This is a genomic window from Flavobacterium sp. IB48 (genome assembly GCF_016405855.1).
Classification (GTDB): domain Bacteria; phylum Bacteroidota; class Bacteroidia; order Flavobacteriales; family Flavobacteriaceae; genus Flavobacterium; species Flavobacterium ginsengisoli.
Window position 1 is genome coordinate 1 of sequence record NZ_JAEFCA010000011.1, and the last position, 115,343, is coordinate 115,343.

Sequence of the window (115,343 nt, forward strand, 5' to 3'; positions counted from 1 at the left end):
GTCGCCTTTCTTTTGAAAACCCTATCCAAAACGGATAGGGTTTTTTGTTTTATACGCATTTCTATTTTTTTATTTGGAATAAAACTTAGGCTGTACAAGGGATTAATAATAAGAAAATATATCCTGATTTAAATATCGTGAGTAGTAAAAGTGTTAAATTATAGTCAATTGTCTTAGGTTAGATATGTATACTTTAGACTTTTTGAATTTGAATGAGTATTTTTGTGTTTCAATTATTTTATTTAAACATGAAGAAAAATATTTTATTGTTAGCACTTCTTGCTGTTGTAAGTTTAAGTGCTCAACAACGTCCAAAATTAGTTGTGGGTATAGTTGTAGATCAAATGAAAATGGAATATTTATATCGCTTTTCAGATGATTTTTCTCCAAACGGCTTTAAAAGATTAATGAATGATGGATTTACTTTCCAGAATATGCATTACAATTATATGCCAACTTATACTGCTCCAGGACACGCTTCAATCTATACAGGGACAACACCTGCTACTCACGGAATTGTTGGTAATGAATGGTTTAGTAGAGTTCTTGGAAAAGAAATGTACTGTACAGACGATGCAGGAGTTAAAACTGTAGGAGAAGGAACTGCCGAGGAAGGTGCAATGTCTCCGAAAAACCTTCAAAGTACTACAATTACAGATGAAGTTAGAATGGCTACTAATTTTAACGGAAAAGTAATTGGATTAAGTTTGAAGGACCGTGGAGCTATATTGCCAGCCGGACATTTTGCAAATTGGGCATTTTGGTATAGTAAAACCGGTTCTTTTATTTCTAGTACTTTCTATGGTGAGAAGTTGCCGGATTGGGTTACTGAATTCAATAATGAGAAAAACTACTTAAAATACATTAATAAAGGTTGGGAGTTGTACAAACCTGCTTCTGTTTATAATGAAAGTCTTCCTGATAATAACCCTTATGAAGGGAAATTATATGGAAGTCCTGCACCAGTTTTTCCATACGATTTAAAATCAATGTATGAGAAGAATGATGCTGGAATCATCCGTGCTACTCCTTTCGGAAATGATTTGTTGGCTGAATTTGCAAAAAGAGCAATTGAGAAAGAAGAATTAGGGAAAGATAATATTACAGACTTCTTGACGGTTAGTTTTTCTTCTACAGATTATGTCGGTCACTTACTTGGGCCAAGATCTATGGAACTTCAAGACACCTATTTAAGATTAGATCAAACTATTGCTGACTTCTTGGCTTATCTTGATAAAACGGTTGGAAAAGGAAATTATTTACTTTTCTTAACGGCTGATCATGCTGGAGCTGAAAACGTTATTTATTTGAAAGATCGTAAATACAATGTAGATAATTATCCTTCTAAAGAGGTTAAGAAAAGCATGCAGGATTTTTCAACTAAAACTTTTGGAGTTGATTTAATTCAGAACTATTCAAACTTTAATATTTTCTTTAACAAACAAATTATTAAAGATAAAAAATTAGAGCTAGTAAAAGTAAAACAAGCTTTTAAGGAGTTTTTAATTACTCAACCACAAGTTAAAAAGGTTTATACAGAAGAGGAAATTATGGCTAATGCTGGAAATGATTATGCTCTTAATTTTGTTGCTAAAGGATATGATGTGACGCAGAATGGTGATTTAGTTATTGTAGATAAGCCTGGAATGATTGAATACACGCCAACGGGAACGTCACACGGTACAATTTATAGCTACGATACACATGTACCAGCAATTTTTTATGGTTGGAATATTAAGAAAGGAGAATCTTATGATAAAAAAGCAATTACGGAGATTGCACCAACTATAGCTCAGAAAATTAAAGTTACTTTCCCAAATGGAACTGAAGCTAAAGTACTTACTGAAGTTCTTGATAATAAGAAGTAAAAAATATTATATTGAAAAATACCTGTCTATGTGACAGGTTTTTTTTATGTAAAAAAAAAGGCTTTTCATTAAGAAAAGCCTTTTTGTAATAGTGATTTTAGTAAGCACTTATACAAGTATTAGCACTATGCGTTTGCTAATACTATTTCTTCGTTAAAAGGAAGATTCCAAGCTTCTGCAACTCCTTTGTAAAGGATTTTTCCATTAGCTACGTTTAATCCTTTATTTAATTCTTCATTTTCAGCACAAGCTTTTTCCCATCCTTTGTTTGCTAATTGTACAGCATATGGTAAAGTTGCGTTTGTTAAAGCTAAAGTAGAAGTGTAAGGAACAGCTCCTGGCATATTAGCTACACAATAGTGAACGATATCGTCAATAATAAAAGTTGGGTTTTCGTGAGTTGTTGGAGTACAAGTTTCGATACATCCTCCTTGGTCAACAGCAACGTCAACAACAACAGTTCCTGGACGCATTAATTTTAGCATATCACGAGTAATTAAATGAGGTGCTTTTGCTCCTGGAATTAAAACAGCTCCAACAATTAAGTCAGCATCTTTAATTGCTCTTGTAATATTGTAGTGGTTAGACATTTCTGTATTTACGTTTGCAGGCATGATATCATCCAATTGACGTAAACGAGGTAAGCTTAAGTCCATAATTGTAACCTGAGCACCTAATCCAGCAGCCATTTTAGCAGCTTGAGTTCCTACGATTCCTCCACCTAAAACCAATACTTTTGCTGGTGGAACACCTGGAACACCGCCTAAAAGAATTCCTCTTCCTTTTAATGGTTTTTCAAGATATTTTGCTCCTTGCTGAATTGCCATACGACCAGCAACTTCAGACATTGGCACTAGTAATGGTAAACTTCTGTCTGTTTTTTCTACAGTTTCGTAAGCTAAACAAACAGCTCCTTTTTCTAACATTGCATGCGTTAATTCTTCTGAAGAAGCAAAGTGGAAATAGGTGAATAACAATTGATCTTTCTTGATTAATGGGTATTCAGATGCAATTGGTTCTTTTACTTTAATGATCATTTCAGCAATAGCGTAAACTTCTTCAATCGTTGGTAAAACAATCGCACCAGCTTCTGCATATTCTGCATCAGCAAAACCACTTCCTAAACCAGCTGTAGCTTGAACATAAACTGTATGTCCGTGTTTTTTCATTTCAGAAACACCTGCAGGAGTTAAGGCAACTCTGTTTTCATTATTTTTTATTTCTTTAGGAACACCTATTATCATTTTGTTATATTTTTTTGTTTTTATTGAAATTGTTTTACAAATCTACAGATAGAGAATAAATTATGGTTTAATGCTTTATAAATAAGAAAATATTATTTTATTTTTTATTTTTACAGAAAAATATTCTGTTTTGAAGTGGAATTGATTCTTCAAAAAGAAAAAATGACTAAATCGGACTAATTTTAATAAAACGTTTTCGTTATGGCTTTAGATGAAATTGACAAAAAAATACTACGTCTTTTACAAGAAGACGCGCACTACACATTAAAAGACATTGCAAACAAAATAAATCTGTCTTTGACTCCTGTTCATGATCGAGTGAAACGTCTTGAAAAAGATGGCATTATAGAGAAATATGTGACTATTTTAGATAAGAAAAAACTTGGAAATAATTTGACAGTTTATTGCCAGGTTACATTGACAAAACAGACTTATGATACTTCGGAAGGGTTTAATCAGTCGATTTTGAATTTACCGGAGGTTGTCGAATGTAATTATGTTTCAGGAAACTTTGATTATATGCTGAAAATCATAATTCCAGACATGGAAAGTTATCATCATTTTCACCAAAAAAAATTATCTATTCTTCCTGAGGTTTCTCTAATAAATACCGTTTTTGTGATTTCGGAGGTTAAAAGCACAACAGTTCTTCCTATTTAAAGTAAAACAAAAAACCATCAAGAAGATCCTGATGGTTTTAAGAAAAAAAGTTAGTTTGGTTGAATTAATAATAAGTATAACGTCTTACTTTGGCAATATATTTTGCTAAGCGAATTACTTGATGGCTGTAACCATATTCGTTATCGTACCAAATATAAAGTACTATATTTTTTCCATCCTTTGAAACAATCGTTGCGTTGCTGTCATAAATAGATGGAGCAGATGTTCCAACGATATCAGATGAAACTAGTTCGTTATTTAAAGAATATTTTATTTGCTCTACAAGTTCTCCTTCTAGAGCATATTTCTTCATAATTTTATTGATTGCTGTAATAGATGTAGGTTTCTTAACTTCTAAATTTAAAACTACAAGAGATCCATTTGGAACGGGAACTCGAATAGCATTTGAAGTTAGTTTGCCTTCTAATGATGGTAAAGCTTTCGCGACAGCACTTCCTGCGCCAGTTTCGGTAATTACCATATTTAAAGCAGCGGCTCTCCCACGACGGTATTTTTTATGCATGTTATCAACCAAATTTTGGTCATTGGTGTAAGCATGAATTGTTTCTAAATGCCCTTTAACAACTCCAAGAGTTTCTTCAACAACTTTTAGAATTGGAGTAATGGCATTTGTTGTGCAAGATGCAGCCGAAAAAATATTTACTTCGTCGGGATTAAAATCGTTATGATTAACACCATGTACAATATTTGGAACTCCTTTTCCTGGAGCAGTCAGTAAAACTTTACTAGCTCCGTTTGAAGTTAAATGTCTTTTTAATGCTTCTTCGGTTGTAAATGCTCCAGTATTATCAATTACTAAAGCATCATTTATTCCGTGTGCGGCATAATCGATTTCTTCTGGTGAATTTGCTGTAATGATATGAACCGTTGTTCCGTTTATAATTAAGGCATTATTTTTAGCATCGGCTATTACAGATCCTTGAAAATCTCCATGAATGGAGTCATATCGCAATAGAGAAGCTCGTTTCTCTAAGCTCGTTGCATCGTTTTTATCGCGTGTTACAATTGCTCTCAGGCGCAATTGATTTCCTTTTCCAGTTTTCGACATTAGCTCTCTCGCTAATAAACGTCCGATTCTTCCAAAACCATATAAAACAACATCTTTTGGTTGAATCTCTTTTGAGGATTTTGCTTTTTTCAGCTTATCTATAACAAAATATCTTGCATCTGGATATCTTTCATCCTCTAGGCGATACTCATAAGTAAGTTTTCCTAAATCTATTTTTGCTGGCGGAAGGTCTAATGATAAGACAACTCTTGCGATTTCAACCGAATCAAAAATGGTGATTGGTTTGCCTACAAATTCTCCAGCATATTGATGAAGATTGATAATATCGCTAACGTTTTTATCCAATAATTGATTTTTGAATAAAACCATTTCGATTGATTTGTCATACCATAAATCGCTTATGATTTTAATTAATTCGACGCCGGCTTTTCTTCGGTCGACTTGTAAGGATACCTCTTTTTGGTACAATGATTTGTTACTCATAATTGAAAAAATAAAATGCTCACTATTTTAAAATTTTGCGCAAAAGTATCTATTTCAATCGATTTCGTAAACTATTTTAGCATTTATTTTTGAAAATAAAAAAGCCACCTTAATTTTCTTAAAATGGCTTTTTTGAAGTTTTTAGTCTCGGTCGCAGTTTTCAGTTTTTTTGATTCTTGAAAACTGTCACTGCAAACTGCGACTTAAATTATAATCCTGAAAATCTCTCCATTTCTGTTGATCATTTCAATTCTTACGCTTTGTCCTTCATCTTTTTTGCTTAAAAGTTTAGAAACAGTTTCAACATTTGTTGCTTTTACATTATCAATGCTAAGAATAATATTTCCTAGTAATTCGTTTTGATATTGCATTAAATTCTCATTGCTGATGTTTTTAATTTTAACACCATAATCAATTCTGAATTTTTTCTTGTCAGTAGCATCAATGTTTTCTAATTCGATTCCTTTAAATTCGGCGCTGTAAAACTCATTTTTGCTTAAAGTTACAGGAACCGTTTTGGTTTTTCCTTCTTTAATATAAGTTACTTTTACAACATCGTTTGGACGTTTTGTATTGATATAACCCGATAAATCAGCATAAGTTGCAATATTTTGATCATCCAGTTTTACAATAATATCTCCTTTTGTTAAACCAGCTTTTTCTGCTCCTGAGTTTTTAGAAACTCTATTAATATAGAATCCTTGTGTTTCTGTTACTCCCAATTCTTTAGAAGCAGTTGCATTCAATTCGCCTCCTTCAACGCCAAGAATGCCTCTTTGGACATTTCCATATTCCATGATGTCCTCAATAATTTTGCGAGCAATATTAGAAGGAACAGCAAAAGAATATCCAACATAAGAACCCGTCATAGAAGAAATCATCGTATTAATTCCAATTAATTCTCCTCTTGCATTTACTAACGCTCCACCGCTATTACCTGGGTTTACCGCAGCATCAGTTTGTATGAAAGATTGGATTCCGCTTTGGTCTAAATTTCTGGCTTTTGCCGAAACAATTCCTGCAGTTACTGTTGAAGTTAAATTATACGGGTTTCCAACTGCCAATACCCATTCTCCAACTTTCACATTATCAGAATTGGCAAAAGCGGTGTAAGGAAGTTTTTCATCGGCATTGATTTTTAAAAGAGCAATGTCCATTTTAGAATCTGTACCAATTAACTTCGCTTTGTATGATTTTTTATTGTTTAAAGTAATTTCAATTTCTGTCGCGTCTTTAATTACGTGATTGTTAGTCACAATGTATCCGTCTTCAGAAATAATTACACCAGAACCAGTTCCTACTTGTTCTTGCTGTTGCTGTCCGCCATATCCGTAGAAAAACTCAAGCATCGGATTGCTTACAGTTCTTCTTGAGACATTTTTTACGTGAACAACAGTATGTACCGTTTTGTCTGCGGCTTCGGTAAAATCTAATGTTTCAGCACCTAAACCAACATTTTTTCCATAAGAGTTAGGGGCAAGAGTTACAACAGAATTTCCTTTTCCAAAAAAAGAATTGTTGCTTTCAAATAATAACTTGTAAGCACCAAGAGTAATAGCACCACTTAACAATGACACTAAAAATAAGGCTGAAAATCTTTTCATATTAGAATTTGTAATTAAGTTATTAGAATTTAAGTTTCATGTTTTATTTAACGTAAAATTACTTCAAAAAATTATTTGGAAAAACGGTTTAACTCTCTTTAACAATGATTAACATTTCATTAATTAATAGTTCGTACTTTTGTATTTCTAACAACTAAAAAATGCAAGTAGAATTTTATAAATATCAAGGTACAGGAAATGATTTTGTAATGATTGATAACCGTACAAATTTCTTTCCAAAAGACGATGTAAAACTTATTGAACGTCTGTGTGACAGACGTTTCGGAATTGGAGCTGATGGATTAATTCTTTTAGAAAATGATACCGAAACCGATTTTAGAATGGTGTATTACAACTCTGATGGAAACCAAAGTTCAATGTGTGGAAATGGTGGTCGTTGTCTTGTTGCTTTCGCTAATCAATTGGGAGTAATTGATGATAAAACGACTTTTATTGCAACAGACGGATTACATCATGCTTCTGTTAATGCAGATTCAATCGTTTCGTTGCAAATGATTGATGTGAACGAAATTCAGAAAAAAGATTCTTATACTTTCCTAAATACTGGTTCGCCTCACCATGTTCAAATTGTAGACGATTTGGAACATTATAATGTAAAAGAAAACGGAGCAGCAATTCGTTACGGTGAATTGTATGGTGAAAAAGGCAGCAATGTAAACTTTGTAAAAAAAGTAGATAACGATACTTTTTCTTTAAGAACATACGAAAGAGGTGTTGAAGACGAAACTCTTGCTTGCGGAACTGGCGCGACTGCAGTAGCGATTGCTATGAACGCAATTGGCGAAACAGATAAAACTTCAATAAACTTAAATGTTGAAGGTGGAAAACTTGTCGTTTCTTTTGATAAAGATAATGATGGTTATACCAATGTTTTCTTGACAGGACCTGCGAAATTTGTATTTAAAGGAACAATCGAGATTTAAATCTAAAATTGAATGATAACTTTAAAAGGCGATTCTATTTATTTGCGTGCACTCGAACCTCAAGATTTAGAGTTCATTTATTCTATAGAAAATGATGAGAATATCTGGGAAGTTAGTAACACGCAAACTCCATACAGCCGTTTTTTGATTAAACAATATTTAGAAAATGCCCACCAAGATATTTATGAGGCAAAACAACTTCGTTTGGCAATTTGTCAAGATGAAGATTTTCCTGCAATTGGATTGATTGATTTGTTTGAATTTGATCCTAGAAATAATAGGGCAGGTATTGGTATTGTAATTCAGAAAGAAGAAAATCAAGGTAAAAATATTGGTTCTGAGGCTTTAGAACTTTTAATTAATTATTCTTTTACCAATTTAAATCTACATCAATTGTATGCAAATATTGGCGTACAAAATGTAGCGAGTATTGCACTTTTTACTAAATTTGGTTTTAAGAAAATCGGAATAAAAAAAGACTGGATTTTGTATCATAATCATTATCATGATGAAGCAATTTTTCAGCTAATTAATAAACAAATTTAAACTTTAAGCTTTGAGTCTAAAAAAAATAATCACAATAACTGCAGTAGCCATAATTTCAGCTTTATTGATTTATGGTTTTATTTTAATCAGTAGAATTTTTAGTTCTAACACTAAATTTGAAGAAAAAGAAGTCTACGTTTACGTGCCTACAGATGCGAATTACACTGATGTAAAAAAGATTTTGGCACCTTACATAAAAAACTTTGACAACTTTGAAATGGTTGCTGAAAAAAGAGATTATCCGCAAAATGTAAAATCGGGTCGTTTTCTTTTGAAAAAAGACATGAACAATATTGACTTAGTACGAGCAATGCGTTCTAACATTCCTGTAAAATTAGTTTTTAACAATCAAGAGCGCTTAGAAAATTTTGCTGGAAGAATAGGCAAAGAAATCGAAGCGGATAGTTTGTCTTTAATGAAAGCCATCAAAGATTCTACTTTCTTAGCAGCAAACGGATTTAACGAAGAAAATGTTTTTGCAATGTTTATTCCTAATACTTATGAAATTTATTGGAATACTTCCGCTGAAAAGTTTCGTGATAAAATGATTAAAGAATATCACAATTTCTGGACGGCAGATAGAATCGCTAAAGCAAAAGCACAAGGTTTAACCCCGGTTCAAGCTACTATTTTAGCTTCAATTGTCCATAAAGAATCAGTTAAAAAAGACGAAAGACCTCGTATTGCTGGTGTTTATTTAAACCGTTTGCGTTTAGAAATGCCATTACAAGCAGATCCAACAGTCATTTATGCTTTAAAATTAAGAGACAACGATTTTGATCAAGTTATTAAACGAGTTTTTTATAATGATTTGGTAATGAGATCTCCATATAATACTTATGTAAATAAAGGACTTCCTCCAGGACCAATTGCAATGCCTGATATTACAGCTTTAGAAGCAGTTTTAAACCCAGAAAAGAACGATTATATCTATTTCTGTGCAAGTGTTGATCGTTTCGGATATCATGAATTTGCTGCAACACTAGCAGAACATAATGTAAATGCAAAAAAATATTCAGACTGGATTGCAAGTCAAGGAGTAACAAGATAATCTGATTTGTTTAAATAATATTAGAAAACCGAAGTCAATTTTGCTTCGGTTTTTTTGTTTTTTTCTGATGTAAAAAAGTCTTTGAAATTGAAAAATTATGAAATTGCTATTTTGTGTATTTTTCGATTTGGCATAATAAAAAAATAACCATTTTTTAATGATGAATTTTATAAAATTCGAAAACCACCTTTTCAAAATCTGCATAAAAACTACATTTTTTATGTGGGTTAATTCTTTCTTTTTTGTAGAAAAAGCTTAAAATTTCTATAAAATGCGATTTTTTTTGACCCAAAATTTCAATTTTTAGAGCTGAAATAAGTCACTTCAAATCTTTCGGAATCCATTAGTATATCTGGGATGAAAGCGAATTGCGTTTTTAAGTGGTAAATGTTAAAGTGTTGATTTATAGTATATTTTGAAAAGACTTATCTTTGCACCGTAGAAATTTCAAGAGGGTGACAGCATCTTGAAGAAAAACAATTTATGATAAAGAAATGGTATTTTTATGCGAGTTTAGTCGTTATTATTACATTTTTAAGTTTGGGATTTATTCCCTCAGAAAAAGAAACCAAACCTTGGTTTTTAATTGAAAAAACAGATGGATCAGAATACATTTTTCCATCAAAAGAAAAAGATGATTATCCAAACACCAACGTCCCATACACAGGAAATCATCTAATAGGATTTAAAGAAGCAGTAGCTTTTAAAGAATCACAAGGGCAATACAGACTAGTAAATTCTCTTGGTTATATGGGCAAATATCAATTTGGTTCTAAAGCTTTAAGAGCAATCGGAATTAATGATAATAAAGCCTTTTTAAAAGATCCTGCGCTACAAGAAAAAGCTTTTATGGCTTTGTTAGCCAAAAACAAATGGATTTTACGTTACGAAATCGAAAAGTATCAAGGTAAAATCATCAGTGGTATTGAAATTACCGAATCTGGAATTTTAGCTGCAGCGCATTTAGGTGGTGCAGGTTCTGTAAAGAACTTTTTCAAAAATAAAGGAAGCAGACATTTTAGAGATGCTTTTGGAACTTCTTTGAAAAGCTATATGAGAGATTTTGCAGGTTACGATCTTTCTTTTGTAGAAGCAGATAGTAACGCAGCAGTAAACGACTAAATGAAAAAAAGAAAAATCCCTTGTAAAAAGGGATTTTCTTTTTTAATCTATTAAAGCTTCTAAGATTTTTATAGCTGCTTCACTTATTTTAGTTCCAGGACCAAAAACAGCCGATGCGCCAGCATCAAATAAGAATTGATAGTCCTGAGACGGAATAACACCACCTACAATTACCATTATATCTTCACGTCCATGTTTTTTTAGTTCTTCTATTACTTGCGGAACTAATGTTTTGTGTCCAGCAGCAAGTGATGAAACACCTAAGATGTGAACATCATTCTCAACAGCTTGTTTTGCCGCCTCTGCAGGAGTTTGAAATAAAGGGCCGATATCAACATCAAAACCAACATCTGCATAACCTGTAGCAACCACTTTTGCGCCTCGGTCATGACCATCTTGTCCCATTTTTGCAATCATAATTCTAGGACGTCTACCTTCTTGTTTAGCAAAAACATCTGCAAGTTGTTTTGCTCGCTCAAAATTCTCGTCATTTTTTATTGCTGCACTATACACTCCGCTAAAAGATTTAATTTGTGCTTTAAAACGGCCAAAAACAGTTTCCAATGCATTACTGATTTCGCCAAGTGTTGCTCTGTTTCTTGCGGCTTCAATCGCAATTTCTAGTAGGTTGCCTTGTCCTGTTTGTGCACAAAGGATTAATTTTTCTAGTGATTTATTTACTTTTTCAGAATCTCTGGTTTGTTTGATTTCTTCGAGACGTTCAATTTGCTGTTTACGAACCAATTGATTGTCTACATCCAAAATATCCAACGGATCTTCTTTTTCTAAACGGTATTTATTTACACCAACAATAATATCTTGTCCGCTGTCAATTCTTGCTTGTTTTCTTGCCGCAGCCTCTTCAATTCGAAGTTTCGGAATTCCAGCCTCAATTGCTTTGGTCATTCCACCTAATTCTTCGACTTCTTCAATTAGCTTCCACGTTTTTTCAACAATGTCGTTCGTCAGACTTTCAATATAATAACTTCCAGCCCAAGGATCTACTGTTTTGGTAATTTTGGTTTCTTCTTGAAGAAAGATTTGCGTATTTCGAGCAATTCTAGCAGAAAAATCTGTTGGAAGCGCAATAGCTTCATCTAAAGCATTGGTATGCAAAGATTGTGTTCCTCCAAAAACCGCCGCTGCAGCTTCTATACAAGTTCGAGCAACATTATTGAACGGATCTTGTTCTGTTAAACTCCATCCGCTAGTTTGGCAATGTGTTCTTAAAGCCAGAGATTTTTCGCTTTTCGGATTAAACTGCTGTAATAATTTAGCCCAAATCATACGGCCGGCTCTCATTTTGGCAATTTCCATAAAATGATTCATGCCGATTGCCCAAAAGAAAGATAATCTTGGAGCAAAATCGTCAATGGTCATTCCTGTAGATAATCCAGTTCTAATGTATTCTAAACCATCTGCCAAAGTATAAGCCAATTCAATATCTGCAGTTGCTCCAGCTTCTTGCATGTGATAACCAGAAATAGAAATAGAATTGAATTTTGGCATTTTTTTGCTGGTAAATTCAAAAATATCAGCAATTATTTTCATAGAAGGAGTAGGAGGATAGATATAAGTATTTCTAACCATAAACTCCTTTAAAATATCGTTTTGGATTGTTCCTGCTAATTTTTCAGGACTAACACCTTGTTCTTCTGCGGCAACAATGTAAAAAGCCATAATTGGTAAAACGGCTCCATTCATGGTCATAGAAACCGACATTTCGTCTAACGGAATCTGATCGAAAAGCACTTTCATGTCTTCAACAGAATCAATCGCAACTCCTGCTTTACCTACATCACCAACAACTCTTTCATGATCTGAATCGTAACCGCGATGCGTTGGTAAATCAAAAGCAATTGAAAGTCCTTTTTGGCCTGCAGCTAAATTTTTTCTATAAAAAGCATTACTTTCTTCTGCGGTAGAAAATCCCGCATACTGGCGAATGGTCCACGGACGTCTGACATACATGGTAGCATATGGTCCGCGCAAATTTGGTGCAAAACCAGCTCCGAAATCAAGAAATTCCAATTCTTCGATATCTTTCTCCGAATAGTTTTTTTTGATTTCGATTCCTTCAGCTGTAATGAAGTTGTCAGAATTAGAATTAACTTCTGGTTCCTCACTTTTAACTTCTAGCTTTATATGTTTAAGGTCTTTTCTTGTCATTGAAACGCTTTGTTTGAATTTGTAATTAATTACTTTTTCTGAGATTATTCCAATTCCAGTCTTTCCTGCTCCGTTTTCTCTGCCAATCTCTTTTCGATAATTGGTGTAATTAATGTTTTTCTTGGTTTGATTTTCACAAAAGGAAACAATTCTAAATCATGTTTCATTCTGTCTTCTTTGTTCGGATATTTGTTTGTTCCTAGAAGAATTTCTTTTTTAGAATCGAATGATTCTTGTTCTTTATTGGAACTTTCTTGAATTTTCTTCTTGATTGTGCCATCGTTTAAAAGTTTCAAGAATCCACCGTTGGCTTCAATTTCTTTAAATAACGCCAAACTTTTCTCAGCCAATTGCATTGTTAAACTTTCAATATAATAACTTCCGTCAGCTGGATTATTTACTTTGTCAAAATAACTTTCGTGTTTTAAAATCAAAAGCTGGTTTCTAGAAATTCGATCTCCAAATTCGTTGTCTTTATGGTACAATGCATCGTAAGGCAAATTGGCAATTACATCTGCACCACCCAAAATTGCCGACATACACTCAGTTGTTGTACGAAGCATATTTACGTTGTAATCGTAAATTGTTTTGTTTCGTTTAGTTGGAGTTACCAAGAAATGACATTTTATTTCTGGATTATATTCTTTAGCAATTAAATCAAAAAGCATTCGAAGTGCTCTAAGTTTGGCAATTTCGAAGAAATAATTGGTTCCAACTGAAATCTGAAAAACAATTGATTTTGTTTCGGCAGAAAAACGATTTAAATATTCGTTTGCGTGTGCTAAGCTGTAAGCAATCTGCTGTGTAATATTGGCACCTGAATTTTGATATAATCCTAGATCAACACTTAACAAATTTAGATTGGTTGTGTTTTTAAATAATAAAGACAATGTCTCAAAATTGTTTTTTTCGGGAGTTGTAAACCAATTTCCTTCGCGTGCTAATTCTCCAATTGGATCAAAATTACAATAGAAAATGGCTTTTTTCTGTATCGAGATCGTGTCTAATTTTTTAACGAAATCGATTGAGATGAAATTGAAATTAAAGTAAACGATTTTGTTTTCTAAAGGAAGATTCTCTAGTAATTTCTGAACATCAGTTTTTTCATTCTGAATTGTAAATCGTAAACTTTCAGCGCCTCTTTCTAAAGTGTTTAAAGCACGTTCGATAGATTTTTCTACATCGAAAACAAAGATATTCTGGCAGATTTTAAAATCTGAGGCTTGAGTTTTTACATTTGCAGCTTTTGTAAATTCATCTATATGATAAAAAGGTTTAACCTGAATATCTTCTGGCGAATTCCAAATAACAGTTTGATTGTAATCGGCTCCATCTAATTCAAACTGAATTTTTTGTTTCCATTGTTTGGATGAAATCGGATTAAAATCGTCGAATAGGTTAGTGGCCATTGTATTTTGTTTGATTATTCTTTGTCTTGAATGGTATCTCCTTCAAATTGTATGATATAAATATCTTCGCTATCTTTTTTCATGAAATACTTTTCACGTGCGTATTTCTCAATTTGTTCAGGATTTTTGAGCTGTTTGATCTGCTCCTGATCTTTTCTGATTTCTTCCTGATAATACTTTTTATTATCTTGAAGTTCATGAATTTGTTCATCTAAAAAACGATGATCAAAATAGGAGTAATTATCTAAAAATAACATCCAAACTATAAAAAATAGCAAAACCCAAACATATTTGTTTCCAAGGTATTTGAACCATTTTTTGTCTTTGTATGGATTTTTAAATTTCATTTTAAACGAATATTTCTTTTGTATTTGTTATCTCTAGCCCCGATATCTCCCGATTTAGAAAAACAAGGCTTTTTTGCCGTAGTTTTTCTTTATCGGGAATAAAGGCGAAAGCGGTAATAAGCTCCTAATTATTATGGTTTAAATTTACGATAAAAATTATGAAATACGCTGATTAATTACGGCCCGAACTACATCAATTGCTACCGTATTGTATTTATCATTCGGAATAATAATATCGGCAAATGCTTTAGTTGGCTCTATAAATTGCTCGTGCATAGGCTTTAAAGTAGTTTGATAACGATTTAAAACCTCGTCAATATCACGTCCTCTCTCTGAAATATCTCTTTTTAAACGACGGATTAATCTTTCGTCAGAATCGGCATGAACGTAGATTTTGATGTCAAAAAGCTCACGCAATTCTGGATTAGTCAAAATTAAGATACCTTCAACAATCATTACTTTTCTAGGATGTGTCGTAATTGTATCATCAGTTCTGTTATGCTGAATAAATGAGTAAACAGGCTGATCAATAGTTTCACCTGCTTTTAAAGCTTTTAGATGTTTTACTAACAATTCAAAATCGATGGCACGAGGGTGATCAAAATTGATTAATGCTCTCTCGTCAAAAGACAAGTTATGGTTTTCTTTATAATACGAATCTTGAGAAATTACACCAACTTCAGTGTCTGGTAATTCGTTCATGATTTGGTGTACAACTGTTGTTTTTCCGCTTCCAGTTCCTCCTGCAATTCCAATAATGAGCATAAAATTTTTGTTTGATATTTGTTTGGCAAAAATAATAATTTAACTGAATCGCTAAACATTTAAAATAATTTAACCATATAAGTAACGTAAGTAAATTTAAGCTAGAAAATATTTAAGCAAAATGTTACTTAACTGAAATTATTGCCGTTATATTGATAAAAGACCGAATTATTTGTTTTAAATCATTTAAGCGATATAAGTAAATATAAATAGTTCTTTTTTTTGACTTAAAGAACTTTAAAAATCCCCACTAAACTTATAATCTCTTATATGAACTTATATGGTGAAAAAAAAATCCCGAAAGTAAACCTTCGGGATTTCGTGCAATCAGTATAGTTTTAAAAAAATATTCTGAATTTAGTAAGCACTTGTAATTATTTATTCTTTTTTGCTTTTATCATCATTTCAAGCTGATCCCAAAGTTCTTCTGGAATTGCTTCTAATAAATTGAACTGTCCAGCGCCTTTTAACCATTCGCCACCGTCAATTGTAATTACGTCTCCATTAATGTATGAGGAGAAATCGGAAACTAAATAAGCCGCTAAATTGGCTAATTCCTGGTGATCTCCAACTCTTTTTAATGGCACTTTTTTGGCCATGTCAAATTTCTCCGAAAGATCTCCAGGCAATAATCTGTCCCAAGCTCCTTTTGTAGGGAATGGCCCTGGAGCAATTGCGTTAGAACGAATTCCGTATTTTGCCCATTCTACAGCAAGACTTCTTGTCATTGCCAAAACTCCCGCTTTTGCCGTAGCACTAGGAACAACATAAGCAGATCCTGTCCAAGCGTAAGTGGTTACTATATTTAAAATTGTTGCCGACGTTTGTTTGGTATCGATCCAATGTTTTCCAAAAGCAAGTGTGCAGTTTTTAGAACCTTTTAATACAATATCAATTACGGTATCAAATGCATTTGCTGACAATCTTTCGGTTGGCGAAATAAAATTACCTGCTGCATTATTTAAAAGAACATCTACTTTTCCGAATACTTTTAAAGTTTCCTGAAGCATGTTTTCTACTTCTTCGTAATGACGTACATCACATTGTAAAGGAAGACATTTACCTCCAGTTTGACTTTCCAGTTCGGCTGCAGTAGTTTTTAACTTTTCCAGATCTCTAGAAGTTATGGCTACTTGAGCTCCTAATTCGAGAAAATATTTGGTCATAGCTTTACCTAAACCGCTTCCGCCGCCTGTAACGACAATGACTTTGCCTTGTAAAGCATCATCACGTAACATTTTATCTGTGTAGCTCATAGTTTTTCTTTTTTTGCAATATTAATTAAATAAAATAGGATGCACGCATAATAATGTTATAAAATTTCGATAAATTTTATATATCACATAATTTTTTTGCTGCAGACTCGAGTGTGAAGTTGTCTTTGGCAAAACAAAAGCGAATAAGTTTTTGATCTTTATGATCGGAATAAAAAGTAGAAATAGGTATTGCAGCAACCCCATGATCGATGATTAGTTTTTTGCAAAAAGTAACATCGTCTTCGTTTGAAATATTGGCATAAGAAGCAACCTGAAAATAAGTTCCTTCGCAAGGTTTTAGTTCAAAACGGCTATTTTGAAGCAGTTTCTGGAAATAATCTCTTTTTTCCTGATAGAATTTTCCAAGAAGATTTACATCAACAACATCTAAATATTCGCTAATTGCAAACTGAGAAATACTGTTTACGCTGAAAACCAAAAACTGGTGAACCTTTTTAATTTCTGTCATTAAATGTTCAGGAGCAATAGTATAGCCAATTTTCCAGCCTGTTATATGAAAAGATTTTCCAAAAGAAGAAACCATAACGCAACGGTCTAAAAGAAAATCTTTGGTATGTGCCGAAATATGTTTTTCTTCAAAAGTGATGTATTCGTAAACTTCGTCAGACAAAACGATAATGTTTGGATATTTTTCAAGAAGATTTTTTAATTGTACAAAATCATTTTCAGTTAAAATTTTCCCTGTCGGATTATGCGGATTATTGATGATAATCATTTTGCTCTTTTCAGAACAAGCTTTTTCTATTGTTTCCCAGTTTGGCGTGTAATCATCATTTAGGGCAACTCGAACAGGTTTTGCTTTACAGAGTAAAACAGGAGATTCGTAAGAATCGTAACTTGGATCTAGAATTATGACTTCATCATTTTCTTTTACTAAAGCTAAAATCGTGGTAAAAATTCCCTGAGTTGCTCCAGCCGTAACCAAAAGTTCTGTATCTGGATTTATTGTTCTGTTATAAGAATCCTGAGTTAATTTTGCAATTTTGTCCATCAACGGAGGATAACCTGCCATTGGGGTATATTGGTGAACATTTTCCTTTGCTAATCGGGAAACGATATCTGTTAATCTCTCATCAACAGGAAAATTAGGAAATCCTTGAGAAAGATTTATTGCATTGTATTCAGTTGCCATTTTAGACATTAATGTAAAAATGCTAGTGGTTACATTTGGGAGTTTACTCATAATTTATTCTAGAAATGTTACATATAAAAGTAATTGTTTTGAAGTGAATTTGAACAATTTTTCTTTCTTTAAGAGCATAAAAAAAAGACATTAAAGAAAAACTATTTCATAAATAGCTGTTGTTTAATGTCTTTTGCGGAATTTTTTTAAGGATTATTTAATTATTTCTCCAGTTGGTTTTACCACTAGATTCTGAATGGTTTTGTCTTTTTTGATTTTTAGATTGTATTCTTTTTTTTCAATATCACCTTCTTTTTGAGTATAAAGAAATTTGTCTTTTATAATGGTCCATCCTGGATATTCTTTATAAATAGAGTAAATGACTTTAGCAGGAAGCTGTACGTTTTGATAATTTTCAACCACACTAGTTAGTTTTCCATTTTCATTGTAAGTTGCAGACAAAGAACCTTTAGGAGATTCTAACACCACCAAGAATTCATTATAGCCTTGATAATCTTTTCCTAAATCATAAGAAATGAATTTTTGTTGAAGTGCTCTCACATTTTCATCAGGATTTCTGTCCGGCAAGTAAACAGAAAAATCTTTACCAGCACTTTTAATTACAACTGCAGGTAAATCGGCCATTTTAATTTCGTCCTCTTTTATATCACCGTTTTTAACTTGAGAAAAAGAGTTTGAGATTAAACCAAAAAATAATAATACAAAAAGAAATGTTCTCATGATATTTATTTTTAAATATTAAATTACTTAGGTTAATCTTAATGATTTAAAAATGATGAGGGTTTCTTGAAATGGTTTGATGCTTAAATCATTAAAGTTTAAGGCGCGAACAATTTTTTTTTAGCTAATAAAATTACTTCTTTTGTTGATGTGGGAGAGTTAAATATATCTTTAAGGATTGTTAATTAAAAAGAATTTAATCAAAAAAAAATGCGTCAAAAATTGACGCATATATTTTTAAAGAGATTACTGCTACATTTTATGGATAATAAAAATTGTAGGACGTTTATCAATGTCAATTTTTAACTTTTTCCAATCTGAAACTCGCATTGTTTTTATGAATTCTGTTGGCAAAGTAATATCTGTTGCAATGCATAAATGTGTTGACGGATTTAAAATCTGCAAAAGATCTTCAATCAATTTGTTGTTTCTGTATGGGGTTTCAATGAATAGTTGCGATTGGTTTTTATCCTGAGATAATCTCTCGAAATGGCGTATTGCCGATTTTTTCTCGTCTTTATCTATCGGTAAATATCCATTGAAAGTAAAACTTTGCCCATTCATTCCAGAAGCCATCATAGCCAGTAGGATAGAAGAGGGGCCAACTAAAGGTACAACCTGTATTCCTTTTTCGTGAGCCAATTTTACAATTACAGCTCCAGGATCTGCAACTCCAGGACAGCCAGCTTCGCTCATTAGTCCTATGTTTTTGCCTTCTAATAAAGGTTTTATAAAATCTAAATGCTCACTCGGTTCTGTACGTTTGTTAAGAGTAAAAAGAACCAGTTCAGATTGTTTTTTTTCTGGATAAACGGCTTTTATTGATTTTCGGGCTGTTTTATCATTTTCAACAATATAATGGTCGATAACTTCTATTGTTCTTCTAACGGTTTGTGGCAAAACATCCATCGGATCGCTTTCGCCCATTGTGGTTGGAATTAGATATAATTTTCCGAAAGATTTCATGTGCTTTTGTTTAAAATTAAAAAATTCAATTATCTCTTTTTTAGAAACAATTGAATTAGAAGTGTTTTTTTAGCAGCTGATCTGCAATTAAATCGGTTACTTCGTCCAGCATTTGGTAAACGTTGTCAAAACCGTTTGCCGAGCCGTAATATGGATCTGGGACATCGACATTTTCGTCTGGAAATAAATCGTTTAAAATTAAACGAACCTTATTTTTATGTTCGGGAGTTTTTGCTAAATGAACTACATCGCGATAATTCGAATTATCCATTACATAGATATAATCAAATTTATCAAAATCAGAAACTTGAATTTGTCTTCCTTTTTGCGCGCTGATATTGATTCCGTTTTTTCTTGCAACGTCAATAGAACGTTTGTCTGGACAATGGCCAACATGCCAAGAACCTGTGCCAGCAGAGTCAACAAAGAATTTATCTTCGGGTAGTTTAGAAGCTAAAATTCCTTCGGCTAAAGGAGATCTACAAATATTTCCTAAACATACCATTAAGATTTTTACAGGCATGATGCGTCTTAAAGCGTTAATTTTTTATTGATGTCTTCAACAAACTTTTTAAATTGTTTGTCTGTAGAAACTAAGTTGTCGACTGTTTTACATGCATGAAGAACAGTTGCGTGGTCGCGATCTCCAATTTGTGAACCAATATTAGCAAGAGAAGCTTTAGTGAATTTCTTAGCAAAGAACATCGCTAGTTGTCTTGCTTGTACAACGTGCCTCTTTCTGGTTTTAGATTGAAGTGTTTCAATATCTAATTGGAAATAATCTGAAACGATTTTTTGAATATAATCTATTGAGATTTCTCTCTTTACGTTTTTAACAAATTTCTCTACAACGCTTTTAGCCAATTCAATCGTAACTTCTTTTTTATTGAAAGAAGATTGAGCGATTAACGAAATAATAGCACCTTCAAGTTCTCTAACATTTGATTTAATGTTTCGAGCAACATATTCTAAAATATCTTCTGGCATTTCTACACCATCACGGTATAAAATGTTTTTTAAGATTGAGATACGAGTTTCGTAGTCAGGCTGATGTAACTCAGCAGATAATCCCCATTTGAAACGAGATAATAATCTTTGTTCGATATCCTGCATATCAACAGGAGCTTTATCAGAAGTTAAGATTACTTGTTTTCCGTTTTGATGTAAATAGTTGAAAATATGGAAGAATACGTCTTGCGTTCCTGATTTTCCAGACAAGAACTGAACATCATCAATAATCAAAACATCGATTAACTGGTAAAAGTGAATAAAATCATTACGATTATTCTTTTTAACAGAATCAATATATTGTTGTGTGAAAATCTCAGCAGAAATATATAAAACGGTCTTTTCCGGATACTTATCTTTTACTTCTACGCCTATAGCATGTGCTAGGTGTGTTTTACCTAAACCAACTCCTCCAAAAATCAACAAAGGATTAAATGAAGTTCCTCCAGGTTTGTTAGCAACAGCCATACCTGCAGAACGAGCTAAACGGTTTGAATCTCCTTCTAAGAAATTGTCAAAACTATAGTTCGGATTTAATTGAGACTCAATTTTTAAATTTCTAATTCCAGGAATTACAAACGGATTTTTTAGCTCAGGATTTAAGTTTTTAAACGGAGCGTCAACCTCTTGCGGTTTCATTGGCACTCTGTTGGCACTTGGCAGCTGCTCGGTAAACGGCTGTTTATTGCCATAAGTGTTCTCCATTTTAATTTTATAGAGTAACTTTGCGTTTTTTCCCAGTTCTTTGGTAAGCGCAACTTTCAATAATTTTACGTAATGCTCTTCGAGCCATTCGTAGAAAAATTTACTCGGAACCTGAATGTATAATGCGTTATCGGTTAGCTCAACTGATTTGATTGGTTCGAACCAAGTTTTATATGCTTGGTCTTGAATATTATCCTTTATAAAGGACAAACAGTTTTCCCATACCGATTGAGCAGTTTTAGTCATAGATTCAGATAAATTTTTATTATTGTTATAAAGATTCTCCTAATAAAAAAGGAGCAATTTTATTCCGTATTTCGGGATAACAAATATGTGAACAAATTTCTGTAAAAAAAAATATTTTGGTATCTAATTTTATAAAAAAAAGTTGTAATGAGGCTTTTTAAATTCGAATTTTTTTAATATTTTATAAATGAAAAATCATCAGACTCAAGTACGAGTTCGTTACTCAGAAACTGACCAAATGGGAGTTGTTTATCACGGAAATTATGTGCCTTATTTTGAGATTGGACGCGTGGAATGGCTTAGAAATAAAGGGGTTTCGTATAAAAGCATGGAAGAAAGCGGAATTGGTCTTCCAATTGTCAACATGAATATCAATTACAAAAAATCGGCGAGATACGACGAACTTTTGACAATTCACACCACTTTCAAAAGTCACTCTTCTGTAAAGATCGAATTTGACTGTGCGATTTACAATGAGGCAAATGAGTTATTAACAACTGCGACGTTTATTTTAGTATTTGTTGCGTTAAAAACGGGTCGTCCAACTGCTCCTCCAGAGTACATTTTGGAAATATTTAAATCACTCGAATAATTGTTAAAACGAATAGGGTTTTGATGTTAAATTATACTAATTTAATATCGATTTCGAACATTAAATCAAAAATGCTGAATACCGTTTCGGCATTTTTTTTTCGCGTTTTTGTCACAATTTTGCCAATTGGCAGTCCTGAAATTTCATCCATTTCCATTTCCTGAGACACGATTTCTAATTTCTTTTCTTTGATAACGCGCATTACTTTATTCATGTTTTTGTAATCAAAAGAAATTAAAAATTCGACATCGATTGTCTTTTCAACGATTTCACAAATTTCCAAAGTCTGTTGTGCCGTTGTTCGATATGCAGCTATTAAACCGCCAACGCCTAATTTTACTCCTCCAAAAATTCGAACTACTACAACAAGAACGTTTGTAACTCCAAAAGATTGTATCTGGCCATAAATTGGTGCTCCGGCAGTGTTGCTTGGTTCACCATCATCATTGGCGCGGTACGAAACTTTATTTCCAACGCCCAATTGGTAGGCATAGCAATAATGCACCGCATGCGGGTGTTGTTTTTTAAGGTCTTCTATTATGGGTTTTACTTCGTCCTCATGATCTATCGGAAAAGCATAACCAAAGAACTTACTGCCTTTTTCTTTAAACAGTATTTCTTCAGATGCAGATGCAATAGTCTGATAAGTATCGTTAATTTCCAATTGTAAGGGTTTAAGTTTTTTTTAGCCACAGATTAAAAAGATTCTCACAGATTTTCTTTTAAAAAAGCAAAAAAGAAATCTTTTTAATCCTTTTAATCTGTGGCTAAATATTTTTTACTAGAAAGTGTGTTACAATAATCCTTTGGTGAATAGATCAACAACATCTTCTTTGCCAACTTGAAGATTCCATACTTTGATTCCTAAAGTTGCAGCGCTGTCGGTATTTTCTGTTTTATCGTCAACAAATAAAGTGTTTTCTGCAATTAAATTATTCTGGTCCAAAACAAATTGATAAATTTTCGGATCTGGTTTTCTCATTCCGATATCAAAAGAAAAATAAACCTTCTCAAAACAATTGTAAAAATCTTTATAAAAAGAAACGCCACTTTTTTCTTCAAAAGTATTGATGTGAATTGAATCGGTATTACTCAACAAAAATAAACGATATTTTTTTGATAATTCCTGAAGGAACTCCAAACGATAAAAAGGAAAGTCTGCCAAAACAGCATTCCAAGCTTTTAAAATATTTTCTCTTGAAGCGTTTGGCAATTGTTTTTGAAAACCAGCAATGAATTCTTCTGGCGAAATAGATCCCGTTTCAAATGAAAGATTTAATTGATCCAGTTCGTTGTTCCATTCAGTCATCCCCAATTTTTGTAAACCAGAAATAGTGGCAGGTTTATCCAAATTGATAAAAATATCCCCAAAGTCAAAAATTATCGCATCAATCATAATTTCTAATTTGTATTAATTCGTCATCTAAAATATTGGTCTTTGAACTGTTTTTTCTTGAAATTTCTGGAGCTTTCGTTCCTTTTTCAAAACTTGTTTTTCCGATAAAAATTCGAGCTTCATCCCAAAGATTTTCATCTATAAAAGATTGAAGCGTTTGTCTTCCGCCCTCAATAATTACAGATTGAATTTGATTCTGATACAAAACGTCTAAAATCTGAGGAATGATATTTTTATCAAAATCAATTATCTCAAATTGAGTATTTTCTTTTGACGGTTTTGAATCTTTAGAAAAAATAATAGTTTTTACCGTATCATCAAAAATAAAACTGTTTTCGTCAATTCGATTATTTTGATCAATAACAATTCTCGTCGGATTATTTCCTTGCCAATCTCGAACATTCAATTTTGGATTATCATCAATGACGGTTTGTGTTCCAACAAGAATCGCTTGTTCTTCAGTTCTCCATTTATGAACCAATTGTCGCGAATATTGATTTGTAATCCAAATTGGTTTTCGGTCTTGATTCGAGACTTTTTCAGGAGCCAAAAATCCATCTTGACTTTCTGCCCATTTTAAAATAATATAGGGTCTCTTTTTTTGATGAAAAGTAAAAAAGCGTTTATTAAGCTCGTTGCAATCATCTTCTAAAACTCCGACAGTAACATTCGCACCAGCTTCAATCAATTTTAAAATGCCTTTTCCCGCTACTTTTTCATTTGGATCAACTGTACCGACAACAACATTGGGAATTTCATTCGCAATAATCAAATCACAGCAAGGAGGAGTTTTGCCAAAATGACTGCAAGGTTCTAAGCTTACATAAATTGTAGCTTTTTTCAACAGCGATTTATCTTTTACAGATCGCACCGCATTAACCTCTGCATGTGGCTCTCCAGCCTTTATGTGCCAGCCTTCGCCAATAATTTTATTCTCGTAAACAATTACGCTACCAACCATGGGGTTTGGATACGTTGTTCCAAGTCCATTTTGTGCCAGTTCGATGCAGCGTTTTATATATTTTTCATGTATATTCACAGTGCAAAAGTAGTTAATTTTAAGATTATCATTAACTGAAAAGGGTTAAGTTGTGAAACAATCCCGATAGTTATAGTAGTATTCAAAACTATCTTTACTTTTGTGTTTATAATGATTTAGAATAAAAAAAATGGTAAATTGGCTTATACGAGCAATTAAAAAAGAAGACAATCAAGCAGTTGTAAGTTTGATACGTTCTGTCTTTGATGAAATGGAAATTCCAAAAGTTGGAACAGCATATGAAGATCCTTATTTAGATTTGATGTTTGAAGAATATAGCAAACCTAAATCGGTATATTTTGTTGTCGAAAATGACGGAGAAATTGTTGGCTGCGCTGGAATTGCGCCTTTAGAAAATGGAAATCCAGAAATTTGTGAATTGCAGAAAATGTATTTTTTGCCCAAAACTAGAGGTTTAGGAATTGGAACACAGATGATGGAGAAATGTTTAGAACAAGCCAGAATTTTTGGTTTTGAAAAATGTTATATCGAAACTATGCCATTTATGCATGCTGCACAAAAGTTGTATAAAAAATCCGGTTTTGAATATTTAGATGCGCCGTTAGGTTGTACAGGGCATAATTCTTGTCCAGTGTGGATGTTGAAAGTTTTGTAGAAAAGTTGTAACAAATCTTAACAAACAAGACTTATTGAAGGGTTAGAATCAGCTTTGGCTGAATAAAATATTCAAAAAAATAAAATGAAAATTAAACAATATCGTACTCAGTTTATTAAAGAATTAGCTCCTTTTTACGATGCGTACGAAGCGGAGAGTTTTTTTTATTTAATTCTGGAAAATAAACACCAGCTTCGTCAGATTGATTTAGCTTTAAATCATGAATTGACTTTTGATGAGAATGATTTTGTGGTATGGGATGAACTTCTAAAACAACTTAAAAAAGAAGTCCCGATTCAGTATTTGCTTGGGAAAACAAATTTTTACGGTTTAGATTTTGAAGTCAATGAAAATGTTTTGATTCCAAGACCTGAAACTGAGGAATTGGTCGAATGGATTATTAACGAAAATACAAGTCGAGATAAAAATAAAAAAATAAGAATTCTAGATATTGGAACGGGAACGGGCTGTATTGCGATTTCGTTAGCAAAAAATCTTCCCAACGCAGAGGTTTTTGGAATTGATGTTTCTAAAAAAGCTATAGAAACTGCAAAAAGAAATGCTGTGGCAAATAATGTAGATGTTACTTTTATGTTGCTGAATATTTTAGAAGCAGAAGAATTTTCTAATCAGTTTGATATTATTGTTTCAAATCCGCCTTATGTTCGAAATCTGGAAAAAGTAGAAATCAAAAAGAATGTACTGGATTATGAACCGCATTTAGCACTTTTTGTAGAAGATAATGATCCGCTTATTTTTTATAGAAAAATCGCTTCTTTGGCACAAAACGGACTTCAGAAAAAAGGGAAATTATATTTTGAGATCAATCAATATCTTGGAAAAGAAATGATTGAATTACTAGAAAATATGAGTTTTGAAAACGTTGAGCTTCGAAAAGATATTTACGATAATGATCGTATGATTTCGGGTAAGGTTTTGAAAGACTTATAATTTAATAATTCAGTTAGTATCTTATGGAATATCGAACTAACCCCAAAGAAAACTCTATTGTAATTGATGGTTATTTTTCGTTAGACGGAATTAAATCTGTTAAAGATGTTGTTGAAAAACGTTTTGAAAATCGATTAAAAACAAATTTCTATAATGATTTTATGAATTGGTCTAAAGCTGAAAATGAAATTCTGTTAGGAACATTTCGAGCGTCTGCTGCTTGGCCTATAAGTACAGATTTAGGATGTATTTTTGATTTTCGTAATCCAGACGAATTTGTTTATCAGGAATTTAAACTTATTCATTCTTTGGTGAATGGATGGATTCCAGCAGAAAACACTTCGATAGGAAATAATCATATTTTAGCTGTAAGGTTTGAGAGTAAAATACCTGAAATACTACATAAACTTTATGAAGAAAATGAGTATCACCCAAAGGCTCCAATTGGTTGTCTTCAGTTAGGAGTGTGCTGCAAGAATGATTTTCCAATTATATTAGAAAATATAAAGAAGAGTCGTTTAAAAAGTAAAAACGATTATTAGATTGAAGCCTGCGACTACAGCTATTCGTAACGCAACGCTTCAATAGGGTCTAGTTTTGAAGCTTTAATAGCTGGATATAAGCCAGAAACTATTGCCACCATAAAACTAGTCGCAAAAGCGGCAAAAATCGCCATCCACGGAATTACGAAAGAAAAACTCATTGCGGTTGCTATAGCAAAGCCAAGTAGAATTCCTAAAACAATTCCAACCAAACCTCCAATCTGACCAATTAATAAAGTTTCTATAAAAAACTGAAAAGCAACAGTAGATCTTTTGGCTCCCAAAGCTTTGCGAACACCAATTTCTCGAGTACGTTCTGTAACCGAAACAATCATAATATTCATTAAAGCTATTGAAGACCCTAAAATAGTGATAATAGAAATAGTCCAAGCTGCCAATCCTAAATATTGTGTTATGCTCAGAATTCGGTTAATTAAGTCATCGCTTCGTACTATGCCAAAATTGTTGTCGCGTACAGGACTTAACTTGCGAACTCTTCGCATTGTACTTGTAGCATTATCTATGGCTTCATCTAAAACTTCTTTTTTTGAAACCATCACACTAATGGTGTAATTGATATTTGGAGCTGTAAATAAAGATCTTGCGACTTGAATAGGAATTAAAACTCGTAAATCCTGACTGTTTCCAAACGTAGATCCTTTTTCTTTTAGAACGCCAATTACTTTAAATCTTGCGCCTCGAATAGAAATGATTTTATCAATTGGATTTATATCTTTTAAAAGTCCTTTTTCAAAATCAGAACCCACAATGCAAGAATAAGTGTTGTTCTCAATGTCAAATTGATTAAAACTTCTTCCCAAACTGGTTTCCAGTCCAGAATTGGTAATAAAATGTTCATCAACTCCAACAATTGTAATTTCTGGATCTGTTTTTTCGCTTAAATATTTTACTTCAGCAGTTGTAGTTGCAGTAAAAGAGAGAGAGGTTTCGGTAAACGGATATTTGTATTTGTTTTTAAAGGCAACAGCTTCTGGATACGAAATAATTGGATTGATGACTTCGCGTTCTCTCCCGCCACGGTTTCGAACTTTATTTTCGTATTGGTTAATGTTAAAAGTATTAGCTCCCATCGAAGCAAAATCGCTAGAAATAGTATTTTCTAAAGCAGAAACAACAGTCAAGATGCCAACCAAAGCCGTAATGCCTATTGCGATAATTAAAACGGTAAGAATAGTACGCAGAATTTGTGTTTTGATAGAACCAAAAGCAATTCGGATATTTTCTTTAAATAATTTTAGCATCATGACCAATTTGTCACGAAAATACGTTTTTTGTTACAAGTTTGTTTTCCAAGTGTTATTATTTATTTTAAAAAGTAAGATATTTGCAGACTTAAATTAAGTTGTAAGTTGGAAAATCATAAAGCCGAAAATCATAAAGCCGAAAGTCTAAAGAACCAACAGTCTTAAAAAAAAATCTGGGAATAAAGTAATATTATAAGATTTTTAGATAAAGATTGGAACAATCTAAAATCTAAAATCAACAATCTAAAATAAAAAGAAGATGGCTTCAAAACCAAGCATACCAAAAGGGACAAGAGATTTTTCACCAGCTGAGGTGTCAAAACGTCAATATATTATTCAAACGATAAAAGCTAATTTCGAAAAATTTGGTTTTCAGCCAATCGAAACGCCTTCGTTTGAAAATTCAGATACCTTAATGGGGAAATATGGAGAAGAAGGAGACCGTTTAATTTTTAAAATTTTAAATTCAGGTAATTTTTTCTACAATAAGAGTAAAATTGAATTGCCAGAATCAATTGGAGAATTGCAATTGAATTCTGCTGAAAAAATAACTTTAGAGCAAAGAATCGAATTAAATAAATTCACAGGAAAAATTTCTGAGAAAGCGTTGCGTTACGATTTGACAGTTCCGTTTGCAAGATACGTGGTGCAACACCAAAGCGAAATTGAATTTCCGTTTAAAAGATACCAAATTCAACCAGTTTGGAGAGCTGATAATCCGCAAAAGGGACGTTTTAGAGAATTCTTCCAATGTGATGCCGATGTTGTTGGTTCAAAATCACTTTGGCAGGAAGTAGAATTGGTTCAATTGTACGATACTGTTTTTACTTCTTTAGGTTTAGAAGGCGTTACAATTAAAATCAATAACAGAAAAATTTTATCTGGAATTGCTGAGGTAATTGGCGCCTCAGATAAATTAATCGATTTTACAGTCGCGCTTGATAAATTGGATAAAATTGGTGAAGACGGCGTTAAAAAAGAAATGATTGAAAAAGGAATTTCTGAAGAAGCTTTGGTAAAAGTGCAACCACTTTTTAGTTTCTCAGGAACTTTTGCAGACAAAATTGCACAGCTTTCAGACTTATTGTCTTCTTCTGAAGAGGGAATGAAAGGAGTTGAAGAATTGAAGTTTATTTGTGACAATGTTGCCGTTTTAGGTCTTTCAACTGCTATTTTGGATTTGGATGTGACATTAGCTCGTGGTTTAAATTATTATACGGGAGCTATTTTTGAAGTTGCAGCTCCAAAAACAGTTGCCATGGGTTCTATTGGCGGCGGAGGAAGATACGACGATCTGACTGGTATTTTTGGTTTGAAAAATATGAGTGGTGTCGGAATCTCTTTTGGATTGGATAGAATTTATTTAGTTTTAGAAGAATTACAATTATTCCCGGAAACCGTTGCCGCTACATCAAAAGCACTATTCTTGAATTTTGGAGACAAAGAAGCTTTATATGCTTCAAAAGCGATACAGAAATTAAGACAGGAAAATATAAAAGTAGAATTATATCCTGACAGTGTAAAAGTTGGAAAACAATTTCAATATGCAGATAAACGTTTAATTCCGTTTGCCGTATTGGTTGGAGATCAGGAAATTAATTCAAGTTCATATACGCTTAAAAATTTAGTGACAGGAGAACAGGTTTCTGTAGATTACGAAGGTTTGAAAAATGCATTAATCTAAGAATCAGATTTAAAAGATTTTGGTTCGCGCAGATTTGAGCAGATTTAGTTTGAATTTTATTTGGAAGAAATCTACTTTAATCTGCCTAAATCTTTTTAAATGTGCGTGAAATATTGAAAAATATTTTGCAGAGTTAACTGTCTGAAACAAAAGTTTTTGCTTGATATTCCTTGAGTTTAAAGGACTTTCTTTTAAAATCTCTGTCTGAAATAATTGCCAGTAAAGAAAAAAAGCTTTTAATTTGCGACCTCAAGTTACGGGCGTAGTTCAAGGGTAGAATAGCGGTCTCCAAAACCGTTGATGGGGGTTCGAATCCCTCCGCCCGTGCAAAAATAAGAAATGACAACTTTGTCATGTAAAGCTCAAACATAAAAAAAAGCTTCGTCTCTATAGGCGAAGCTTTTTTTAATATAAGGTAAACTTGAATTAATAATTATTTTAGAGGCCGAAGCCAACCCTTAAATTCAATTTTTGGTGGTAATAATTTATGTTATTGGTCTCAAAGATAAGATAAACTAAAACGTAATAGTCTTAAAATTATAATAAATTTTTTCTGGGCAAATGCGTTTTTTAAGTGGCTCATAATTAATAAAGTGACAATTTGACATTTTATAAGATTTGGCAGTACTTTTGCAATCCAACAGAAAGAAATAAAAAATGAAGTTTAAGAATATTTTTAAAAATAAAAGTGATATGACTACGGAAAATACAGAATTCGATCAGGAATTAGATGATGCAACGATAGAGACTAACGCTAATGGAGAGCAATTAATTGTTGAAGAATTAAGTGTTGAGGAGCAATTAGCTCAAGACTTAGCTAAAGAAAAAGATAAGTTTTTGAGATTATTCGCCGAATTTGAAAATTATAAAAAAAGAACTTCAAAAGAGCGTCTTGATTTATTTAAAACAGCAAACCAAGAAGTTTTATTGGCGATGCTTCCAGTTTTAGATGATTTTGACAGAGCGACAGTAGAGATCAACAAGTCTGAAGATGAGAATTTGAAAAAAGGTGTTGAGTTGATTCACGAAAAATTGAAAAGCACTTTAGTTTCTAAAGGTTTAGAGCAAGTTGAAATTCAGGCAGGAGATGCTTTCAATGCTGATGTTGCTGAAGCAATTACTCAAATTCCAGCACCGTCTGACAAACTAAAAGGAAAAATTGTTGATGTTATTGAAAAAGGATACAAATTAGGAGACAAAATTATTCGTTACCCTAAAGTTGTTGTAGGAAACTAAAAAATGCAATAAGAATTTCAAATGCATTTTTGGATTTTGGAATTTTTAAGATTTGGAACTTAATCTAATTATGAAAAAAGATTTTTACGAAATACTAGGCATTTCAAAAAATGCTGACGCTGCCGAAATTAAAAAAGCATACAGAAAAAGTGCTTTAAAATACCATCCTGATAAAAACCCAGGCGACAAAGAGGCAGAAGAAAACTTCAAATTGGCAGCAGAAGCTTATGAAGTTTTAAGTGATCCGCAGAAAAAAGCGAAATACGATCAGTATGGTCATCAAGCATTTGATGGTTCTGGCGGATTTGGCGGTGGTCACGGTGGTATGAATATGGATGACATTTTCAGCCAGTTTGGTGATATTTTTGGTGGCGGATTTGGTGGTTTCGGAGGCGGAGGCGGAGGTCCTCGTCGTGCGAAAGGAAGCAATCTTCGAATTAAAGTAAAATTGACTTTAGAAGAAATTGCAAATGGAGTAGAGAAAAAAGTAAAAGTAAAACGTAAAGTTCAGGCAAAAGGCGTAACGTATAAAACTTGTACGACTTGTAATGGTCAAGGACAAGTTATGCGTGTAACCAATACCATTTTAGGAAGAATGCAATCTGCGTCTACTTGTCCTACTTGTGGTGGTTCTGGTCAGATTTTAGATAAAAAACCTTCGGAGGCAGATGCTCAAGGAATGGTGCAAGAAGATGAAACAGTATCAATCAAAATTCCTGCAGGAGTTGTTGACGGAATGCAGTTAAAAGTTGCTAACAAAGGTAACGATGCGCCAGGAAACAGTATTCCAGGAGATTTAATTGTAGCGATTGAAGAAATTGAACACGAATTCTTGAAACGTGAAGGTGAAAACGTTCACTTCGATTTATATATCAGTTTCCCTGAAGCAGTTTTAGGATCTTCTAAAGATATTGAAGCTATAAACGGAAAAGTTCGTATTAAATTGGAAGAAGGAATTCAATCTGGAAAAATCTTAAGATTAAAAGGAAAAGGAATTCCAAGTTTAAATGGTTACGGAAGCGGTGATTTATTGGTTCACGTAAACGTTTGGACTCCAAAAACATTAAATAAAGAGCAAAAACAATTCTTTGAAAATGCTTTAAACGACGAGCACTTTGTTCCAAGTCCAGAGAAATCAGAGAAATCATTCTTTGAAAAAGTAAAAGATATGTTCTCATAATCTAAACTTTTTTAAAAGGTTATAATAAAATAAAAACCCATTCTAGTATAAATTAGAATGGGTTTTTTGTGTAATATAACACAATTTTGCTTCGAATTATTTACTTTTACAGTCGCTGAGCCTTAATTGGTAAAGTGACGCAGTAAATCCTTAAAAATAGCATGAGTAACTTACTTGAAGTACATAAGGTCGTAAAAAAATACGGCGATTATGTAGCACTTAACGAAGTTTCATTAAATGTGCCAAAAGGCAGTATATATGGACTTTTAGGTCCGAATGGAGCCGGAAAAACTTCCCTTATCAGAATCATAAACCAAATTACATTGCCAGATAGTGGCGAAGTAATTTTGGATGGAGAAAGATTGCAACAAAAACACGTACAAACTATAGGATATCTTCCAGAAGAAAGAGGTCTTTATAGCTCGATGAAAGTGGGCGAGCAATGTTTGTATTTGGCACAAATGAAGGGCCTTTCTAAAGCCGAAGCTAAAAAGCAATTGGATTATTGGTTTGATCGTTTAGGGATTCAAGGTTGGTGGAATAAAAAAATCCAAGAGCTTTCTAAAGGTATGGCACAGAAAATCCAGTTTGTTGTTTGTGTTTTACATAAACCAAAATTGCTGATTTTAGATGAACCTTTCTCAGGATTTGATCCCGTTAACGCAAATATTATTAAGGATGAAATTCTAGCTTTGAAAGAACAAGGCTCTACAATTATTTTCTCTACTCACAGAATGGAAAGTGTTGAAGAAATGTGCGAACATATAGCTTTAATTCATAAATCAAACAAATTGATTGAAGGTAAAGTGGCAGACGTAAAACGCCAATTTAGAACCAATAGTTTTGAAGTTGGAATCTTGACTAATAATGTTGAAGGTTTGATGTATGATATTACACAGAAATTTACAGTTTCGCCTGCTAGTTTTAAATCTTTAAATGATGATTTAAAATTAAACATTCAGATAGGAAATGCTTCACCAAACGAATTATTACATGTACTGACGCAACGAGGACAAGTAACACATTTCGTTGAGAAAATTCCAAGTGTAAATGATATTTTTATTCAGACAGTAACTGAAAACAAAATTTAAAAATTCCAATATAGAAATTCTAAATTCTAGGCTTTTAAAAGTTGGAATTTGGGATTTAAAATTTGAAAATTAATTATTTATGAGTATTATCTCGTTGATTATAAAAAGAGAATTTATTGCCAAAGTCCGCAATAAATCTTTTGTTGTCATGACTTTTTTGAGTCCGCTTTTGTTTGTGGCTATTGCTGTTTTTATTGGCTATTTGAGTTCAATGAAAGCAGAAACAAAACGTATCGCAATTCATGACGAAACTGGTATTTTTATTTCAGATTTTTTAAAAGAAAATAAAAAAGGAGCCGAATTTAAATATTTGAATTTATCTGAAGTTGATGTTAAAGCTTTAAAAGACAGCATTACCAAAGAAAATTTCAATGGATTAATTGTCATTCCGAAAACAAAAAATAATAAAGATTTAGAAAGTAAAGTCGAGTTTATTTCTAACAATAGTCCAAGTATTTCTTTTATCGAAAATACGCAGGATATTATCGGAAATAAAATCACAAAACTAAATCTGGAAGAAGCAAAATTAGACACTTTGGCTATTCAGAAAGCGCAATCAGATGTAAATATTCATTTGGTTAAAGCTTCGGGAGAAGAAAGTTTAAAAGGTTTAAACGAAATTAAAATCGGAATTGGCGGTGCATTTGGTTACCTGATCATGATGTTTATTATCATTTACGGAAATATGGTAATGCGAAGCGTAATCGAAGAAAAAACAAACCGAATTATTGAAATCATTATTTCGTCAGTAAAACCATTTCAATTGATGATTGGAAAAATTGTCGGAACTTCATTAGCAGGTATTCTGCAATTTATAATTTGGGCCATAATTGGTTTAGGATTAATGTTTGCAGCCTCGGCATTTTTTGGAGTAAATGTAGGGCCAGCTGCGAGAATTTCTCCAGAAATGATGCAAACCGCACAACATGAGTTTTCGGGATCTGCACAAATGTACATTGCCGAATTATGGAATTTGCCAATTGCAAGTATTTTAATCGGATTTGTAATTTATTTTATTGGAGGATATTTTCTGTACAGTTCGTTTTATGCAGCAATTGGAGCCGCAGTTGACAATCAGACCGATTCTCAGCAATTTCTGCTTCCAATTTTAATGCCTCTGATTTTGAGCGTTTACATAGGATTTTTTACAGTAGTAAACGATCCTCACGGAAGTGTTGCGGTTATCTTTTCAATGATTCCGCTAACTTCACCAATTGTAATGTTAATGCGCATTCCGTTTGGCGTGCCGTGGTGGCAAATTGCAATTTCGGTATCATTATTGTTTGCTACATTTTTCCTTGTGGTTTGGTTTGCTGCTAAAATTTACCGAGTAGGTATTTTAATGTATGGCAAAAAACCGACTTGGAAAGAATTGTATAAGTGGCTAAAATATTAACTTTTAAAGTTGCTAAGATACTAAGGTTCTAAGATGCTAAGTTTTTTTTAGCTTCTTGCAGAAAAACCTCAGTACCTTAGCATCTTAGAACCTTAGAACCTCAAAAAGAAATGAGTAAAATACTAATTGTCGAAGACGAAGCAGCGATCAGAAGAGTTTTGGTAAAAATTTTATCAGAAGAAAATGATTCATATCAAGTTGATGAAGCTGAAGATGGAGTTGTGGGACTTGAAAAAATAAAAAACAACGACTATGATTTGGTTTTGTGTGATATCAAAATGCCAAAAATGGACGGTGTTGAGGTTTTGGAAGAAGCTAAAAAAATAAAGCCAGAAATTCCGATGGTAATGATCTCTGGTCACGGCGATATGGAAACTGCTATTCAAACGATGCGTTTGGGAGCTTTTGATTATATTTCGAAACCGCCAGATTTGAATCGTTTGTTAAATACTGTTCGTAATGCTTTAGATAAAAAACAATTAGTTGTTGAAAATAAAATTTTAAAGAAAAAAGTTAGCAAAAATTACGAAATGATTGGTGACAGCGAATCAATTAATCATATAAAAGTGATGATTGATAAAGTTGCTCCAACAGAAGCCAGAGTTTTGATTACGGGACCAAACGGAACAGGAAAAGAATTAGTAGCACATCAATTGCATGAAAAAAGCGAACGTTCTACTTTTCCTTTAATTGAAGTAAACTGTGCTGCAATTCCAAGTGAATTGATTGAAAGCGAATTGTTCGGACACGTAAAAGGTGCTTTTACATCGGCAGTGAAAGATCGTGCTGGAAAGTTTGAAGCAGCAGACAAGGGAACTATTTTCTTGGATGAAATTGGAGACATGAGCCTTTCTGCGCAAGCGAAAGTTTTACGTGCGCTTCAAGAAAATATGATTACGAGAGTTGGAGCTGATAAAGACATAAAAGTTGATGTCCGTGTTGTAGCAGCAACGAATAAAGATTTGAAAACAGAAATTGCAGAAGGCCGTTTCCGTGAAGATTTATACCATCGTTTGGCTGTAATTTTAATTAAAGTTCCGCCATTGAATGAAAGACGCGATGATATTCCTGCTTTGATTTCGCATTTTACAGAAAAAATAGCTTCTGAACAAGGAAATGCTGTTAAGTCGTTTTCGGCGCAAGCCATTAAATTATTACAAGAATACGACTGGACAGGAAATATTCGTGAGCTTCGAAATGTAGTAGAAAGATTGATCATTTTGGGAGGAAGCGAAATCTCAGAATCAGATGTGAAAATGTTTGCAAGCAAATAGGTACTTCGCGAAATAAGCTATAAGCTCTAGGCTTTAAGCTAAAAAAAGACACAATAAATTTGGCCTATAGCTTATTGCCTAAAGCCTAAAGCTTAAAAAAAATGAAACTAAAAAAAATAAACGAGAAATTACAAGACGCTTTAATTGAAAATGGTCTGACAGAAGCCAACGCTTTGCAGTTGGAAACTTTTTCTACCATAAAAAGTGGCGCTGACTGTGTTATTATTTCTCCAAAGGGAAGTGGAAAAACGACTACAATTGTTTTAAATGTAATTCAGCAATTGGCTGGACAAACAGAAGAATCTCCTCGAGCTCTCATTTTTGTTGAAGACAAAGCAAAGGTTCTGGAAATGGTTGAGCTTTTTAATAAATATGGGAAATACACCGATTTGGAAATTTATGGTGTAAATGAAAAAGGCGACATGGATTACGATAAAAACTACGTTTCTACAGGAGTCGATGTTTTAATTGGAACACCAACTAAATTAAACGATATGTTTAGTACAGCGGGGTACAATGTAAATCGCTTAAAAATGTTTATTGTGGATGATGCAGATCCGATTTTGAAACTGCGTCACGATCCAAAAATCACACGTATTTCAAACAGTATTACTAAAGTGCAGCGAATTATCTTTTCTGAAGCTTTGACCGAACGTATCGAAATTTTGGCAGATAAAATCATGGTAGAACCTTATTTATTTGACATGGATGAAGACGGAGAAGAACTTGATGAAGAGGACGACGATATTGAAGAAGAGTAATATATAGTGACAGTTTGCAGTGGCAGTTTACAGTAACAATATTGTAAACTGCCACTTTTACTTAAATTTAATCAGAAATCAATCAATGGAAATTTTTAAAACACTTAAATTCTTGTCAATTGTACTTTTGTGCTTTTTTCTCGTTCTTTATGTTTTAGCGATTTCTTATGTGTATTTTAATCAGGTAGGGTTAGTTTTTCACGCTTCTCGATTGCCTAAAGATTATAAGTTTGATTATCAGCAGAAATTCGAAGAAATAAATATAAAATCGTTTGACGGAACAATTTTGAACGGATTATTATTTAAGGCAAAACAGTCAAAAGGTCTTGTTTTTTACCTTCATGGGAATGCTGGAACACTTGAAACTTGGGGTAAAATTGCAAAAATATACACATCATTAGGTTATGATATTTTTATTTTAGATTATAGAAGTTTCGGAAAAAGTGAAGGCGAAATTGAAAATGAAGAACAATTAACGGAAGATATATCAATTGTATATAAAAGTATTTCAAAAAGATATTCTGAAGATAAAATTATAATTACAGGCTATTCTATAGGTTCTGGTTTTGCGGCAAAATTGGCTTTAGAAAGTAAAGCAAAAGCATTGATTCTTCAGGCTCCGTATTATAACTTTTTAGAATTATCAAGCTCAAGAGTTCCTTTTTTTCCTGATTTTATGAAGAAGTTTAGTTTGGAAACTAATGAATATCTGCCACAAGTAAAAAGTCCAATTTATATTTTTCATGGAACTAGCGATCAGTTAATTCCTTTTGAAAACTCAATAAGGTTAAAAAAGCTTTTAAAATCAAATGCTTATTTTTATCCATTAAAACATCAAGAACATATAGGTGTTAACGAAAATGAAGATTTTCAAAAACAATTAAAAGTAATATTAGAATAAAATAAAGAATGCTATGGGATTAATGAAAGTATTTTCGGGAAGCGAAGTATTAGCAATTGCTTTGCAAGAAAGATTAGAAGAAGCTGGAGTAGAGACAGTAAAAAAAGATAATATTCAATCGGCGCGTCTAGGAGGTTTTGGACAAACAGATTTGGCAGTTGAAGTATTTATACAAGAAACAGATTTCGCAAAAGCAAATCCAGTTATAGAAGAATTTAGAATGAGTCTTTAAGAAAAATTCTCCGTCTCCGTTTTCAGTCAATATTGATTAAAAACGGAGACGGAGAATGCAAACTATAAAAAAAATGCAATACAAAATGTTAGTGCTTGACATGGATGATACCTTGTTGACAGACGATCATAGAATTTCAGATTTAAATAAAAAAGTAATTTTAGAAGCTCAGGCAAAGGGCGTTTATGTGGTTTTGGCTTCAGGAAGACCAACTACAGCAATGACCGCTTATGCAAAAGAGTTGGAATTGGATAAAAACGATTCGTATATGATTTCGTTTAACGGAGCAATAATTAGCCGTGTAAAAGATGATTTTATTTTGTTTGAGCAAAAGTTAACTGTAGAGCAAATTCATGCTTTATACGATTATAGTGTAGAAAAGAAGGCACATATCATTACTTATTTAGATGATCAAATCATTAGCGAAACAGATTCTGAATTTATTGAGGTCGAAAAAGAAATCACAGGAATGGCACATCACAAAGTTTCAAGCTTTAAAGATTATGTAGACAGACCGGCAGTTAAGTGTATTTTATTGCAAGATCCAGCGTATTTAAAGACGTTAGAAAAAGATTTGATGGAGGCCATGCCACATTTAAGCGTTTCAATGTCTAAACCATTTTTTCTAGAAGCAGCGCAACAAGGAATTGATAAAGCCGCGAGCTTGAAACTTTTGGCTGAACAGCTCGGAATTCATCAAAGCGAAATTATAGCTGTAGGAAACGCAGGAAATGACTTGACAATGATAGAATATGCTGGTTTAGGTGTTTGGGTTGATAACGTTAATCCTGAGTTACGAGATAAAGCCGATGTAATTGTAGCTTCAAATAATGATGATGGTGTTGCTGAAGTAGTAACACGTTATATTTTAAACTAAACTAAAATGAAAAATCCAATTAAAACGGAACGTCTAATTTTACGGGAACTTGAACTTTCTGATGCTGAAGGAATGTTCGAATTGGATTCTAATCCGAATGTGCATTTATTTGTTGGAAATAGACCTGTAAAACATATTGATGAAAGTATTGAATATATCAAATTTGTTCAGAAACAATACAAAGATCTAGGAACAGGACGTTGGGCTGTTGTTTTAAAAGAAACAAATGAATTTATTGGCTGGTCTGGAATAAAGTTTATTACAGACGAGATAAATAATCATAAAAACTTTTATGAGTTAGGATATCGTTTTATCGAAAAACATTGGGGTAAAGGTTACGCAACTGAAGCTGGAAGAGCTTTTATTGATCATGCTTTTAATGAAATGAAAGTAGAAGTGCTTTATGCTTACGCAGATGCAGGAAACGAAAACTCAAGAAAAATTCTAGAGAAATTGGGCTTTCATTTTGTAAATTCTTTCGATTACGAAGAAGAACTAGAAGTTTGGTACGAACTTAAAAATCCGAACTTACTATAAAAAACGAATTCCAAATCTTTACATACTTAAAAGTCAATAAAGATTTGGAATTAATTAAAGAAGTAATATTTAAAAATATTATTTTTTAGCTACAGAAACAAAGTATTTATTTCCGTCACCCATAGTTAATTTTACACGCTCGTCGCAAAGATCAATTGCAAAATTTGCACTTTCGTAACAGCTGCAAGTTGTGTTTTTGTCTTTAGACATTTCTGTTTTACAGTTGTTGTTTTTAAAGCTTGCTAATTGTGGTGTGTATAAACTAACTAAATCAGTAGAAGCGGTTACTAAAGAAATGATACTTGCAGAATTATTGTTTGTAATTCTATATACAATTCTATCTGTATAGTTTACTTCGTTAACAGTTACTTTACGAATGTAGGTATAAGCTGTAGATCCTTCACCTGGTTCTTTAACTTCAAACTTAAACCCAACTGCACGAATAGCAACATCAAATTGCTGTTGTGAGTTTAAGCTTGCCCAAGTCGTCAATGTACTAATAGTAGGAAATGGATTTGCATTTGCGGCTGGAGCATTAGTTTGCGCTTGCGAACTAAATAAGGTTAAGAACATCAAGCAGATCGTGGGTAAAAATGCTTTCATAAAGCGTGGTATTTGTATTTTAATTTTGCCTACTCTCTTTGGTTTTCGGCTTTCCCATTTCATTTTGTAACACAAAACAACAACATAACGAGTAAAATTCAAAATTGTTATGCCTGAATTATTATTAAATTAATTAAAGCACCGTAAAATTCTTTACTATGAATTTATTGCCAACTGTATTCATAACAATGTAAATGTAAGAAATTTTGAATTTAAAAAATAAAAAAATGTATTTAATCGATAAAATTTGCTTTTAATCGATTGTTTTGTCGTTTTATTCTTATTGTAATGTTAAAATTTGAAAAATGATAGTTTCGTATTTTTTTTAAATAAAAATAAAAAAGTTTAACTTTTGAATGTCTCTAAATTAACATTAGCGCCAAAATATTGATTCGAAGTGAATTAATCGCTTTCTTTTGATGAATATTGTTTGTAAATTTGCAGCCTTAAATTTTTTGACAACGATTTCATTAATTTAAGCAGATTATGGAAAATAGAAAAAAAGTTGCCTTTTATACGCTGGGTTGTAAACTGAATTTTTCAGAGACTTCTACAATTGCCAGAAATTTTAATGACGAAGGTTTTGACCGCGTCGATTTTGAAGAAATAGCAGATATTTATGTCATTAATACTTGCTCTGTAACAGAAAATGCAGATAAGCAGTTTAAGCAAGTAGTGAAGAAGGCAATGAAACTTAACGAAAAAGCTTTTGTTGCAGCTGTTGGCTGTTATGCACAATTAAAACCAGAAGAATTAGCAGCAGTTGATGGTGTTGATTTGGTTTTAGGAGCAACAGAGAAATTCAAAATCACAGACTATATTCATGATTTGAGCAAAAATGATATGGGTGAAGTTCACTCATGTGAAATTGCTGAAGCCGATTTTTATGTAGGAAGTTATTCTATTGGAGATCGAACAAGAGCATTTTTAAAAGTTCAAGACGGCTGCGATTATAAATGTACCTATTGCACAATTCCGTTGGCAAGAGGAATTTCTAGAAGTGATGCTTTAGAAAATGTTCTAAAAAATGCCAAAGAAATTTCGGCACAAAATATTCGTGAAATTGTTTTAACGGGTGTAAATATTGGTGATTACGGAAAAGGGGAGTTTGGAAACAAGAAACACGAACATACTTTTCTAGATTTAGTTCAAGCTTTAGACAAAGTAGAAGGGATTGAGCGTTTGAGAATTTCGTCAATTGAACCAAATTTGTTGAAAAATGAAACAATCGAATTTGTTTCTAAAAGTCGAACTTTTGTACCGCATTTCCATATCCCATTACAATCTGGAAGCAATGATATTTTAAAGTTAATGAAGCGTCGCTATTTGCGCGAAGTTTATATTGATCGTGTAAACAAAATTCGCGAAGTAATGCCTCACGCTTGTATTGGTGTCGACGTAATTGTTGGTTTTCCTGGAGAAACAGATGAGCATTTCTTAGAAACCTATCATTTCTTAAATGACTTAGATATTTCGTATTTACACGTATTTACGTATTCAGAAAGAGATAATACAGAAGCGGTAGATATGCAAGGAGTTGTTCCTTCAAATGTTAGAGCAAAACGCAGTAAAATGCTTCGTGGCTTATCGGTTAAAAAACGCCGTGCATTCTACGAAAGCCAGTTGGGAACAAATAGAACGGTTCTTTTTGAAAGTGAGAATAAAGAAGGATACATTCACGGATTTACAGAAAACTACGTGAAAGTAAAAACACCTTGGAATCCAGAATTGGTAAATACTCTGCAAGAAATCAATTTAACTAAAATAGACGAAGACGGAAGTGTACGTTTGGAGTTTTTGAATAAATTGGCGGAAGCTTAATTTTTTTAAGATAATCCCAAAAGTTATCATATAGTTTGTCATTTCGACGAAGGATAAATCCCCACAAGTAACTCCGCAACGAAAATCCAATTTTTTGTCGAGCTTCTAGTGAAGATTTCTCCTTCGTCGAAATGACAAAAAACAGAAAAGCCCTTTATTAAAAAGGGCTTTTTTTATAACTATTTCTTCTGATCTTCAGGGATTAACAATTTCAAAGAATTAATATAATCGGTATCAAATTCGATCACTCGAATTTTTTCGGGATTAAAACCTAATTCTCCACCAAATTGACCTCGTGTATCTAAAAAATCTATTGTCAATTCTTCGTCGTTTAAACCAATTAATTTTCCTAAATAAGCAGATTTAGATGATTTTTTTGCGATTTGAAAAATGCTGTATTTCTCAGAAATATATTTGATAATAGAAGCTAAATCCCTGATCGGAATAATATCATCGGAATTTATTTTTAAACCTTTTAAACGAATTATTTTCTCAGTAAAAGCCAAATCGTGATCTCGGTTTACAGCTTCAATGTTTTTATTTCTAAGAATAACAAATCCATCCAAAACAAAATCTACAGGATTATTTCTGAGTAAAATCCAGTCGTCAGAATAATCGATTAGAAAACCAGAGAAAACTTGTTTTTTATCTTGAAATTCTATTTCGACCAATTGTCTTAAATATTGTTCCATATTTTTAGTTTTTGAAATTCCAATAATGAAATTCCAAATTCCAATTGCTTTGAGATTGGAATTTGGAATTTCAAAAAATTGGAATTTAATTTTTAAGGATTAGTAGACCAAATACTGCTGTTTTTAATAAATACTCTTCTATTTAATTTTAGTTGAGCAATAATTAAATCTGCCATATCTTCAGACTGCATTACTTTTTCTGGGTTTCCGTCAGTTAGATTAAGATCTTTTGCCATGTCAGTTGCAACTGTACTTGGCGTTAGCGCCGTAACACGAATATTGTGTTTTCTCATTTCCTGCATCAAAGAATCGGTTAAACCTAAAACAGCAAATTTAGAAGCACTGTAAGCACTTGTCAAAGCGTTTCCGTTTAGTCCAGCAGTTGAAGAAATATTGATAATGTCTCCAGTTTGCCTTTCGATCATATTTGGGATAATCGCGCGAGTTGTATAATACGTTCCCATTAAATTTACCTGAATAATTCTTTCCCAAGCCTCTGGTTCTAATTCTAAGAACTTCCCAAAAGAAGCAATTCCGGCGCTATTAATTAAGATGTCAATACTTTTAAATTCTGCGATTGCTTTTTCAGCTGTAGCATTTATAGAATTAATATCAGAAACATCTGCAACTAAAGCCAAAGTTTTTACACCAAGTTTAGAAGTTTCTTCTGCCAGTTGATCGATATCGCTTTTAGTTCTAGAAACTAAAATCAGGTTTACACCTTCTTTTGCCAAAGCAATTGCTACAGCTTTCCCTATTCCTTTTCCTGCGCCAGTAATAAAGGCATTTTTATTTTTTAAGTCGGTCATGATTGTATTTTTAGAAATGCAGAAAGCATCATTTTAAGTCTTACAAAAATAAGATTTTGAAAACTAAAATAATGCTTTAAAAGATATTCTTAATCTAAGTTTAACAAGTTTTGTTATTCTTTTAGAACCATGTCAATACACATTACAGCTCCTAATATCAATTGTCTCAACGAACTATCAGCTGGAACTGAATCTTCAATTTGAAGCGCATAATTATCAGCAGTTGTAAAAAACTCTTTTCCTAATCCGGCCCATTTTTTATTTACTTGAGCCAATTGTTTGCCTTCATGTGAGAATTTAAAATCCCAACCGGTCCATTTTCCTTGAAGCGTTGCAACAGGTTTTTCGTTTTTATCCAGAATATCAAACTTTCCTCCAATAGAAAAAAACTTTTGTTTGAAAGTTCCAATCAAATGATCTTTTTCATCCAATACTTCGACAGTCGATCTAAAGATGGCAATATCTCTTCTTACCGTAATTAGCTTTTCGCCAGAAGCAGTTGTAATTTCAATATTAAATGGAGTTGCTCTTTTATAATCTGTAAAGCGGAATATTTTTGTAAAAAAACCAAGATTGTTTTCTCGGCAGTTCATAATAATTTGATTGTTTTCTGGATGATAGATATCGTAGTTATTTGCGGCTTTGAACATTCCGATATGTTCTTTTACTAAAAATAGATTTTGGCTTAAAATAGGATTCATGAATTTTGCGTGTAATTAATTTATTATGATTGTATTAAAATTATTCTATGAGAAATCGGACTTGTACTGAGCTGGATATTTTAATTTTTTCGAATTCTATAACAGGTTCGCTCGGTGCACTTTCACTTTCGTATCTTTTCCCACCATAACCAGTGTTTACGACAATACCAGCGGCTCTGCCATATAATTGTTGAGAAATATCTTCAAAATTGCTAATTTGTATAGAATTCCCAACTTTTTGATTTAAAGGTTTAGTAAAACTTTCTGCTGTTAGTTTCGCATTCAATATCGCTTTACCATTAATTAAAAGTTTGATTTTTTTTTCATCAATATTTTCAATTTTTTCAATGCGTACATTTGAAATCCCAATTTTTTCTAATCCAATAAAGACATTTGAAGTTTCGATTGCATTTTTAACTATGATAGAATACGATTTTGATTTAAAAATATCATTTTGCTTTAGTAAATAATTTTTAAAATTACTTGACATATCATTAACAGTAACTTCTTTTTCGATATTGATTCCAATTTCCTTTAATTTTGAAAACATGTCTTTTTCTAAATCTTCTACCGATTTTTTCCCTTTGGAATCTTTCTCACTTAATAAAACATTGATCCATATTTTATTTGGAAGTACCAATGTGTCTGCCTGACCTGAAACTTCGATGAAGGGTTTGTCAATTGAATTTTTAGTTTGAGAAAAAGAGTTTACACTTGCAAATGCTAATAACGCGTATAGTAGTTGTTTCATTATTTATAAATTGAATTTCAAATGTAATACAATATTTATTAATTATACTGTTTAGAAGTTTCCACTAGACGAATAAATTCTGCTTTATAACCTTCGCCATCATTCGAATTTCCTTGTCTTGCTAGTTTCACAATTTCTTCTGAAGATTTGTTAGCGATTAATTTTGAATCTCTCAATTTTAATCCGAACCAAGCTACGGCAGAACTAAACTTCATATCGTCACTTGCTTTTTCTAAAACAACCGATTTGTTTTCGATTACCTGAACCATTTCGATACTTTTTTCTCCGTCAGGTTTTTTGTAACGAAATTTAATAGTGGCTAATTCTCCATTGTAATTATTCGAATTTGTTTCTGTTTTAGTGTATTTTAAGTCATCTGGCTGTTCAGCTAAATAATCGCTTTTTACTCCAGTCGGAATAATTTCATACAAAGCCGTAACGGTATGATTACTTCCTAATTCTCCAGCATCAATGGCATCATTCTTAAAATCTTCTGGACGCAATTTTCTGTTTTCATATCCAATCAAACGATAAGCCTGAACTTGTTTCGGATTAAATTCAATTTGAATTTTTACATCTTTCGCGATAGCAAACATAGAACCTTTAAATTCTTTTCCTAAAAAACGATTTGCTTCTTGAATGTTATCGATATAAGCATAATTTCCGTTTCCTTTATCAGCCAAGATTTCCATTTTGCTGTCCTTGTAATTTCCCATTCCATAACCCAAACAAGTTAAGAAAACGCCTGTTTTTCTTTTCTCTTCAATTAATTTTTCCATATCAGAATTAGAAGAACTTCCAACATTAAAATCTCCATCAGTAGCCAAGATTACTCTGTTGTTTCCGCTTTTAATAAAATTTTCAGCAGCAATTTTATAAGCCAATTCAATTCCTGCTCCTCCAGCTGTACTTCCTCCGGCTTGTAAATTGTCTAATGCATTAATAATTGTTTTTTTATCGTCTCCAGAAGTTGGAGGCAAAACCATTCCTGCTGCGCCAGCGTAAACCACAATTGCCACTTTGTCTTTTGGTCTTAATTCGTCAACCAAAATTTTCAATGATTGTTTTAGTAATGGCAATTTGTTCATGTCTTCCATAGACCCAGAAACATCAATTAAGAAAACAAGATTTGAAGCTGGTAAATCCTGAGTTGGAATATTTTTTCCTTGCAAACCAATTTTCAATATTTTGTTGTTTGAATTCCAAGGGGAATCGCTCACTTCTGTATTGATAGAAAACGGATGTTCATTTTTTGGTTGCGGATAAGTGTATTTAAAGAAATTAACCATTTCTTCAACACGTACAGCATCTTTCGGAACTTGCTGTCCGTTATTTAAAAATCGTCTGATATTGGTATAAGAAGCATTATCAACATCTATAGAGAAAGTTGAAAGTGGCGCTGTTTTCGGACTTTCGAAAGCATTTTCTACAAAAGAATCGTAATCTTCTTGAGTTGGTTCAGTAGGAATTGGCAGGATTTTCAACTTTTTATCCAATTCTTTTTCTGTTAGGTTTTTGTAGATTTCGTTTTTGGTTGAAATAATCACAACACCATTTGAAGCTTTACTTCCATAAATCGAAGTTGCAGCTTGATCTTTTAAAACCGAAACATTATCAATATCATTCGGATTTATTTTTGCCATTTGGTTGGCTTTTGCAGGAACTCCGTCAATAATATACAGCGGTTCATTTTTTGGAGAAACAGATTCATTTCCGCGAATAGTAATAGTTGGGCTTGGAGTGTAAAGGGAATTACTTTCAGCTTGAATTTTTGTTCTTTTTCCTTTACGTTCCGAGACTGAACCAGTTACCATTGATTTTTTTTGGACACCATATCCAACCACTACCACTTCTTGAAGTTGAGCATTATTTTCTTTTAGGACTACATTAATTATGTTAGAGTCTTTAACATAAATAGTTTGAGAATCCATTCCTACGTAACTAAAAACAAGGGCATCTTCTTTTTTGGCTTGAATAGAGTAGTTTCCATCATAATCAGTTTGACTATATTTTTTAGTTCCTTTGATCGTTATCTGAACTCCAGGAAGCGGTAAATTAGATTTATCTGTGACAGTTCCAGAAATCGTTCTTTCTTGCGCCATACTTACGAAACATATAAGCATAGCAATGGCTGATGAAATAAGTTTTAGACTTTTCATGATTATAAGTTTTAAGAATTAATGTTGAGATTTAACTTTGTCAAAGTTTCAAACTTTGACAAAGTTCTGTTGTGACCTGATTATTTTTTAGGAGCAGGTTTTCCGTTTTTAGTAGTAATTATAACGACGCCTTTTTTTCCTTTTTCGCCATATTTAGAAGTGGCTTCAAGGTCTTGTAAAATGGTTATGGTTTTAATGTCTTGTTTGTCTAAAGGCGCATATGGACTCGTTGGATTTTTTCCGAATAAATCATTTTCTGAATAATAAATTCCGTCAATGATATACAAAGGTTCGTCAAGAACTACAAGCGAATCTAAATTTTCTGGCTGTAAATTCGGAAGTTCGTTCTGAATCATTTTGTCTTTTTTGACATCGTCGCTGTGCGCAATTGCATTTCCGTTTAGAACGACTAAAGGAGCGCTTTTTCTAGCTTTTTGTGATGGTGGTGCGGTAGAATAAGCAACTTTTGAAGACGCTCTTTCAGGATAACTTGAATAACCCATATCTGGAGTTACTTCTTTTTTGGATGAGGTATTGTCTTCTTCTCCAAATGTTTCTTCTAACAAGACTTTTTCAGGAATTGCTTTTTCTGCCACAATTTGTGGCGCTGGAATAGATTGAATTGGTTCGGTTTTATGAATGGTTGTTTCCTGAATCGCAACTCTTTCTTTGTTTTTAGTTTTATTTTCTAAAATTTTAATCGCTTCTTTATTAGAAATTATTTGTGAATCTGAAGATGGAGCTGCAACTTTTTTATCTAAAATGGGTTGCTCTGGTTGTTTCATTTCTTTTTCTTCTAGAACAACTTTTGAAGTTTCTGCTGCAGTTTCTTTATTTGCATGCAAAAATTGATATCCTAAAGAAATAAGTAATAGAAGAGAAGCTGCAATCGCAATTTTCTTCCACAAAACGATTGTTTTTTTATCTTCTTTTTTGTCCAGTTTTTCTTCTACGCGCGACCAGACTTTTTCCATTCCAGGAAAGTCTTTAAATTCGGCTTTTTGCGAAGCTTCTTTTATTTTATCGAATAATTTATCTTGATTGTCCATGACTATTTTGCTTTTTGATAATACAATTTATTAACCAGTTCTTTCAGTTTGGTCTTAGCAGCATTCAATTGTGATTTTGAGGTGCCTTCAGAAATCTTTAGCATTTCGGCTATTTCTTTGTGTCCATAACCTTCAATGACAAAAAGGTTAAAAACCGTTTTACAGCCGTCTGGAATGTGGTTTAATAAATTAAGCAAATCTTCTTCTTCCAACGTATTTAGTTCATCGACAGAAGGCTGAGAAATTAGCTTTACGTCGTCTAAATACATGTTGAAGTTGGTTGCTTTTCTAATAGTTGCCAAACAATGATTTACAGTTATTCTTTTAGCCCAAGCTTCAAAAGCATATGCTTCTTTTAACTGATCTAGTTTGGTGAAAATAGTAAAGAAAGAATCGGCCAAAGCTTCTTCTATTTCTTCTTCCTTCTTTAAATATCTTTTGCAAAGGCGGTACAACTTAGGCGCCATGTATTCATACACTTCGCGTTGGGCATCGCGGTGCATTTTTTTACAGTTTGCTATTTGAGTCTCGTTTATCACAATTGTTGTCTTTCTTATAAAGAGAGATAAAAAGATAAAAAGGTTGGGACGGAGGTGAAAAAAAAATTTTTTAAGGTTCAGAGTTGCAAAGATTCAAAGTTGCAAAGGTTTATTGTAGAGACGCACTGCAGTGCGTCTAATGTTTAGTTTTTTTGAAATGATAAAATTAATTTATTTTTAATTTTGGTATTTCTGATACCAATCTTCAATTTTGTTAATTGATTCCTTATCTGTTTTAGGATTGCTGTTTAAGCCCAAATTAATTTTTGTTTTAGAAATGTAAGAGTTCAGAAAAATTATTGCAAAACCTCCAACTTCAGCATCTTCATTTGAAATAGTTGAAGAAAAGAAATTCATATATCCACAGCATTTTTCTTTAGAATTCATAATAGAAATTAGATATGGGATATCTTTTTGTTTTACCCAGTTTTCAGGAAATTCTCCAAGCAATGTAACAAAATTTAGTTGAGACTTTTTATTGTATTTTTCTTTAAAGAGAGTAATAAACGATTCTGGATTTAAATCTTTTGGAGATAAATTCTTATGATATTCTTTTTCTAGGCTATTTATTTTAAAGGCATAAAATAAATAGCTTCCAACGAAAAGACTAAGAACAATTATCAATAAAAGAATTACTTTTTTCATAAAAACTAAATTACTTAATCTGCAAAGTCAACTTATAAATCTTTGTTTCTAAAAGCTCGGTGTCATTATCTTCACAAAGTAAAAACTCTATTTTATTGTTTTCTTTTTTGTAGAAAGTCAGGCCTTCAAATTTATTGGTTGCTGTAATTTTTTGAGTGAAATCTATTTTCATCGTTTTAACATCGATTCTTCCAATGAAACTTCCTAAAATTGTGCCATCGTCATAAGTAGATTTGGTATCTTCTGCAGTTGAAAGGAAGTAGATTTTATCATCGACCAAAATAGCATCGGTAAAGCTAGAACGAACACCTTTTATTTTTGGGAGTTTATAATTGACAGAAATCAAGGCAAATTCTTCTCCTAGATTTTTGGCGTGAATGGTAAAAATCGTGTTTTTGTTAGAAACGCCGTTTCCGCGATTGAATAAATACCAATTTTCTCCGTCAAAAATTGCACCTTCCAAATTGAAATCTTCGGGTTTTATTTCTCCGAAATTCTGCATTACAGCGTATAAATCGACTAAATTATTCTTTTGTAAAATCGTTTTTGATTTGATATCAAACGCAATCATTTTATTTCGATTTTCGGTTGAGCCAGAACCAAAAACATACAAGGTGTCGTTGTGATGTGTTAAAGATTCAAAATCAGGTTTTAGATTCTTAGGAATATTTTGTGTTGGATTGTCAATTAAAGGATGCTGATTTAATTGTTTGTTTTCGATGTTATATTCATAAAGAAATCCGCTGTTGTCGCCAATTACGTAAAGAGAGTTATTATTTAAAAATAATCCTGATGCAGAACCGATTCCGATAATGTGAAATAATATTTCTAATGTGAATTTTTCCATGAAATGTTGTTTTTATTGCAATGAATAGTAGTTCCAATAGTTATCGGAATTCGTAAAATTACTATATTTATAAGACAAAAAATCAAAAAGATATGAAATCAATAGATCCGAAAGATTTTAAAGTTGTTGAGAAAATTAAGCTCAAGGAAATTCCGACTTTATTATCTATAAAAGCCGATGACGACGAAAAAGAAGAAAAATTAGATAAGGTTCAAGCCAAATTAAGCGATTTGCAAGATGTAATGTATGCGCACAATAAATATGCGGTTCTTATTTGTCTTCAGGGAATGGATACTTCGGGAAAGGATAGCTTGATTCGTGAAGTTTTTAAAGAATTTAATGCACGTGGCGTAGTGGTGCACAGTTTTAAAACGCCAACTTCGGCAGAGTTAGAGCATGATTATTTATGGAGGCATTATATTGCACTTCCAGAAAAAGGAAAGTTTGCCATTTTTAATAGAACGCATTACGAGAATGTTTTGGTTACGCGCGTGCATCCTGAATATATTTTGGGAGAAAACTTGCCAGGAATAAATTCTGTAGACGATATCACACCCGATTTTTGGAAAAATAGAATTGAACAAATCAATAATTTTGAAAAGCATATTGCTCAAAATGGTACAATCGTGATGAAGTTCTATCTTCATTTAAGTAAGGAAGAACAACGTCAGCGTTTATTGCGACGTTTGGAGGAAGAAAAACACAATTGGAAATTTTCGCCCGGAGATTTGAAAGAACGTGGGTATTGGGATGACTATATGAAGTATTATGAAGAAGCTATAAATAAAACATCGACTTCGCATGCGCCTTGGTATATTGTTCCCGCAGACGACAAAGAAATGTCTCGCTATATTGTAGCTAAAATTATTTGGGAAGAAATGAAAAAACACACTGATATTACAGAACCTGAACTAGACGAAAAAACAGCGGCAAATATTGAATTGTATAAAAAGGAATTGGGAGAGAAGGTGAAATAATGGAGATAATTAGTCAATCTGATAATTTTTTGAACCCCGATAGGTTGTTAAGAATCTGTCGGGGTTATTTTATATTCCATTGGTCAAAACAAAAACGCAGTTCGTCAAATTAATTTTGATAGTAATTGTGGTTTGTGCTTCTTTGTGGTTTGTTTGAAAAATATAGGACTACTTTTGAAGTTAAATTTTCTCAATAAATTATTTATAGATGATCGCAATCAATAAAAACAGGCATTGGATGTTTTTAGTCTTTTTTTGGAGCTTATTAGGTATCACGATTTGGGCGCAGATGATTGAAGACTATGATTTTTTGATCGCTACAATTCAAGCTATTTTAGTTTTGATTTGTTCTGCTGTTTTGGCTCATATTTTAAGTGATGTTATATTGCCCAAAGCGCTAAAACAAAATAAAATGAACTGGTTTGCAGTACAAAGCGTTGTTGTTGTATTGCTTTTGGCATTTTGTCTGTCATTGATTTATATTGTTTTTTCAGATTCGGTTATAAGAAGAAAAGCATATCCTGAAGAAGCAGATGTAGATTCTCTTCATTTTTTATGGTCGCGATTTTATGGTAACATTCCGTCAGCGATTTTAATTTGCGGTACTGCCTGCGGACTTCGGTTTTATCAAGAACATAATGTTATCGAAAGAAATCATGCGCAATTGCAGCAGGTTCATCTTGAAGCTCAAATCAAGATTTTGCAGGATCAGATAAATCCGCATTTGATGTTTAATGTATTGAATCATATTCATATTCTGATGCAGAGTAATGTAAAGCTAGCTTCAGATTTATTAGTTCAGTTTTCGGATATTTTACGTTATCAATTGTATGAATGCAACAAAGAATATGTGCCATTGCATCTTGAAATTAAATATTTGAAGGATTTAATTGCTGTTGAAGAAACGCGTTGGGGGAATGAATTGGAAGTGAAAAGCAAATGGAATATCGAAGACGGACAACTTCAAATCGTGCCATTGCTTCTAGTTCCTTTGATCGAAAATGCTTTTAAACATGTTTCCCGACTTCCAAATCAAAAAGGATTTGTGCATTTGTCTTGTGAACAGATTAATAAACAATTGAATTTTAGAATTGAAAATTCGTATACAGAGCAATATAAAATTCAGTCTAAAAGTCAGGGATTAGGACTTGAAAATGTGAAGAAAAGGCTGATGATTCAATATCCAGAAAAACATCAATTCAATATCAATAAAACAGATTCTGACTTTACAATTACTGTGACCTTAGATTTGAAATGATTTTTTTTTTGCCACGAATTGCACGAATTAACGCGAATTTTTTATCTGCTACTTTGTGAACTTTGCGGTTAAATTTTTTGCCACAGATTAAAAGGATTAAAGGGATTTTTTTGCGGCGAATTAGCACGAATTTTTAATCTGCTATATTTTGACATAACGCTTTGTGATCTTCGCATCCGTTATAAAAATTAAAACTTTGCGAACTTTGTGTATCCCGATAGCTATCGGGATTGCGCTCTTTGCGGTTAAATTTTTTGCCACAGATTATCAGATTAAAAGGATTTCAAAAAAATCTGCTAAATCTGCGGGAAACAAAAAAACATTAAACATTAAACCTGAAACAAAAACAATATTATGAACATGAAATGTCTCGTTATAGATGATGAACCTATCGCAAGAAACGGAATCGTAGACTTTATTTCTAAAATTGATTTTCTAGAAGTTGCCGGTACTTGCGCTTCGGCATTAGAAGCAACTTCTTATCTTCAGGAAAAGCAAATCGATTTGATGTTTCTGGATATCAATATGCCATATCTTACAGGACTGGAGTTTTTGGAATCATTAGAAAAACCGCCTTTGGTAATTTTCACAACAGCCTACTCAGAACATGCTTTAGATGGGTATCGTTTGCAGGTTGTAGATTATTTATTAAAACCTATTACGTTTCAACGTTTTTATCAAGCTTCTTTAAAAGCTAAGCAATGGCATCAAATGATTAACTCTCCAAAGCAAAATCAATTGGATCCATTTTTATATGTACGTCAGGAAGAAGGATTTCAGAAAATTTCTTGGGTAGACATTTTATATATAGAAGGAATGCAGAATTATGCTAAACTTCATTTTAAAGATAAGGTTCTTGTTATTCATCAGACCATGATTTCATTAGAAGAAACACTTCCCGCAGAAATTTTCTTTAGAATCCATAAATCTTTTCTTGTCAATATTACCCACATAGATTCTGTTTCCGGCGGACGATTATTTATAAAAGGACAAGAACTACCCATTTCAAGAACGCGCCGAGAAGCATTGCTGAAAGAGGTAGTTTATAAAAATTTATTGAGTAGGTAGGTCTAGAATTTCCATTTTAGAGCTAATGCTCCGTAAAAAGTTGTTGTGAATCTTGGATCGGCTATATCTTTCTCTTTAAAAATATCCTTAATCTTTCTATTCGTAGTAGAGAAATTACGAACTAGAGTGGTTCCTGCGGTAGGTTCCAGAGTCCAATGTTCGCCAAACTTAAGCTGTGGTCGTAAACCGGCAATAATTTGCTGATAACCCAATAACGAAGATTTATTTCCAATCTTGGTTTCGGCCGTCATACCGCTTAATTCTCCGACGAGTTTTAAATCAAAATTGTCATTCATGCGGTAACCTAATTCTACGCCTTCAGGAAAAGCAACTTTAAAATGCAGAGCTCCTCTGGATTCCCAATTAAAATAAATTCCAGGAAGTACCATTGGTACACCAAAACTATTGGTTAAAACTGGCCCTACACCCAAAGCCAGATTCGGGTTAAATTGTTTAATAAAAAGTACTCCACCTTGCATTAGGACATCATCTTTGTTAATCTCTACCATGTCTGTATAAATGCCCACCGAAGCAATGATAAATAACGACCAAGAAGAAGAAATAGATCGAATGTGCTTAATACCAATTTGAGTGTTTAGTAATTCATTCGGAAATCCGCCTTGAAACTCTGGTGGAAGATCTTGAATATTGTAGTTTCTGTTTTCCATTTTGGCATAACTTCCATTTACAATAACAGACCAAAGTCTAGGATGATCGTATTTGTCCATTTTTAAAGAAAGCGGTATTTCAAAAGCAATCTGCGCTCTTTTAAAATTGCTTTCGGCATCTGTTTTTGTACTGTCTATTGGTCGCACATATTTAGAAAAAGGAACGTAATCGACTTTAAATTCACCTGAAATTCCCGATTGAGATCGTGCAGCGAGAGTAGCCAATAAAAAAAGAAAAAGCTGCGAGAGATAAAAAACTGTTTTGTTCATGATTTGATTAATTTTTCTGCGAATTACCGCGATCTAAATCAATCCTAAAAAATCATTTGACTAATGGCATTTTTGTTTTGACCAATGGTAAAAAATAAAAAAACCGACAGACTCTTCAGACTGTCGGTTTTTTACCAAAAACAAAATAATAAATTAAACCTATTTTTTATAGTTTAAAACCATAAGCAACACGCAATGCTACCTGATTGGTTCTAAAATCATGATAATCTTCGTAACGAACACTTAAGTCAATGTACTTGTTGGCATAACCAATACCGGGAGCCCATAAAAAAGTTGTTTTATCGTAACCATTTGTTACTGCAAAACCAGCACCAAGTTCTCCTAAAACATAAAATTGATCTTTTAAAACAAACGCTTTAAAACCTGCTTTTGCGGGAATAAAACCAAGATCTTTTACGTTATTTCCAAGTTCATCTTTTCCCATAAATAAATTTGTAAATCCCGTTGTTAAGGTTAATGATGTTTTTTTAGAAAGATCGTACTGTAGACGTACATCTCCACCAAGAGACCAGTCATAATCGTTATCAGTAGGAAGTCCTCCATTTAATCCGACTCCTAATCTAAAACCCTGATCGTAATTTTCTACTCCGCTATCTTGAGCAAAAGTTGTGTTGGCAAATAAAAACGTGAACGCAGCTAGGCATAACATCTGTAATTTTTTCATGGCTTATATTTTTGAAATTTCTATAATGTAAAATTATATGCAAGGCATTTGGAGTTTGTTATACAATTTTTAAAAATCGTTACATAATATTGAGTCCGTCTTATTTTTGTCTTAAAATTGGGATATATTTTTATTGATAGGATAGAATTCGAAGCTTCTGACTATCTTTGCCGACTAAAATTGATTACAAGTGAATTTAAAGCAGTACACCAAAGAGTTTTCGTATAATTTAAGACTAGCATATCCCGTAATTTTGGGTATGGTCGGACATACTTTAATTGGTATTGTCGATAATATAATGGTTGGCAAAATAGGAAGCACAGAATTGGCCGCGGTTTCGCTTGGAAACAGTATGATCTTTATTGCAATGTCTTTAGGAATTGGATTCTCTACAGCCATTACGCCAATTGTGGCCGAAGGCGATGCAGAAAAAAACGATACTAAAATTAGATCTGCTTTTCATCATGGTTTATTTCTATGTACAATTCTCGGTTTAGTGCTTTTTACCGTAATTATGTTTGCTAAACCAATTATGGAGTTGTTGAAACAGCCAGCAGATGTTATTGTTCTTGCAAAACCATATTTGGGTTGGGTTGCTTTTTCTTTAATTCCGTTGGTAATGTATCAAGGATATAAGCAATTTGCAGACGGAATGTCATTAACCAAATATTCTATGTATGCTATGGTTATGGCAAATGTGCTTCATGTTGGAATTAATTATGTTTTGATTTATGGAATCTGGATTTTTCCAAAAATGGGAATTATTGGTGCAGCACTTGGTACCGTGATTTCGAGAATATTTTTGGTCATGTTCATGCATATTATGCTTTCAAGAAGAGACGATCTAAAACGCTTTTTTAAAGGTTTCAGTTTTAATGAAATTAAAAAGGCAACAATAGAAAAGATTATAAGCATCGGATTTCCTTCTGCAATGCAAATGCTTTTTGAAGTAGTTTTGTTTACAGCTTCGATCTGGCTTTGCGGAAATATCGGAAAAACAAGTCAGGCAGCAAATCAGATTGCGTTGAGCCTCGCTTCTATGACTTTTATGTTTGCCATGGGATTAAGTGTAACTTCGATGGTTCGTGTCAGCAATCAAAGAGGTTTAATGGATTATAAAAAGCTAATTGTTGTAGCACGTTCTATTTTCCTGCTTGCTATAATCTTAGAAACAATTTTTGCAATTTTCTTTATTATTTTCCACGATTATCTGCCTTATATTTTCTTAAATATGGAAAATACAGGACAGGTTTTAGACAACGAAGAAGTGATCGGAATTGCCTCAAAATTACTTTTAATTGCAGCGATTTTCCAGATTTCTGACGGAATTCAGGTTGTAGTTTTAGGTGCTTTACGCGGATTACAAGATGTAAAAGTGCCAATGTACATTACCTTTGTAGCTTATTGGGTTATTGGTTTCCCTATTTCGTACTATTTAGGAGAACACACCGAATTGAAAGCGCAGGGAGTTTGGATCGGACTTTTGGCAGGTTTAACCGCAGCGGCGATTTGTTTGTATATTCGTTTTCATTACCTAACAAAGAGATTAATTATCGATTCAGATCTAAATAACTAAATTTGAATAAAAATAAGTCAAAGATTATAAAGTATAAAATCAGGAGAAATCCTTTTAATTCTTTTAATCTGTGACTAAAAAAATAACCATTAAAAAAAATAAATAGATATGGAATTACCTAAATTTTTACTTGGAGATAATACCGATTTTCCAGACGATATTTTTATCATTCACCTAGATTACCCAAGATTCATTATCAATTTGAAAGATGATGAGGTTGAGTTTTTGGAAGAACCGGAAGATCTTGACGAAGCTGAATTAAACGCCGAAATGGAGAGTTTAATCGAAAAAGCTAATGAGTTTTATGACAGAGAAATTAACCGTTACGAAGAGTAATCTATTTTCTAATCTTACGTTCTTATACTATTTTTAATGAAAAATTTACGTTTTTTAAAACCTATTTTCAGTTTTATATTAATCGGATTATTGATTACCACTTTAAGCCGAATCTTTTTGTTTTTTCTTTTTAAAGAAAGAGTAGTGCAGACGCCAGATTTCTGGTATATTTTTCCAATCGGATTACGAATGGATTTAATATTACTGTGTTATTTGTCATTTTTGCCAGCAGTTCTAATTACTTTTCTGCCAAATAAATGGATAAAATTCACCAACAAATTTCTGGTAATTTATAGTTTTCTATTTCTGTTTTTAATTCTTTTTGTAGAATTAGCTTCTCCAGATTTTGTAAAGCAATATGATACACGTCCGAATAAGATTTTCTTAGATTATCTTATTTATCCAAAAGAAGTGGTTGGAATGCTTTTAAAAAGTTATCTGACTTCAATCATTGTGACTTTTCTAATTCTTGGTGTTGTACTGTATTTGGCTTTCAAAAAAGGGAAACAATTATTTTATACCACAAGTACAGAATATAAATTCAAATTAATGGTGTTTCCATTAGTTGCTTTTTTATTGTTTTTCGGAGCACGTTCAAGTCTTACTTCAAAACGTCCTATTAATGCTAGTAATGCTGTTTTCTCAACAGATCAGCTTACAAATACGTTGGGATTAAATTCATTTTATACCGTTGCTTTTGCCGCGTATTCAATCAAAAATGAGGGAAATACTAAAATGTATGGTAAAATGGATGAAGCCGAAGCCATTGCTCGTGTAAAAAAATACATGATCGCAGGTCCAAGTGATTTTAGCGATAAAGACATTCCGTTTTTGCATGTACAGCAACCAGATTCTGTTATGAAAAAGCCATATAACTTGGTGATATTTTTACAGGAAAGTTTAGGAGCAGAATATGTTGGAATTTTGGGAGGAAAACCATTAACTCCAGAATTTGATAAATTGTCTAAAGAAGGATTATTGTTCACCAATTTGTATTGCACAGGAACCAGAAGTGTTCGCGGAATTGAAGCAGTTGTGACTGGATTTTTACCTTCGCCATCAGAAAGTGTAGTGAAGCTTGGAAACTCACAGCAAGGATTTTTTACACTTGCCGATGCTTTAAAACAAAAAGGCTACGATACAAGTTTCATTTATGGTGGAATGGCAAACTTTGACAATATGGCTTCGTTCTTTAACGGAAATGGTTTCACAGACATCGTAGACCAAACTGATTTTGAGTCTGATGGAAATAAATATGCTTTCAAAGGAACTTGGGGTTATTCTGATGAAGATTTGGTTACAAAAGCCAATCAGTATTTCAAATCAAAAGGAGATAAACCATTTTTCTCTTTAATGTTCTCGACTTCAAATCACGAACCATTTGAATATCCGGCTGGAAGAATTAAGCCTTACGATAAAAAGCCTAATACGGTAAATAATGCCATGAAATATGCCGATTTCTCAATTGGGAAATTCTTTGAAATGGCAAAGAAAGAACCGTACTTTAAAAACACGATTTTCATTGTAATTGCTGACCATAACACAAGAACTTATGGAAAAAATTTAGTGCCAATAAACAAATTCCACATTCCAGCATTTATTATGGGGCCAGGAGTTCCAAAAGGAGCTGTTTATGATAGATTGGCAAGTCAGATTGATATTCCGCCAACATTGTTAAGCTACTTAGGACTTCCGTTTGAAACGCCAATGGTTGGTAGAAACTTAAGCAAATTGGATCCAAAAGTACAAGGAAGATCTATTATGCAGTTTAATGATATCAATGCATTTAGAGTTGAAAATCAGGTTGTAATTATGCAGCCAAATTTAAAACCTTTGCAGTTCGAAATTAAAAATGATACAACTTTAATTCCTGTAAAACTAAACGAAGATTTAGCAAAAGATGCTTTAGCGCATGTAATTACAGCAGGGAATCTTTATAAGGAAAATAAATATAAGCTTAGAGCTAAGAAATAAAGATGCTAAGGTACTAAGTTGCTAAGCTTCTAAGTTTTGTCACATTGAGCGAAGTCGAAATGCTATATAGTTCTTGACTCCGCTCGACCAGACAAGAAACCTTAGTAACTTAGCAACTTAGTATCTTAGAACCTTTTTTTAAAATACAATTTTAACAACTCAGAAGCAGCTGCAAAAGATGAAATCTCATTGTTTTGCACTGCTTTTTTGCTTTCTTCTAAAAGGGAAATGATTTCTGGCTGATTATAGAAATTCTGTTTCAATTGTTCGTTGATGGTTTCCATCATCCAGAAATGATTTTGTTCATTTCTTTTTTCTTGAAAAAATCCTGTTTCTTTCGTCATTTCAAAATAATCAGAAATCGTATTCCAAACTTCACGAATTCCATCTTTTGTTAGAGAACTGCAAGTAGTAACTTTAGGTTGCCAGTTCGATTTTTTTGGAGGGAATAAATGCAAAGCGCGATTAAACTCCAATTTCGCCTGATTTGCTTTTTTTATATTATCACCGTCCGCTTTGTTAATGACAATTGCATCTGCCATTTCCATAATACCGCGTTTAATGCCTTGAAGTTCGTCGCCTGCGCCAGAAATTTTCAATAGCAAAAAGAAATCGACCATACTATGAACGGCAGTTTCACTTTGGCCAACACCAACTGTTTCGATAATAATAGTATCAAAACCAGCGGCTTCACAAAGAATAATGGTTTCTCGAGTTTTGCGCGCTACACCTCCTAAAGTTTCACCTGAAGCACTTGGACGAATAAAAGCATTTTCGTCTTTAACCAATTCTTCCATTCGGGTTTTATCACCGAGAATACTTCCATGAGAAAGCGAACTGCTTGGATCGACTGCTAGAACCGCTACTTTTTTTCCTAATTGTGTCAAATGTTTTCCAAAAGCTTCAATAAAAGTGCTTTTTCCAACTCCAGGAACACCTGTAATTCCAATTCGAACTGATTTATTGGCATGAGCTAAACAGCCTTGAATTACTTCGCTTGCTTTTTCAAAATGATCAGGATTGGTGCTTTCTATTAAAGTAATGGCACGACTTAAAGAAGTTCTATTTCCTTCTAAAATGCCATTAATTAATTCTTGAGAAGTAGGTTGTTGTCTGCGTTTGCTTTTAATTTGATTTATAGCCGAAATATTGGTGATTTCGGGAGGTGAAATTCCAGCTTTTTCAGAGATGCTGCCAGTTTGTTTATTAGAATTTGACAAAACGCACTTTTTAGAAATGTAAAAGTACAGAAAACAAAAACAGTTTCAAAAAGTTAGTTTGCCACGAATTACACGAATTTACACTAATTTGTTATTCTCAAAATGAGTAAAAAAAAGTTTGCCACGAATTACACAAATTTTCATTAATTTTTATTCAAAATAAGCAAAAGAATAATTCGTGGAAATTTGTGTAATTCGTGGCAAAAAAACTGAGAATCTTAGTACCTCAGAATCTTAGAAACTTTTTAGTAACCAGCTGTAAAGCGTACTTGGTGATGTTTAGGAGTCTCTACTTCGTCAGCAATAACAACGGCTAAATCTTCTACAGAAAGAATGCTTCTTTGTTCATCGTTAAAAACAGGATTTTCTAAACCTAAACGATATTTTCCAGTTCTTCCTGTTTTAGTTCCAGCATGCATTTCGAAAGCTGGACTAAAGAATGCCCAATCTAAATCTTTTTCTTCTTTAATAATGTTTAAATAATGTCTTGCTGCGTTTGCGCCAGGGAAGATCTCTTTTGGAAAATCTGGAGTATCAACTGCCTGTAAATCTGGAGCAACATATAAACTTCCTGCACCACCAATAGTGATAAAACGTTTTACTCCCGATTTTTTAACTGCTTCTTGAATAGCTTTAGAACCAGCTAAAAAGTCATCATAAATATTTGGATTTGTCCATCCAGGGTTATAAGCATTAACCACAGCATCGTGACCTTTTAAGATTTCTGCCAAAGCATCAACATTAAAAATATCTGCAGCAACCCAAGTAGCGTTTGGGGTGTCTTTTGGAGTTCTTGCAATAGCAGTGATTTCATGTTTTCTATCTGCTAATTCGTTTAAAATTGCTGAGCCAACAAATCCTGTAGCTCCGATAAGTGCGATTTTCATAATATATAAATTTATTTAGTAATAAAAAATGTTACAGTTTTGGATAAAAAAATAGTTTTTAAAATTGATTCGAAAAATCTTCCAATGAAATGCCTTCAAGCTGTGCGCTCACTTTCTGATTCATTTCGCTATATAAATTCTCCAAATGCTGATTGATGTTTTTTCCAACAGGACAATCAGGATTTGGCTGATTTTTAGCAAAACCTAAACCAATCGTTTCAAAAGTCATTTCGAATATTTGTTTTAAAGTCAGTTCAGCAGCGTTTACTGCCAATTTTGTCCCGCCATTTTTTCCTTCTTTACTTTCTACGATATGATGTGCTTTTAAGTTGGCAATTTCTTTTCTTACCAATACTGGATTAAGATTAATACTTCCCGCAATAAACTCCGATGACAAATAATCATTTGGGAATTTATGGAGCAAAGTAAGAATGTGAATCGTTATGGCAAATTTACCTGAAATCATACTGTAATAAAATATGTTACAAATTTACATGTTTTTGCAACACAAAGTACTAATTTAACTAATTTTTGGTAAAAACAGATTACTAGAATGTAAAAAGTGATTGTTAATTATTTGAAAGTGAATGGTTTTTGGTGTAGTGTTATAGGTTTAACAAAAGAAAATCAATAGTTGTGATTCCTTTAAAAGGGTTAATTACTATTTTCTTTTCACTTTTCACAAAATGGAAATAACTATTTTTGCTGTAATCTTATTATATGAACAACTTTATTTTAATATTTCTCTTTCTTTCGTTAGGTCTAGTTTTACAACAAGTAAAACAATTTCCTACTCATATTTATAAGACGCTTAATAAAATTGTTATTTATTTCTGCCTTCCTGCCATTACTTTATATCATATTCCGAAAATAAAATGGAGTAGTGAATTACTGTTTCCGATAGGTGCGGGGTGGATTACTTATATTTTGGCTTTTCTATTTTTTCATTTTTTAGGAAGAAGAAATGGATGGTCAAATAAATTGATAGGATGTTTGATTCTAACGGCAGGATTAAGCAACAGTTCTTTTCTTGGTTATCCAATTATAGAAGCTTTGTATGGAAAGAAAGGTTTAGAAACTGCCGTTTTGGTAGATCAGCCAGGAACTTTTGTAGTGGTTTCAACTCTTGGTGTTTTTACGGCTGCTTTTTATTCTAAAGGAAGCCCGAATGCATTAGGGATTTTCAAAAAGATTATTTTATTCCCGCCTTTTATCATGTTCGTTTTGGCATGTTTGATGAATATTTTTGATTATCATTTAAATGACAATTTTGAATCTATTCTGCTAAAAATAGGAAGTTTGGTAACACCTTTAGCTTTGCTTTCGGTTGGCTTGCAATTAACTTTTGATCGAAAAAGCCAACATTGGAAATTTTTACGTCTAGGACTTTTCTTTAAACTGCTTTTAATTCCTTTTGTCATTTTTGTATTGTATGTTTTTATTTTCAATCAGCATTCTGAAGTAATAAAAATTACCATCATGGAAACGGCAATGGCACCCATGATTACAGGTGCAATCTTGGCTTCAACATACGGATTAAAACCAAAACTGAGTAGTATGATGATTGGTTTTGGAATTCCGATTTCCTTTGTAACACTTGCTTTTTGGTACTTTGTTCTCGCTTTTATTTAGCAGTAAAATACTAATTATATCGACAAAGTAGAATTTTAACTTTTTTTAAGAAAATCAATGTTTTCTATATGCTTTTTTTGGTTAATTTTAGAGGAACTAAAAAAGATAAATTATGTCAACATTAAGATTAGGCGATATAGCACCAGATTTTCATGCAGAAACGACGCAAGGACCAATTAACTTTCACGAATGGTTAGGAGATTCTTGGGGTGTTTTATTTTCGCATCCAGCAGATTTTACTCCGGTTTGTACTACTGAATTAGGAACTGTAGCGAACTATGTTCCAGAATTCAAAAAAAGAAATACTAAGGTTATTGCTTTGAGTGTAGATGGCCTAGAGTCTCATAAAGAATGGATTAAAGATATCAACGAAACTCAAAATACAGAAGTGAATTTCCCAATCATTGCAGATGAGGATAAAAAAGTAGCAAATCTGTACGACATGCTTCATCCAAATGCAAGTGACAAGTTTACAGTTCGTTCTGTTTTTGTTATCGGACCAGATAAAAAAATCAAATTAACGCTGACTTATCCAGCTTCTACAGGAAGAAATTTTGACGAATTACTTCGTGTAATTGACAGTTTACAATTGACTGCAAATTATAGTGTTGCAACTCCTGCAAACTGGAAAGATGGAGAAGATGTAGTTATTGCGCCAGCAATTCCAGACAGTGATATTCCAGCTAAATTCCCAAAAGGACATACACCAATCAAACCTTATTTGCGTTTGACACCGCAGCCGAATAAATAGTTTTTTTGAGGTTCTAAGATACTAAGGTGCTAAGGTTCTAAGTTTTTGCTTTGAATTTTAGCATTTTTTATTTTGCCAAACGTAATAAAAACACAAAGCGCTGAGATTTTCGATTTATGAAAATTTCAACGCTTTATATATAAAAGCTTAGAACCTTAGCACCTTAGTATCTTAGTATCTCAGAACCTTACTTCGCTGCCAACAAAGCATTCATTTTTTTCTTATCCCCCACAACCCAGAGAATGTCATTTTTTTCTAAGATTAAACTAGATTCTGGATTTAGAATACGATTTCCGTTTCTTTCAATTCCTACGACCATTCCGTCTGTTTTGGCTCTAAATTGTCCGATGCTTTTTTGAATGAATTCGTCTTGAGAAACTTCAAGTTGACGTAAAACAATATCGGTTTCTTCTACTTTTGCAGGTGGTTCTGTTTCGTTTTGAGTTAAGAATTTTGTGAATTCTGCAATTTGAGCGTCGGTTCCAATTACGCAAATTTCATCGCCAGGAAATAAACGTTCGGTTTTGGTAGGAATCGGAATAGTGACTTCTCCTCGTTTAATGTAAGCGATATTAATTCCCAACTGCTCACGAATTTTAAGCTCTTGTAAAGTCTGACCAACTAAATTGGATTCTTTTTTAATTTCAAAGAAAGACATGTGTCCGTCCCAAGGCATTAAATTAGCATATCTTCTGTCGATCTTTTTATTTTCACGATCGTTGAAGTTTTTCAAAAAGTGATTTTCAATTTTATGATATTGCTCGTTTAATTTTTTAGGGAAAATTTGATAAGCCCCAATGGCAATAATCAATGCTACAAAAGCAACCAAAGGAGAGAAAAAGATATTTAATAAAAACCCGACAAAGAACAAGCCAAGGCTCATTCTGATTAAGATAAGCATTAAAAGTGCGCCACGATATTTTCGCTCTTCCCAAAGAGCTTCAACTTCATCTACTTTTACACGACGAAGCGAAAGCGCCCACAAAAACGGTGCAATTGCAACTAAAGTCAGTAAAGCCGCCAAAGTATTTCCGAATCTTGTATCTGCAACCAATGGTGCAACAAATTTTGATGACAATAAAATAATTGCTGTAATAATAATGGTGTGAAGAATAATTTGTGTGATCGAAGAACGAAGTACAATCTGCCAAGTGCTTACAGATTTGATGGCTTGCGCATTCACACTATATCGGTTAATGTTTTTAACCCATTTTTTAGGCATTTTTGACTCTAGAAAGAAGGCAAAACGCTCTGAATATTTAATTAAGAATGGAGTAGTAAAAGTGGTAATTGCAGATACGGCAACAATAATAGGGTATAAGAAATCACTTGTAACTTTTAAAGTCATTCCAAGAGTGGCAATAATAAAAGAAAACTCTCCAATTTGTGCCAAACTCATTCCCGTTTGAACAGATTGTTTTAACGGCTGGCCAGAAATTAAAGCTCCGATAGAAGAACTGAATGCTTTTCCGAATATGGTTAACAAAGTGATTATAGCAACAGGAAGCGCATAATTTACCAATGTTACAGGATTAATTAACATCCCAACAGATACAAAGAAAACGGCTCCAAAAAAATCTTTTACGGGCTGAATTAAATGTTCAATTTTTTCAGCCATCGTCGTTTCAGCAATAATAGATCCCATAATAAAAGCACCTAATGCAGGAGAAAAACCAACATTTGAAGCAAAAATTACCATCATTAAACATAGTGCCAATGAGATAATCAGCAACATTTCATCAGTTAATAGATGTTTTGCTTTTTTAAAGATTGTCGGAATAATAAATATTCCTCCTAAGAACCATATGATTAAGAAGAAAATAAGTTTTAAAACAGATTGCAGTAATGCTGTTCCTGAAACCTGGTCGCTTACCGCAATAGTAGATAATAAAACCAACATTAAAATGGCAACAATATCTTCTACAATTAAAGCTCCGAAAACAATTCCAACGAATTTTTTCCCTTTAACTCCTAATTCATCAAAAGCTCTGATAATAATAGTTGTGGACGAAATAGAAAGTGTTGCTCCCAAGAAAATACTATCCATTTTTCCCCAGCCCATCCACTGTCCTACGCAATAACCAATTATGGTCATAAACATAATTTGCGTTATGGCCGTGACAGACGAAGTCCCTCCAACTTTCATTAGTTTTTTAAAGCTGAATTCGAGTCCTAAACTGAAAAGCAAAAATATCACCCCGATTTCGGCCCAAACTTCGACACTTTTCATGTCGGTTATTGATGGGAAAAAATCAAAATGGTTTCCAGCCAAAAAACCTGCAATCAGGTAGCCTAAAACCAAAGGTTGTTTCAATCTTCTAAATAATAGAACGGCAATTCCGGCAGTCATTAGGATTAAACCTAAATCACTAATTAAAGGTTGTAAGTGGTGTGTAGTTTCAGCAGCGGCGCTTAGTGCAATCATATGTGGCATTTTGGTTTTCGGTGAGCTTGATCCAGCTTTTCACTTAAAGTTTTTTGTTCAACTCTTGCTTTCTGAACAAAAGGCTTTTTTTGTGTAATTCACTGAACTCCAACGAAAATAAAGCTAAGTGAAGTAATCTGGACTACTCCGAGTTAAATAAAAAAAGCTATCTCGATAAAGATAGCTTTTTTTGGTAAAATATTTGGTGTTTTTCTTAAATTCCTGTGTAGTTGCTAGGCGTTATTGCTAATAATTCTGCTCTAACAGCGTCTGAAACTTCTAAAGTTGCAATGAAGTTATGAATTGCATTTTTGTCAATTGCTTCGTTGGTTCTAGTCAAACCTTTTAGAGCTTCATATGGATTTGGATAAGCTTCACGACGTAAAATTGTTTGGATAGCTTCTGCTACAACTGCCCAGTTTTTCTCTAAATCTTCAGCAAATTTACCTTCGTTTAAAAGTAATTTATTTAAACCTTTCAAAGTCGCTTCAAAAGCAATAATAGTATGTCCAAAAGGAACACCAACATTACGTAAAACAGTACTGTCAGTTAAATCACGCTGTAATCTTGAAACTGGTAATTTAGCAGCCAAATGTTCAAAAATAGCATTTGCAATTCCTAAATTTCCTTCAGAGTTTTCAAAATCAATTGGATTCACTTTATGTGGCATTGCAGATGAACCAATTTCTCCAGCTTTGATTTTTTGTTTGAAATAATCCATTGAAACATACGTCCAGATATCACGATCTAAATCGATGATAATAGTGTTGATTCTTTTTAAAGCATCAAAGAAAGCAGCAAAATGATCGTAATGCTCAATTTGTGTTGTTGGGAATGAATGTTTTAAACCAAGATCTGTTTCAACAAATTTATTTCCGAATTGTTTCCAGTCAATTTGTGGGTATGCTACGTGGTGTGCATTAAAGTTTCCTGTTGCTCCGCCAAATTTAGCTGCAAACGGAATATTGAATAACAAACGCATTTGCTCTTCTAAACGCTCAACAAATACCAAAATCTCTTTTCCTAAACGAGTAGGAGAAGCTGGTTGTCCGTGTGTACGCGCTAACATCGGGATGTCTTTCCATTCAACGCTTAATTCTTTTAATTTTGCAATTACAGCAATTAAGGTTGGCATATAAACTTGCTCAAACGCTTCTTTTGTAGAAAGCGGAATAGCAGTGTTGTTAATATCTTGAGACGTTAATCCGAAGTGAATGAACTCTTTGTATTGAGATAAACCTAATTTTTCAAAAGCATCTTTAATAAAGTATTCAACCGCTTTTACGTCGTGATTGGTTACTTTCTCTGTTTCTTTAATCCAAAGCGCATCTTCTGTTGAGAAGTTTTTGTAAATGTTTCTCAAGCTTTCAAATAAGCTAGAATCAATACCTTTCAACTGAGGCAACGGAATTTGGCATAACGCAATGAAGTATTCCACTTCAACCAAAACGCGGTATTTTATTAAAGCTTCTTCAGAGAAGAAAGGTGCTAAATTTTGAGTTTTATTTCTATATCTTCCATCAATTGGAGATATAGCATTCAATTCGTTTAGAGTAGTCATTGTGATGTTGTTTTTTCGAAAGGTGCAAATATAAGCTATTGTTAAAACTTCTGAAAGCTATATTCGTGCTTAAATTATGGTTTTAAAAATTTTATCCCAGATTGTGAAGTAAAAACCGTAGTTGCGAGATTCATTTTTATGATGATCATTATGAAATTTCGTAGTAGAAATCCATTTTGTAAAGTAATTGCTGTACCAGAAAGAGGGAAATATGTCTTTTTTTAAATGTCCAAATATTCCATAAGAAAGATTTAGAATCAAATAAATAATGATGCTCAGATAATTAAACTTCAAAATCGTAATTAAAAACAGCCAAATAAATCCAAAACCTAAAGTTTCAATAGGATGTAGAACATACAAACTGTAAACATTGGTTTCTACATGTGTATGATGCAGCTTATGAATTGGATACATCCATTTTAAGTGATGAACTAGAAAATGAAAAATAAACATGAAAAAATCCATTAAAAGAATCAATAAAAGAGTATCAAAAATGATAAGTTGAATAGATGCCGAAAAATCTATTATCAGGATTCCATAGCGATACAATTCAAATCCTATTAAAGTTATAAATGTATTACAGATCAATGTAGAAAGCACCCATTTTCGATCTTTATTCTTTAAAAAAGTGTTTTCTGGTTCCAGAATTTTTCCAATTAAAACAGATAATCCAACTAACACTGCATTTTCTACTAAAAAGAAAACAAAGAGCCAGAAGATATTGAATTGAGTTAATTGCTGTAACCAGCTTTCAAAAATCATGTTGTTTTTTCTAAGGTCAATAATTTTTCTCTCATATCGGCAACCCCTTCAGAAGCAAATTTTGCAATTGTTTCGACTTTATTTCGAAGATTCGGAATCGCAATTGGTTTTGGATCAATATAAAAAACAGGAGTTGTACTTGGTGTATAAGCGATTAATCCAGCTGCTGGATAAACTTGCAGTGAAGTCCCGATTACAGCAAAATAATCTGCAGTTTCGGTTATGTCAATTGCTTCTTCGAGCGCAGGAACTTCTTCGCCAAACCAAACAATATGCGGACGTAGTTGATTTCCGTTTGTATCTAAATCTCCTGTATGCAAATCTTCAGTCCAATCTAAAATTAGATTTTTATTCTGCGTACTTCTAACTTTTAATAATTCGCCATGCAAATGTAAAACGTTTGTGCTTCCTGCACGCTCATGAAGATCGTCAACATTTTGAGTGATAATTTGTACGTCGAAATCTTTTTCCAATTCAGCCAAAATTATGTGACCCAAATTCGGATTTACTTCTTTTAACTGCTGGCGTCTTTTATTATAAAAATCCAGCACCAATTCCTGATTTTTGTACCAGCCTTCTGGAGTGGCAACTTCCATTACATCATGTCCTTCCCATAATCCATCGCTGTCACGAAAAGTTTTAATTCCGCTTTCGGCGCTAATTCCTGCTCCTGTTAAAACAACAAGTTTCTTTTTCATTTTTGTTTATTAAAAGATAAAAATAGTGATTTCTATCTTTAAAAACTTAAGAAATAGCAAGGATTGGCGATTCTTTTTACAAGAAAATAATCCGTATTTATACTCTTTGTCTCTCATTATGAATTACTTATTTTTAATGATGTGTTTGAAAAAAGTGATGTTAAAATGATTTTAATTCAATTTACAGGTTTATCTGGTTCTGGAAAAACGACGTTGGCAGAAAATGTCAGACATCTTTTGCTTCAAAATAATTATGAAGCCGAAATTGTAGATGGCGATATTTACCGACAAACAATTTGTAAAGATTTAGGATTTTCTAAAGAAGATCGTTGCGAAAATGTTAGACGTCTTTTTAATGTTGGCCGAAGTTTGATCGACGAAAATAAAATCGTTTTGATGTCGGTTATAAATCCGTATGAAAACCTTAGAAATGAATTAAGGTCTTTTGAATTTGTTAAAACAGTATTTCTGGATTGCGCCATTACTAGTTTGATCGAAAGAGATCCGAAAGGATTATACAGGAGAGCATTATTGCCCGATAATGATCAAAATAAAATTAGAAGTTTTACAGGAATAAGTGATGTTTTTGAAATTCCTATAAAAGCAGATTTAGTATTAAAAACAGATGCAGAAACAGTTTCGGTTTCTACCAATAAACTCTACCATTTTATACTTAGCAATTTAAATTCTTAAGATTATGAATCCTTCTTCCTGCCAACTTCCTATATCTTTTTCTGTAGATAAACTGCAAAATGATTTATGGGTTTGCGAAAAAAATCTGTGGACACCACATTTTAATACCAATCGATATGAAGGAAATTGGACAAGTGTTTCTTTGCGATCGCAATCGGGATTAGAAAATGATATTCTTTCTTTTCCGAATGAAGAATATAAGAATACGCCTTTGCTTGACGATTGTTTTTATTTTAAGGAAATAATGGATTGGTTTCAATGCGAAAAAGAAGCCGTGAGATTATTAAGACTCGGACCTCAAAGTGAAATTAAAGAGCACGTAGATAATGATACTTCTTATGAAGATGGTTTTTTTAGGATTCATATTCCTATTATTACCAATCCTGAAGTTTATTTTTATGTAGATCATAAATTGGTTCCAATGAAAATGGGAGAGTGCTGGTACGCTAATTTTCAATTGCCACATAGTGTGCAGAACAAAAGCACAGAGCCTAGAATTCATTTAACATTAGATTGTATAAGAAATGAATGGTCTGATCTATTGTTTTCTAAAATGGGTTTTGATTTGAATTATGTGTCGAAATATGAATATTCAGAAGAGGTAAAACGACAAATTATAGCAGAGCTTTCTAGAAACCCGTCAGAAACTAATACTAAGATTATTGCCGAACTTCAATCGCAAATGAACTCATAAAATGGAAAATGTAAAAGACCTTATTTCGAATTGGATTCCAGCTAAATTGATTGAAAATGATAATCAGGTTTATTTCGAATGGCTTTATTTAGCAGACGTGCCTTTTATCGATCCTTTTTTTGATGAAACTATTGCGAAATGCCAAAGTCATAGTTATAATTCGAAGCAATTTAAATTTATAAGTACAATACAAAATAGTATTGATTGGTCTAAAGAATTAGATTTTGTTGAGTTAAAAGGATTTGTTTTTCATGTATCAAGATGCGGATCTACTATGTTGAGTCAGTCTCTTGCAACTTCTTCTGAAAATATAATGGTTTCTGAAGCCTCTATAATCGATCAGATTCTAAGAACTGACGCTTTTGATGAGGATACTAAAACGCTTTTACTGAAATCAGTTTTGAAATTCTTAGGTCAGAAAAGATTTCCCGAACAAAAACATTTAATTATAAAACTAGATGCTTGGAGTGTTTTTAAAAGTTCATATTTAAGATCTATTTTTCCTGAGACTCCTTTTGCATTATTGTATCGAAATCCAGGAGAAGTTTTAAGATCTCATCAAAAGATGGCGGGCATGCATATGGTTCCTAATATAATTCCGTTAAGTGTTTTTGGAATTACTTCGGCGGAAAATGAAAAATTAAGCTTTCGGCAATATCAAGTTTTGGTTTTAGAAAAATATTTTCAAAGTTTTCTAGATTTTTATGAAATAGACCAAAATGTAATAATGCTGAATTATAATGATGGAATGAAAAATGTTATAGAACGATTTATAACTTTTATTAATGTCGATTATTCTGAGAACGAACTAAATGTGATGTTGGAACGTCTTAAAAGACATTCTAAAAATGAAAGTGCAGTTTTTAATGGAGATTCGTATAAAGATGATGTTTTGTCTACTAATTTATCTCAGCTCAACATTTTGCACGAAAAGCTTAATGCCAATTTGATTGAAGATTTTAGCTGACTGAAAATAAGGAGAAGACTTCTTTCTCTTTTATTTATTATTTTTGCGCCAAACATAAATAAAATGATTGATTTAGATTACCTCGCATTCTTAGAAAATATATTGACAGAAAATAGAAAAGCTAATTTTTTAAAAGTACTAGAAAATAGAACAAAACATTTTACAGTTGCAGTAGAAGATGTTTATCAGATGCACAATACAAGCGCCGTGATGCGAAGCTGTGAAGTTTTTGGAATTCAGGAATTAAATGTAATTGAGCAGCGTTTTGGAAAAAGAATCGACAAAGAAATTGCTTTAGGCGCGCAAAAATGGGTTGATATTAATCGATTTGATTCGGTTTCTGGATGCCTTTCTGATCTTAAAAGCAAAGGATATCAAATTATTGCCACAACTCCACACGAAAAAGATTGTATGTTGGAAGATTTTGATATTACAAAACCAAGCGCATTATTCTTCGGAACAGAAAAAGAAGGTTTGTCAAAAGAAATTATGGACAACGCAGATGGTTTCTTAAAAATACCGATGGTTGGTTTTACAGAAAGTTTAAATATTTCGGTTTCGGCAGCGATTATTATTCAAAGCTTAACAAACAGACTTAGAAGATCTAATATTGATTGGAAATTGACTGATGAAGAAATTTTAGTAAAACGTTTGCTTTGGGCGAAAAACTCTATAAAAGATATTAAACGAATTGAAGAACGTTATTATCAAGATAATCCGAGATAATTTGTTTGCCACGAATTACACGAATTCTCACTAATTTTTCGGAAATAATTAAAAAGTAATTCGTGAAAATTCGTGTAATTCGTGGCAAAATAGAAAAATAAAAAAATCCCCGACTACGTTTGTAATCGGGGATTTTATATTTAGATTGGATTCTTATTAGTTAATTAAAACCCAAGTTCCAGCTGCGATTAAAGCTTCAGCTTTTTTATACTTCATTGTTTCTGTTTTACCAGTAGCAATTTCTTGAACTACAACAGTATCGTTTCTGTTGATTTTTGGCATATCTCTAACGATAGTTTCAGTAACTTGACGCTGTTGAGTTTCTCCAGCTTCACGGTTCATACTTTCGCTATTTGGAATTTCGTCTTTACTTAATTGTAAATTTTCTTTTGGACGTGCCACTTCTCTTGCTTCGTGAATTTCAGGAACATTTTGAGCTGGTAAATCACCTTTGAATAAGAATGAAATTACTTCTTTGTTAACGTTATCCAACATTCCTCTGAACAAGTTGAAAGCTTCTAATTTGTAGATAAGCAATGGATCTTTTTGCTCGTGAACAGCCAATTGAACAGATTGTTTCAATTCGTCCATTTTACGCAAGTGTTTCTTCCAAGCTTCATCAACAATAGAAAGAGTGATGTTTTTCTCGAAATCAGCAATCAATTGAGCACCTTCGCTATCGTAAGCTTTTTTCAAGTCAGTTACAACATTTAAAGTTTTGATTCCGTCTGTAAATGGAACTACAATTCTTTCGAAATGGTTGTTTGGTTCTTCGTAAACTCCTTTAATAATTGGGAAAGCTTCTCTTGCACTTCTTTCTGTTTTTTCAGTATAGAATGCTAAAGCTTCTTTGTATACTTTTCCAGTAATTTCGATATCTGATAATTTTGTGAAATCAGCTTCAGAAATTGGAGATGTGATTCCGAAATAACGAATTAAATCAAACTCATATCCTTTGAAATCATTTGTAACTTTATTGTTGCTTACAATTAATTCGCAAGTATCATAAAGCATATTAGCAATATCTAGTTTCAAACGCTCTCCAAACAATGCGTGACGACGACGTTTGTAAACTACTTCACGTTGAGAGTTCATTACGTCATCATATTCTAATAAACGTTTACGAACACCAAAGTTGTTTTCTTCTACTTTTTTCTGAGCACGTTCGATAGATTTAGTCATCATAGAATGTTGGATAACTTCACCTTCTTTCAATCCCATTCTGTCCATTACTTTCGCAACTCTTTCAGAACCGAATAAACGCATTAAGTTATCTTCAAGAGAAACGTAGAATTGAGAACTTCCCGGATCTCCTTGACGACCAGAACGACCGCGTAACTGTCTGTCTACACGACGAGAATCATGACGCTCTGTACCAACGATTGCTAAACCTCCCGCAGCTTTTACTTCTGGAGATAATTTAATATCGGTACCACGACCAGCCATGTTTGTTGCAATTGTTACAACTCCAGCTTTACCAGCCTCTTCAACGATTTGTGCTTCTTGCTTGTGCATTTTAGCATTCAATACGTTATGAGTGATTCCTCTCATTTTAAGCATACGGCTTAATAATTCTGAAATCTCTACAGAAGTTGTTCCGATCAATACTGGTCTTCCTGCTTGAGATAATTCTGTAACATCTTCGATTACAGCGTTAAATTTCTCACGTGTTGTTTTGTAGATATAATCTTCTTTATCAATTCTTGCAATTCCACGGTTTGTCGGAATTTCAACAACATCTAATTTGTAGATCTGCCATAACTCTCCTGCTTCTGTAACAGCTGTACCAGTCATACCAGCCAGTTTGTTGTACATTCTGAAATAGTTCTGTAATGTAACTGTTGCAAAAGTTTGAGTTGCAGCTTCGATTTTTACGTTTTCTTTAGCTTCAATCGCTTGGTGAAGACCGTCAGAGTAACGACGTCCGTCCATGATACGACCAGTTTGCTCATCGACAATCATAATTTTGTTGTCCATGATAACGTACTCTACGTCTTTTTCGAATAAAGCGTAAGCTTTTAAAAGTTGAGTAAGAGTGTGGATACGCTCGCTTTTTACACCAAAGTCTTGGAATAATCTTTCTTTAGCTTCAGCTTCAGCGTCTTTGTCTAATTTTTGTTTTTCAATCGCAGCGATTTCTGTTCCAATGTCTGGTAAAACGAAGAAATCTGCATCAGTATCTCCAGAAAGGTATTTAATACCGTTATCTGTCAATTCTACCTGATTGTTTTTTTCTTCAATCACAAAATACAAAGCTTCGTCAACTTTGTGCATTTCGCGATTGTTATCTTGCATGTATTGATTTTCAGTTTTTTGAAGCAATTGTTTAATTCCTTCTTCACTTAAAAATTTAATTAATGCTTTATTTTTAGGTAAACTTCTGTAAGCTCTCAATAATTGGAAACCTCCGTCTTTAGTATTACCTTCTTTGATTAATTTTTTAGCTTCTGCCAAGAAACCATTTGCTAACTGACGTTGTTGTGCAACTAAGTTTTCAATTTTTGGTTTCAATTCGTTGAATTCATGACGATCTCCTTGAGGAACTGGTCCAGAAATGATAAGCGGAGTTCTAGCATCATCAATTAATACAGAGTCAACCTCGTCGACAATTGCAAAATTGTGTTTTCTCTGCACTAAATCGCTTGGCGAGTGCGCCATATTATCTCTTAAGTAGTCAAAACCAAACTCATTGTTAGTTCCGTAAGTGATATCAGCGTCGTATGCTTTCTTTCTTTGTTCTGTACTTGGTTGGTGATTGTCGATACAATCTACAGATAAACCGTGGAATTCGAATAAAGGAGCTTTCCAAGTACTATCACGTTTTGCTAAGTAGTCATTCACTGTAACTAAGTGAACTCCGTTTCCAGTTAAAGCATTTAAGTAAAGAGGAAGTGTAGCAACCAAAGTTTTACCTTCTCCCGTTTGCATTTCGGCAACTTTACCTTCGTGTAATACCATACCACCAATTAACTGAACATCGTAGTGAATCATGTCCCAAGTGATATCTTTTCCAGCAGCATTCCATTTGTTTGCCCAGATCGCTTTTTCGCCATCAATGGTAATGTATGATTTTGTTGCTGAGAATTCGCGGTCTTTTGCAGTTGCAGTAACCTCAATGTGAGAGTTTTCTTTAAAACGACGAGCCGTTTCTTTTACTACAGAAAACGCTTCTGGAAGAATTTCCAATAAAGTTTTTTCAGAGATTTCATAAGCCTCTTTTTCAAGAGCGTCTATTGCATCATAAATGTCTTCTCTTTTATCGATGTCTTCGATGTTTTCTACTTCTGCTTTCAAAGAAGCAATTTTAGCATCTTTATCAGCTCTAGCTTCTTTAATTCTATCTTTAAAATAAACGGTTCTTCCTCTTAGTTCGTCGTTTGATAGACTCATTAAAGGAGCTTCGAATGTTTTAATTTTGTTTAAGTAAGGTTGTAAAGCTTTGACATCTTTTTGCGACTTATCGCCGACAAAGACTTTAATAATACTGTTTATGAAACTCATGATTTATTGTATTTCTTTATTATATAATATGTATTTGAACCAAAAAAAAAGTCTCTATGATGAGAGACTTTTTTCTTTGGTTTATTTTTTAATATTCATCCTCATTCCAAAGATAATCTTCGTCTGTTGGATAATCAGGCCAAATTTCTTCCATTGATTCATATATCTCACCCTCATCTTCGATTGATTGAAGGTTTTCTACTACTTCTAATGGAGCACCAGCTCTAATAGCGTAGTCTATAAGTTCGTCTTTGTTAGCAGGCCATGGCGCATCACTTAAATAAGATGCTAATTCTAATGTCCAATACATCTGTTATCTGTTTAGTTTGTGCAAAAATAAATTTTTTACTGAAAAAGACAAGTAAATTTTGATTTATTTTAATAAAATTTAAGAACGTCAATTGCTAAATTCCAATTTTTAAATTCCAAACTCCAAAAAAGGCAGTTATAGCGCCTAGTTTCAGAATTTTTCTATGTAATTTAAATTCCTGGATTTTTACTTTTTCCTTGGAATTTGGGATTTCAAAAATTTGGAATTTCCAGAAGATTTATTTTCTGGGTATCCATTTCACTTCCTCCGCTTTTAAGTCTGAGGACAACTTTCGTGCCAAGACAAAAAGGTAGTCAGAAAGTCGGTTTAAGTAAGTAATTGCTATTTCAGGAACGTGTTCATTATGACTTAAATGCACGGCTAAACGTTCTGCTCTGCGACAAATACAGCGTGCTATATGACAATGTGACACAGTTGGATGGCCTCCTGGTAAAACAAAATGCGTCATTGGCGGAAGGCTTTCGTCCATTTTGTCTATTTCGTTTTCGAGCAATTCAATATCGGAATCAATTATTCCGAGATTTTCTAAGCGAAGTTTTCCGTTTTTTAAAACTTCTTTTTCTTGTGGAGTTGCCAAAATGGCACCAACAGTAAAAAGTCGGTCTTGAATTTCGATTAAAATCGTTTTATAATGCGAATCTATTGCTTGATCACGGATTAATCCGATATAAGAATTCAACTCATCAACAGTTCCGTAACTGTCAATTCTGATATGATCTTTTGGTACACGGGTTCCTCCAAAAAGTGCCGTTGTGCCTTTATCGCCTGTTTTGGTATATACTTTCATTTTTTTTAAGATGCTAAGGTTCTGAGATACTAAGATTCTAAGTTTTCTCTTTTTGCGATTAAACGATTAACCAAATAAACGGTTAAACAGATTTTCTTGTGTCGCTTTCAATTAAACCGTCTCTCAAACGAATAATTCTATGTGCATAAGCCGCGATGTCTTCTTCGTGAGTTACAAGAATTACGGTGTTTCCTTGTGCGTGAATATCTCCAAAAAGTTTCATGATTTCTACAGAAGTTTTACTGTCTAAGTTTCCTGTTGGTTCATCGGCAAGAATGATCGAAGGTTTATTGACTAAAGCTCTTGCAACGGCAACACGCTGGCGTTGTCCTCCAGAAAGCTGATTCGGCTGGTGATCCATTCTGTCGGCCAAATTAACTTGTTTTAAAACTTCGGTGGCACGTGCAATTCTTTCAGATTTGCCGTAACCGGCATAAATCATTGGTAATGCAACATTATCTAAAGCAGTAGTTCTAGGCAAAAGGTTGAATGTCTGAAAAACAAAACCAATCTCTTTGTTTCTAATTTCGGCCAATTCATCATCTTTCATTTGACTGACATCTTTTCCGTTTAAAATATAACGTCCAGAGGTTGGCGTGTCCAAACAGCCTAATAAATTCATTAATGTTGATTTTCCAGATCCAGAAGGTCCCATTAAAGCAACATATTCGCCTTTTTGTATTTCTAGATTTATTCCTTTTAAAACATAAACCGTTTCATTGCCCAAAATAAAATTTCGTCTAATGTCGGTTATTTTAATTAATGGTTCAGCCATTTCCTTTTACAATTTTGGATTTAAAAGTACAAAACACTTTTCAATAAAAATTATAAGTAGTTGAGAATTGGTTTTTGTTACAAAAACGCTTTCAGAAATAAAGTTTTAAAAGAATATGTTTTTTAAATAGAAATGAGTTATATGTTTTTGAATTGTTTTTATATAATTGTCATTGTTTTGTTAATTTTATAGATTTAAGATATTTTTAATTTTAAAAACATGATAATAATGTAATTTATTGCGTCTTGGGTTTAGTAAATTTGATTAATCAATTAATTAAATAATCAAGATTATGAAAAATATCAAAATAGCTACAGGAATTGCATTATTAGTATTAGGGTTAACATCGTGTAAAGACGAGAAACAAGAAAAAGCTCAAAAAACAGTAGATAACTACGTTGTATATGTTGACTCTGTTAAAAATGTAGCCGCAGCCGATTTAAAAGACAATTGGAAAAGTGTAGAAGCAGAGTACGATAGAAGATCTCAAGAAGCGCAAGCGGCATTAGCAGACATTAAAGACAATGCTGCAGCAACAGAGAAAATAAATGCAAGTAAAATTAAATACGAGGAATTTAAAAATGAAATGACCGCCCAATTTGCCCCTCCAGCTCCTAGTCCGAAACAGCAGTTAAGAGATGCTTTGTTTGGTGCAGGAAGAATTGGTGATGATATGAGTTTTAGCTGGGTTAACGCCCAAAATATTCATAGCGTTTATCAGCAGTTTGTTCATACTGTAGAAAATAATAAAGACAAATATTCTAGAGAAGACTGGGATGAAATTAAATTAATGTACGAAGCTCTTGACAGTCGTAAAAATACAGTTGAAAAAGAAGGTTTGACAGCTGAGGATAACCGAAAAATTGCTGGTTTGAAAATTAAATTTGCACCAATGTATAAGATAAACAGAATGGGAGCTAAATCTGAAGAAAATAAAGAAGCAAAAAAATAAGATTTTAAAATTTTGAATTAGTAAAAAAGACGATCATTTCTGATCGTCTTTTTTTATGTTCTAATTATAAAATGCTCTTTCGGCTGTTCTCTTCTAAAGAATACAAATCCCCACTGATAAGTATCAATGGTGACTTTTACTTTTGGGTGATTTTTTATAATCTCCCAAGCTTCTTCCATATCTTCTGACCAATGAATATCATCAAAAATCCAAACAGAATCATTGTCGATTGTTGGCAATAAAAGGTCAAAATATTCTAAAGTTGCTTTCTTAGAATGATTTCCGTCAAAATATATCAGATTATAATTTGTTGCTTGAATGTTCTCAGAAATCAAAAAAGATTCAAATTCAGAAATTACATTTTCTACATTACTGCAATCAAATTCAGTTAATTGATTTTGAGCAATATTTGCAGTATTTGGACAACCTTCTATTGTTACTACTTTCGCTTTCGGATTTCCTAAAGCTAATGCAGCAGTTGCTAAACCCAAAGATGTTCCTATTTCTAGAATAGTTGAAGGCTGAAAATAATGGGTTACGCGAAACAATAATTCTGCACGTTTTGGCGAAATTCCTGCTGTTTGTGCGATTTTAGAAATTTGCCTTCTATTTGATTTAAAAACTCTTGAACCAGCTCCAAAATCGGTTACTTCAATGAAATTTTTATTCTCTAAAAGCGATTTTCTGTATTTTTTTAGAATGGCGTATTCTGGTTTAGATTTCTTATCATAAAAGCATTTAGTTAACAGGCTGAAAACAAATGGCGAATGCACTGCATGTTCGTTTTTAGAATGCCAAAGAAAAGTTAGATAAGATTTAATTTGAAAGAACATCTAGAAATTTAGCTATTGGATGTTAGTTTACTTTAATCAATTTTACGTCGAAAAGAAGTACTGATCCAGCTGGTATTCCAGGACGAGGAGAACTTCCGTAACCTAAATGTGCAGGAATAAGAAGAACGCCGCTTCCTCCTTCTTTAAAATAAGTAATTCCTTCTGTCCAACCTTTAATAACTTCATTAAGAGGAAAAGTCAATCCGCTATCTGTACTTTTGTCAAATAGGCTTCCATTGGTAAAATAACCTTTGTATGCAACAGTGACTTTTGAAGTAGCGGTTGGTTGCGCGCCTGTTCCTGGCTCGTTAATTATATAATAAAGACCTGTAGTACTTTTTGTTGCAGTCAAATTATTTTTAGTCAGATAATCTGTGATTTCTTTGTCATTCTCTGCACTATAATCTTTTGGAGGAGTAAAAGGTGTGTCTTTTTCTGTGCTGTTGCAAGAGATAAATAATGTTAAGGTAAATACGGCAGCTAATAATTTTTTCATTTAGGGTATTTTTTTAATATTTAATAAAGCGAAAGATAATTTTTGTTTCGCAGAGATTTACAAAGAGACTCAAAGAATCACAAAAAAACTTTGTGTAATTCAGAGATTTCTTTGTAAATCTCTGTGCAACAAATTATCCTTCAATTTTAGCAGAAAGCTCAAACCAGCGTTCTTCTTTTGCATCGATCTTGTTTATGATATTTTGCAGTTCATTTGCTTTTTTCTCGATATCAGTATCTGCTACTTTTCCGTCAGAGAATAATTGTTCGATTTTAGCTTTTTCAGCCTCAAGATCTTTAATTTCTCTTTCGATTTTCTGATATTCTTTTTGCTCGTTAAAACTTAAATTTCCTGTTGGATTATTTTGTTTCCAATCTTTCTTTTCTGCTTTGTTTTCTTCTTTTTGGGCAACATCTGCACTGTCTTCATATGCTCTAAAGTCAGAATAGTTTCCAGGAAAATTTTCGATTTCTCCTTGTCCTCTAAAAACAAATAAATGATCGACAATTTTATCCATAAAATAACGGTCGTGAGAAACCACCAATAAGCATCCAGGATAATCTAAAAGGAAACTTTCAAGAACGTTCAAAGTCACAATATCCAAATCGTTTGTTGGCTCATCGAGAATCAAGAAGTTCGGATTCTGAATTAGAACTGTACACAAGTATAAACGTTTTAATTCTCCACCGCTTAACTTTTCAACATAATCATATTGTTTTTTAGCATCAAAAAGGAAACGCTCTAATAATTGCGATGCAGAAATAATCTTTCCTTTTGTCAACGGAATATATTCTCCGTACTCTTTTATAATGTCAATAACACGCTGTCCCGGTTTTGGATTAATTCCTGACTGTGTATAATAACCAATTTTGATAGTATCTCCTTTTACAACACGTCCGCTATCTGGCGGAATTGTTCCTGTCAAAAGATTTAAGAAAGTCGATTTTCCAGTTCCGTTTTTACCAATAATTCCGATTCTTTCTCCACGCTGGAAATCAAAACTGAAATTATCTAGAATAACACGATCTTTAAATTTCTTAGAAAGTTTGTGAAGCTCAATAATTTTGCTTCCCATTCTTTCCATATTTATTTCAAGCTCAACTTTATTTTCTTTACGTCGGCTTTGTGCTTTTTCTTTAATAATGTAAAAGTCATCCTGACGTGATTTTGATTTAGTCGTTCTCGCTTTTGGCTGACGGCGCATCCATTCTAATTCTTTTACAAAAAGGTTTTTAGCTTTGTCAATACTGGCATTTTCAGAAGTAATTCTTTCTTCTTTTTTCTGTAAGTAATACGAATAGTTTCCTTTATATTGGTATAATTTTCCGTTGTCTAATTCTATAATTTCATTACAAACGCGTTCCAAAAAGAAACGGTCGTGCGTTACCATAAACAATGTAATGTTTTCTTTTGCAAAATAACTTTCAAGCCATTCGATCATTTCAAGATCTAAGTGGTTGGTTGGCTCATCTAGAATCAATAAATCTGGACGGTTGATTAGGATTATAGCCAAAGAAAGACGTTTTTTCTGTCCACCAGAAAGATTTTTAACTTTAAGCTTAAAATCTTCTAGTTTTAACTTAAATAAAATCTGTTTGTATTGCGTTTCAAAATCCCACGCATTATGCTGATCCATAGCATCAAAAGCTTTTTGGTAAGCTTCTTCGTCAGAAGGATTTTCTAAAGCCTTTTCGTAAGCTTCAATAACTTTAAGCGTTTCATTGTCTGAAGCGAAAATGCTTTCTTCAATCGTAAGTTCATCTTGAAGGTTGTTGTCTTGAGATAGAAATGCCATTCTAATTCCTTTTCTTAAAACAACTTGTCCAGTGTCTGGTTCTTCCAAACCATTAATAATGCTCATAATGGTTGTTTTTCCTGAACCATTTTTTGCAATAAAAGCGATTTTTTGATCTTTATTGATTCCAAAAGAAATGTTGTCAAAAAGGACTCTTTCGCCAAATGACTTCGATATATTTTCTACAGATAAGTAATTCACTTTGTAATTATAAGTTATAAATTATGAGTTATGATGTATTCTAAAACATAACTTTCTGCAAAAGTAAACTATTATCTTACAATAGCGAATTATTTATCGAGATACAAACCAAGAACAGAACTCAGATCAAAATAATGAATTTGTTGCGGATTGTTTAAAATAGGTTTTCGAACGAGAGATTCGTTGGTAATAAAATAATGAAGTCCGTCTTTTGTTGCAATTCCTTCTACTTGATGAAAAGGAAGTCTTAAATCGATTCTTCGTTTATTTCCAGACAAGAAATCCTGATTTTTAAAATCGTAAAGCAGATAAAAAAAAGGTTTTCCAACTTTAGTGTAGCCACACAAAATAATTAGTTTTTTGTTCTCCAAATAGGTGGCGCCAGTGACCAAACCTTTTGTGTCTAATGTCGATTTTAATTTTGCAATTTGAGATCCAGATTCTTTTGAAAGTGCATAAATAGTAGTTTTAGACGTTTTCCATTGTTTGGTAAACAAGTAAATGCTGTCTTTGGAAATAATAAAAGCTTCACAATCAAAATCGGTTTTGTTTGGTTTTGAAGGAGAAAAATCAGTTTGATCAGAATAAGTAAATGAAATGGTTTCTATTTTTGGATTTTCTTCTAGAAAAGACTTTTTCTCGATTTTGAGAATTCTTAAATCGGTTCTATTTCCAGCATAATTGTTTCCAAAATCGCCGATATAAATATAAGTATCGTCTTGAGAGATTTCTTCCCAATCATGATTGATAACTACCGGAAGAACAACTTTCTTTTTAATTCTTCCTAAAGAATCTAAACCATAAATTGTAGTGTCATGATCGTCGTTGTGTGTCCAAAGTAAATTTTCAAAAGCAATTAATCCCGAAGTTTCTTTTATAGAATCACTTAATCGAAAAGAATATTCTGGCGTGAGTTTCAAATTTTTGTAGGTGCAACTTCCATTATTTTGTTTAGATGACAAACTGTAATTCTCTGCCTGTGGATCTGTGCAACCAGAAATTTGGGCGTAAACCGAAGTGGTGATTGTTAAAAAGAAAAAAACAATTTTTAGCATGAGTGCAATGTTAAGTCTGCATAAGATAAAAGTAAAGTTTTAAATAATAGAATGAAATAAGTATAAAAAAAATATAATTTAAGTGTTATTTTGCATAAAAGTCTTTTTTATTCTTTTGGATAAAATCAAGCCCCCGACATGAAAATTCTACAAAAATTATCGCACTATCGAATTTCACGTTATTATAAACTTTTGTTTGTAGTAGTCGATATTGTTTTGTTGAATCTCGCAACTATACTTTCCGCATTGGCAAGATTTGGAAATTTGGATAAATTATTGTCTAAAGACGAAAAAACCATTTCGCTCGTAGCCATTTTAATTTGGGTGGCATTATTGCTCCAAAAAGATTCCAATCGAAGTGTTAGGGTAGAACCAATAGAATCGATATTGTGGAGAACTATCAAAAAGATTTCAATTCACGCCGCTTTGGTTTCAATATTCGTTGTTTACCTAAAATATAATGATATTTCAAGACTTCGTTTGTTTTATTTCTACCTGATATTTTTTGGATTGCTGATGTTTTCCCGATATTTTTCAATGAAACTTTTAAAATATGTTCGAGCGCAAGGATATAATTTTAAAACCTTTATTGTTGTTGGCGTAAACGAGTCTGGAGAAAAAATTCGAAAAGTACTAGCGAAAGATTTGACTTACGGATATCGTTTTTTAGGATTTTTTGATGAAAAAAAGGATCAGAAAATTGTTGATCCCAATTTGATTATCGGAGATTTTGAAGCTATTAAAGCATTTTTGAACGAGAATGAAGTAGATGAAATGTATGTGGCATTGCATATTGACAACATCGAAATCATTAACGAACTAACCAAAATTTGTGAACAGAACATGGTTCGTATTAAATTTATTCCAGATTTTCAGCTGTATACAAAAGCAAGTAAAGTAGAGGTTGCGTTTTATGAAAACACACCTGTTTTAATGTTTCGTCCAGAACCTCTGGAATTTGCTTCAAACAGACTTCTCAAAAAGATTTTTGATATTTGTTTTTCAGGTTTGGTAATCTTGCTGGTTTTTCCGTGGCTGTTTCCAATTATTATGATTATTATAAAACTAGAATCGCCTGGTCCTGTGTTTTTTAAACAAGAAAGATCGGGTAGAGATAATCGATCTTTTACATGTCTGAAATTTAGAAGCATGTATATAAATGGTCTTGCTCATAATAAACAGGCACAAAAAGGAGATAGCCGTATAACTAGATTTGGTGGCTTTATTCGTAAAACTAGTATCGACGAATTGCCTCAGTTTTTTAATGTCTTTTTTGGAGACATGTCGGTTGTTGGGCCAAGACCGCATATGGTTAATCTTGCCAAAGAATATAGCGATTTAATCAATAATTATTTGGTACGCCAATACGCAAAACCTGGAATTACGGGTTGGGCGCAAGTAAATGGTTTTAGAGGCGAAACAAAAGTTCTAAGCGATATGGAAAATAGAGTAGAATACGATATTTGGTACATCGAAAACTGGAGCTTTTTGCTTGATATAAAGATTATCGTAAAAACTGTTATCAATATTTTTAAAGGTGAGGAAAACGCTTACTAAGCTTTTTTAGAATTTAAAAAATTGATTGTTAGCAATAATCTCTTTTAAAGAATCAACATTTTTAATTTTTACTTTTTCGTCAAAAGCTTCGATGTGTTTTTTATGATGAACATCGGTTCCGCAAAAAGTGTACATTCCTTTCGCTAAAAGTTCATCAGCAATTTTCCCGATTTTAGAACCATAATAATCTACAGTAGAAAGTAAATTTAGTTGAAAAACACACCCCGCATTTTTTAATTTTTCGTATTCAGAAAACGCGTTGTGATAAAAAACATAACGTTCAGGATGTGCCAAAACAGGAATATAACCTGCTAATTGAATCTCAAAAATAGTTTTATAAATATTTAAAGGAGCATTTTGATAAGACATTTCAACTAGAATATAATTGTCTTTTAAAGTCAGAAGTTTTTCTTCTTTGAAATGATTTTCGAACCAGCTGTCTATAAAATATTCTGCCGCAGCCTGAAGTGGCATTTTAATTTTATTTTCTTCTAAAGCTGTTTGGGTTTCCTGAAGTTTGGACGCAATAATTTCTGGAGAATTCTCCCATACATAATGTTTAATATGAGGCGATGTAATAATTTGAGAAACTCCAAGTTTTTGCAAAGACAAAACCAATTCTGTTGATTTTGTAATGTTTCTTGCTCCATCATCAATCCCTGGCAAAACATGAGAATGAATATCTACAAAATTTCCGCCAAGCAGGTCTTTTAAAATGGGTTTTGATTTGAGGAATGATAACATGTGACAAAAATGTAAAAATCAGTTTTATAAGGCGCAAAATTAATCTAGAATTTGTAACCAGACATTTTAGAATTATGTTATATTTGATTTTTAGTAAAAAAGTAAAAAATTATGAAAATAAAAGAGAATCTGTTTAATCAGCGTATTGTTTCTATAGATGCTTTGCGTGGAATTACCATTTTTATAATGATTTTTGTAAATGAGTTGGCAAGTATACAAAAAGTGCCACAATGGATGAGGCATATGCCTGCAGATGCAGATGCCATGACTTTTGTTGATGTAGTTTTTCCTGCTTTTTTATTTATTGTCGGAATGTCTATTCCATTTGCTTTTAATGCTAGACTGATCAAAGGAGATAGTCCTAAAACAATTTGGACTCATACATTAAAAAGAGCTATTGCACTTATCATAATTGGCGTTTTTATGGTCAATTCCGAATATGGTTACGATGCTTCTAAAATGATAATTACGCCAGTGCTTTGGGCACTTTTAGCATATGCAATGCCAATTCCGATTTGGAATAAATATCCAAAAGATTTTCCTGTTTGGTTAAAAAATGTGCTTCAATATGGAGGGATTTTAGTCCTTATAACATTGTACTTTTTATATGTTCGAGATACAGGAGAAAGAGGAATGACACCAAAATGGTGGGGAATACTTGGTTTAATTGGTTGGGCATATCTTTTTACGGTTATTTACTATTGGTTAGTTTCAGGAAACTTATGGGCAATGATTGCATTTTTAGTTTTTTCTGTTGCGATGAATTCTCTTAATTTAATCGAAAATTCATTTGTGCACAGTACTCCTTGGCTAAGTTTTATAGCAGGACATCTTACACATGCTTCTCTAGTTTCGGCAGGAGTAATTATTTCATTGTTGTTTTTTGATAGAAAAGTCAGTCCCAAAATCAACTGGCCAGTAATTGGTTTTGCGGTTTTATTTGCAGTGACAGCGATTTTGCTTCGCCCATATTTCGGAATTTCAAAAATCAAAGGAACACCTTCATGGACTATGTTTTCGGCAGCAATTTGTACGGTTTTATTTTATTTTCTGTATTGGCTAATGGAAGTTAAAAAGCAAACCAAATGGAGCGAATTTTTTATGCCTGCAGCAGCAAATCCGTTATTGATTTATATTTTGCCAGGTGTAATTTATTATTTCTGTAAGCTTATAAACGTTCATATTATTCCAGGATATTTCAGAGTAGGAGTTCCAGGAATCTTGTGGTCTTTATTATTTTCTGTCATTATGCTTTTTGTAATAAAAATCTTGAATAGATATAAAATCCAGCTTCATTTGTAGTTTTAGTCGCAGTTACAGTTTACAATCTGAAAACTGTAACTGCGATTAAAAATTACCACTTATAAACTTTCGAGCATAAACTTGTCTATATTCTTAATAAAATTTTAAATTTGTAAGAAACGGGTTTTAAGATATTGTGTGTGAATAGTTTAAAAATAAAATACATCTTAGTTTTATTTTTTATAGGATCGTTTTGTCAGGCTCAGAACGATAGTACAGCCGTGGAAACTCGGGATATCTTAGACGTCATTCATAAAATTTTTGATAAACAGGATACTATTCGTCCAGATAGAAAACGAAAACTGGCTTTTTCTTTATTGCCCGTTCCGGTTGGTGTTAATTCTAGTAATGGTTTGGTTGTTTCTTTTCTAACTACTTTTTACTTGGGAGATGCAGAAAAAACTAAAATGTCCCAAATTACCTTTTCGCCTTATTTTAGTTTCAGCAATCAGTTTGTATTTCCCATCCAATCTTATATTTATACAAGTGATAATAAATGGAATCTTATTGGAGATTATCGGTATATGATTTATCCGCAGGATACTTATGGTTTGGGTGTAGATAATTCAGATAAAGAAATGTCAACGCTCGATTATCAGCAATGGCGTTTTTATCAGTTTATTACAAGGCAGATTGTCGGGAATTATCGTTTGGGAGTTGGTTTTCTTTTTGATAATTATAAAAATATATCTGAAGAATCTTATATAGACGGAGAAACAGATTATTATAAATACATGAATGGTGATTATTCTGATGAGACTTCTTTCGGATTTGCAATTCAAGGGTTATACGATTCACGAGAAAATATTATAAATCCCGAACAAGGTCTGTATGTCGAAGCCGATTTGCGACTCAATACCAGCGGAGTAGAAGGAGACAAATGGCAATCTCTATATTTTGATGCCAGAAAATACCACTCTTTTAGCAAAAACAAACATAGAGTTTGGGCATCAAGAGCATTTTTTTGGTCGACTTTTGGAGGAAAACCGCATTATTTGGATTTGCCAAGTATTGGTTGGGATCGAGAAGGAAAAACGGGGCGCGGATTTACTAAAAATAGATATAGAAGCAATGCTTTGGTTTATTTTGAAACCGAATATAGAACCGATATAAGCCGTAACGGATTTTTTGGTGCTGTATTTTTTACCAATGTTTCTTCGGTTTCTAAACTTGATACTTATGAATTCAAAAAATGGAATCCTGCAGTTGGAACCGGAATTCGCATAAAATGGAATAAACGCAATGGCAGTAATCTCGCTTTAGATTACGGAATTAGTAAAAACGACTGGTCGCTACGCTTGGGGTTATCAGAAAATTTCTAACTTCGGCCAAAATCTACAGACTTAATTATTCATGCAATTATCGATTGTTATTTTAAACTACAATGTGCGTTACTTTCTCGAACAATGCCTTTTAAGCGTTCAGGAAGCAATTGCAACAATCGACGCAGAAATTATTGTTGTTGATAATAATTCATCAGACGAAAGCGTTTTGATGATGAAAGAAAAATTTCCTAGCATAAAACTGATAGAAAACAAAGATAATTTTGGTTTTCCAAAAGGCAATAATATTGGTGTTCGTCAAGCGAAAGGAAAGTATGTTTGTATTTTGAATCCTGATACTGTCGTTGCAGAAGACACTTTTACAAAGATTTTGGCTTTCGCCGAAAGGCAAACTAATCTCGGAATTATTGGCTGTAAATTAATTGACGGAACAGGGCAATTTCTTCCAGAAAGTAAACGCGGAATACCAACTCCTTGGGTAGCGTTCACAAAAGTTTTCGGATTGTATAAAATCTTTCCTAAAACCAAACTTTTTAATCAGTATTATGCACAGCATTTAAATGAAAATGAAACTGGAAAAGTAGCTATTCTCGTTGGAGCTTTTATGTTTCTAGAAAAAGAAGTTTACGAAGAGTTAAATGGTTTTGACGAAAATTGTTTTATGTATGCCGATGATATTGATTTGTCTTATCGAGCTTTACAAATCGGGAAAATAAATTTTTACTTTCACGAAACGACAGTTTTGCATTATAAAGGAGAAAGCACTGTAAAAGACGAAAAATATATGATGCGTTTTCAAGAAGCTATGAATTTCTTTTATCAGAAGCATTTTAAGAAATCGCAGTTTTTTAGTGCCTTTATTCAAATTGGCTCTTTTTTGTTTTCTGTTGCAAAAAAGTTTCAAGGAAAACCAAAAGAAAATCCATTGCCAGAAAGTTATTTTTTATGCTCCGAAAATGAGAATTTCGCTAAAAAACTAGCTCCGATTTTGGAAAATAAAGTTGCTTTTTTAGATTTCAAAGAAGAAAAAATGGTAAATTCGTGCCTAATTTTAAAGGGTAAAAAGACAGAGATCATTTTGGATAATCACTATATTTCATTCAAAAAATGTATCGAAATCATAGAAACTCTTAAAGATAAGCAGGTTACTTTTAAAATTTTTCCCAAAAATACAGGTTTTATTATTGGAAGTAATTCAAGGAATGACAGAGGGCAAATCATGAAAATTGAGTAAAAAATTATATTAAATGAAATTTATGTTTAAAATTTTCGTTAATTTCGCAATCTGAAAATCAAAAACATCTTTTAGATTAACAATATGGCAAGATTTGAATTAAAGCTTCCTAAAATGGGAGAAAGTGTCGCTGAAGCAACCATAACAAACTGGTTGAAAGAGGTTGGAGACAAAATTGAGGCTGATGAAGCCGTACTCGAAATTGCAACAGATAAAGTTGACAGCGAAGTGCCTAGCGAAGTATCAGGAATTTTAGTTGAGCAATTGTTTGGTAAAGATGATTTAGTGCAAGTAGGGCAAACTATAGCTATTATTGAAACTGAAGGAGGCGATGAGCCAAGTGCAGTAACAAATAAAGTTGAAGAAGTTGTGGTTCCTGCTGAAGCTGCTGAAATTGAAAAAACAATCGAAGCGGTTAAAGAAACAGTAACAACTTCTCAGGATTATTCAAGTTCAGATAAATTCTATTCTCCATTAGTAAAAAATATTGCAAAAGAAGAAGGCGTTACTTTAAACGAACTTGAAAATATTGCGGGTTCTGGAAAAGATGGACGCGTAACAAAAGAAGATATTTTAAAATATGTAGAAGATCGTAAATCAGGTGCTGTTCAGGCTCCTAAAACAGTTGAAGCAGCTCCTCAAATTGTTGAGGCTCCAAAAGCGGAACCTGTGAAGGCAGTTGAGCAAGTTGCTCAAAAAAGCCAGCAAGCAGTTCCAGTTTCTGTAAATGGTGCTGACGAAATTGTTGAAATGGACAGAATGCGTAAACTGATTTCGGGTTATATGACCGCTTCGGTTCAGACTTCTGCTCACGTACAATCTTTTATTGAGGTTGACGTAACGAACATTGTAAAATGGAGAGATAAAGTAAAAACAGCTTTTGAAAAAAGAGAAGGCGAAAAATTGACTTTTACTCCGATTATGATGGAAGCAGTTGCAAAAGCTTTAAAAGATTTTCCTGGAATGAACATTTCTGTTGACGGAGATTATATCGTTAAGAAGAAAAATATCAATTTAGGAATGGCGGCGGCATTGCCAAACGGAAATTTAATTGTTCCTGTAATTAAAAATGCAGATCAGTTGAATTTGGTTGGAATGGCAAAAGCGGTTAATGATTTAGGAAACCGTGCAAAAGCTGGAAAACTAAAACCAGATGATACACAAGGAGGAACTTATACAGTTACAAACGTTGGTACTTTTGGAAGTGTATTCGGAACGCCAATTATCAATCAGCCACAAGTTGGTATTCTAGCTCTTGGCGCAATTCGTAAAGTGCCTGCTGTAATTGAAACTCCAGAAGGTGATTTTATCGGAATTCGTCAGAAAATGTTCTTGTCTCACTCTTATGATCATAGAGTTGTTGACGGAGCTTTAGGAGGAAGTTTTGTGAAAAGAGTAGCAGAATATTTAGAGGCTTTTGATGTAGATAGAGATTTCTAAAATTCATTTTAAAAATAAATTCAAATCCGATAGGTTTTAAACTTATCGGATTTTTTCTTTTGTAAGAAAAGAATTAAGTGAAAATGCGTAATCTTGATAAAGGCTTATTTTAGAAAAGTTAAAATCGTGATTTGAAAGCTTTTTTCGACAAAAAAAATCAGAATAAAGAGAGATATTCCGCTTTAAAAATTACATTTGTAAACTTATAAAAATTAGAAATGGAATTAAAACTTAACAAGCCAATTTGCTTTTTTGATCTCGAAACAACGGGAATTGATATCGGTAAAGATAGAATCGTAGAAATTTCAATATTCAAAGTTTTTCCTAACGGAAACAAAGAAAGTAAAACCTGGCTGGTTAATCCAACAATTCCAATTCCTCCACAAACAACTGCAGTTCATGGCATAACAGACGAAAAAGTAGCCAACGAACCAACTTTTGCAGAACTTGCTCCGCATATTCACAATATGATTAAAGATAGTGATTTGGGAGGGTTTAATTCAGATCGTTTTGATATTCCCCTTTTAGCAGAAGAATTGCTTCGTGCAGGAGTTGATTTTGATATGAAAAACAAAGTTTCTGTAGATGTGCAGACTATTTTTCATAAAATGGAAGAGCGTACCTTAAGTGCTGCTTTGAAATTTTATTGTGGAAAAAATTTGGATAATGCGCATTCAGCAGAAGCTGATACAATGGCAACTTACGAAATCTTGAAAGCGCAATTAGATCGTTATCCAGAATTAGAAAACGACATGAAATCTTTATCTGAATTTACAACACGAAAAAAAATAGCAGATTTTGCCGGAATGATTGCTTTTGATCAAGATGATGAAGAAATTTTTACTTTTGGAAAACACAAAGGTGCAAAAGTAGAAAAGGTTCTAGAAACAGAGCCAGGATATTTCAGCTGGATTCAAAATGCTGATTTTCCTCTATATACCAAAAAAGTTTTGACAGCAATTAAATTAAGAAAATTAAATACGAAATAAGTTTCTAAGATGCTAAGGTTCTGAGATTCTAAGTTTTTTTAGATTCTTAGTATCTTAGCATCTCAGTATCTTAGCAACTTGAAAAAGAATGAAAATAATTTGTGTCGGCAGGAATTATGCCAATCATATAGAAGAGTTGAAAAACGAGCGTCCGAGTGAGCCTGTTGTTTTTATGAAACCTGATTCTGCGGTTTTGCTGAAACAGCATCCGTTTGTAATTCCAGAATTTTCTGAAGATGTTCATCATGAAGTTGAAATAATCGTAAAGATTAATAAAGTTGGAAAATATATTGAGCCAAAATTTGCTCATAAATATTATGATGAAATAAGTGTAGGAATCGATTTTACTGCTCGAGACTTGCAAAGTAAATTGAAAGAAAAAGGGCTTCCGTGGGAAAAAGCCAAAGCATTTGATGGTTCTGCGGTTATTGGTGATTTTTTGCCAAAAACTGATTTTGTTTCTATGGAAAATCTTAATTTTGAATTAAGAAGCAATTCAGAAACAGTTCAAAAAGGAAACTCTAGTATGATGCTTTGGAAGATTGATGAATTAATCTCACATGTGTCTCAGTTTTTTACTTTAAAAATTGGAGATATTATTTTTACAGGAACGCCGGCAGGTGTTGCGGCTGTAAAACCAAATGATGTTTTAGAAGGCTTTTTAGAAGATAAAAAATTATTCAGAATACAAGTAAAATAATGGCTTTAAAATACAACCTTTCGAAAGTATATGCGCTTTCAGATAACGATCCTGAATTTGTAAATCAGATTTTAACTTTATTTGTTACAGAAGTACCAGAAGATTTGAAGCAAATTAAAGAAGGAATTAAAAAGAAGGATCATAAATATGCTTATTCGTACGCACACAAAATAAAGCCGACATTAGATTTAATGGGATTAAATGTGGCTTTTGAAGAAATTTTGCAAGTAGAAGCTTGGACAAAAGCTGAAGGCAAGAAAAAAGATATTATCGAAACTTTTAAAAGTATTAAGGTACAAGTAAAAGAAGCGATTAAAGAAATAAAAAAAGATTTTGATCTTTAATATAAAATTTGACTTATTCCTGTTTTAAAGGAATAAGTCAAAACATTTTTTAAATTTTGTAAACAGGCTTATAGTTTGTAAAAGCCGTTAATACCTTCCTCCAAAGACAAAATTTAAATTTTCTACTTATAAATTATTGGCTTATTTATTTAAGCAACAAAAATATTTCACTGATATGAAAGCAGCAATTATTACTATTGGAGATGAAATCTTAATTGGCCAAATCGTAGATACAAATTCGGCTTTTATTGCTAAATCACTCGATAGAATTGGAGTTGAGGTGGCAGAAATGCTGTCAATTAGCGACGACAAAAAACATATATTAGATACTTTTGCTCAATTGCAAAATAGAGTAGATGTTGTAATTGTAACTGGCGGATTAGGTCCGACAAAAGATGATGTTACAAAGAAAACATTCTGCGAATATTTTAATGATGAATTGGTTGTAGATCAAAAAGTTTTGGCGCATGTAACCGAATTGATTGAAGGTTTTTATAAAAGACCAATTTCTCAATTGAACAAAGATCAAGCTCTAGTTCCGTCAACTTGTACTGTTTTGCATAATAAAGTGGGAACAGCGCCAGGAATGTGGATGAAGAAAGAAAATACCGTTTTTATTTCGCTTCCAGGAGTTCCTTACGAAATGAAATATTTGGTAGAAGAAGAAATAATTCCAAAGATTGTTCGTGAATATAAACGCCCATATATTATTCATAAAACTATTTTGACTTATGGTCAAGGCGAAAGTTTAGTTGCAGAACGTATTGAGCAATGGGAGAATAATCTTCCAGAATTTATAAAATTGGCTTATTTGCCAAATCCGGGCCGAGTTCGTTTGCGTTTGACCGCCAGAGGAACTAATAAAGAAGAGTTGGAAGAAGCAATAGAATCTAATGTTCAGTCTTTAGATGCTATAATCCATGATATAATTGTAGGCTACGAAGAAAACGAGACAATCGAAACAGTAATTGGCAAATTGCTTTCTAAACAAAGTAAAACTATCTCAACAGCAGAAAGTTGTACAGGAGGAAGAATCGCTTCGCTACTGTCGTCTGTTCCGGGTTCGTCGGGCTATTTTAAAGGAAGCGTTGTTTCTTATGCAACAGAAGCCAAAGTAAATGTTTTGGGAATTCCGCAAAATTTGATTGATCAGTTCTCGGTTGTAAGTGCTGAGGTTGCTTCGGCTATGGCGCTGAGCGTGAAAGATTTGCTGAAAACCGATTATGCGCTAGCAACGACAGGCAATGCAGGGCCCTCAAAAGGAGATTCTGATGCCGAAATAGGTGCTGTTTTTATTGCTTTGGCAACTCCAAACGGGGTAATTGTGGAAGAATTTAACTTCGGACAACCTCGTGAAAAAGTGATAGATAGGGCATCTGTCAAGAGTTTAGAAATTTTGCAGAAAGAAATTTTAAAATTTGTGCAATAATTTTTTGCTACAATGGTTTATTTTTCTTTTCTTTGCACCCTGATTTTGAATAACGATAAAAGATAAGTATAATGTCAAGAGTTTGTGACCTTACAGGTAAAAGAGCGATGGTAGGAAATAACGTTTCTCACGCTATGAACAAAACTAAGAGAAAGTTTTCTGTAAACTTAGTTAAAAAGCGTTTTTATCTTCCAGAAGAAGATAGATGGATTACTCTTAGAGTAGCAGCATCTACGATAAAAACAATTAATAAAAATGGAATCACTGCAGTTTTGAAAAAAGCGCAGTCAGAAGGATTTATCAAATAATCTTTTCCTAAATAAATATATAGCAAGATGGCAAAGAAAGGTAATAGAATCCAGGTAATTTTAGAATGTACTGAGCACAAAGCTTCTGGTGTTGCAGGAACTTCTAGATATATTACAACTAAGAACAAAAAAAATACTCCAGACAGATTAGAGATTAAAAAATTTAATCCAGTTTTGAAAAGAGTAACTGTTCACAAAGAAATTAAGTAATAATTAGAGATTTTTATAAATCTCAAATGGTTTAGCCATTTCGAGTTTTATGAAAAACTTCAAATAACATTTGAATCATGGCAAAGAAAACCGTAGCATCGTTACAAACAGCTTCTAAGAGATTGTCAAAAGCCATCAAAATGGTGAAATCTCCTAAAACTGGTGCATATACATTCGTAGAATCTATTATGGCTCCTGAAGAAGTTGATGAATTCTTGAAAAAGAAATAATTACAATTACATTATATAGAAAAGCTACTTTCATTTCGGAAGTAGCTTTTTTATTACCTATATTTGTCTAAAAATTTAAAGAATCGTAACAATTGGCCTTTTTTTGAAAAACAATTGCGCTTTCTTTAAAGATTTGGATTTCTTGCGTAAAAATCAAGAAATCTAATAAATCTAAATAATCTACAAAAAATGAGTTTTTTTAAAAAATTATTCTCTACCGAAAAAAAGGAGACTTTAGACAAAGGTCTTGAAAAAACAAAAACTACTTTTTTTTCAAAGTTAAGTAAAGCCGTTGCAGGTAAATCTAAAGTTGATGATGATGTTTTAGATGATCTGGAAGAAGTTCTTGTGGCTTCTGATGTTGGGGTAAATACTACTTTAAAAATTATCACAAGAATTGAAAAGCGTGTTGCTGAAGACAAATATCTAGGAACAGAAGAGTTAAATCAAATTCTTCGCGATGAAATAGGTGCTTTATTATCTGAAACAAATACGGGTGAAGCAACAGAATTTGAAATCCCAAAAGATAAAAAGCCTTACGTTTTAATGGTTGTTGGAGTAAATGGAGTAGGTAAAACGACAACAATTGGTAAATTGGCTTATCAATTTAAAAAAGCAGGACATAAGGTAGTTTTAGGTGCAGCTGATACTTTTCGTGCTGCAGCAATTGATCAATTGCAAGTGTGGGCAGATAGAGTAGATGTTCCAATTGTAAGACAAAATATGGGAAGCGATCCAGCTTCTGTTGCTTTTGATACTTTGCAATCTGCAGTTGCTCAAAATGCCGATGTTGTTATTATTGATACTGCTGGACGTCTTCATAATAAAATCAATTTAATGAACGAGCTAACAAAAGTAAAACGTGTAATGCAAAAAGTAGTTGCTGATGCGCCTCATGATGTGCTTTTAGTTTTGGATGGTTCTACAGGTCAGAATGCTTTTGAACAAGCAAAACAATTTACTGCTGCGACAGAAGTTACTTCATTAGCTGTGACTAAATTAGACGGAACTGCAAAAGGCGGTGTTGTAATTGGTATTTCAGATCAATTTCAAATTCCTGTAAAATATATTGGTGTTGGTGAAGGAATTGAGGATTTGCAAGTCTTTAATAAATATGAATTTGTTGACAGCTTCTTTAAATAATTAATTAATGAAAAATATATCTGCTTTAACGTTTTATTTTGCTAGTGTACTATCTTTTGTTCTGGCAAATGTTTTAAAATATAAAAATCTTTCGATATATTATGTTTTACTAGTTTTAGGAATAGTTTTATTCTTTTTGGGAGTTCTTAAAAGAATACGTTCTAATCGATAAATATAATTGAAAATTTATTGAGTCTTTAAATAGGATTCGTTTAGGCGTTTCTATTTGAAGACTTTTTTTTGTGCTGTCTGCTTTGAAAAATAGTTGAATGTGTTTTCGATTTTTTGTTTCTTTTGATGATTATAAGACTATCTTTGCAGTCCAAGAAAAATTTCTTTTGAAAACAGAAATCCTTGCTTTGATAAGGCAAACATCTTTTTGCTTTTTCCTTTAAAAGACAAAAGAAATAATGGATGACAGCACATATGCAGTAGCGAACTAATGGAGTAAATGTCTCCTAATTCTTAGACTTCATTTCAAGAAAAAAGAATAAAATTTAATAACTTTATTTATGAAAAACACTTTTATAGTTTTGTTTTGTTCACTTTTGTTTGTGAGCTGTAAACAGGAAGTAAAACCTGCAGATATTGCTAAATTGAATGGCTATTGGGAAATTGAAAAAGTGATTTTTGAGAAGGGCGAAGAGAAGGAGTATAAAATGAATGAGACTTTTGACTTTTTTCAAATTAAGAATAATAAAGGTGTCCGTACTAAAGTGATGCCGCAATTTGACGGTACATTTTTGACAACAGATACTTTTGAGAATGTTTCGGTGCGTTTTGCTGGAGAACAGGTTTTCTTAGATTACAAAACGAAATATGCAAAATGGAGCGAGGAAATTATCTCTCTTTCTGATGATGAATTAGTGGTTAAAAACTCACAAAAAATAGAATATCATTATAAAAAAGCTGGACCAGTAAACCTTTTGAACGATGGCGAAAAGACTAAATAACGAAAGTACTATTAGTGCTGTTTTACAGCAAATTATTCAAGTGAACAAATTGCAGCCAGGGATGGATCAAATTGATGTTCGCGACGCTTGGAAAAATCTTATGGGAAGCGGTGTAAACACTTATACCCGGAATGTTGTTCTAAAAGGAAGTACGCTTTATGTAGAATTAGGTTCTTCTGTTTTGCGCGAAGAATTAACTCACGGAAAATATAAAATCGTAAAAATGATTAATGAAGAACTTGGACGTGAGGTGGTGAAGGATGTTGTGCTTCGCTGATTTTAGATTTTAGATTTTAGATTTTAGATTTTAGATTTTAGATTTTAGATTTTTCCATATAAAAAAATCCATTCGCTTAGCGAATGGATTTTTTTATTAGTGATATTAGATTCAGCAATCTAATATCTACAATCTAATATTATTAGAATTGCTCTCTTCCTGCAAAGTGGAATGCGCTTTCGATTGCAGCATTTTCGTCGCTGTCAGATCCGTGAACTGCATTTTCTCCAATTGAAGTAGCGTATGCTTTACGAATAGTTCCTTCAGCAGCTTCAGCTGGATTTGTAGCTCCAATTAAAGTTCTGAAATCTTCTACTGCGTTGTCTTTTTCTAAAATAGCGGCAACAATTGGTCCACGAGACATGAATTCAACTAATTCTCCGTAGAAAGGTCTTTCTGCGTGAACTGCGTAGAATGCTTTAGCATCAGCTACAGTTAATTGAGTTAATTTTAATGAAACGATTTTGAAACCACCATTAGTGATCATTGCTAAGATATTCCCGATGTGTCCATTTGCAACAGCATCTGGTTTAATCATTGTAAAAGTTCTATTTGTTGCCATTTTATATTTTATTAAATTTTGTGCAAAAGTATACTTTTTTTATGAATTGATTTTAATAAATTCATAATTTAAACATGCTGGAATGATGTTTTGAGCAAGAAATGCTGAAAATTTATTTTTTGAATAAAAAAGACGCTTTATTGTGCGTCTTTAATATGGGCTTTTAAACATTATACTTTAAAAATAAGTTTGTTCTTGTAGAATATCCATAATATAAATGTCCAGATTCCAACGTATGTTAATGCGCCCGCTAAAGATGCAGTCATTGCATTACTAAAAAATGGTGCAATTCCGAAACGGTATAGATAATCTAGGAGGTTGATTTGGTCGCCTGGAAGTAACGGATGCGGAAAATTAATCATTATCAAAGCTTGAGGAATAATCTGTGAAGCAAAGAAAACAATCATCGGATTTACTCCCCAAATAACGAATAATTTGAAACCTTTTTTGTATTCTTTAATGTCAATGATGTAATACAAAATAGTTAAGCAGACAATTGCCAATCCTGTGGTGTATAAAACATAACTGCTTGTCCAGATTGATTTGTTTATTGGAAAAACCAAATCCCAGATTAGGCCAAAGAAAATAAGTGAAGTTCCTATCGTACCCATTCTTTGTGCTTTCTGAATTTTGGTTACAGAAAGCAATAAAATTTGTCCGATAAACAAACCTATTATTCCATTAACAATTGATGGTAATGTGCTTAAAATTCCTTCAGGATCCCAAGTTTTGGTTTCGTGATACATATGTCCTTTTAGGAAAATGCTGTCATTCCACGCGGCCAAATTTGTGCCTTGGTCTAAATTAGCTTCTCCAAATCCTGGAACAGGAATTAAAGTCATTACTGCCCAATATCCTAAAAGTAAAAAAGCTCCTGTAATAATTTGAGTTTTTCGAGATGTCTTTAAATACAAAAGTGAAACCACAAAATATACAACGGCAATACGCTGTAGAACGCCTGGAAGGCGAACGTCTTGATAGCTTTCAAATCCGCCATATGCTAAAATGAGATAAAGAGCCAATATCCCAAATGCAAAAATATTTTTTAGTCGTGTGCTGAAATTGCCCATTAATGCATAGCCAACAACAAAAGTAATGATTAGGCGTCCTATTAGAAGCGGGATTCCGTCTAAACCAAACAACTGAATTTTTCCAAAGAAATTAAAGAAAATCCCTAAACAGAACATTCTTAAAGAACGAATCAGGATTTTGTTGAATGTCGTTTCATCGTATTTTTTCTCTGGCATTGCAAGAGGAACTGCAACTCCCATTATGAAAATGAAAAACGGAAATACAAGATCAGTTGGTGTACAGCCATTCCATTGCGAATGTAAAAGTGGCGGATAAACATTTCCCCAATCACCGGGATTGTTTACAATAGTCATCAATAGAATTGTCAGTCCGCGAAAGACATCAAGCGAAATTAGGCGTTCTCTTACCATTAGGTTAGCTAGTTAATAGGTTATAAAATATAATTCTATTTGGTTTGAGAGAGTAATGATTTAGGAAATGTGCTGGTTATTTGTTCCTAAATCATTACTTTATAGTTTCTAAAGATAATTATTTTAGATTATTATGATGTCAAAATTATGTTCTAATGGCTTTAATTTCTGAATTAAAAGTGGAATTAATTGCTCTCCTTTTTCTAAATAAAATTCAGAAAAATTAGCTTGACGTTCCTGAAGACTATTGTTTGGAAACAATTCGCATTGCAAATCTGTAACTCGCTCCAATTGATCTGCCAGTTTTCTTTTTTGTGCTTTTAATAAACGTTTTTCTAGATTTTCTAAACCTTTCTTTTGTTTTACTTCTTGTGCTTTTACGGCACCAGAGAAAGATTTGTCTGTTTTTTCAGCCAATTCAAAAAGATAGGCAAACTGTTTTTCAAGTGCTTCTTTTTGCGGAGTTAAATCAATTGGAAATGGAGAAAGTTTATGTGTAATTTCGTTAACCAAGCTTTCAGATTTACTGAATAAATCTTTCCAAGTTAAATTTAAATTATCTGCTTTTTTAACTTGTTTTTCGGTTGCTAAAAGAACTGAATTTCGAACTAATAAAATTGGAAAAGTAATATTTACAGCCTCAAAGAAAGCTTTTAATTCTAGCCAATAAGCAATTTCTCCGCCTCCGCCAATGTAGCAAAGATTTGGGAGAATGATTTCCTGATATAAAGGACGCATGATTACGTTTGGACTGAACTTTTCAGGATTGCTTTCTAACAATTTAAATATTTCATCTTTAGAAAATGAAATTTTAGTGTTGTTAACCACATATTTATCATTTTCAAAAATAATTCTTTCGCGAAGCTTATCTTCAATATAAAATAAATTAATCTCACGCGGATTTACTTGAACGGTATAAGCAGAAAGTTCTTCAATAGACTTTTGAACTTCTTTAAATGAAGTCTGATTTTCTAATTCTTCTTTTACATACGGAACAAAAGCGCGTTTTAAATCGGCATCGTCTGCATCTATAATTACTAAGCCGTAACTTGCAAAAAGTGCATTTGCTAAATAGCGAGTCGCATCGGCTAGATTTTCATGTTTTAAATAAGCATCTTTAAAAAGCTTTTTAAGTGCGTTTGCATTAGTACTTGAGCCTAATTCTAGAGAATAAACTTCAAATAATTCTTCTAAGCCTTCGGTTGATAATCTTCCGACTGGACCAGTGCTTTCAGCATTCCAACGGATTTTTTTTCCTTTAAAATTGAAATAATTGATTTCTTCAAAATCATGATCTTCAGTAGCCATCCAATAAACTGGAACAAAATTGTGCGAAGGATATTTCGACTTTAATTCTTTGGTTAAATTAATCGTAGAAATAATTTTATATAAAAAATACAGTGGTCCGCTAAATAGATTGAGCTGATGTCCAGTTGTAATTGTAAATGTGTTTTCGAGTGCTAAAAGCGAAATATTCTGTTTGGTTAAATCTGATGCTTCAATATTTTGATATTGTTTTTGCAGAGTTGCAACCAATGCTGTTCTGTTGTTATGGTCAAAATTCGCCGATTTTTCGGCTATTTGTTTTTCGAAATTTTCTAGGCTTGGGAAATTATTGTACAGCGGTTTTAACTCTGGTTTTTGATCTAAGTAATCTTGCATTAGTTTAGAGAAATATCCAGAAGATTGAAAGCTGATACAGTCGGTAGGCATAATTTTAAGTTTATTTTTGACAGCTGTAAATTTAATGAAAATATACAGTTAAAAACGCTTTTAACGAATGCTTAAGATTTGATTTTTGATTTTTATTTTAAAATACGTAAAATCAAGTTTTTATGTTTGATTAAAACACGTTGTTTTTAAATGGAAAACACATGAAATTTGTTAAAAAACGAGAAGTGTTTTAAAACTAATTCTTCTAAAGATGAATTATTAATAATGAAACTATATTTTTGTAATCAAAAAAAAAGTTATATCCGTTTTACATGAAAACTAACCCAAATAAAAAGAACTCTCTAAAACACGTTCTCTTTGGAAGCCTTATTGGTACCACAATCGAATTTTTTGATTTTTATATTTATGCCAATGCAGCTGTATTGGTTTTTCCGCAATTATTTTTTCCTAGTTCAGATTCGACAATGGCGACTCTTGAATCTTTAGCGACTTTTTCTATTGCTTTTTTATCTCGTCCATTGGGGTCTGCTTTTTTTGGACATTATGGAGATAAGATCGGGCGTAAGTTTACTCTTGTAGCAGCTTTATTGACAATGGGAATTTCGACAGTTACAATCGGATTTTTACCAAGTTATGCAAGTATTGGCGTAGCAGCACCTTTATTATTAATGCTTTGCCGATTCGGACAAGGTGTAGGTTTAGGAGGAGAATGGGGAGGAGCTGTTTTATTGGCGATAGAAAATGCACCACCAAATAAACGTGCGTGGTACGGAATGTTTCCGCAATTAGGCGCTCCAATAGGATTGTTGCTTTCAGGAGGAACTTTTCTTTTGTTAACAGATTCCATGAGCAACGAAGATTTTATGAATTATGGTTGGAGAATTCCTTTTATTGCTAGTGCATTTTTGGTAATAATTGGTTTTTACATTAGAACTAAAATTACAGAAACACCTTCGTTTGAAAATGCTAAAAAGCATGAAGAAGAAGTAAAAGTTCCGTTCTTGACTTTGATAAAATCATATAAAAATCAATTGATTTTTGGAACATTTGCAGCAATTACAACATTCTTGGTTTTCTATTTAATGACAGTATTTACATTAAGTTGGGCAACTTCAGATTTAGGAATCGTTAAAAGAGACGGATTATTAATTCAATTATTCTCTGTATTGTTTTTTGCTCTTTTCATTCCAGTTTCGGCTGTTGTGGCAGATAAAATTGGTCGACGTAAAATGCTTATCGTAGCGACAGCGGCTATCGCTATTTTCGGATTCTTCTTTTCTTATTTTTTAAGTATTGGAAATATTACGCAAGTAGCCATTTTTGCTTGCATCGGAATGTCGTTAATGGGTTTCACATACGGGCCTTTGGGAACTTTTTTATCTGAATTATTTCCAACGAATGTTCGTTATTCTGGTGCTTCGTTGACTTTTAATATGGCAGGAATTCTAGGAGCTGCTTTTGCCCCTATGATTGCAATTTATCTAGCTTCTACATATAGTGTGAGTTATGTAGGCTATTATTTAACTGCTGCAGCATTGATATCTTTAGTTTCGTTTATGGTTATTAGCAAAGACGAACATAAATTTTAAGAATCTCTTTTTAAAAATATTTAAAAGCAGTAATGTAAAAAATTACTGCTTTTTTTTGTTTGTTTAAAAAGTATTTAGATATTTGTCTAAATATGTAAATGTAATGAATGATATTTTTAAAGCATTAAATGATGCAACTAGAAGAGAGATTTTGGATCTTTTGAAAGAAAAAGATATGTCGGCAGGTGAAATTGCAGATGTTTTTAATATTTCAAAACCAAGTATTTCTCATCATTTAGATATTTTAAAACGAGCCGATTTAATTACGTTTGAGAAAAATGGACAGTTCATCATTTACTCCATCAATACCACCATAATGGAAGATGTTCTGCAATGGATACTAACCTTTAAAAAATAAAAAATGAAACTAGAATTTAAAAAAGAGCTTCCTCTAATTGGAATTGTTTTGATCCCTTTTATTTATTTAGGCACAGTTTGGAATAGTCTGCCAGAAATAGTACCTATTCATTGGAATTCTAAAGGAGAAATAGATGGTTGGGGAAATAAATTTACTTTGATTGGAATGCTTTTTATACTTCCTGTTTTTACTTATATAATTATGTCCGTCATTTCAAAGATTGACCCAAAGAAAAAGATGTCTTTGATGGGAGGAAAGCTATATCAGTTTAAATTTGTTTTGGTTCTTTTTATGTCAATTTTAGCTTTGTTTATTATTTATAGCACCAAGAGCCAATCTATTTCTATTCCAAGTTTTATCTTCGTTTTAGTCGGAGCCTTATTCGTGATTTTGGGCAATTATTTTAAAGTAATTCAACCCAATTATTTTATTGGAATAAAAACACCTTGGACACTAGAGAATCAAGAAGTCTGGAAAAAAACGCATCTATTTGCTGGAAAACTTTGGTTTATCGCTGGTTTAATTATTATTGTCGGAAGCTTAATTTTTGAAAGTTCTGCCTTCTCTAAAGTATTTTTGACAATTGTATTTGGTATAGCTATAATTCCTATTTTTTATTCTTACTTAAAGTATAGAAGTTTAAAAAAGAAAGGAAGTTTATAGATTTATTAATTATGATAAAAGTAATAGTTGCCCTGATAGAGTTGTTGATAGACTATGTCATAAGGTCTTAATAAAAAAGGTTCGTATTTTAAATACGAACCTTTTTTATTAGAGTTAAAATTACCTTTTTAAAGAAAAGTGTCCTCTAAATTCTTTTCCATTAAATCTTGTAACCGTAAACCAATAATCTGAAGAAGGTTCTTGATTTCCTAAGTAAGTTCCGTCCCAAGAAGTATTTAATCTTAGTTCTTTTATGAGTTTTCCGTAGCGATCAAATATTCTAATAGATGAATTAGGAGCCAAATAATTAGGATCGATTGTCCAAGTGTCATTATGGCCATCACCATTTGGAGTAAAGAATTTTGGATAAGGAAGTTCTTCAACGAAATGAATGCATTCTGATGTTGTAGCTCCAAGAATATTTATCGTTACAGGAATTCTGTCACTTTCGCAGCCGCTGATTGTTTGAGAAGCATAGTAAGTTATTCCGTTTTCAAGAGAAGTTGATTCTGATAAGGGATTATTTGATGAAGTGCTTTCGTACCATTTTATATTTTGACCCTCTATAGCAATATTACTGATTTTGGCATTTTTTTGAATGCAAAATGATTGTGGCGAATCTGAAAATGGAATTGAAGTATCCTGAATTTTTACTGATATAGCAAATCTTTCACTTTCGCAGTTATTTATTGTTTGTGTTGCATAGTATGTTCTGGTTTCTAATAAATTAGTTTCAGACAAAAGACTTCCATTAGTTGCGGAATCGTACCATTTTAAATCTGTTCCTTTTATATTAAGGTTCTCTAAAGTAGCAATTTGGTCAATACAGAATTGCTGACTACTATTACCGGTTGGTAAGGCAGTGTCATAAACGTGGACTAGAATTGGTACTCTATCACTTTCGCATCCAACAGTTTGCGAAGCATAATATGTTCTATTATCTTCCAATAATGCTGTATTTGATATAGGAGAAGCGGAAAAATTAGTATCGAACCATTTTATATTTTGGCCTGTGATTTGAATGTCGTTAAGAGTCTTATTTTCTTTTTTGCAAAATGTCTGTTCTGTATTTGCATTTGGAACAGAAGGGGTATTAACGATTGAAACAGTGATACCAAATCTCGAACTTTCGCAATTGTTTTCTGTTTGAGAAGCGTAATAGGTTTGTCCGTTTTGTAGAGTCGTAGTTTCTGGCAGTAAAGAGCCATTTGTAGAGGTGTCATACCATTTTATTGCAGCTCCAGTAATTTCTAGATTTACAATTGTTGGATTTTGTCCAGTACAAAAAGATTGTTTTGGATTTCCTGTTGGGGCTAAAGTATTTAGAATGTTAATAGTGACAGGAATTCTTTCGCTTTCGCATCCGCTTATAGTTTGTGAAGCATAATAAGTCGCTTTATCCTGAACTACAGTTGTAATTGGTACAAGTGTTCCTGCAGTTAGGTTACTGTACCATTTTATATTTTGTCCCGTTATTTGAACGTTGGTTAAAGTTGCATTTTGCTGAACACAGAAAGTTTGTAGAGAAGATGCGTTAGGCAATGGTTGTTGTGTAATTGTAACCGTTTGATTTTGAGTTGATGTGTTGCCATTTCCATCATTGTAATTCCATACAATTGTGTAAGTTCCAGGCAAACTATAAGAAAGTGGATTTGTAGTTGTACCTGTAATTTGGCCAGCACAGGTATCAGTAGCAGTTGGAATTGTGCTAATAATCGTATTGCAATCTCCTGTTATTTCGATAAGGGTGGCTAAATTAGGAATTGGAGGTTCTGTATCTCTAATCACTACATTAATTTTTTTAGTACCATCACAGCCACCAGTTCCAGTAATTAAGCAGCTATACTCTCCTGAATTAGCTAATGATGTATTGGTAATCGTTGGATTTTGATCTGTTGATGTAAAACCGTTTGGACCCGTCCAAGCATAATTAGTCCCTCCTGATGCTTTTAGTTCTAGAGTTGAGTTAGGACATAGTGGAGAATTTGAAGATACTTCTAGTGCTTTAATATTAGGGTCTTCATTAAATTTCATTAAGAAATAATTTTTATCTCCCAAGATATTAGATTGATAAGAGTTTGTATCGGCAATATCATCGTTGAAACTTGATAGTCCAGCTAAAAAAATAGAACCTTCAGAATCTAAAGCCATTTTTAAAGTGTTATCATTGCCAATATATGTTCCCCAAATAAAATTGCCTTCTGTAGTAAATTTGCCTGCATATCCGTAATGAGTTCTAATGCGATCTGGTTTGTAAGAACACGGAGTAGTTAGATTATAATCAGTTTTAAAATCCATATTTCCACCTCCAATATAAAGAGAATTATTTTTAAAGATTATAGATGAAATATTAATGTCGCCTACATAAGTGCCCCATGTCCTTTGCCCAGAACTATTTAGTTTTGATAAAAAACCTTTGTAAAGATTAGAATTTGAGCTTTCAAAAGTACCAGGTGTTGCAATATTATCAGAACTATAGGTATAGCCGCCAATATAAATATTTTCATCACTATCGATCTCGACAGATTCAATATTTTCCATTTGAGAACTACCACCATAATAACTTCCCCATACTCTTATACCATCTAATGAGAATTTACAAACATAACCTTCTCCTGGATATGTTGGATCTGGTTTTTCTTGAAAAACTCCAGACGTTGTCATATTGTTGGTACTATCACTACCACCTGCAGCAACCAGATAAGAATCTGCGACGACAATAGTACTAAAATTATCTTTTCCATTGCCCCCAACATATGTACTCCAGATTAGATTACCATCTTTATTATATTTTGTAATAAATGCATCAGTAGGTGCTGTGTATGGATTTGTCGAATTGCTAAGTTGATTTTGAAAATTGCTATTTTGTGCAATGTTTGTTTTGCTAGAAGTTGTGCCAACAATGTAAATATTATCATTATTATCGAGATCTAAGGCAGTTGCATAATCGCTGTCTTCACCCCCAAAATAAGTGCCCCATTGTCTTACTCCATTACTATTAAACTTTACTAAGAAAGCATCTGAAAACCCTTTTAAATCTGGTTGAAAGGATCCGATAGTACTAATGTTTGTTTCTGACCATGTATAGCCTGTAATTAAAACGTTATCTTGAGAATCGGTTTTTACTCCATTAACATAAATGGCTTGTGTACCGGCATAATAGGTTCCCCAAAGTCTATTCCCATTTTTATCAAACTTAAACAAAATGCCATTTGTAATTGAATTGACATAAGGGTGACTTCCGCTTGTTTGATGTGCTCCAGAAGTAGCATAAGAAGGACTTTGAGATGTTGTAGATCCTGAAACATAGGCATTGCCAAGAGAATCAGTTGTTAAATCAGCTACCCACCAATTTGCACCAGAATTTCCAGTTTCATCTCCATAAAATGTTCCCCAAAGCCTAGTTGGGACAGGATCGATTACAACTTTTTTTCCAATCAAAAAATTTGCAGAACGAAATCCATAAACATTATTTTGTAATTTTTGATACCCTATAGTAATCATCTTTTTATGCCCTTTTTCTTCAATCCAGCTTGCAGGAAGTGTTTCTTCCATTTTTCCAAAACGTACACTCATTTGGATTTTATTATCAACTAGATCTGTTTTGGCCCCATTAAATTTCAATTTTATATCAGAAATTTTTCCTTTGGGATGAATGACAAAATTATATTCAACCGTTTTTTGAGAATCCTTAGGAATTGTAAAAACAACATCAATATTGGGATAAATATTTTTGTAGGTAACCTGTTTATATTGATGAACCTCTAAAACTCCTTCAGGTTTGTCTGGAACGTTATAATAATTGTCAAAATCAGAAGATTTTTGTTCCGTAATTAATTCAACTTTAGGATTAGAATTAACAAAATCAATATCGACCCTATGAAAAACATATTCTAGATTAAATTCTTCTTTTTGATCTTTTTTTGGAATATGATAAAGCAATGTTTTTGCTGTTACTGAAGGAATGACAGGAATTTTTTTTACTTCATAAATATCATATGAAAATCCATTTTTTTTCAATTGAACATTTAATCCATTGGAATTAAGTAAATATAAAACAGAGGCGTTTGATTTTCCTTTTTGATCAACAATCTGACCTTTATTTTCTTTAAAACCTATTGATTGAGTTGTGTTTTGAGAGAATGCTAGAAAATGCCATAAAAGCAAAAAAGCGAAATATTTTTTCATATAATTTTTTATCTTTTTAAAGAAAAGTGTCCTCTAAATTCTTTTCCATTAAATCTTGTAACCGTAAACCAATAATCTGAAGAAGGTTCTTGATTTCCTAAGTAATTTCCGTCCCAAGAATTATTTAATCTTAGTTCTTTTATGAGTTTTCCGTAGCGATCAAATATTCTAATAGATGAATTAGGAGCCAAATAATTAGGATCGATTGTCCAAGTGTCATTATGGCCATCACCATTTGGAGTAAAGAATTTTGGATAAGGAAGTTCTTCAACAAAATGAATGCATTCCGATGTTGTAGCTCCAAGAATATTTATCGTCACAGGAATTCTATCACTTTCGCAGCCGCTGATTGTTTGAGAAGCATAGTAAGTTATTCCGTCTTCAAGAGAAGTTGATTCAGATAAAGGATTGTTTGCTGAAGTACTTTCGTACCATTTTATATTTTGACCATCTATAGCAATATTACTGATTTTGGCATTTTTTTGAATGCAAAATGATTGTGGCGAATCTGAAAATGGAATTGAAGTATCCTGAATTTTTACTGATACAGCAAATCTTTCACTTTCGCAGTTATTTACTGTTTGTGTTGCATAGTATATTCTGGTTTCTAATAAATTAGTTTCAGACAAAAGACTTCCATTAGTTGCGGAATCGTACCATTTTAAATCTGTTCCTTTTATATTAAGGTTCTCTAAAGTAGCAATTTGGTCAATACAGAATTGCTGACTACTCTTACCGGTTGGTAGGGCAGTGTCATAAACGTGGACTAGAATTGGTATTCTATCGCTTTCGCATCCAACAGTTTGCGAAGCATAATAGGTTTTATTATTTTCCAACAAAGTAGTATTTGCCAGTGCGGCAGCAGAAAAAGCGGTGTCATACCATTTTATGTTTTGACCTGTCATTTGAATGTTGCTTAATTTTGCATTCTCATTTTTACAAAACTCTAGATTTCCATTTGCAGTTGGAGCTACTGGTGTGTTTATAATTGAGATTGTAACTGCCAATCTAGATCCTTCACAATTATTTTCTGTCTGAGAAGCATAATAAGTTTTTCCATTTTCTAGATTTGTGGTTTCTGCTAATAAAGAACCATTGTTTAATGCGTTATACCATTTTATTGAAGTTCCCGTAATTTTAATAGTTGCTAAAGTTGCACTTTGTCCTGTACAAAATGTCTGATTTGCATCTCCAGAAGGAGCAGGAGTATCTTGAATTTTTATAGACACGGTAACTCTTTCGCTCTCACAGCCATTTATAGATTGCGAAGCATAATAAATCTTACCATTTTGAAGCAAAGTTGTATTGGACAAGAGAGATCCGTTTGTTAATGCGTCATACCATTTTATGTTTTGTCCTGCAATTGTAATTGAATTTAATGTCGCATTTTGTTGAATACAGAATGTTTGAGGGCTTACAAGAGTAGGCTTTGGAGTAAAATTTGTAAAAGGAGTTATAGTAACCGTGGTTGCATTTGAGATACAGCCCTTATTATTTTTCACTTTAATAGAATAAGTTTTTGGGTCAAGATTTGATTTCACTTCAGTTGTAACCCAGCTATCACCATTATCAAAACTGTATTCTGATGCAACATCGGTAATTGTAATAGTACCTTTAGGATTATTGCAATCGGGCTGGATGGTTGTAAATGCAGGATTGCTCGGATAATCTGTTGGAGGATTAATGGTCGTAGATAATGGAGCAGATTCACAGCCACGACTATTTTTAACTCGAACAATGTAGGTTCCAGCAACTAAATTACCCGAATTTGGATTGGCTGAATAATTTTTACCATTGTCAAAACTATATTGAGCTGCAGTACTTGTAATCGAAATTGAGCCAAATGGATTGCTGCAAGTAGTAGGTTGAGTAACATTTAAAGTTGGAATCGAGGGAGCATCTGGCGCTGCATTTATAGTTGCTTTATACGCAATAGATGGACAGCCATTTGTATATTTTATTCGGATAAAATAACTTCCAGGAGATAGACTGGCGGTATTGCTGTTGCTCCAATTAAGACCATCATCAAAACTATATTGATTTGCAACTGTAGTAACCATAATACTTCCAGTAGCCGAATTACAGCCCGTTGGTTCAGTAACTACAACTTGTGGCGCTTCGGGTATTACAGGTGCAGCTTGTATTGTCACAGGTACAGCAAGAGAAATACAACCAGATTTATTGATCATCAAATTATAGGTTCCTGCAGATAAATTAGATTTTGTTTTAGATGTTCCAAATGTAATTCCGTTATCAAAACTATAGAGATCAGCAGCGGTATTAATTGTAATTGATCCTGTAAAATTGGTGCATGTGGGCTGAGTTGTTGTAAAAGCAGGAGCTGCAAGCGGTGATAATGGCGATATCGTGACTTTAGCAGCATCTGAAACACAACCTACTGAATTTTTAATTTTTACGAAGTAAGTACCTGGAGATAGATCAGTTTTTGTATTAGAAAAAACATAAGTTAACCCATTGTCGTAACTATAAGTTGATGCATTTGTTGTAATGGTAATAGAACCTTTTGAAGAGGTGCAATTTGGTTGTGTTGTAGTGAAATTTGGAGCCGCAATTGTAGTGCCAGAACTCAAGTTGGCAATAGTTGTTAATGATTCGCAACTATATGAATTTGTTTTGATTTTAATAATATATGTACCAGCTCCTACATTTACTTTCGTAGGACTCGTTGTCCAACTGTTTCCGTCATTGAAACTATAACTAATCGCTGGTGTTGTTATGGTAATGGTACCATCGGTTGCGCCACAAGAAGAAGGTTGAACTATCTTCACATCGGGTGCTGCAGGAATTGCAGGTGGAGTGTTTATATAAGTATAGCTACTAGAAGAGGTACAGCCTAAAGTATTTTTTATTATTACATTGTATGAGCCGTCAGCTAAATTTTTCTTTATAGGGTTTGTAGTCCAAGTTGTTCCTCCATCAAAACTATATTGGTCTGCAGTAGAATTTACGATTATAGTTCCTGTAGGATTACTGCATGTAGGCTGAATAGAAGTTATATTTGGTGACGGTAGGTAATACTTGTATATGTAAACATATTGTGAATTTGATTTACAACCTGTTGCATTTTTAATAAGTACACTATAAGACGTATTTGCGGGATTTAATAAAATTGGATTTGTAGTCCAAGTGGTGCCTCCATCAAAACTATAACTGTCAGCAGGAGTTGTAACGGTAATGCTACCGTCGTTTCCGCAGCTAGGTTGTACTACTTTTATGTTTGGATTGGGCAGATAATAAGGATTAATGTTTACTGATAAACCATAAGATTTACAACCTGTCGCGTTTTTTATCATAATGTTATAATAACCAGAAGTGAGTCCAGAAAGAACAGGCTTAGTTGTCCAAGTATTACCATTGTCAAAACTATAAAAAGCAGCAACTGTTGCAATAGTAATGCTTCCATTAACGCCGCATGTTGGCTGGATTACTGTAAAATCAGGGTTAGGCAAATAATATTGTTGTAAGTATGCGTATGCGTTGTATGGGTTAGATGTGCAACCAGAGGCATTTTTTACTACCAAAGAATAAGAGTTTGGACTAAGATTAGTAAATAAAGGATTAGTACTCCAAGTTCTACCTCCATCGATACTGTATTGTGCTTCAGTTGAAGTAAAGTTTATGCTTCCTCCAGTTCCACAAGTAGGTTGTGTTATTTTGAAGGTAGGATTGGGCAGATAAAACTCTTGAAGATATACTGAGTTCGAGTTAGAAACGCAACCTTGAGCATTTTTAATCACGGGGTAATAATATCCTGGAGATAGGTTAGAAAAAACAGGACTTGTTACCCAATTTGTCCCATCAAGACTGTAAAAGCTTGCAGTAGTATTAATTTTAATACTGCCTTTTGTTCCGCATCCTGGTTGAACTGTGGTTAAATTAGGTTGTGCCAGCATCGAAGAATCCATATAAATGGAAATGTAATTGGATGTACAATTCCCTTTTTTTATCATTAAATAGTAAGACCCCTGACTTAAATTATTAAAAACCTTACTTGTACTCCAGGTTGAACCATAATCTATACTGTAATAATCTGCAGTAGTGTTGAATGTAATATTGCCAATATTTCCACAACTAGGGTTGGTAACTGTATAATCTGGATCAGGAAGCCTTGCGTTGTTAATTTGAACGCTTACAGAGTTAGAAACACATCCTAAACTATTTTTTATCGCAATGTTGTAATATCCATAAGAAGTAAGATTTGGTAATGAAGGAGAAGTTCCCCAAGTATAACCTCCATCAAAACTATAGAAACTAGCAGTTGTATTTATTTTAATGCTACCCGGAGATGTACAAGTGGGTTGAACAACAGTGTAATCGGGTACATCTATATTTGGATTATTTAAATAAGCAGTATTTGGATAAGAGGTACAGCCAAGGCTATTTTTTATAATTATGTTATAAATGCCAGGAGGTAATGATTTAGAATTTAAAGTTGTCCACGTTGCGCCATTGTCAAAACTATAAAAGTCGGATAATGAGTTGATAGTGATTTTTCCATTTGTACCACAAGTTGGCTGTTCCAAGCTAATAATCGGGGTATCCAAATAAGGCTGATATAAATAAACATAATTAGCAGAACTGATACATCCTGCACTGTTTTTTATTTTTATTTGATAGGTTCCAAAAGGTAAAGTTTTAACATTATTGCTAGTCCAAGTTGCTCCATTATCAAAACTATATGAATCTGCTACTGTAGTAATAGTAATGCTTCCGTCCCTTCCGCAAACAGGCTGTTCAGTTGTATATTCGGGATAGGAGTCCTTAAAATCATTTAAATAAGCATAGGAATAACCAGAAGTACAACCTAAAGCATTTTTTATTCCTAAAGAATAACTTCCTGCATCTAAGTTGCTCATTTTATTATTTGTAACCCATGTAGTTCCTCCGTCAAAAGTATAAAAATCAGAAAGAGTATTGATGGTTATGCTTCCTTTTGTATTACAAGCGGGCAGTACGATTGTATAAGTTGGAGTTTCTAAAGTATTGCTACTAATGAGTACATTATTTGCTGATGAAATACAACCTTGTAAATCTTTGGTTCGAATTTTATAAGTTGCAGGTAAAAGATTGTTAGCAGTAGGATTATTTCCCCAAGTTTTACCATCATCAAAACTATAGTATGAAGCTGGAGTTATAATAGTAATACTGCCCGTATCTCCGCAAAATAGAGGATTGGTATAACTGTAATTTGGATACGAAGTAGAAGCCGCTGTAATAGTAACACTTTGCGAATAAGAAGTGCATCCATTTACAGTCTTTATTTTTACTAAATAGTTTCCAGGGTATAAATTACTCTTTGTAGCGTTTGTCTCCCAAGTTGCGCCATCATCAAAACTGTATTGTGATGCCGGTGAAGTTACTTTTATTGTTCCTGTCGCTACAAAACAAGAAGGTTGCGTAATTTGCAAGGTAGGAGACACAGCAGTTTGGCTAGGTTCGATACTAACACTTGCATCGCTGGAACATCCAAAAGAGTCCTTCACAGTAACAGAATAATTTCCTAGCGAAGTTACCGTAATACTTTGGGTAGTTGCCCCTGTACTCCATAAATACGAAGCTCCAGAAGAAGCGGTTAATACAGTGCTTCCAGAGCAAACATTTAAAATACCTGTAATATTTGCTGTTGGATTTCTCACCTCTAAATTGGCAGAAATTATTTTATAACAAGTTGCATCCTTACTTACTCTAACAAAAATAGAAGCACTTGAACTTGGATAACTTGTAAAATTGGTGATAGCATTCAAGTTGGATTCTGCTTCATTATAATTTTTGAAATAACTAAAATTTAACCCCGTTGTAGAAGGAACTATTAAAGAATTTAATGTAGATAAATTAAAGTTTTCAGTTCCATCGCGGTTGGCATCACATTGAGATATTTTTGCAGTTGTTACATTAATAGTACAACTTGAAGAGCAATTTAAAAAAGAAATATCCCAACCAGGATTTGCATCAGGATCTGTAGCAGAATCAAATGTGGTTCCGGAGCATGAAGTCCCAGAAATGTTATAATCTATTTGTACGCCTACATTATAATTAGCATTTGTAATATTTGGAAAATCACTGGTTTTTAATGTAAAACAAAATTTTTTATTTGTTGTGTCTAAGCTTGAAGTAGTTGATGTACTGTAAACAGACACATTATTACTGTTGTAAACATTTAAAGTGATTTTTTTTACTGATGCAGAAATTCCTCCAGAATTAGGAATAGTATAATTGCCACAAACTGAAATTGGTAAAGTCGGACAAACTTTATTCAAAGGATCAAGTTCTATAGAACCTTGCAAGTTTTCTGCAGAGTGTAAGGTACAAACATCATCAATATACATATACCCAAAATGCCCGCCCAATCCACATCTTGAAGCCATAAATTCAACGGTAAACTCCTCATTATTTGGAATTGATGAAATGTCCAATATTCCAGATTGCCAATTGGTAGTATATAAAGTAACAAAATCAGAATATTGACTTGGAACCTTACTGAAAATACAATTTTTTTCGTCTCCAACCAAACAAAATTCACTCACAACTTTTTTGTTTTTATCTAAAATACGTGCTTTTACAAAAGCTTGATTATCCGTATGGCTATCGTCGTATACACTTTGCAGTACAGCTTTGTAATTAAATTTTAGATAATTTTCATTATTGGTTTTAAACCTTTTGCCTTGAACAATAGAGCCATAGGTAGAGGAGTTCTCATAATTGATTTTAAGAGCATATTGGTCAAATGCTTTAATGTCTCCCATATAAGGGTCAATTAAATTGGAAGAAACAGTAGTTGCCATAATATCCATATTATTAGGATTATAGCGATTAATATACGAGTCGGCAGTATTACTTATTGATTGGCATTGCGTTGGACCAGGAGGATCGCCAATTGTACAAAGAAAATTCTTAAGATAACTGTTTCCGTTGACCGTTTCATATTGCTCAAAACCTGAATTAGTACACATTTCTACGCCTTGAAGAGTCGCTGCTGTTTTTGAAGTCAAATTTCCGTTGCCTGAATTAAAAATTGCCTTTTGCAAATTCAAGACTTCTGCCTTCATCTTTTCCTCTCTGATTTTCAAAAATTGCTTTTGCTGTTCCAAATTTTGAATTAGATGGCCATCTTTATCTTCTAATAATAAATTACGGGAAGATTTTGGATTAATTTCTTGCGAAAAAACACAAGAATATTTAATAAAAACAATAAATAAGAGTAAAGTTCTAAGCTTCATTTAAGGAAATTTTGTTGGCAAATATAGCCAAAATACAATGCCATAAATATGAAAAGAAAATGTTTTTGTAAGTTTAATATCAATAATAAAAATTTAAAATATTAAGAGATGTTAGCCAAATAATTCGGATTTATTTCTTTTGTCGAATAATTCTAAATATCCCTTATTTTTGCAAAAAAAAACTCTTTTGAAAACGAAACTTTTTGTAATTACGCCGCCTTTTACACAACTGAATACACCGTATCCGGCAACGGCGTATATAAAAGGTTTTTTAAACACTAAAAGTATCGAATCGGTTCAGGCAGATTTGGGTATTGATGTGATTTTGGAATTGTTTTCAAAAAAAGGGCTTATTGATTTGTTTGAAATCTCAAGCTCTAAGTTTCAACTTGACTCTGAAATCTCAGATAATTCTAAACGTATTTTTGCTCTTCAAGACGAATACATCAAAACAATCGATTCTGTAATTCAGTTTTTGCAAGGGAAAAATCCAACTTTGGCTTTACAGATTTGTCAGGAAGATTTTTTGCCCGAGGCTTCTCGTTTTGCACAGCTAGAAGAATTGGATTGGGCTTTTGGAACAATGGGAACTCAAGACAAAGCAAAACATTTGGCAACGCTATATCTTGAAGATATTTCAGATTTTATTGTAGAATGCGTCGATGAAAATTTTGGTTTCAGCCGATATGCAGAACGTTTAGGACGAAGTGCCAATTCTTTTGATGAGTTATACGAAGCTTTACAGCAAAAACCAACTTACATCGATTCGATTTTAATTTCGCTTTTAAAATCTAAAATCGAAGTCGTACAGCCAACCTTGTTTTTAATTTCTGTCCCCTTTCCAGGGAATTTATACAGCGCATTTAGATGTGCACAATGGGTAAAAGAAAATCATCCTGAAATAAAAATTTCAATGGGAGGAGGTTTTCCAAATACCGAATTACGTTCGCTTTCTGATAAACGTGTTTTTGAGTTTTTCGATTTCATTACTTTAGATGATGGAGAAGTCCCAATTGAAGAATTAATTTTTCATTTAGAAAATCCAGATTCTGATTCTTTTAAAAGAACTTTTTTATTAGAAAACGGAGAAGTCGTTTACAAAAACAATTCTTTAAAACACGATTACAAACAAGCTTATGTAGGAACACCAGATTATTCAGATCTTCCTTTAGATAAATATATTTCGGTTATCGAAATTGTAAATCCGATGCACAGAATGTGGAGCGATGGAAGATGGAATAAACTCACAATGGCGCATGGCTGTTATTGGGGAAAATGTACTTTTTGCGATATTTCTTTAGATTATATAAAAGTTTACGAGCCAGTTGCGGCAAGTTTGCTTTGTGATCGAATGGAGGAATTGATAGAAAAAACAGGTCAAAACGGATTTCATTTTGTTGATGAAGCCGCACCGCCAGCTTTAATGCGTGCTCTAGCT

The 115,343-nt window shown here is 32.9% G+C and carries 104 protein-coding genes and 1 tRNA gene (1 of these 105 running past the window's edge); 55 read left to right on the forward strand and 50 right to left on the reverse strand.

Annotated features, from left to right (window positions below; all coding sequences use genetic code 11):
• Positions 1–248 precede the first annotated feature (248 nt).
• Positions 249–1,868: an alkaline phosphatase PafA gene (gene pafA / locus JC605_RS22140; RefSeq protein WP_198858267.1), complete on the forward strand. Its 1,620-nt coding sequence runs from the start codon at positions 249–251 to the stop codon at positions 1,866–1,868.
• A gap of 125 nt (positions 1,869–1,993) precedes the next feature.
• Here the strand turns inward: pafA and ald are convergent, their stop codons facing one another.
• Positions 1,994–3,112 (reverse strand): alanine dehydrogenase, encoded by a 1,119-nt coding sequence (gene ald, locus JC605_RS22145; RefSeq protein ID WP_198858268.1) that lies wholly within the window; start codon positions 3,110–3,112, stop codon positions 1,994–1,996.
• 201 nt (positions 3,113–3,313) lie between these two features.
• On the opposite strand from ald, the gene JC605_RS22150 reads away from it, so the two are divergent.
• On the forward strand, positions 3,314–3,772 hold the full coding sequence (locus JC605_RS22150; protein ID WP_198858269.1) for an Lrp/AsnC family transcriptional regulator: 459 nt from the start codon (positions 3,314–3,316) through the stop codon (positions 3,770–3,772).
• A 64-nt stretch (positions 3,773–3,836) separates the two neighbouring features.
• On the opposite strand, the gene JC605_RS22155 is transcribed toward JC605_RS22150, so the two are convergent.
• Positions 3,837–5,285 carry a glyceraldehyde-3-phosphate dehydrogenase gene (locus JC605_RS22155; protein WP_198858270.1) on the reverse strand — a complete coding sequence of 483 codons (1,449 nt, stop codon included), beginning with the start codon at positions 5,283–5,285 and terminating at the stop codon, positions 3,837–3,839.
• Positions 5,286–5,488: 203 nt separating this feature from the next.
• Complete coding sequence (locus JC605_RS22160) at positions 5,489–6,889, reverse strand: trypsin-like peptidase domain-containing protein (protein WP_198858271.1); 1,401 nt, start codon at positions 6,887–6,889, stop codon at positions 5,489–5,491.
• Positions 6,890–7,050: 161 nt separating this feature from the next.
• On the opposite strand from JC605_RS22160, the gene dapF reads away from it, so the two are divergent.
• The 4 genes from dapF to JC605_RS22180 all read left to right on the forward strand — a co-directional run bounded on the left by dapF (position 7,051) and on the right by JC605_RS22180 (position 10,552).
• Positions 7,051–7,833, forward strand: a complete 783-nt coding sequence (gene dapF / locus JC605_RS22165) for a diaminopimelate epimerase (RefSeq protein ID WP_198858272.1) — start codon at positions 7,051–7,053, stop codon at positions 7,831–7,833.
• 12 nt (positions 7,834–7,845) lie between these two features.
• A complete protein-coding gene (locus JC605_RS22170; RefSeq protein ID WP_198858273.1) occupies positions 7,846–8,379 on the forward strand; it encodes a GNAT family N-acetyltransferase in 534 nt (177 codons plus the stop codon).
• Between the two features lie 10 nt (positions 8,380–8,389).
• Complete coding sequence (gene mltG, locus JC605_RS22175) at positions 8,390–9,430, forward strand: endolytic transglycosylase MltG (protein WP_198858274.1); 1,041 nt, start codon at positions 8,390–8,392, stop codon at positions 9,428–9,430.
• Positions 9,431–9,913: 483 nt separating this feature from the next.
• Entirely contained in the window at positions 9,914–10,552 is a 639-nt protein-coding gene (locus tag JC605_RS22180) for a peptidoglycan-binding protein LysM (RefSeq protein ID WP_198858275.1), read from the forward strand.
• 42 nt (positions 10,553–10,594) lie between these two features.
• On the opposite strand, the gene scpA is transcribed toward JC605_RS22180, so the two are convergent.
• From scpA to dnaA, 10 genes are all read right to left on the reverse strand, one after another.
• Positions 10,595–12,721, reverse strand: coding sequence for a methylmalonyl-CoA mutase (scpA, locus tag JC605_RS22185; RefSeq protein WP_198858276.1), 2,127 nt, complete (start codon positions 12,719–12,721; stop codon positions 10,595–10,597).
• A 44-nt stretch (positions 12,722–12,765) separates the two neighbouring features.
• Complete coding sequence (locus tag JC605_RS22190) at positions 12,766–14,130, reverse strand: methylmalonyl-CoA mutase subunit beta (protein WP_198858277.1); 1,365 nt, start codon at positions 14,128–14,130, stop codon at positions 12,766–12,768.
• A gap of 14 nt (positions 14,131–14,144) precedes the next feature.
• Positions 14,145–14,477, reverse strand: a complete 333-nt coding sequence (locus JC605_RS22195) for a septum formation initiator family protein (RefSeq protein ID WP_198858278.1) — start codon at positions 14,475–14,477, stop codon at positions 14,145–14,147.
• A gap of 156 nt (positions 14,478–14,633) precedes the next feature.
• Entirely contained in the window at positions 14,634–15,242 is a 609-nt protein-coding gene (gene udk, locus JC605_RS22200) for a uridine kinase (RefSeq protein WP_111363887.1), read from the reverse strand.
• A 374-nt stretch (positions 15,243–15,616) separates the two neighbouring features.
• Positions 15,617–16,498: an SDR family oxidoreductase gene (locus JC605_RS22205; protein ID WP_198858279.1), complete on the reverse strand. Its 882-nt coding sequence runs from the start codon at positions 16,496–16,498 to the stop codon at positions 15,617–15,619.
• A gap of 76 nt (positions 16,499–16,574) precedes the next feature.
• Positions 16,575–17,702 carry a methionine aminotransferase gene (locus tag JC605_RS22210; RefSeq protein ID WP_198858280.1) on the reverse strand — a complete coding sequence of 376 codons (1,128 nt, stop codon included), beginning with the start codon at positions 17,700–17,702 and terminating at the stop codon, positions 16,575–16,577.
• Between the two features lie 153 nt (positions 17,703–17,855).
• On the reverse strand, positions 17,856–18,383 hold the full coding sequence (locus JC605_RS22215; protein ID WP_198858281.1) for a hypothetical protein: 528 nt from the start codon (positions 18,381–18,383) through the stop codon (positions 17,856–17,858).
• A 252-nt stretch (positions 18,384–18,635) separates the two neighbouring features.
• Positions 18,636–19,349, reverse strand: a complete 714-nt coding sequence (locus tag JC605_RS22220; RefSeq protein ID WP_198858282.1) for an SAM-dependent methyltransferase — start codon at positions 19,347–19,349, stop codon at positions 18,636–18,638.
• 55 nt (positions 19,350–19,404) lie between these two features.
• Positions 19,405–19,872 (reverse strand): low molecular weight protein-tyrosine-phosphatase, encoded by a 468-nt coding sequence (locus tag JC605_RS22225; protein WP_198858283.1) that lies wholly within the window; start codon positions 19,870–19,872, stop codon positions 19,405–19,407.
• An 8-nt stretch (positions 19,873–19,880) separates the two neighbouring features.
• Complete coding sequence (gene dnaA / locus JC605_RS22230; RefSeq protein ID WP_095931847.1) at positions 19,881–21,308, reverse strand: chromosomal replication initiator protein DnaA; 1,428 nt, start codon at positions 21,306–21,308, stop codon at positions 19,881–19,883.
• A 187-nt stretch (positions 21,309–21,495) separates the two neighbouring features.
• Here dnaA and JC605_RS22235 point away from each other — a divergent pair, with 187 nt between their 5' ends.
• Complete coding sequence (locus JC605_RS22235; protein ID WP_177212343.1) at positions 21,496–21,900, forward strand: thioesterase family protein; 405 nt, start codon at positions 21,496–21,498, stop codon at positions 21,898–21,900.
• Positions 21,901–21,931: 31 nt separating this feature from the next.
• Here the strand turns inward: JC605_RS22235 and JC605_RS22240 are convergent, their stop codons facing one another.
• The 3 genes from JC605_RS22240 to ribD form a co-directional block, all read right to left on the reverse strand.
• Positions 21,932–22,564, reverse strand: coding sequence for a YigZ family protein (locus tag JC605_RS22240; RefSeq protein WP_198858284.1), 633 nt, complete (start codon positions 22,562–22,564; stop codon positions 21,932–21,934).
• A gap of 129 nt (positions 22,565–22,693) precedes the next feature.
• Positions 22,694–23,296: an HAD family phosphatase gene (locus tag JC605_RS22245; RefSeq protein ID WP_198858285.1), complete on the reverse strand. Its 603-nt coding sequence runs from the start codon at positions 23,294–23,296 to the stop codon at positions 22,694–22,696.
• Complete coding sequence (gene ribD, locus JC605_RS22250) at positions 23,289–24,335, reverse strand: bifunctional diaminohydroxyphosphoribosylaminopyrimidine deaminase/5-amino-6-(5-phosphoribosylamino)uracil reductase RibD (RefSeq protein ID WP_198858286.1); 1,047 nt, start codon at positions 24,333–24,335, stop codon at positions 23,289–23,291. Before ribD ends, JC605_RS22245 begins: the two co-directional genes overlap by 8 nt.
• Positions 24,336–24,465: 130 nt before the next feature.
• Here ribD and JC605_RS22255 point away from each other — a divergent pair, with 130 nt between their 5' ends.
• From JC605_RS22255 to JC605_RS22265, 3 genes are all read left to right on the forward strand, one after another.
• Entirely contained in the window at positions 24,466–24,951 is a 486-nt protein-coding gene (locus JC605_RS22255) for a GNAT family N-acetyltransferase (RefSeq protein WP_198858287.1), read from the forward strand.
• A gap of 84 nt (positions 24,952–25,035) precedes the next feature.
• Positions 25,036–25,902, forward strand: coding sequence for a peptide chain release factor N(5)-glutamine methyltransferase (gene prmC / locus JC605_RS22260; protein ID WP_198858288.1), 867 nt, complete (start codon positions 25,036–25,038; stop codon positions 25,900–25,902).
• Positions 25,903–25,925: 23 nt separating this feature from the next.
• The gene (locus tag JC605_RS22265) at positions 25,926–26,444 is read left to right on the forward strand and encodes a hypothetical protein (protein WP_198858289.1); all 519 of its coding nucleotides are present in this window, start codon (positions 25,926–25,928) and stop codon (positions 26,442–26,444) included.
• Between the two features lie 20 nt (positions 26,445–26,464).
• Here the strand turns inward: JC605_RS22265 and JC605_RS22270 are convergent, their stop codons facing one another.
• Positions 26,465–27,709, reverse strand: coding sequence for an ABC transporter permease (locus tag JC605_RS22270; RefSeq protein WP_198858290.1), 1,245 nt, complete (start codon positions 27,707–27,709; stop codon positions 26,465–26,467).
• A 259-nt stretch (positions 27,710–27,968) separates the two neighbouring features.
• Here JC605_RS22270 and hisS point away from each other — a divergent pair, with 259 nt between their 5' ends.
• The 12 genes from hisS (at position 27,969) to JC605_RS22330 (ending at position 38,878) form a co-directional block, all read left to right on the forward strand.
• Positions 27,969–29,393: a histidine--tRNA ligase gene (gene hisS / locus JC605_RS22275; RefSeq protein WP_198858291.1), complete on the forward strand. Its 1,425-nt coding sequence runs from the start codon at positions 27,969–27,971 to the stop codon at positions 29,391–29,393.
• 256 nt (positions 29,394–29,649) lie between these two features.
• A tRNA-Trp gene (locus tag JC605_RS22280) sits at positions 29,650–29,720 on the forward strand.
• Positions 29,721–30,050: 330 nt separating this feature from the next.
• Complete coding sequence (locus tag JC605_RS22285) at positions 30,051–30,629, forward strand: nucleotide exchange factor GrpE (RefSeq protein ID WP_198858292.1); 579 nt, start codon at positions 30,051–30,053, stop codon at positions 30,627–30,629.
• Between the two features lie 70 nt (positions 30,630–30,699).
• On the forward strand, positions 30,700–31,809 hold the full coding sequence (dnaJ, locus tag JC605_RS22290) for a molecular chaperone DnaJ (RefSeq protein WP_198858293.1): 1,110 nt from the start codon (positions 30,700–30,702) through the stop codon (positions 31,807–31,809).
• Between the two features lie 161 nt (positions 31,810–31,970).
• A complete protein-coding gene (locus JC605_RS22295) occupies positions 31,971–32,900 on the forward strand; it encodes an ABC transporter ATP-binding protein (RefSeq protein ID WP_198858294.1) in 930 nt (309 codons plus the stop codon).
• Positions 32,901–32,979: 79 nt separating this feature from the next.
• The gene (locus JC605_RS22300) at positions 32,980–34,296 is read left to right on the forward strand and encodes an ABC transporter permease (protein WP_198858295.1); all 1,317 of its coding nucleotides are present in this window, start codon (positions 32,980–32,982) and stop codon (positions 34,294–34,296) included.
• 110 nt (positions 34,297–34,406) lie between these two features.
• Positions 34,407–35,570: a sigma-54 dependent transcriptional regulator gene (locus tag JC605_RS22305; RefSeq protein WP_198858296.1), complete on the forward strand. Its 1,164-nt coding sequence runs from the start codon at positions 34,407–34,409 to the stop codon at positions 35,568–35,570.
• Positions 35,571–35,671: 101 nt separating this feature from the next.
• Positions 35,672–36,331, forward strand: a complete 660-nt coding sequence (locus JC605_RS22310) for a DEAD/DEAH box helicase (protein WP_198858297.1) — start codon at positions 35,672–35,674, stop codon at positions 36,329–36,331.
• Between the two features lie 85 nt (positions 36,332–36,416).
• Positions 36,417–37,232, forward strand: a complete 816-nt coding sequence (locus JC605_RS22315; RefSeq protein WP_198858298.1) for an alpha/beta hydrolase — start codon at positions 36,417–36,419, stop codon at positions 37,230–37,232.
• A gap of 13 nt (positions 37,233–37,245) precedes the next feature.
• Positions 37,246–37,464: a putative signal transducing protein gene (locus tag JC605_RS22320; protein ID WP_091133675.1), complete on the forward strand. Its 219-nt coding sequence runs from the start codon at positions 37,246–37,248 to the stop codon at positions 37,462–37,464.
• Between the two features lie 55 nt (positions 37,465–37,519).
• Positions 37,520–38,341, forward strand: a complete 822-nt coding sequence (locus JC605_RS22325; protein ID WP_233074208.1) for a Cof-type HAD-IIB family hydrolase — start codon at positions 37,520–37,522, stop codon at positions 38,339–38,341.
• 6 nt (positions 38,342–38,347) lie between these two features.
• Positions 38,348–38,878, forward strand: a complete 531-nt coding sequence (locus tag JC605_RS22330; protein WP_198858299.1) for a GNAT family N-acetyltransferase — start codon at positions 38,348–38,350, stop codon at positions 38,876–38,878.
• Between the two features lie 78 nt (positions 38,879–38,956).
• Here the strand turns inward: JC605_RS22330 and JC605_RS22335 are convergent, their stop codons facing one another.
• Positions 38,957–39,481, reverse strand: a complete 525-nt coding sequence (locus JC605_RS22335; RefSeq protein ID WP_198858300.1) for a hypothetical protein — start codon at positions 39,479–39,481, stop codon at positions 38,957–38,959.
• A gap of 486 nt (positions 39,482–39,967) precedes the next feature.
• Here JC605_RS22335 and mtaB point away from each other — a divergent pair, with 486 nt between their 5' ends.
• The gene (gene mtaB / locus JC605_RS22340) at positions 39,968–41,302 is read left to right on the forward strand and encodes a tRNA (N(6)-L-threonylcarbamoyladenosine(37)-C(2))-methylthiotransferase MtaB (RefSeq protein WP_198858301.1); all 1,335 of its coding nucleotides are present in this window, start codon (positions 39,968–39,970) and stop codon (positions 41,300–41,302) included.
• A gap of 179 nt (positions 41,303–41,481) precedes the next feature.
• Here the strand turns inward: mtaB and JC605_RS22345 are convergent, their stop codons facing one another.
• The 9 genes from JC605_RS22345 to JC605_RS22385 all read right to left on the reverse strand — a co-directional run bounded on the left by JC605_RS22345 (position 41,482) and on the right by JC605_RS22385 (position 49,494).
• The gene (locus tag JC605_RS22345; RefSeq protein ID WP_198858302.1) at positions 41,482–41,994 is read right to left on the reverse strand and encodes a hypothetical protein; all 513 of its coding nucleotides are present in this window, start codon (positions 41,992–41,994) and stop codon (positions 41,482–41,484) included.
• 92 nt (positions 41,995–42,086) lie between these two features.
• A complete protein-coding gene (locus tag JC605_RS22350) occupies positions 42,087–42,803 on the reverse strand; it encodes a 3-ketoacyl-ACP reductase (protein ID WP_198858303.1) in 717 nt (238 codons plus the stop codon).
• A 113-nt stretch (positions 42,804–42,916) separates the two neighbouring features.
• Complete coding sequence (locus JC605_RS22355) at positions 42,917–43,504, reverse strand: phospholipid scramblase-related protein (RefSeq protein WP_198858304.1); 588 nt, start codon at positions 43,502–43,504, stop codon at positions 42,917–42,919.
• A gap of 40 nt (positions 43,505–43,544) precedes the next feature.
• Positions 43,545–44,255, reverse strand: a complete 711-nt coding sequence (locus tag JC605_RS22360) for an SIMPL domain-containing protein (protein WP_198858305.1) — start codon at positions 44,253–44,255, stop codon at positions 43,545–43,547.
• A 38-nt stretch (positions 44,256–44,293) separates the two neighbouring features.
• The gene (locus tag JC605_RS22365) at positions 44,294–46,414 is read right to left on the reverse strand and encodes a VWA domain-containing protein (RefSeq protein ID WP_198858306.1); all 2,121 of its coding nucleotides are present in this window, start codon (positions 46,412–46,414) and stop codon (positions 44,294–44,296) included.
• An 80-nt stretch (positions 46,415–46,494) separates the two neighbouring features.
• Entirely contained in the window at positions 46,495–47,463 is a 969-nt protein-coding gene (locus JC605_RS22370) for a hypothetical protein (RefSeq protein ID WP_198858307.1), read from the reverse strand.
• Positions 47,464–47,465: 2 nt separating this feature from the next.
• A complete protein-coding gene (locus tag JC605_RS22375) occupies positions 47,466–47,966 on the reverse strand; it encodes an RNA polymerase sigma factor (RefSeq protein WP_198858308.1) in 501 nt (166 codons plus the stop codon).
• A gap of 213 nt (positions 47,967–48,179) precedes the next feature.
• Positions 48,180–48,647 (reverse strand): hypothetical protein, encoded by a 468-nt coding sequence (locus tag JC605_RS22380; protein ID WP_198858309.1) that lies wholly within the window; start codon positions 48,645–48,647, stop codon positions 48,180–48,182.
• 10 nt (positions 48,648–48,657) lie between these two features.
• Positions 48,658–49,494 (reverse strand): hypothetical protein, encoded by an 837-nt coding sequence (locus JC605_RS22385; protein WP_198858310.1) that lies wholly within the window; start codon positions 49,492–49,494, stop codon positions 48,658–48,660.
• A gap of 92 nt (positions 49,495–49,586) precedes the next feature.
• Between JC605_RS22385 and JC605_RS22390 the strand changes: the two genes are divergently transcribed.
• From JC605_RS22390 to JC605_RS22400, 3 genes are all read left to right on the forward strand, one after another.
• Complete coding sequence (locus tag JC605_RS22390; RefSeq protein WP_198858311.1) at positions 49,587–50,471, forward strand: PPK2 family polyphosphate kinase; 885 nt, start codon at positions 49,587–49,589, stop codon at positions 50,469–50,471.
• Positions 50,472–50,679: 208 nt separating this feature from the next.
• Positions 50,680–51,729: a sensor histidine kinase gene (locus JC605_RS22395; RefSeq protein WP_198858312.1), complete on the forward strand. Its 1,050-nt coding sequence runs from the start codon at positions 50,680–50,682 to the stop codon at positions 51,727–51,729.
• Positions 51,730–52,083: 354 nt separating this feature from the next.
• Positions 52,084–52,797: a LytTR family DNA-binding domain-containing protein gene (locus JC605_RS22400; protein WP_198858313.1), complete on the forward strand. Its 714-nt coding sequence runs from the start codon at positions 52,084–52,086 to the stop codon at positions 52,795–52,797.
• A gap of 2 nt (positions 52,798–52,799) precedes the next feature.
• Here the strand turns inward: JC605_RS22400 and JC605_RS22405 are convergent, their stop codons facing one another.
• On the reverse strand, positions 52,800–53,735 hold the full coding sequence (locus tag JC605_RS22405; protein ID WP_198858314.1) for a DUF6268 family outer membrane beta-barrel protein: 936 nt from the start codon (positions 53,733–53,735) through the stop codon (positions 52,800–52,802).
• Positions 53,736–53,901: 166 nt separating this feature from the next.
• A complete protein-coding gene (locus JC605_RS22410) occupies positions 53,902–54,420 on the reverse strand; it encodes a hypothetical protein (protein ID WP_198858315.1) in 519 nt (172 codons plus the stop codon).
• Between the two features lie 190 nt (positions 54,421–54,610).
• Between JC605_RS22410 and JC605_RS22415 the strand changes: the two genes are divergently transcribed.
• The 3 genes from JC605_RS22415 (at position 54,611) to JC605_RS22425 (ending at position 58,306) form a co-directional block, all read left to right on the forward strand.
• Positions 54,611–55,996 carry an MATE family efflux transporter gene (locus JC605_RS22415; protein WP_198858316.1) on the forward strand — a complete coding sequence of 462 codons (1,386 nt, stop codon included), beginning with the start codon at positions 54,611–54,613 and terminating at the stop codon, positions 55,994–55,996.
• Between the two features lie 108 nt (positions 55,997–56,104).
• The gene (locus tag JC605_RS22420) at positions 56,105–56,332 is read left to right on the forward strand and encodes a hypothetical protein (protein WP_008468034.1); all 228 of its coding nucleotides are present in this window, start codon (positions 56,105–56,107) and stop codon (positions 56,330–56,332) included.
• A gap of 36 nt (positions 56,333–56,368) precedes the next feature.
• Positions 56,369–58,306 carry an LTA synthase family protein gene (locus tag JC605_RS22425; protein ID WP_198858317.1) on the forward strand — a complete coding sequence of 646 codons (1,938 nt, stop codon included), beginning with the start codon at positions 56,369–56,371 and terminating at the stop codon, positions 58,304–58,306.
• A gap of 125 nt (positions 58,307–58,431) precedes the next feature.
• On the opposite strand, the gene meaB is transcribed toward JC605_RS22425, so the two are convergent.
• The 3 genes from meaB to JC605_RS22440 all read right to left on the reverse strand — a co-directional run bounded on the left by meaB (position 58,432) and on the right by JC605_RS22440 (position 60,879).
• Positions 58,432–59,526: a methylmalonyl Co-A mutase-associated GTPase MeaB gene (gene meaB, locus JC605_RS22430; RefSeq protein ID WP_198858318.1), complete on the reverse strand. Its 1,095-nt coding sequence runs from the start codon at positions 59,524–59,526 to the stop codon at positions 58,432–58,434.
• A gap of 245 nt (positions 59,527–59,771) precedes the next feature.
• Positions 59,772–60,413, reverse strand: coding sequence for an NAD(P)-dependent oxidoreductase (locus JC605_RS22435; protein ID WP_177212378.1), 642 nt, complete (start codon positions 60,411–60,413; stop codon positions 59,772–59,774).
• A 58-nt stretch (positions 60,414–60,471) separates the two neighbouring features.
• The gene (locus JC605_RS22440) at positions 60,472–60,879 is read right to left on the reverse strand and encodes an Rrf2 family transcriptional regulator (protein ID WP_113679775.1); all 408 of its coding nucleotides are present in this window, start codon (positions 60,877–60,879) and stop codon (positions 60,472–60,474) included.
• A 254-nt stretch (positions 60,880–61,133) separates the two neighbouring features.
• Here JC605_RS22440 and JC605_RS22445 point away from each other — a divergent pair, with 254 nt between their 5' ends.
• On the forward strand, positions 61,134–62,045 hold the full coding sequence (locus JC605_RS22445; RefSeq protein WP_198858319.1) for an AEC family transporter: 912 nt from the start codon (positions 61,134–61,136) through the stop codon (positions 62,043–62,045).
• Positions 62,046–62,157: 112 nt separating this feature from the next.
• Complete coding sequence (locus tag JC605_RS22450) at positions 62,158–62,796, forward strand: peroxiredoxin (RefSeq protein WP_198858320.1); 639 nt, start codon at positions 62,158–62,160, stop codon at positions 62,794–62,796.
• Between the two features lie 187 nt (positions 62,797–62,983).
• Here the strand turns inward: JC605_RS22450 and JC605_RS22455 are convergent, their stop codons facing one another.
• From JC605_RS22455 to JC605_RS22470, 4 genes are all read right to left on the reverse strand, one after another.
• Positions 62,984–65,221, reverse strand: a complete 2,238-nt coding sequence (locus JC605_RS22455; protein WP_198858321.1) for a cation:proton antiporter — start codon at positions 65,219–65,221, stop codon at positions 62,984–62,986.
• Positions 65,222–65,435: 214 nt separating this feature from the next.
• Entirely contained in the window at positions 65,436–66,782 is a 1,347-nt protein-coding gene (gene purB / locus JC605_RS22460; RefSeq protein WP_198858322.1) for an adenylosuccinate lyase, read from the reverse strand.
• Between the two features lie 69 nt (positions 66,783–66,851).
• On the reverse strand, positions 66,852–67,544 hold the full coding sequence (locus JC605_RS22465; RefSeq protein ID WP_198858323.1) for a sterol desaturase family protein: 693 nt from the start codon (positions 67,542–67,544) through the stop codon (positions 66,852–66,854).
• Complete coding sequence (locus JC605_RS22470; RefSeq protein WP_198858324.1) at positions 67,541–68,242, reverse strand: NAD-dependent deacylase; 702 nt, start codon at positions 68,240–68,242, stop codon at positions 67,541–67,543. The genes JC605_RS22465 and JC605_RS22470 overlap by 4 nt, the downstream gene beginning before the upstream one ends.
• A 141-nt stretch (positions 68,243–68,383) precedes the next feature.
• On the opposite strand from JC605_RS22470, the gene cysC reads away from it, so the two are divergent.
• The 4 genes from cysC to JC605_RS22490 all read left to right on the forward strand — a co-directional run bounded on the left by cysC (position 68,384) and on the right by JC605_RS22490 (position 71,322).
• Positions 68,384–68,935 carry an adenylyl-sulfate kinase gene (gene cysC, locus JC605_RS22475; RefSeq protein WP_370569086.1) on the forward strand — a complete coding sequence of 184 codons (552 nt, stop codon included), beginning with the start codon at positions 68,384–68,386 and terminating at the stop codon, positions 68,933–68,935.
• A gap of 4 nt (positions 68,936–68,939) precedes the next feature.
• On the forward strand, positions 68,940–69,629 hold the full coding sequence (locus JC605_RS22480; protein ID WP_198858326.1) for an aspartyl/asparaginyl beta-hydroxylase domain-containing protein: 690 nt from the start codon (positions 68,940–68,942) through the stop codon (positions 69,627–69,629).
• A gap of 1 nt (position 69,630) precedes the next feature.
• Positions 69,631–70,596, forward strand: a complete 966-nt coding sequence (locus tag JC605_RS22485) for a sulfotransferase family protein (RefSeq protein WP_198858327.1) — start codon at positions 69,631–69,633, stop codon at positions 70,594–70,596.
• A gap of 63 nt (positions 70,597–70,659) precedes the next feature.
• On the forward strand, positions 70,660–71,322 hold the full coding sequence (locus JC605_RS22490; RefSeq protein WP_198858328.1) for an RNA methyltransferase: 663 nt from the start codon (positions 70,660–70,662) through the stop codon (positions 71,320–71,322).
• A gap of 156 nt (positions 71,323–71,478) precedes the next feature.
• Here the strand turns inward: JC605_RS22490 and secA are convergent, their stop codons facing one another.
• The 4 genes from secA to JC605_RS22510 form a co-directional block, all read right to left on the reverse strand.
• Positions 71,479–74,823, reverse strand: coding sequence for a preprotein translocase subunit SecA (gene secA / locus JC605_RS22495; protein WP_198858329.1), 3,345 nt, complete (start codon positions 74,821–74,823; stop codon positions 71,479–71,481).
• A gap of 88 nt (positions 74,824–74,911) precedes the next feature.
• Positions 74,912–75,133, reverse strand: coding sequence for a DUF2795 domain-containing protein (locus JC605_RS22500; protein WP_007138072.1), 222 nt, complete (start codon positions 75,131–75,133; stop codon positions 74,912–74,914).
• 238 nt (positions 75,134–75,371) lie between these two features.
• Entirely contained in the window at positions 75,372–75,941 is a 570-nt protein-coding gene (locus JC605_RS22505) for a cob(I)yrinic acid a,c-diamide adenosyltransferase (protein WP_198858330.1), read from the reverse strand.
• An 82-nt stretch (positions 75,942–76,023) separates the two neighbouring features.
• The gene (locus JC605_RS22510) at positions 76,024–76,716 is read right to left on the reverse strand and encodes an ABC transporter ATP-binding protein (protein ID WP_198858331.1); all 693 of its coding nucleotides are present in this window, start codon (positions 76,714–76,716) and stop codon (positions 76,024–76,026) included.
• A gap of 292 nt (positions 76,717–77,008) precedes the next feature.
• On the opposite strand from JC605_RS22510, the gene JC605_RS22515 reads away from it, so the two are divergent.
• Positions 77,009–77,668, forward strand: a complete 660-nt coding sequence (locus tag JC605_RS22515; protein ID WP_198858332.1) for a DUF6565 domain-containing protein — start codon at positions 77,009–77,011, stop codon at positions 77,666–77,668.
• Positions 77,669–77,721: 53 nt separating this feature from the next.
• Here the strand turns inward: JC605_RS22515 and JC605_RS22520 are convergent, their stop codons facing one another.
• The 4 genes from JC605_RS22520 to JC605_RS22535 all read right to left on the reverse strand — a co-directional run bounded on the left by JC605_RS22520 (position 77,722) and on the right by JC605_RS22535 (position 82,048).
• Positions 77,722–78,501, reverse strand: a complete 780-nt coding sequence (locus JC605_RS22520) for a class I SAM-dependent methyltransferase (RefSeq protein ID WP_198858333.1) — start codon at positions 78,499–78,501, stop codon at positions 77,722–77,724.
• Between the two features lie 22 nt (positions 78,502–78,523).
• Positions 78,524–78,997: an FKBP-type peptidyl-prolyl cis-trans isomerase gene (locus JC605_RS22525; protein WP_198858334.1), complete on the reverse strand. Its 474-nt coding sequence runs from the start codon at positions 78,995–78,997 to the stop codon at positions 78,524–78,526.
• 133 nt (positions 78,998–79,130) lie between these two features.
• Positions 79,131–80,993 carry an ABC-F family ATP-binding cassette domain-containing protein gene (locus tag JC605_RS22530; RefSeq protein WP_198858335.1) on the reverse strand — a complete coding sequence of 621 codons (1,863 nt, stop codon included), beginning with the start codon at positions 80,991–80,993 and terminating at the stop codon, positions 79,131–79,133.
• An 89-nt stretch (positions 80,994–81,082) separates the two neighbouring features.
• A complete protein-coding gene (locus tag JC605_RS22535; protein WP_198858336.1) occupies positions 81,083–82,048 on the reverse strand; it encodes a T9SS C-terminal target domain-containing protein in 966 nt (321 codons plus the stop codon).
• Between the two features lie 138 nt (positions 82,049–82,186).
• On the opposite strand from JC605_RS22535, the gene JC605_RS22540 reads away from it, so the two are divergent.
• On the forward strand, positions 82,187–83,605 hold the full coding sequence (locus JC605_RS22540; RefSeq protein WP_233074209.1) for an undecaprenyl-phosphate glucose phosphotransferase: 1,419 nt from the start codon (positions 82,187–82,189) through the stop codon (positions 83,603–83,605).
• A 6-nt stretch (positions 83,606–83,611) separates the two neighbouring features.
• Here JC605_RS22540 and JC605_RS22545 read toward each other — a convergent pair whose 3' ends face one another.
• Positions 83,612–84,349, reverse strand: coding sequence for a tyrosine-protein phosphatase (locus JC605_RS22545; RefSeq protein WP_198858337.1), 738 nt, complete (start codon positions 84,347–84,349; stop codon positions 83,612–83,614).
• Positions 84,350–84,460: 111 nt separating this feature from the next.
• Between JC605_RS22545 and JC605_RS22550 the strand changes: the two genes are divergently transcribed.
• From JC605_RS22550 to JC605_RS22615, 14 genes are all read left to right on the forward strand, one after another.
• Entirely contained in the window at positions 84,461–85,651 is a 1,191-nt protein-coding gene (locus tag JC605_RS22550; protein ID WP_198858338.1) for a DUF5009 domain-containing protein, read from the forward strand.
• 221 nt (positions 85,652–85,872) lie between these two features.
• Positions 85,873–86,973: a hypothetical protein gene (locus JC605_RS22555; protein WP_198858339.1), complete on the forward strand. Its 1,101-nt coding sequence runs from the start codon at positions 85,873–85,875 to the stop codon at positions 86,971–86,973.
• Between the two features lie 31 nt (positions 86,974–87,004).
• On the forward strand, positions 87,005–88,168 hold the full coding sequence (locus JC605_RS22560) for a glycosyltransferase family 2 protein (protein ID WP_198858340.1): 1,164 nt from the start codon (positions 87,005–87,007) through the stop codon (positions 88,166–88,168).
• A gap of 84 nt (positions 88,169–88,252) precedes the next feature.
• Positions 88,253–89,608, forward strand: coding sequence for a dihydrolipoamide acetyltransferase family protein (locus JC605_RS22565; protein WP_198858341.1), 1,356 nt, complete (start codon positions 88,253–88,255; stop codon positions 89,606–89,608).
• Between the two features lie 218 nt (positions 89,609–89,826).
• Positions 89,827–90,597: a 3'-5' exonuclease gene (locus JC605_RS22570; RefSeq protein WP_198858342.1), complete on the forward strand. Its 771-nt coding sequence runs from the start codon at positions 89,827–89,829 to the stop codon at positions 90,595–90,597.
• Positions 90,598–90,685: 88 nt separating this feature from the next.
• Positions 90,686–91,297, forward strand: a complete 612-nt coding sequence (locus tag JC605_RS22575; RefSeq protein WP_111289096.1) for a fumarylacetoacetate hydrolase family protein — start codon at positions 90,686–90,688, stop codon at positions 91,295–91,297.
• Positions 91,297–91,641, forward strand: a complete 345-nt coding sequence (locus JC605_RS22580; RefSeq protein ID WP_008468078.1) for an Hpt domain-containing protein — start codon at positions 91,297–91,299, stop codon at positions 91,639–91,641. The genes JC605_RS22575 and JC605_RS22580 overlap by 1 nt, the downstream gene beginning before the upstream one ends.
• Positions 91,642–91,816: 175 nt before the next feature.
• Entirely contained in the window at positions 91,817–93,070 is a 1,254-nt protein-coding gene (locus JC605_RS22585; RefSeq protein ID WP_198858343.1) for a CinA family nicotinamide mononucleotide deamidase-related protein, read from the forward strand.
• Between the two features lie 71 nt (positions 93,071–93,141).
• On the forward strand, positions 93,142–93,378 hold the full coding sequence (gene rpmB, locus JC605_RS22590; protein WP_008468080.1) for a 50S ribosomal protein L28: 237 nt from the start codon (positions 93,142–93,144) through the stop codon (positions 93,376–93,378).
• A gap of 27 nt (positions 93,379–93,405) precedes the next feature.
• Positions 93,406–93,588 (forward strand): 50S ribosomal protein L33, encoded by a 183-nt coding sequence (gene rpmG, locus JC605_RS22595; RefSeq protein ID WP_011963553.1) that lies wholly within the window; start codon positions 93,406–93,408, stop codon positions 93,586–93,588.
• Between the two features lie 77 nt (positions 93,589–93,665).
• Complete coding sequence (locus JC605_RS22600) at positions 93,666–93,818, forward strand: DUF4295 domain-containing protein (RefSeq protein WP_070261881.1); 153 nt, start codon at positions 93,666–93,668, stop codon at positions 93,816–93,818.
• 189 nt (positions 93,819–94,007) lie between these two features.
• Complete coding sequence (gene ftsY, locus JC605_RS22605; RefSeq protein ID WP_198858344.1) at positions 94,008–94,961, forward strand: signal recognition particle-docking protein FtsY; 954 nt, start codon at positions 94,008–94,010, stop codon at positions 94,959–94,961.
• Between the two features lie 512 nt (positions 94,962–95,473).
• Positions 95,474–95,914 (forward strand): lipocalin family protein, encoded by a 441-nt coding sequence (locus JC605_RS22610; RefSeq protein ID WP_198858345.1) that lies wholly within the window; start codon positions 95,474–95,476, stop codon positions 95,912–95,914.
• Positions 95,895–96,191, forward strand: coding sequence for a DUF721 domain-containing protein (locus JC605_RS22615; RefSeq protein ID WP_095931056.1), 297 nt, complete (start codon positions 95,895–95,897; stop codon positions 96,189–96,191). The genes JC605_RS22610 and JC605_RS22615 overlap by 20 nt, the downstream gene beginning before the upstream one ends.
• A 142-nt stretch (positions 96,192–96,333) precedes the next feature.
• Here JC605_RS22615 and JC605_RS22620 read toward each other — a convergent pair whose 3' ends face one another.
• The 3 genes from JC605_RS22620 to bshC all read right to left on the reverse strand — a co-directional run bounded on the left by JC605_RS22620 (position 96,334) and on the right by bshC (position 99,908).
• Positions 96,334–96,753: a nucleoside-diphosphate kinase gene (locus JC605_RS22620; protein ID WP_012026941.1), complete on the reverse strand. Its 420-nt coding sequence runs from the start codon at positions 96,751–96,753 to the stop codon at positions 96,334–96,336.
• Between the two features lie 170 nt (positions 96,754–96,923).
• Entirely contained in the window at positions 96,924–98,195 is a 1,272-nt protein-coding gene (locus JC605_RS22625) for an acyltransferase family protein (protein ID WP_198858346.1), read from the reverse strand.
• Between the two features lie 123 nt (positions 98,196–98,318).
• Positions 98,319–99,908, reverse strand: coding sequence for a bacillithiol biosynthesis cysteine-adding enzyme BshC (gene bshC, locus JC605_RS22630; protein ID WP_198858347.1), 1,590 nt, complete (start codon positions 99,906–99,908; stop codon positions 98,319–98,321).
• 272 nt (positions 99,909–100,180) lie between these two features.
• Here bshC and JC605_RS22635 point away from each other — a divergent pair, with 272 nt between their 5' ends.
• The 3 genes from JC605_RS22635 (at position 100,181) to JC605_RS22645 (ending at position 102,479) form a co-directional block, all read left to right on the forward strand.
• Positions 100,181–101,458, forward strand: a complete 1,278-nt coding sequence (locus JC605_RS22635) for an MFS transporter (RefSeq protein ID WP_198858348.1) — start codon at positions 100,181–100,183, stop codon at positions 101,456–101,458.
• A 103-nt stretch (positions 101,459–101,561) separates the two neighbouring features.
• On the forward strand, positions 101,562–101,816 hold the full coding sequence (locus tag JC605_RS22640) for an autorepressor SdpR family transcription factor (RefSeq protein ID WP_198858349.1): 255 nt from the start codon (positions 101,562–101,564) through the stop codon (positions 101,814–101,816).
• Positions 101,817–101,819: 3 nt separating this feature from the next.
• The gene (locus tag JC605_RS22645) at positions 101,820–102,479 is read left to right on the forward strand and encodes an SdpI family protein (protein ID WP_198858350.1); all 660 of its coding nucleotides are present in this window, start codon (positions 101,820–101,822) and stop codon (positions 102,477–102,479) included.
• Between the two features lie 120 nt (positions 102,480–102,599).
• On the opposite strand, the gene JC605_RS22650 is transcribed toward JC605_RS22645, so the two are convergent.
• A complete protein-coding gene (locus JC605_RS22650; RefSeq protein WP_198858351.1) occupies positions 102,600–106,667 on the reverse strand; it encodes a T9SS type B sorting domain-containing protein in 4,068 nt (1,355 codons plus the stop codon).
• Between the two features lie 8 nt (positions 106,668–106,675).
• Positions 106,676–113,905: a T9SS type B sorting domain-containing protein gene (locus JC605_RS22655; protein ID WP_198858352.1), complete on the reverse strand. Its 7,230-nt coding sequence runs from the start codon at positions 113,903–113,905 to the stop codon at positions 106,676–106,678.
• A 187-nt stretch (positions 113,906–114,092) separates the two neighbouring features.
• Here JC605_RS22655 and JC605_RS22660 point away from each other — a divergent pair, with 187 nt between their 5' ends.
• Positions 114,093–115,343 carry the 5' portion of a radical SAM protein gene (locus tag JC605_RS22660; protein ID WP_198858353.1) on the forward strand. It continues 951 nt past the right edge of the window, so only the first 1,251 of its 2,202 coding nucleotides appear in the window; it begins with the start codon at positions 114,093–114,095; its stop codon lies off the right edge, out of view.

Excerpts from the sequence above, each read along its gene's own strand:
- pafA (WP_198858267.1), top strand. The coding sequence starts at position 249 with ATGAAGAAAAATATTTTATTGTTAGCACTTCTTGCTGTTGTAAGTTTA.
- ald (WP_198858268.1), bottom strand. The coding sequence starts at position 3,112 with ATGATAATAGGTGTTCCTAAAGAAATAAAAAATAATGAAAACAGAGTT.
- JC605_RS22150 (WP_198858269.1), top strand. The coding sequence starts at position 3,314 with ATGGCTTTAGATGAAATTGACAAAAAAATACTACGTCTTTTACAAGAA.
- JC605_RS22155 (WP_198858270.1), bottom strand. The coding sequence starts at position 5,285 with ATGAGTAACAAATCATTGTACCAAAAAGAGGTATCCTTACAAGTCGAC.
- JC605_RS22160 (WP_198858271.1), bottom strand. The coding sequence starts at position 6,889 with ATGAAAAGATTTTCAGCCTTATTTTTAGTGTCATTGTTAAGTGGTGCT.
- dapF (WP_198858272.1), top strand. The coding sequence starts at position 7,051 with ATGCAAGTAGAATTTTATAAATATCAAGGTACAGGAAATGATTTTGTA.
- JC605_RS22170 (WP_198858273.1), top strand. The coding sequence starts at position 7,846 with ATGATAACTTTAAAAGGCGATTCTATTTATTTGCGTGCACTCGAACCT.
- JC605_RS22180 (WP_198858275.1), top strand. The coding sequence starts at position 9,914 with ATGATAAAGAAATGGTATTTTTATGCGAGTTTAGTCGTTATTATTACA.
- scpA (WP_198858276.1), bottom strand. The coding sequence starts at position 12,721 with ATGACAAGAAAAGACCTTAAACATATAAAGCTAGAAGTTAAAAGTGAG.
- JC605_RS22190 (WP_198858277.1), bottom strand. The coding sequence starts at position 14,130 with ATGGCCACTAACCTATTCGACGATTTTAATCCGATTTCATCCAAACAA.
- JC605_RS22195 (WP_198858278.1), bottom strand. The coding sequence starts at position 14,477 with ATGAAATTTAAAAATCCATACAAAGACAAAAAATGGTTCAAATACCTT.
- udk (WP_111363887.1), bottom strand. The coding sequence starts at position 15,242 with ATGCTCATTATTGGAATTGCAGGAGGAACTGGAAGCGGAAAAACAACA.
- JC605_RS22205 (WP_198858279.1), bottom strand. The coding sequence starts at position 16,498 with ATGAGCTACACAGATAAAATGTTACGTGATGATGCTTTACAAGGCAAA.
- JC605_RS22210 (WP_198858280.1), bottom strand. The coding sequence starts at position 17,702 with ATGAGTAAACTCCCAAATGTAACCACTAGCATTTTTACATTAATGTCT.
- JC605_RS22215 (WP_198858281.1), bottom strand. The coding sequence starts at position 18,383 with ATGAGAACATTTCTTTTTGTATTATTATTTTTTGGTTTAATCTCAAAC.
- JC605_RS22220 (WP_198858282.1), bottom strand. The coding sequence starts at position 19,349 with ATGAAATCTTTCGGAAAATTATATCTAATTCCAACCACAATGGGCGAA.
- JC605_RS22225 (WP_198858283.1), bottom strand. The coding sequence starts at position 19,872 with ATGCCTGTAAAAATCTTAATGGTATGTTTAGGAAATATTTGTAGATCT.
- dnaA (WP_095931847.1), bottom strand. The coding sequence starts at position 21,308 with ATGACTAAAACTGCTCAATCGGTATGGGAAAACTGTTTGTCCTTTATA.
- JC605_RS22235 (WP_177212343.1), top strand. The coding sequence starts at position 21,496 with ATGAAAAATCATCAGACTCAAGTACGAGTTCGTTACTCAGAAACTGAC.
- JC605_RS22245 (WP_198858285.1), bottom strand. The coding sequence starts at position 23,296 with ATGATTGATGCGATAATTTTTGACTTTGGGGATATTTTTATCAATTTG.
- JC605_RS22255 (WP_198858287.1), top strand. The coding sequence starts at position 24,466 with ATGGTAAATTGGCTTATACGAGCAATTAAAAAAGAAGACAATCAAGCA.
- prmC (WP_198858288.1), top strand. The coding sequence starts at position 25,036 with ATGAAAATTAAACAATATCGTACTCAGTTTATTAAAGAATTAGCTCCT.
- JC605_RS22265 (WP_198858289.1), top strand. The coding sequence starts at position 25,926 with ATGGAATATCGAACTAACCCCAAAGAAAACTCTATTGTAATTGATGGT.
- JC605_RS22270 (WP_198858290.1), bottom strand. The coding sequence starts at position 27,709 with ATGATGCTAAAATTATTTAAAGAAAATATCCGAATTGCTTTTGGTTCT.
- hisS (WP_198858291.1), top strand. The coding sequence starts at position 27,969 with ATGGCTTCAAAACCAAGCATACCAAAAGGGACAAGAGATTTTTCACCA.
- JC605_RS22285 (WP_198858292.1), top strand. The coding sequence starts at position 30,051 with ATGAAGTTTAAGAATATTTTTAAAAATAAAAGTGATATGACTACGGAA.
- dnaJ (WP_198858293.1), top strand. The coding sequence starts at position 30,700 with ATGAAAAAAGATTTTTACGAAATACTAGGCATTTCAAAAAATGCTGAC.
- JC605_RS22295 (WP_198858294.1), top strand. The coding sequence starts at position 31,971 with ATGAGTAACTTACTTGAAGTACATAAGGTCGTAAAAAAATACGGCGAT.
- JC605_RS22300 (WP_198858295.1), top strand. The coding sequence starts at position 32,980 with ATGAGTATTATCTCGTTGATTATAAAAAGAGAATTTATTGCCAAAGTC.
- JC605_RS22305 (WP_198858296.1), top strand. The coding sequence starts at position 34,407 with ATGAGTAAAATACTAATTGTCGAAGACGAAGCAGCGATCAGAAGAGTT.
- JC605_RS22310 (WP_198858297.1), top strand. The coding sequence starts at position 35,672 with ATGAAACTAAAAAAAATAAACGAGAAATTACAAGACGCTTTAATTGAA.
- JC605_RS22315 (WP_198858298.1), top strand. The coding sequence starts at position 36,417 with ATGGAAATTTTTAAAACACTTAAATTCTTGTCAATTGTACTTTTGTGC.
- JC605_RS22320 (WP_091133675.1), top strand. The coding sequence starts at position 37,246 with ATGGGATTAATGAAAGTATTTTCGGGAAGCGAAGTATTAGCAATTGCT.
- JC605_RS22325 (WP_233074208.1), top strand. The coding sequence starts at position 37,520 with ATGCAAACTATAAAAAAAATGCAATACAAAATGTTAGTGCTTGACATG.
- JC605_RS22330 (WP_198858299.1), top strand. The coding sequence starts at position 38,348 with ATGAAAAATCCAATTAAAACGGAACGTCTAATTTTACGGGAACTTGAA.
- JC605_RS22335 (WP_198858300.1), bottom strand. The coding sequence starts at position 39,481 with ATGAAAGCATTTTTACCCACGATCTGCTTGATGTTCTTAACCTTATTT.
- mtaB (WP_198858301.1), top strand. The coding sequence starts at position 39,968 with ATGGAAAATAGAAAAAAAGTTGCCTTTTATACGCTGGGTTGTAAACTG.
- JC605_RS22345 (WP_198858302.1), bottom strand. The coding sequence starts at position 41,994 with ATGGAACAATATTTAAGACAATTGGTCGAAATAGAATTTCAAGATAAA.
- JC605_RS22350 (WP_198858303.1), bottom strand. The coding sequence starts at position 42,803 with ATGACCGACTTAAAAAATAAAAATGCCTTTATTACTGGCGCAGGAAAA.
- JC605_RS22355 (WP_198858304.1), bottom strand. The coding sequence starts at position 43,504 with ATGAATCCTATTTTAAGCCAAAATCTATTTTTAGTAAAAGAACATATC.
- JC605_RS22360 (WP_198858305.1), bottom strand. The coding sequence starts at position 44,255 with ATGAAACAACTACTATACGCGTTATTAGCATTTGCAAGTGTAAACTCT.
- JC605_RS22365 (WP_198858306.1), bottom strand. The coding sequence starts at position 46,414 with ATGAAAAGTCTAAAACTTATTTCATCAGCCATTGCTATGCTTATATGT.
- JC605_RS22370 (WP_198858307.1), bottom strand. The coding sequence starts at position 47,463 with ATGGACAATCAAGATAAATTATTCGATAAAATAAAAGAAGCTTCGCAA.
- JC605_RS22375 (WP_198858308.1), bottom strand. The coding sequence starts at position 47,966 with ATGCACCGCGATGCCCAACGCGAAGTGTATGAATACATGGCGCCTAAG.
- JC605_RS22380 (WP_198858309.1), bottom strand. The coding sequence starts at position 48,647 with ATGAAAAAAGTAATTCTTTTATTGATAATTGTTCTTAGTCTTTTCGTT.
- JC605_RS22385 (WP_198858310.1), bottom strand. The coding sequence starts at position 49,494 with ATGGAAAAATTCACATTAGAAATATTATTTCACATTATCGGAATCGGT.
- JC605_RS22390 (WP_198858311.1), top strand. The coding sequence starts at position 49,587 with ATGAAATCAATAGATCCGAAAGATTTTAAAGTTGTTGAGAAAATTAAG.
- JC605_RS22395 (WP_198858312.1), top strand. The coding sequence starts at position 50,680 with ATGATCGCAATCAATAAAAACAGGCATTGGATGTTTTTAGTCTTTTTT.
- JC605_RS22400 (WP_198858313.1), top strand. The coding sequence starts at position 52,084 with ATGAACATGAAATGTCTCGTTATAGATGATGAACCTATCGCAAGAAAC.
- JC605_RS22405 (WP_198858314.1), bottom strand. The coding sequence starts at position 53,735 with ATGAACAAAACAGTTTTTTATCTCTCGCAGCTTTTTCTTTTTTTATTG.
- JC605_RS22410 (WP_198858315.1), bottom strand. The coding sequence starts at position 54,420 with ATGAAAAAATTACAGATGTTATGCCTAGCTGCGTTCACGTTTTTATTT.
- JC605_RS22420 (WP_008468034.1), top strand. The coding sequence starts at position 56,105 with ATGGAATTACCTAAATTTTTACTTGGAGATAATACCGATTTTCCAGAC.
- JC605_RS22425 (WP_198858317.1), top strand. The coding sequence starts at position 56,369 with ATGAAAAATTTACGTTTTTTAAAACCTATTTTCAGTTTTATATTAATC.
- JC605_RS22435 (WP_177212378.1), bottom strand. The coding sequence starts at position 60,413 with ATGAAAATCGCACTTATCGGAGCTACAGGATTTGTTGGCTCAGCAATT.
- JC605_RS22440 (WP_113679775.1), bottom strand. The coding sequence starts at position 60,879 with ATGATTTCAGGTAAATTTGCCATAACGATTCACATTCTTACTTTGCTC.
- JC605_RS22445 (WP_198858319.1), top strand. The coding sequence starts at position 61,134 with ATGAACAACTTTATTTTAATATTTCTCTTTCTTTCGTTAGGTCTAGTT.
- JC605_RS22450 (WP_198858320.1), top strand. The coding sequence starts at position 62,158 with ATGTCAACATTAAGATTAGGCGATATAGCACCAGATTTTCATGCAGAA.
- JC605_RS22455 (WP_198858321.1), bottom strand. The coding sequence starts at position 65,221 with ATGATTGCACTAAGCGCCGCTGCTGAAACTACACACCACTTACAACCT.
- purB (WP_198858322.1), bottom strand. The coding sequence starts at position 66,782 with ATGACTACTCTAAACGAATTGAATGCTATATCTCCAATTGATGGAAGA.
- JC605_RS22465 (WP_198858323.1), bottom strand. The coding sequence starts at position 67,544 with ATGATTTTTGAAAGCTGGTTACAGCAATTAACTCAATTCAATATCTTC.
- JC605_RS22470 (WP_198858324.1), bottom strand. The coding sequence starts at position 68,242 with ATGAAAAAGAAACTTGTTGTTTTAACAGGAGCAGGAATTAGCGCCGAA.
- JC605_RS22480 (WP_198858326.1), top strand. The coding sequence starts at position 68,940 with ATGAATCCTTCTTCCTGCCAACTTCCTATATCTTTTTCTGTAGATAAA.
- JC605_RS22485 (WP_198858327.1), top strand. The coding sequence starts at position 69,631 with ATGGAAAATGTAAAAGACCTTATTTCGAATTGGATTCCAGCTAAATTG.
- JC605_RS22490 (WP_198858328.1), top strand. The coding sequence starts at position 70,660 with ATGATTGATTTAGATTACCTCGCATTCTTAGAAAATATATTGACAGAA.
- secA (WP_198858329.1), bottom strand. The coding sequence starts at position 74,823 with ATGAGTTTCATAAACAGTATTATTAAAGTCTTTGTCGGCGATAAGTCG.
- JC605_RS22500 (WP_007138072.1), bottom strand. The coding sequence starts at position 75,133 with ATGTATTGGACATTAGAATTAGCATCTTATTTAAGTGATGCGCCATGG.
- JC605_RS22505 (WP_198858330.1), bottom strand. The coding sequence starts at position 75,941 with ATGAAAGTATATACCAAAACAGGCGATAAAGGCACAACGGCACTTTTT.
- JC605_RS22510 (WP_198858331.1), bottom strand. The coding sequence starts at position 76,716 with ATGGCTGAACCATTAATTAAAATAACCGACATTAGACGAAATTTTATT.
- JC605_RS22515 (WP_198858332.1), top strand. The coding sequence starts at position 77,009 with ATGAAAAATATCAAAATAGCTACAGGAATTGCATTATTAGTATTAGGG.
- JC605_RS22520 (WP_198858333.1), bottom strand. The coding sequence starts at position 78,501 with ATGTTCTTTCAAATTAAATCTTATCTAACTTTTCTTTGGCATTCTAAA.
- JC605_RS22525 (WP_198858334.1), bottom strand. The coding sequence starts at position 78,997 with ATGAAAAAATTATTAGCTGCCGTATTTACCTTAACATTATTTATCTCT.
- JC605_RS22535 (WP_198858336.1), bottom strand. The coding sequence starts at position 82,048 with ATGCTAAAAATTGTTTTTTTCTTTTTAACAATCACCACTTCGGTTTAC.
- JC605_RS22540 (WP_233074209.1), top strand. The coding sequence starts at position 82,187 with ATGAAAATTCTACAAAAATTATCGCACTATCGAATTTCACGTTATTAT.
- JC605_RS22545 (WP_198858337.1), bottom strand. The coding sequence starts at position 84,349 with ATGTTATCATTCCTCAAATCAAAACCCATTTTAAAAGACCTGCTTGGC.
- JC605_RS22550 (WP_198858338.1), top strand. The coding sequence starts at position 84,461 with ATGAAAATAAAAGAGAATCTGTTTAATCAGCGTATTGTTTCTATAGAT.
- JC605_RS22560 (WP_198858340.1), top strand. The coding sequence starts at position 87,005 with ATGCAATTATCGATTGTTATTTTAAACTACAATGTGCGTTACTTTCTC.
- JC605_RS22565 (WP_198858341.1), top strand. The coding sequence starts at position 88,253 with ATGGCAAGATTTGAATTAAAGCTTCCTAAAATGGGAGAAAGTGTCGCT.
- JC605_RS22570 (WP_198858342.1), top strand. The coding sequence starts at position 89,827 with ATGGAATTAAAACTTAACAAGCCAATTTGCTTTTTTGATCTCGAAACA.
- JC605_RS22575 (WP_111289096.1), top strand. The coding sequence starts at position 90,686 with ATGAAAATAATTTGTGTCGGCAGGAATTATGCCAATCATATAGAAGAG.
- JC605_RS22580 (WP_008468078.1), top strand. The coding sequence starts at position 91,297 with ATGGCTTTAAAATACAACCTTTCGAAAGTATATGCGCTTTCAGATAAC.
- JC605_RS22585 (WP_198858343.1), top strand. The coding sequence starts at position 91,817 with ATGAAAGCAGCAATTATTACTATTGGAGATGAAATCTTAATTGGCCAA.
- rpmB (WP_008468080.1), top strand. The coding sequence starts at position 93,142 with ATGTCAAGAGTTTGTGACCTTACAGGTAAAAGAGCGATGGTAGGAAAT.
- rpmG (WP_011963553.1), top strand. The coding sequence starts at position 93,406 with ATGGCAAAGAAAGGTAATAGAATCCAGGTAATTTTAGAATGTACTGAG.
- JC605_RS22600 (WP_070261881.1), top strand. The coding sequence starts at position 93,666 with ATGGCAAAGAAAACCGTAGCATCGTTACAAACAGCTTCTAAGAGATTG.
- ftsY (WP_198858344.1), top strand. The coding sequence starts at position 94,008 with ATGAGTTTTTTTAAAAAATTATTCTCTACCGAAAAAAAGGAGACTTTA.
- JC605_RS22610 (WP_198858345.1), top strand. The coding sequence starts at position 95,474 with ATGAAAAACACTTTTATAGTTTTGTTTTGTTCACTTTTGTTTGTGAGC.
- JC605_RS22615 (WP_095931056.1), top strand. The coding sequence starts at position 95,895 with ATGGCGAAAAGACTAAATAACGAAAGTACTATTAGTGCTGTTTTACAG.
- JC605_RS22620 (WP_012026941.1), bottom strand. The coding sequence starts at position 96,753 with ATGGCAACAAATAGAACTTTTACAATGATTAAACCAGATGCTGTTGCA.
- JC605_RS22625 (WP_198858346.1), bottom strand. The coding sequence starts at position 98,195 with ATGGTAAGAGAACGCCTAATTTCGCTTGATGTCTTTCGCGGACTGACA.
- bshC (WP_198858347.1), bottom strand. The coding sequence starts at position 99,908 with ATGCCTACCGACTGTATCAGCTTTCAATCTTCTGGATATTTCTCTAAA.
- JC605_RS22635 (WP_198858348.1), top strand. The coding sequence starts at position 100,181 with ATGAAAACTAACCCAAATAAAAAGAACTCTCTAAAACACGTTCTCTTT.
- JC605_RS22640 (WP_198858349.1), top strand. The coding sequence starts at position 101,562 with ATGAATGATATTTTTAAAGCATTAAATGATGCAACTAGAAGAGAGATT.
- JC605_RS22645 (WP_198858350.1), top strand. The coding sequence starts at position 101,820 with ATGAAACTAGAATTTAAAAAAGAGCTTCCTCTAATTGGAATTGTTTTG.
- JC605_RS22650 (WP_198858351.1), bottom strand. The coding sequence starts at position 106,667 with ATGAAAAAATATTTCGCTTTTTTGCTTTTATGGCATTTTCTAGCATTC.
- JC605_RS22655 (WP_198858352.1), bottom strand. The coding sequence starts at position 113,905 with ATGAAGCTTAGAACTTTACTCTTATTTATTGTTTTTATTAAATATTCT.